This window comes from Flavobacterium hauense (assembly GCF_054457175.1).
Map to the genome: position 1 here is coordinate 1 of NZ_JBTKVX010000013.1, position 115,343 is coordinate 115,343.

The 115,343-nt window shown below is 39.3% G+C and carries 98 protein-coding genes and 1 pseudogene (1 of these 99 running past the window's edge); 56 read left to right on the forward strand and 43 right to left on the reverse strand.

The window, feature by feature from the left end:
- Positions 1-2,324 (reverse strand): annotated as a pseudogene (locus ACX0HA_RS10770) (hypothetical protein); the annotation flags it as partial.
- A 292-nt stretch (positions 2,325-2,616) separates the two neighbouring features.
- Between ACX0HA_RS10770 and folE the strand changes: the two are divergent.
- The 5 genes from folE to ACX0HA_RS10795 all read left to right on the forward strand — a co-directional run bounded on the left by folE (position 2,617) and on the right by ACX0HA_RS10795 (position 7,112).
- The gene (gene folE, locus ACX0HA_RS10775) at positions 2,617-3,288 is read left to right on the forward strand and encodes a GTP cyclohydrolase I FolE (RefSeq protein ID WP_458845290.1); all 672 of its coding nucleotides are present in this window, start codon (positions 2,617-2,619) and stop codon (positions 3,286-3,288) included.
- Between the two features lie 38 nt (positions 3,289-3,326).
- Entirely contained in the window at positions 3,327-4,808 is a 1,482-nt protein-coding gene (gene cysS, locus ACX0HA_RS10780; RefSeq protein WP_458845291.1) for a cysteine--tRNA ligase, read from the forward strand.
- A 5-nt stretch (positions 4,809-4,813) separates the two neighbouring features.
- Positions 4,814-5,062, forward strand: coding sequence for a membrane protein insertion efficiency factor YidD (yidD, locus tag ACX0HA_RS10785; protein WP_458845292.1), 249 nt, complete (start codon positions 4,814-4,816; stop codon positions 5,060-5,062).
- 67 nt (positions 5,063-5,129) lie between these two features.
- The gene (gene lgt / locus ACX0HA_RS10790; RefSeq protein WP_458845293.1) at positions 5,130-6,071 is read left to right on the forward strand and encodes a prolipoprotein diacylglyceryl transferase; all 942 of its coding nucleotides are present in this window, start codon (positions 5,130-5,132) and stop codon (positions 6,069-6,071) included.
- 90 nt (positions 6,072-6,161) lie between these two features.
- Positions 6,162-7,112, forward strand: a complete 951-nt coding sequence (locus ACX0HA_RS10795) for an alpha/beta hydrolase family protein (RefSeq protein WP_458845294.1) — start codon at positions 6,162-6,164, stop codon at positions 7,110-7,112.
- A gap of 52 nt (positions 7,113-7,164) precedes the next feature.
- Here the strand turns inward: ACX0HA_RS10795 and ACX0HA_RS10800 are convergent, their stop codons facing one another.
- The 9 genes from ACX0HA_RS10800 to ACX0HA_RS10840 form a co-directional block, all read right to left on the reverse strand.
- The gene (locus ACX0HA_RS10800; RefSeq protein ID WP_458845295.1) at positions 7,165-8,076 is read right to left on the reverse strand and encodes an energy transducer TonB family protein; all 912 of its coding nucleotides are present in this window, start codon (positions 8,074-8,076) and stop codon (positions 7,165-7,167) included.
- 9 nt (positions 8,077-8,085) lie between these two features.
- A complete protein-coding gene (locus tag ACX0HA_RS10805) occupies positions 8,086-8,478 on the reverse strand; it encodes an ExbD/TolR family protein (RefSeq protein ID WP_458845296.1) in 393 nt (130 codons plus the stop codon).
- Positions 8,478-9,179, reverse strand: a complete 702-nt coding sequence (locus ACX0HA_RS10810) for a MotA/TolQ/ExbB proton channel family protein (protein WP_458845297.1) — start codon at positions 9,177-9,179, stop codon at positions 8,478-8,480. The genes ACX0HA_RS10805 and ACX0HA_RS10810 overlap by 1 nt, the downstream gene beginning before the upstream one ends.
- A gap of 162 nt (positions 9,180-9,341) precedes the next feature.
- Positions 9,342-12,299 (reverse strand): protein translocase subunit SecDF, encoded by a 2,958-nt coding sequence (gene secDF, locus ACX0HA_RS10815; protein WP_458845298.1) that lies wholly within the window; start codon positions 12,297-12,299, stop codon positions 9,342-9,344.
- Positions 12,300-12,441: 142 nt separating this feature from the next.
- The gene (gene mdh / locus ACX0HA_RS10820; RefSeq protein ID WP_458845299.1) at positions 12,442-13,377 is read right to left on the reverse strand and encodes a malate dehydrogenase; all 936 of its coding nucleotides are present in this window, start codon (positions 13,375-13,377) and stop codon (positions 12,442-12,444) included.
- Positions 13,378-13,613: 236 nt separating this feature from the next.
- Positions 13,614-15,554, reverse strand: coding sequence for a DNA topoisomerase (ATP-hydrolyzing) subunit B (gene gyrB, locus ACX0HA_RS10825; RefSeq protein ID WP_458845300.1), 1,941 nt, complete (start codon positions 15,552-15,554; stop codon positions 13,614-13,616).
- Positions 15,555-15,748: 194 nt separating this feature from the next.
- Complete coding sequence (locus ACX0HA_RS10830) at positions 15,749-16,201, reverse strand: hypothetical protein (protein WP_458845301.1); 453 nt, start codon at positions 16,199-16,201, stop codon at positions 15,749-15,751.
- An 83-nt stretch (positions 16,202-16,284) separates the two neighbouring features.
- Complete coding sequence (locus ACX0HA_RS10835) at positions 16,285-18,051, reverse strand: TonB-dependent receptor (protein WP_458845302.1); 1,767 nt, start codon at positions 18,049-18,051, stop codon at positions 16,285-16,287.
- 8 nt (positions 18,052-18,059) lie between these two features.
- Positions 18,060-21,080 carry a tetratricopeptide repeat protein gene (locus tag ACX0HA_RS10840; RefSeq protein ID WP_458845303.1) on the reverse strand — a complete coding sequence of 1,007 codons (3,021 nt, stop codon included), beginning with the start codon at positions 21,078-21,080 and terminating at the stop codon, positions 18,060-18,062.
- A gap of 190 nt (positions 21,081-21,270) precedes the next feature.
- Between ACX0HA_RS10840 and ACX0HA_RS10845 the strand changes: the two genes are divergently transcribed.
- On the forward strand, positions 21,271-21,954 hold the full coding sequence (locus tag ACX0HA_RS10845) for a cell division ATP-binding protein FtsE (RefSeq protein WP_458845304.1): 684 nt from the start codon (positions 21,271-21,273) through the stop codon (positions 21,952-21,954).
- A 78-nt stretch (positions 21,955-22,032) separates the two neighbouring features.
- Here the strand turns inward: ACX0HA_RS10845 and ACX0HA_RS10850 are convergent, their stop codons facing one another.
- Both ACX0HA_RS10850 and ACX0HA_RS10855 read right to left on the reverse strand, forming a co-directional pair.
- Positions 22,033-23,730 carry a T9SS type A sorting domain-containing protein gene (locus ACX0HA_RS10850; protein ID WP_458845305.1) on the reverse strand — a complete coding sequence of 566 codons (1,698 nt, stop codon included), beginning with the start codon at positions 23,728-23,730 and terminating at the stop codon, positions 22,033-22,035.
- A gap of 28 nt (positions 23,731-23,758) precedes the next feature.
- On the reverse strand, positions 23,759-25,060 hold the full coding sequence (locus tag ACX0HA_RS10855) for an FtsB/FtsL family cell division protein (protein WP_458845306.1): 1,302 nt from the start codon (positions 25,058-25,060) through the stop codon (positions 23,759-23,761).
- A gap of 212 nt (positions 25,061-25,272) precedes the next feature.
- Between ACX0HA_RS10855 and ACX0HA_RS10860 the strand changes: the two genes are divergently transcribed.
- A complete protein-coding gene (locus ACX0HA_RS10860) occupies positions 25,273-26,136 on the forward strand; it encodes a glycosyltransferase family 2 protein (protein WP_458845307.1) in 864 nt (287 codons plus the stop codon).
- A 5-nt stretch (positions 26,137-26,141) separates the two neighbouring features.
- Entirely contained in the window at positions 26,142-27,065 is a 924-nt protein-coding gene (locus tag ACX0HA_RS10865; protein ID WP_458845308.1) for a glycosyltransferase family 2 protein, read from the forward strand.
- Here the strand turns inward: ACX0HA_RS10865 and ACX0HA_RS10870 are convergent.
- The gene (locus ACX0HA_RS10870) at positions 27,055-27,456 is read right to left on the reverse strand and encodes a sugar 3,4-ketoisomerase (RefSeq protein WP_458845309.1); all 402 of its coding nucleotides are present in this window, start codon (positions 27,454-27,456) and stop codon (positions 27,055-27,057) included. The genes ACX0HA_RS10865 and ACX0HA_RS10870 overlap by 11 nt on opposite strands.
- A 5-nt stretch (positions 27,457-27,461) precedes the next feature.
- On the reverse strand, positions 27,462-28,568 hold the full coding sequence (locus ACX0HA_RS10875; RefSeq protein ID WP_458845310.1) for a glycosyltransferase: 1,107 nt from the start codon (positions 28,566-28,568) through the stop codon (positions 27,462-27,464).
- A gap of 40 nt (positions 28,569-28,608) precedes the next feature.
- Between ACX0HA_RS10875 and ACX0HA_RS10880 the strand changes: the two genes are divergently transcribed.
- Positions 28,609-29,748: a glycosyltransferase gene (locus ACX0HA_RS10880; RefSeq protein ID WP_458845311.1), complete on the forward strand. Its 1,140-nt coding sequence runs from the start codon at positions 28,609-28,611 to the stop codon at positions 29,746-29,748.
- A 95-nt stretch (positions 29,749-29,843) separates the two neighbouring features.
- Here the strand turns inward: ACX0HA_RS10880 and ACX0HA_RS10885 are convergent, their stop codons facing one another.
- Genes ACX0HA_RS10885 through ACX0HA_RS10895 form a run of 3 tightly spaced genes read right to left on the reverse strand, consistent with a single transcriptional unit; the run spans position 29,844 to position 33,063 of the window.
- Entirely contained in the window at positions 29,844-30,584 is a 741-nt protein-coding gene (locus tag ACX0HA_RS10885; protein WP_458845312.1) for an acyltransferase, read from the reverse strand.
- A gap of 10 nt (positions 30,585-30,594) precedes the next feature.
- Positions 30,595-32,049 carry an oligosaccharide flippase family protein gene (locus ACX0HA_RS10890; RefSeq protein WP_458845313.1) on the reverse strand — a complete coding sequence of 485 codons (1,455 nt, stop codon included), beginning with the start codon at positions 32,047-32,049 and terminating at the stop codon, positions 30,595-30,597.
- A gap of 42 nt (positions 32,050-32,091) precedes the next feature.
- The gene (locus tag ACX0HA_RS10895) at positions 32,092-33,063 is read right to left on the reverse strand and encodes a GNAT family N-acetyltransferase (RefSeq protein ID WP_458845314.1); all 972 of its coding nucleotides are present in this window, start codon (positions 33,061-33,063) and stop codon (positions 32,092-32,094) included.
- 132 nt (positions 33,064-33,195) lie between these two features.
- Between ACX0HA_RS10895 and ACX0HA_RS10900 the strand changes: the two genes are divergently transcribed.
- Together ACX0HA_RS10900 and ACX0HA_RS10905 are read left to right on the forward strand one after the other, a co-directional pair.
- Complete coding sequence (locus ACX0HA_RS10900) at positions 33,196-36,270, forward strand: T9SS type B sorting domain-containing protein (RefSeq protein ID WP_458845315.1); 3,075 nt, start codon at positions 33,196-33,198, stop codon at positions 36,268-36,270.
- A 38-nt stretch (positions 36,271-36,308) separates the two neighbouring features.
- On the forward strand, positions 36,309-36,899 hold the full coding sequence (locus ACX0HA_RS10905) for a hypothetical protein (protein ID WP_458845316.1): 591 nt from the start codon (positions 36,309-36,311) through the stop codon (positions 36,897-36,899).
- A gap of 9 nt (positions 36,900-36,908) precedes the next feature.
- Here ACX0HA_RS10905 and ACX0HA_RS10910 read toward each other — a convergent pair whose 3' ends face one another.
- Together ACX0HA_RS10910 and ACX0HA_RS10915 are read right to left on the reverse strand one after the other, a co-directional pair.
- Positions 36,909-37,511, reverse strand: coding sequence for a trimeric intracellular cation channel family protein (locus ACX0HA_RS10910; RefSeq protein ID WP_458845317.1), 603 nt, complete (start codon positions 37,509-37,511; stop codon positions 36,909-36,911).
- Positions 37,511-38,254 (reverse strand): RDD family protein, encoded by a 744-nt coding sequence (locus ACX0HA_RS10915; RefSeq protein WP_458845318.1) that lies wholly within the window; start codon positions 38,252-38,254, stop codon positions 37,511-37,513. The genes ACX0HA_RS10910 and ACX0HA_RS10915 overlap by 1 nt, the downstream gene beginning before the upstream one ends.
- A gap of 20 nt (positions 38,255-38,274) precedes the next feature.
- Between ACX0HA_RS10915 and ACX0HA_RS10920 the strand changes: the two genes are divergently transcribed.
- From ACX0HA_RS10920 to ACX0HA_RS10950, 7 genes are all read left to right on the forward strand, one after another.
- On the forward strand, positions 38,275-39,252 hold the full coding sequence (locus tag ACX0HA_RS10920; protein ID WP_458845319.1) for a stage II sporulation protein M: 978 nt from the start codon (positions 38,275-38,277) through the stop codon (positions 39,250-39,252).
- A gap of 14 nt (positions 39,253-39,266) precedes the next feature.
- Positions 39,267-40,052 (forward strand): DUF4129 domain-containing protein, encoded by a 786-nt coding sequence (locus tag ACX0HA_RS10925; RefSeq protein ID WP_458845320.1) that lies wholly within the window; start codon positions 39,267-39,269, stop codon positions 40,050-40,052.
- Between the two features lies 1 nt (position 40,053).
- Complete coding sequence (locus tag ACX0HA_RS10930) at positions 40,054-41,244, forward strand: DUF4350 domain-containing protein (RefSeq protein ID WP_458845321.1); 1,191 nt, start codon at positions 40,054-40,056, stop codon at positions 41,242-41,244.
- Positions 41,245-41,339: 95 nt separating this feature from the next.
- Positions 41,340-42,350: an AAA family ATPase gene (locus ACX0HA_RS10935; protein WP_458845388.1), complete on the forward strand. Its 1,011-nt coding sequence runs from the start codon at positions 41,340-41,342 to the stop codon at positions 42,348-42,350.
- Entirely contained in the window at positions 42,350-43,681 is a 1,332-nt protein-coding gene (locus ACX0HA_RS10940; RefSeq protein ID WP_458845322.1) for a DUF58 domain-containing protein, read from the forward strand. Before ACX0HA_RS10935 ends, ACX0HA_RS10940 begins: the two co-directional genes overlap by 1 nt.
- Positions 43,682-43,690: 9 nt before the next feature.
- Complete coding sequence (locus tag ACX0HA_RS10945) at positions 43,691-44,704, forward strand: hypothetical protein (RefSeq protein WP_458845323.1); 1,014 nt, start codon at positions 43,691-43,693, stop codon at positions 44,702-44,704.
- Between the two features lie 37 nt (positions 44,705-44,741).
- The gene (locus ACX0HA_RS10950; protein ID WP_458845324.1) at positions 44,742-45,530 is read left to right on the forward strand and encodes a TrmH family RNA methyltransferase; all 789 of its coding nucleotides are present in this window, start codon (positions 44,742-44,744) and stop codon (positions 45,528-45,530) included.
- A 157-nt stretch (positions 45,531-45,687) separates the two neighbouring features.
- Here ACX0HA_RS10950 and ACX0HA_RS10955 read toward each other — a convergent pair whose 3' ends face one another.
- Positions 45,688-51,231, reverse strand: a complete 5,544-nt coding sequence (locus ACX0HA_RS10955) for a choice-of-anchor J domain-containing protein (protein WP_458845325.1) — start codon at positions 51,229-51,231, stop codon at positions 45,688-45,690.
- Positions 51,232-51,468: 237 nt separating this feature from the next.
- Entirely contained in the window at positions 51,469-53,109 is a 1,641-nt protein-coding gene (locus ACX0HA_RS10960) for a tetratricopeptide repeat protein (protein ID WP_458845326.1), read from the reverse strand.
- Between the two features lie 185 nt (positions 53,110-53,294).
- Here ACX0HA_RS10960 and ACX0HA_RS10965 point away from each other — a divergent pair, with 185 nt between their 5' ends.
- The 13 genes from ACX0HA_RS10965 (at position 53,295) to ACX0HA_RS11025 (ending at position 69,409) form a co-directional block, all read left to right on the forward strand.
- Entirely contained in the window at positions 53,295-55,382 is a 2,088-nt protein-coding gene (locus ACX0HA_RS10965; RefSeq protein WP_458845327.1) for a M48 family metalloprotease, read from the forward strand.
- 32 nt (positions 55,383-55,414) lie between these two features.
- Entirely contained in the window at positions 55,415-55,918 is a 504-nt protein-coding gene (locus ACX0HA_RS10970; RefSeq protein WP_458845328.1) for a hypothetical protein, read from the forward strand.
- Positions 55,919-56,467, forward strand: coding sequence for a cupin domain-containing protein (locus tag ACX0HA_RS10975; RefSeq protein WP_458845329.1), 549 nt, complete (start codon positions 55,919-55,921; stop codon positions 56,465-56,467). It begins immediately after the preceding gene.
- 99 nt (positions 56,468-56,566) lie between these two features.
- The gene (locus ACX0HA_RS10980; RefSeq protein WP_458845389.1) at positions 56,567-58,789 is read left to right on the forward strand and encodes a RelA/SpoT family protein; all 2,223 of its coding nucleotides are present in this window, start codon (positions 56,567-56,569) and stop codon (positions 58,787-58,789) included.
- 58 nt (positions 58,790-58,847) lie between these two features.
- Entirely contained in the window at positions 58,848-59,333 is a 486-nt protein-coding gene (locus ACX0HA_RS10985) for a Fur family transcriptional regulator (protein WP_458845330.1), read from the forward strand.
- Between the two features lie 109 nt (positions 59,334-59,442).
- Positions 59,443-60,714, forward strand: coding sequence for an adenylosuccinate synthase (locus ACX0HA_RS10990; RefSeq protein WP_458845331.1), 1,272 nt, complete (start codon positions 59,443-59,445; stop codon positions 60,712-60,714).
- A gap of 116 nt (positions 60,715-60,830) precedes the next feature.
- On the forward strand, positions 60,831-62,492 hold the full coding sequence (locus ACX0HA_RS10995) for an OstA-like protein (RefSeq protein ID WP_458845332.1): 1,662 nt from the start codon (positions 60,831-60,833) through the stop codon (positions 62,490-62,492).
- Between the two features lie 78 nt (positions 62,493-62,570).
- Positions 62,571-63,767 (forward strand): aspartate aminotransferase family protein, encoded by a 1,197-nt coding sequence (locus ACX0HA_RS11000; RefSeq protein WP_458845333.1) that lies wholly within the window; start codon positions 62,571-62,573, stop codon positions 63,765-63,767.
- A 103-nt stretch (positions 63,768-63,870) separates the two neighbouring features.
- Positions 63,871-65,274 (forward strand): tetratricopeptide repeat protein, encoded by a 1,404-nt coding sequence (locus tag ACX0HA_RS11005; RefSeq protein WP_458845334.1) that lies wholly within the window; start codon positions 63,871-63,873, stop codon positions 65,272-65,274.
- A gap of 62 nt (positions 65,275-65,336) precedes the next feature.
- On the forward strand, positions 65,337-65,816 hold the full coding sequence (locus tag ACX0HA_RS11010) for an energy transducer TonB (RefSeq protein ID WP_458845335.1): 480 nt from the start codon (positions 65,337-65,339) through the stop codon (positions 65,814-65,816).
- A gap of 75 nt (positions 65,817-65,891) precedes the next feature.
- The gene (locus tag ACX0HA_RS11015) at positions 65,892-66,311 is read left to right on the forward strand and encodes an energy transducer TonB (RefSeq protein ID WP_458845336.1); all 420 of its coding nucleotides are present in this window, start codon (positions 65,892-65,894) and stop codon (positions 66,309-66,311) included.
- A 91-nt stretch (positions 66,312-66,402) separates the two neighbouring features.
- On the forward strand, positions 66,403-67,143 hold the full coding sequence (locus ACX0HA_RS11020; RefSeq protein ID WP_458845337.1) for a shikimate dehydrogenase family protein: 741 nt from the start codon (positions 66,403-66,405) through the stop codon (positions 67,141-67,143).
- Positions 67,144-67,282: 139 nt separating this feature from the next.
- Positions 67,283-69,409: a DUF349 domain-containing protein gene (locus ACX0HA_RS11025; RefSeq protein ID WP_458845338.1), complete on the forward strand. Its 2,127-nt coding sequence runs from the start codon at positions 67,283-67,285 to the stop codon at positions 69,407-69,409.
- 421 nt (positions 69,410-69,830) lie between these two features.
- Here the strand turns inward: ACX0HA_RS11025 and ACX0HA_RS11030 are convergent, their stop codons facing one another.
- The 5 genes from ACX0HA_RS11030 to def form a co-directional block, all read right to left on the reverse strand.
- Positions 69,831-73,574 carry an Ig-like domain-containing protein gene (locus ACX0HA_RS11030; RefSeq protein ID WP_458845339.1) on the reverse strand — a complete coding sequence of 1,248 codons (3,744 nt, stop codon included), beginning with the start codon at positions 73,572-73,574 and terminating at the stop codon, positions 69,831-69,833.
- Between the two features lie 184 nt (positions 73,575-73,758).
- Positions 73,759-74,892 (reverse strand): hypothetical protein, encoded by a 1,134-nt coding sequence (locus tag ACX0HA_RS11035; protein ID WP_458845340.1) that lies wholly within the window; start codon positions 74,890-74,892, stop codon positions 73,759-73,761.
- A 17-nt stretch (positions 74,893-74,909) separates the two neighbouring features.
- Positions 74,910-75,683 (reverse strand): nucleoside triphosphate pyrophosphohydrolase, encoded by a 774-nt coding sequence (gene mazG, locus ACX0HA_RS11040; protein ID WP_458845341.1) that lies wholly within the window; start codon positions 75,681-75,683, stop codon positions 74,910-74,912.
- A 76-nt stretch (positions 75,684-75,759) separates the two neighbouring features.
- Positions 75,760-76,200 carry a DUF5606 family protein gene (locus tag ACX0HA_RS11045; RefSeq protein ID WP_458845342.1) on the reverse strand — a complete coding sequence of 147 codons (441 nt, stop codon included), beginning with the start codon at positions 76,198-76,200 and terminating at the stop codon, positions 75,760-75,762.
- Between the two features lie 57 nt (positions 76,201-76,257).
- Positions 76,258-76,845 carry a peptide deformylase gene (gene def, locus ACX0HA_RS11050; protein WP_458845343.1) on the reverse strand — a complete coding sequence of 196 codons (588 nt, stop codon included), beginning with the start codon at positions 76,843-76,845 and terminating at the stop codon, positions 76,258-76,260.
- A 120-nt stretch (positions 76,846-76,965) separates the two neighbouring features.
- Here def and ACX0HA_RS11055 point away from each other — a divergent pair, with 120 nt between their 5' ends.
- The gene (locus ACX0HA_RS11055; protein WP_458845344.1) at positions 76,966-79,242 is read left to right on the forward strand and encodes an FUSC family protein; all 2,277 of its coding nucleotides are present in this window, start codon (positions 76,966-76,968) and stop codon (positions 79,240-79,242) included.
- 18 nt (positions 79,243-79,260) lie between these two features.
- Here ACX0HA_RS11055 and ACX0HA_RS11060 read toward each other — a convergent pair whose 3' ends face one another.
- The 4 genes from ACX0HA_RS11060 to ACX0HA_RS11075 form a co-directional block, all read right to left on the reverse strand.
- A complete protein-coding gene (locus ACX0HA_RS11060) occupies positions 79,261-79,878 on the reverse strand; it encodes a hypothetical protein (protein WP_458845345.1) in 618 nt (205 codons plus the stop codon).
- Positions 79,879-80,200: 322 nt separating this feature from the next.
- Positions 80,201-81,709 carry a malate:quinone oxidoreductase gene (locus ACX0HA_RS11065; protein ID WP_458845346.1) on the reverse strand — a complete coding sequence of 503 codons (1,509 nt, stop codon included), beginning with the start codon at positions 81,707-81,709 and terminating at the stop codon, positions 80,201-80,203.
- 109 nt (positions 81,710-81,818) lie between these two features.
- Positions 81,819-82,229, reverse strand: a complete 411-nt coding sequence (gene ruvX, locus ACX0HA_RS11070) for a Holliday junction resolvase RuvX (RefSeq protein WP_458845347.1) — start codon at positions 82,227-82,229, stop codon at positions 81,819-81,821.
- A gap of 37 nt (positions 82,230-82,266) precedes the next feature.
- On the reverse strand, positions 82,267-83,004 hold the full coding sequence (locus ACX0HA_RS11075; protein WP_458845348.1) for a class I SAM-dependent methyltransferase: 738 nt from the start codon (positions 83,002-83,004) through the stop codon (positions 82,267-82,269).
- Positions 83,005-83,116: 112 nt separating this feature from the next.
- Between ACX0HA_RS11075 and ACX0HA_RS11080 the strand changes: the two genes are divergently transcribed.
- Positions 83,117-83,932, forward strand: a complete 816-nt coding sequence (locus ACX0HA_RS11080) for a 2,3,4,5-tetrahydropyridine-2,6-dicarboxylate N-succinyltransferase (protein WP_458845349.1) — start codon at positions 83,117-83,119, stop codon at positions 83,930-83,932.
- Positions 83,933-83,942: 10 nt separating this feature from the next.
- A complete protein-coding gene (locus ACX0HA_RS11085) occupies positions 83,943-85,769 on the forward strand; it encodes a glycosyltransferase (RefSeq protein WP_458845350.1) in 1,827 nt (608 codons plus the stop codon).
- Here ACX0HA_RS11085 and ACX0HA_RS11090 read toward each other — a convergent pair.
- Both ACX0HA_RS11090 and ACX0HA_RS11095 read right to left on the reverse strand, forming a co-directional pair.
- Positions 85,762-86,571, reverse strand: a complete 810-nt coding sequence (locus ACX0HA_RS11090) for a glycosyltransferase family 2 protein (protein ID WP_458845351.1) — start codon at positions 86,569-86,571, stop codon at positions 85,762-85,764. The genes ACX0HA_RS11085 and ACX0HA_RS11090 overlap by 8 nt on opposite strands.
- Positions 86,572-86,672: 101 nt before the next feature.
- Positions 86,673-87,437 carry a Kdo domain containing protein gene (locus ACX0HA_RS11095; protein WP_458845352.1) on the reverse strand — a complete coding sequence of 255 codons (765 nt, stop codon included), beginning with the start codon at positions 87,435-87,437 and terminating at the stop codon, positions 86,673-86,675.
- Between the two features lie 94 nt (positions 87,438-87,531).
- Here ACX0HA_RS11095 and ACX0HA_RS11100 point away from each other — a divergent pair, with 94 nt between their 5' ends.
- Both ACX0HA_RS11100 and ACX0HA_RS11105 read left to right on the forward strand, forming a co-directional pair.
- Complete coding sequence (locus tag ACX0HA_RS11100; protein WP_458845353.1) at positions 87,532-88,386, forward strand: glycosyltransferase; 855 nt, start codon at positions 87,532-87,534, stop codon at positions 88,384-88,386.
- 8 nt (positions 88,387-88,394) lie between these two features.
- The gene (locus tag ACX0HA_RS11105; RefSeq protein ID WP_458845354.1) at positions 88,395-89,171 is read left to right on the forward strand and encodes a DUF5672 family protein; all 777 of its coding nucleotides are present in this window, start codon (positions 88,395-88,397) and stop codon (positions 89,169-89,171) included.
- A gap of 28 nt (positions 89,172-89,199) precedes the next feature.
- Here ACX0HA_RS11105 and ACX0HA_RS11110 read toward each other — a convergent pair whose 3' ends face one another.
- Positions 89,200-90,054, reverse strand: coding sequence for a glycosyltransferase family 17 protein (locus ACX0HA_RS11110; protein WP_458845355.1), 855 nt, complete (start codon positions 90,052-90,054; stop codon positions 89,200-89,202).
- Positions 90,055-90,260: 206 nt separating this feature from the next.
- Here ACX0HA_RS11110 and ACX0HA_RS11115 point away from each other — a divergent pair, with 206 nt between their 5' ends.
- The 6 genes from ACX0HA_RS11115 to ACX0HA_RS11140 all read left to right on the forward strand — a co-directional run bounded on the left by ACX0HA_RS11115 (position 90,261) and on the right by ACX0HA_RS11140 (position 95,232).
- Positions 90,261-91,364, forward strand: coding sequence for a DegT/DnrJ/EryC1/StrS family aminotransferase (locus tag ACX0HA_RS11115; protein ID WP_458845356.1), 1,104 nt, complete (start codon positions 90,261-90,263; stop codon positions 91,362-91,364).
- 4 nt (positions 91,365-91,368) lie between these two features.
- Positions 91,369-91,944 (forward strand): L-threonylcarbamoyladenylate synthase, encoded by a 576-nt coding sequence (locus ACX0HA_RS11120; protein WP_458845357.1) that lies wholly within the window; start codon positions 91,369-91,371, stop codon positions 91,942-91,944.
- Complete coding sequence (locus ACX0HA_RS11125) at positions 91,944-93,374, forward strand: CCA tRNA nucleotidyltransferase (RefSeq protein ID WP_458845358.1); 1,431 nt, start codon at positions 91,944-91,946, stop codon at positions 93,372-93,374. Before ACX0HA_RS11120 ends, ACX0HA_RS11125 begins: the two co-directional genes overlap by 1 nt.
- A 73-nt stretch (positions 93,375-93,447) precedes the next feature.
- Positions 93,448-93,810 carry a four helix bundle protein gene (locus ACX0HA_RS11130; RefSeq protein ID WP_458845359.1) on the forward strand — a complete coding sequence of 121 codons (363 nt, stop codon included), beginning with the start codon at positions 93,448-93,450 and terminating at the stop codon, positions 93,808-93,810.
- A 126-nt stretch (positions 93,811-93,936) separates the two neighbouring features.
- Entirely contained in the window at positions 93,937-94,977 is a 1,041-nt protein-coding gene (locus ACX0HA_RS11135; RefSeq protein WP_458845360.1) for a COX15/CtaA family protein, read from the forward strand.
- Positions 94,978-95,049: 72 nt separating this feature from the next.
- Positions 95,050-95,232: a CsbD family protein gene (locus tag ACX0HA_RS11140; RefSeq protein WP_458845361.1), complete on the forward strand. Its 183-nt coding sequence runs from the start codon at positions 95,050-95,052 to the stop codon at positions 95,230-95,232.
- 139 nt (positions 95,233-95,371) lie between these two features.
- Here ACX0HA_RS11140 and ACX0HA_RS11145 read toward each other — a convergent pair whose 3' ends face one another.
- The 9 genes from ACX0HA_RS11145 to ACX0HA_RS11185 form a co-directional block, all read right to left on the reverse strand.
- Complete coding sequence (locus tag ACX0HA_RS11145; protein WP_458845362.1) at positions 95,372-95,803, reverse strand: DoxX family protein; 432 nt, start codon at positions 95,801-95,803, stop codon at positions 95,372-95,374.
- Between the two features lie 84 nt (positions 95,804-95,887).
- Entirely contained in the window at positions 95,888-96,643 is a 756-nt protein-coding gene (locus ACX0HA_RS11150) for a LytR/AlgR family response regulator transcription factor (RefSeq protein WP_458845363.1), read from the reverse strand.
- A 69-nt stretch (positions 96,644-96,712) separates the two neighbouring features.
- Positions 96,713-97,048, reverse strand: a complete 336-nt coding sequence (locus tag ACX0HA_RS11155) for a 2TM domain-containing protein (protein ID WP_458845364.1) — start codon at positions 97,046-97,048, stop codon at positions 96,713-96,715.
- A gap of 1 nt (position 97,049) precedes the next feature.
- Entirely contained in the window at positions 97,050-97,370 is a 321-nt protein-coding gene (locus ACX0HA_RS11160) for a 2TM domain-containing protein (protein ID WP_458845365.1), read from the reverse strand.
- A 2-nt stretch (positions 97,371-97,372) separates the two neighbouring features.
- Positions 97,373-97,702 (reverse strand): 2TM domain-containing protein, encoded by a 330-nt coding sequence (locus tag ACX0HA_RS11165; RefSeq protein ID WP_458845366.1) that lies wholly within the window; start codon positions 97,700-97,702, stop codon positions 97,373-97,375.
- 1 nt (position 97,703) lies between these two features.
- Positions 97,704-98,012 (reverse strand): 2TM domain-containing protein, encoded by a 309-nt coding sequence (locus tag ACX0HA_RS11170; RefSeq protein ID WP_458845367.1) that lies wholly within the window; start codon positions 98,010-98,012, stop codon positions 97,704-97,706.
- A gap of 1 nt (position 98,013) precedes the next feature.
- Positions 98,014-99,360 (reverse strand): 2TM domain-containing protein, encoded by a 1,347-nt coding sequence (locus tag ACX0HA_RS11175; protein ID WP_458845368.1) that lies wholly within the window; start codon positions 99,358-99,360, stop codon positions 98,014-98,016.
- The gene (locus ACX0HA_RS11180) at positions 99,341-99,763 is read right to left on the reverse strand and encodes a hypothetical protein (protein WP_458845369.1); all 423 of its coding nucleotides are present in this window, start codon (positions 99,761-99,763) and stop codon (positions 99,341-99,343) included. The genes ACX0HA_RS11175 and ACX0HA_RS11180 overlap by 20 nt, the downstream gene beginning before the upstream one ends.
- A gap of 27 nt (positions 99,764-99,790) precedes the next feature.
- Positions 99,791-100,414, reverse strand: a complete 624-nt coding sequence (locus tag ACX0HA_RS11185; RefSeq protein ID WP_458845370.1) for a hypothetical protein — start codon at positions 100,412-100,414, stop codon at positions 99,791-99,793.
- 288 nt (positions 100,415-100,702) lie between these two features.
- Here ACX0HA_RS11185 and ACX0HA_RS11190 point away from each other — a divergent pair, with 288 nt between their 5' ends.
- The 5 genes from ACX0HA_RS11190 to ACX0HA_RS11210 all read left to right on the forward strand — a co-directional run bounded on the left by ACX0HA_RS11190 (position 100,703) and on the right by ACX0HA_RS11210 (position 104,874).
- Positions 100,703-101,293 (forward strand): hypothetical protein, encoded by a 591-nt coding sequence (locus tag ACX0HA_RS11190; RefSeq protein WP_458845371.1) that lies wholly within the window; start codon positions 100,703-100,705, stop codon positions 101,291-101,293.
- A gap of 102 nt (positions 101,294-101,395) precedes the next feature.
- Positions 101,396-102,241 (forward strand): helix-turn-helix domain-containing protein, encoded by an 846-nt coding sequence (locus ACX0HA_RS11195; protein ID WP_458845372.1) that lies wholly within the window; start codon positions 101,396-101,398, stop codon positions 102,239-102,241.
- A gap of 72 nt (positions 102,242-102,313) precedes the next feature.
- On the forward strand, positions 102,314-103,132 hold the full coding sequence (locus ACX0HA_RS11200; RefSeq protein ID WP_458845373.1) for a T9SS type A sorting domain-containing protein: 819 nt from the start codon (positions 102,314-102,316) through the stop codon (positions 103,130-103,132).
- Between the two features lie 440 nt (positions 103,133-103,572).
- A complete protein-coding gene (locus ACX0HA_RS11205) occupies positions 103,573-104,049 on the forward strand; it encodes a DUF6438 domain-containing protein (RefSeq protein ID WP_458845374.1) in 477 nt (158 codons plus the stop codon).
- 45 nt (positions 104,050-104,094) lie between these two features.
- Positions 104,095-104,874, forward strand: coding sequence for a DUF1963 domain-containing protein (locus ACX0HA_RS11210; RefSeq protein ID WP_458845375.1), 780 nt, complete (start codon positions 104,095-104,097; stop codon positions 104,872-104,874).
- 35 nt (positions 104,875-104,909) lie between these two features.
- On the opposite strand, the gene ACX0HA_RS11215 is transcribed toward ACX0HA_RS11210, so the two are convergent.
- Positions 104,910-107,066: a TonB-dependent receptor gene (locus ACX0HA_RS11215; protein ID WP_458845376.1), complete on the reverse strand. Its 2,157-nt coding sequence runs from the start codon at positions 107,064-107,066 to the stop codon at positions 104,910-104,912.
- A gap of 180 nt (positions 107,067-107,246) precedes the next feature.
- Here ACX0HA_RS11215 and ACX0HA_RS11220 point away from each other — a divergent pair, with 180 nt between their 5' ends.
- The 9 genes from ACX0HA_RS11220 to ACX0HA_RS11260 form a co-directional block, all read left to right on the forward strand.
- Positions 107,247-108,419 (forward strand): hypothetical protein, encoded by a 1,173-nt coding sequence (locus tag ACX0HA_RS11220; RefSeq protein WP_458845377.1) that lies wholly within the window; start codon positions 107,247-107,249, stop codon positions 108,417-108,419.
- Between the two features lie 38 nt (positions 108,420-108,457).
- On the forward strand, positions 108,458-109,765 hold the full coding sequence (locus tag ACX0HA_RS11225; protein WP_458845378.1) for a chloride channel protein: 1,308 nt from the start codon (positions 108,458-108,460) through the stop codon (positions 109,763-109,765).
- A 1-nt stretch (position 109,766) separates the two neighbouring features.
- Positions 109,767-110,372 carry an HPP family protein gene (locus tag ACX0HA_RS11230; protein WP_458845379.1) on the forward strand — a complete coding sequence of 202 codons (606 nt, stop codon included), beginning with the start codon at positions 109,767-109,769 and terminating at the stop codon, positions 110,370-110,372.
- A gap of 61 nt (positions 110,373-110,433) precedes the next feature.
- A complete protein-coding gene (locus ACX0HA_RS11235; RefSeq protein ID WP_458845380.1) occupies positions 110,434-110,814 on the forward strand; it encodes a VOC family protein in 381 nt (126 codons plus the stop codon).
- Positions 110,815-110,817: 3 nt separating this feature from the next.
- Entirely contained in the window at positions 110,818-111,207 is a 390-nt protein-coding gene (gloA2, locus tag ACX0HA_RS11240; RefSeq protein ID WP_458845381.1) for an SMU1112c/YaeR family gloxylase I-like metalloprotein, read from the forward strand.
- A gap of 199 nt (positions 111,208-111,406) precedes the next feature.
- Complete coding sequence (locus ACX0HA_RS11245) at positions 111,407-111,952, forward strand: IS1096 element passenger TnpR family protein (RefSeq protein ID WP_458845382.1); 546 nt, start codon at positions 111,407-111,409, stop codon at positions 111,950-111,952.
- Positions 111,953-112,085: 133 nt separating this feature from the next.
- Positions 112,086-113,144, forward strand: coding sequence for a nucleoid-associated protein (locus tag ACX0HA_RS11250; protein WP_458845383.1), 1,059 nt, complete (start codon positions 112,086-112,088; stop codon positions 113,142-113,144).
- Positions 113,145-113,286: 142 nt separating this feature from the next.
- Positions 113,287-115,152 carry a hypothetical protein gene (locus ACX0HA_RS11255; RefSeq protein ID WP_458845384.1) on the forward strand — a complete coding sequence of 622 codons (1,866 nt, stop codon included), beginning with the start codon at positions 113,287-113,289 and terminating at the stop codon, positions 115,150-115,152.
- Between the two features lie 79 nt (positions 115,153-115,231).
- Positions 115,232-115,343, forward strand: partial view of an ABC transporter ATP-binding protein gene (locus ACX0HA_RS11260; protein ID WP_458845385.1) — the start only. It continues 794 nt past the right edge of the window; the window shows 112 of its 906 coding nt (coding positions 1-112); the start codon lies at positions 115,232-115,234; its stop codon lies beyond the right edge, outside the window.

Genomic DNA, 115,343 nt, shown 5'->3' on the forward strand with positions numbered 1-115,343 from the left:
TTGGTTGTCGTACCTGTCTGTACAACACTCGCATAAACTGTGCCTACAAGGGTGTAGTAGTTCGTTGGCGTTGTGATAGGGTTGGCTCCAATTGCTGCTGCTGCAGCTGTATTGTGGTAGGTCACCGTTAAGCCAGCCTGGCCGTTAACTATCTCGGCTCCGGCTATCGTAAGGTCAAAATAAGCGCGGCCGTCAAAGTTGTCCGCGCACGATTCCAAAGGTGTAGCTGGGTTGACTACTGGGGCACTGTTGATCGTTACCACAAAATCAGACTCGTCACTGCAGATCGTTGTCGCATCGCCGGTTACGGCATAGATATATATCGTTTGGTTTGTTGTTATGAAATCACCAGGGAAAAGCTGGGTGCCTGTACCGCCGGCAGCAGTGTAATAACCGCCTACGGTAAGAGGCATTAGCTCATAAGCATCACACGCCTGCAGGTCAGCTCTTTGCTCAACTGTTGGCTTAGGATAGATAGTAACATCAAAGCTATCCTCACTAGAACAATTATTAGGAGTAACTCCAGATTGCGCATAAACATACACTATTTGAGACGCATATAAAATGGTTCCTGCAGCTAGTTGATTACCAGCACCTCCTGGTTGTGTATAGTAATTTCCAACTGTAAGAACCGGAAGAGTATACCCAATATTACTACAAGCAAAACCATCAGCAGGAGCAATTACCTGAGGGATTGGAGTAACAATAAGATCAACTGTGTTTAAATCATAACAGTCAGGACTCGTAGCATTTGTCACACGGACATAAACAGTTGAGTTTCCAGAACTAAAAGAAGTCGGATCTACTATAGATGAGTCATTAGTTTCAGAACCAATTAAAGTCGTATGATAACTCACAATAAAATCAGTTGGATCTTGCCCATCAAGAATATCAGAATCATTAATGGTTAAATCAAAAATTTCAACCCCATCATTACCTACATCACAAACTTGCATATCACTAACATCATTAGCTACAGGTTGTATACCAGCTCTAACGTCATATTGAAAAAAACTAAGACAGCCTGTATCAAAATTTGATATTCTTCCATATATAGTAAATTCCTCACCTTCATCTACCACAAAATTCTGCAATTCAGCAGACGTATAGTTATCATATCCCTCTTCTTGCAAAAATTGCGATGGAAAAACGCTTAATTCATATATATTAGGATCTAAACCATTAAGTACAGTAGTATTAACATCATTAAGGTTAACTGTAAAAGGTGCATTAGGACCACACATTACAACATCTTGTACATTTAAAGGCAAATCTTCACCTACATTCACATCAATTTGATCAGTAACACTAATAATACTACCATCACACATTGTATAATTAGCTCTAACCGTATATGTTGTAAGGTTAGTAGGACAAACTGTAACATTAGGACCAGAGCCAATAGGCGTACCAGTTGCAGTAGGTCCTTCAAACCAATCTAAAGTCACGACACTTGCCCCGTTTGGTGTAAAGCGCCATGCCTCATTGAATGTCTGAAAATTCACATTATTCCTACCTGGTGCAGCTTTACCTACATTGGCATCCCTTTGTATCCCAACAACAGCATTACCACTATTCCACCCACAAGAAGGAAAGGGTCTGTCTTTAATATAAACCTCTATAATATTTGTAGTCTCATACAAAACCATTTGACTTGTATAAGTAAGTGGTGCTCCACAATTATAATGAACTGTTTTGAAAACATTTAATAAAAACACCCTGTTTGGTGCCTCGCCGAACACTTTCCAGTTTATACTTTGATCATTTGGATTACCTATAGTTGGTGCCGGATTTGGGTTCGTGTCCTGCAACACCCCAAAAATAGACTGATTAGTAATCCCCGCGCCTCCTGCCGCCGTAGGGATTGGAGTTCCTGTCAAGTTCCAGCCTACAATTGCTCCAGGAACATATTGCCCTCCAGGCACAATACCAGCCACACTAAAAGTAACTGCACCATTTGCATTAATCATAAGATAATTATACTTCTGCCCATAAAAACAAAAACTCATCTCAACGGGAGGTGTATTTGGACGCTGGGTCTGAAGATGAATTGCACTTGACCAATAATCATCCTGATTTGCATCAACCGGATTTGAATCCTGACCACTAAACGCGAATACAGGATTAAAAGGAATGGAATTTACATCATAATCTGTAGTGGCCCCTGTATTAAAATACATTGCACTCAACGTTGTACAATCTCCAGGATTACACATAGCCCCGCCAGGAAGAGCTCTTACAAAAGGGACTGCAGGCCCCTGTTGTGAAAAAACACTAAGGCTAAGAAAGCTAAATAATAGCAATAATAGGTACTTGTTATTCATTAGGCTCATTTTTTAGAAACGCGAAAATTACACAAATTTGACATAAAAAAAACAAAAAAGTTTTATTTTTTTATATAAACAACTCAACTATGCTTCACCCTACCCTATTGCTTAAAAAAAGTTATATTTTTTTATTTTTTTTAGCATTTATGAAATTTTATAAATAGAACATTATTTAACAAACCCCAATTTTAAAGGCAAAGTTTTTATACCACACGAAGAATTCAACACATAACAAATAATTATAATTATCTTTGCCCCAAATTTATTATCCCTATATAATTACCATACAATGATTCATAACGACGATAGCATAGACGAGATTGGTGATAACCATGTTGCAACCAACGCACAGACACCCTTACGTGCGGATGCCTTTGAACTTACAGATGACGAAAAAATAGCTGCCATTAAACAAGATGTGGAAAGCATCCTGAAAACTTTGGGCATGGACCTTACTGATGATAGCATTAAAGGCACCCCAAATCGAGTTGCAAAAATGTTTGTAAAAGAAATTTTTGGAGGTTTGAACCCTGCTAAAAAACCAGGCTCATCAACATTTGAAAACAAATATAAATATGGAGAGATGCTTGTTGAAAAAAACATCACTGTTTATTCAACTTGTGAACACCACCTTTTACCAATTGTTGGCAGAGCCCATGTAGCATATATATCTAATGGAACTGTTGTAGGTTTATCTAAAATGAACCGAATTGTCGATTATTTTGCAAAAAGACCTCAAGTACAGGAAAGGCTAACTATTCAGATCGTACAAGAACTTAAAAAAGTCCTTAACACGGATGATGTTGCATGTGTAATAGATGCCAAACACCTATGTGTTAATTCCCGTGGAATACGTGATATCGAAAGCAGCACAGTTACATCTGAATTTGGAGGGAAATTCAAAGACGAAAATGTAAGAAGAGAATTTTTAGATTACATCAAACTGGACACACAATTTTAATATTCAAAATATATAAAGTCTACACAATTCTTTTAATTATGCATTTATATCAAAATCAGGCACTGAAGCTGTACAATACATTAAGCAGCGAAAAAGAAACATTCATTCCTTTGCATGAAGGCGCAGTAGGAATGTATGTATGTGGTCCAACAGTATATAGCAATGTACATTTAGGAAACTGTAGAACTTTTATTTCATTTGACCTGATTTTCAGATACCTTAAACATTTAGGGTATAAAGTAAGATATGTGCGCAATATAACCGACGTAGGTCATATTGAAGATGATGCTGATGAAGGGGAAGACAAAATTGCAAAAAAAGCAAGGCTTGAGAAACTGGAACCTATGGAAATTGTCCAGCAATATTCTGTAGATTTTCATCAAATACTGGAATTATTCAACAATCTGCCACCAAGTATCGAACCTACTGCTACAGGACATATTATTGAGCAAATAGAGACCGTTAAACAAATATTAGAAAATGGTTATGCTTACGAATCTAACGGTTCAGTTTATTTTGATGTTGTTAAGTTTAACGAAACCCATGACTACGGTAAATTAAGCGGAAGAAACCTTGAAGATATGATATCCAATACCCGTGATCTTAGCGGACAGGATGAGAAAAAGAATGCTCAGGACTTTGCTTTATGGAAAAAAGCAGAGCCGGAACATATTATGAGATGGCCTTCACCATGGGGAGATGGTTTTCCCGGATGGCATCTTGAATGTACTGCTATGAGCACCAAATACCTGGGCAATCACTTTGATATACATGGAGGAGGAATGGATCTTAAATTTCCCCACCACGAATGTGAAATAGCACAGAATGAGGCATGCACAGGACAATCACCTGTCAACTATTGGATGCATGCCAATATGCTTACGCTAAATGGTAAAAAAATGTCTAAATCTACTGGAAATAACATTCTTCCGAGAGAAATATTTTCTGGCAACAATGACAAACTTAGTAAAGCATTTAGCCCTTCTGTAACTCGTTTTTTTATGCTTCAGGCACATTACAGAAGTGTGCTTGATTTTTCAAATGATGCTATAATTGCTGCAGAAAAAGGCTTTAACCGACTTATGGAAGCTCTTGAAAATTTAAAAGATTTACAAGCCTCAGAAATATCAAGTTTGAACATTACAACATGGCAACAATCTTGTTATGATGCCATGAACGACGATTTCAATAGTCCAATACTTATTGCACAACTATTTGAATCAGTACGCTTCATCAATCTTATTAAGGATGGTAAAGAAACATTGACAAACCATGATTTAGAAACCTTATCAAGCACCCTTAATAGTTTCATTTTTGACATTTTAGGTCTAAAGAACGAAACTATGGGAGAAGTTGGTAATGAAAAACTGGAAAGCGTTGTTAACATGCTTATTGGAATGAGGAATGAAGCCCGTGCTAATAAAGATTTTGCTCTTTCTGATCAAATAAGAAATAGACTTACTGATCTTGGCATTGAACTTAAAGACGGTAAAGAAGGAACTACATTTTCTTTAAACTAATAACATTGAATTTAAAAAGCATACTCATAGCACCTTTTATAGCTCTGGTACGCTTTTATCAGATCGTTATTTCTCCGATATTACCGGCAGCATGCCGATATTCCCCTACCTGCTCACAATATACCATTGAAGCATTAAGGACACACGGACTATTTAAAGGCAGCTGGCTTAGCATAAAAAGAATAATCAGTTGTAATCCTTGGGGAGGCAGCGGGTATGATCCTGTGCCCGGAAAACATTGCAACAAACATTAATTAACCTGTTTTTACTTGCAGGTACTGTACATTTATTTAAATTTACAAAAACTAATTACGACAATACATGATACATAGTTTAAGTATGGTTTGGAACCAGCCTGAAGGTTTTAATTTAGGACCAATAACACTACGTTATTACAGCCTCGGTTTTGTGGTAGCATTTGGCCTTGGATGGTTTTTGATGAAAAAAATCTATGACCGTGAAGGTGAGTCGACCGAAAAGCTGGATAAACTATTCATCTATACACTTATAGCTACTTTACTTGGAGCAAGGCTAGGCCATGTTTTTTTTTACGATTGGGACTATTTCAGTCAACATCCGGCAGAAATACTGTTACCAGTACGTTTCTCTCCAGAATTTGAATTTACCGGATTTGCAGGACTTGCAAGTCATGGTGCAGCAATAGCCATTATACTTGCTATGGTTTGGTATAGCAAAAAAATCATACACAGGCCTCTTCTATGGATGCTTGACCGCGTAGTTATTCCTGTAACCAGCGGTGGTATATTCGTAAGGCTTGGAAACTTCTTTAATAGCGAGATTTTAGGAAGAGAAACAACTGCTGACACTCCAACCGCAATCAAGTTCATACGTGGAGAAGAGTGGTTAGGCAAAAACGAAGTCATAGCAAAAACAAAAATATTAGATTATAATGCAGCTTATGAAGCTGTTGAGAAAAATCCACAGTTTACAGATATACTTGCAGCAATACCTTTTAGACATCCTGCACAATTATATGAGGCTTTCGGTTATATCTTTGTTTTTGCTATCATTTATTTTATGTACTGGAAAACTGATGCCCGCAAGAAACACGGACTTATTTTTGGTGTATTCCTTGTATTACTATGGGCTGTACGTTTCTTTGTTGAATTCGTTAAGGAAAGCCAGGGAGGTTTTGAAGGCAAAGACCCTATATTGCTTACAGGCCAATGGCTGAGCATACCATTTATCCTTGTAGGTTTCTACCTGATATTTACAGCAAAGAACCGTAAAGAAACTTTATAACATCTAAACCGCCTCCAAGGCGGTTTTTTTATAAACAAACAGTAACAATTGTCAGTTTAGTCATACCTATACAATTAAACCGATAACATTATGAAATACCTCTTGCAGATTCTATTTTTCTGTACTGCTTTACAGGCGCAGACAACAGAAACAATACTTATTTCAAAAGAAGATCCTCATGACCTATACAAGTCATGGGATAAAGACTCTACAACCTTGTTTTACAAGCTTTACATTCCAAAGACAAAACCTGTAGCAGCTCTTGTTATCTTACCAGGAGCAGGCGAACCTATAGATTATATAGAGCCACAAATATCATTACACAAACTTGCCGTTGATAATGGTATCCTTGTTATATTTCCGTCCATAAACTGGGGCACAACCAAGCATATTTACGAACACGAAATGCTAAACCAGATATTCACTCAGGTCATTAAACGTTTCAATATCCCAAAGGATAAATTCGTAATGGGAGGTTTTTCCGGAGGGGCTATGCTGTCTTTAACCTATACTGAAAAAGCGAATCGCGAAAAAGGAAGCACAACCATAATTCCAAAAGCGGTATTTGGCATCGACCCTCCTTTAGACTACGCCCATTTATGGAATCATTGTATAAGAGATATTGAACGCAATTTTTCGGATATTGCTGTAGCCGAAGGAAAATGGATTACAGAAATGTATCGTGAAGAATTTGGAGGATCGCCTGCAGAACAACCGAAAAACTACATTAAGTACTCTATATTCTCCCAAAGCGAAAAAGATGGCGGAAACGCGAAATACCTGCTAAATACACCTATATTATTATACACAGAACCAGATGTGTTATGGTCTATGGAAAACAGGCACAGGGATTTCTATGACCTTAACGCTATGGATATATCTGCCATGATAAACCTGCTACAGCTTGGAGGCAACAAGAATGCACAACTCATTATTACTCATGATAAAGGATATAGGCCAAACGGACAAAGGCATCCGCACTCCTGGTCCATAATGGATAACAGGCAATGTTTTGACTGGATATTGCAGCAACTTAAATAAACAAAAAAGCCACGCATTGCGTGGCCTTATTTGTTATATAGAAAATAGTCGATTAATCTGTGAGTTTAAAGTTGTAAATAATTTTACCTACTTGTGTTTCCGGAGCAGAATCACTACTATCAAATTTGGTGTCCATTGCCGCAGCTTTGGCCTGATCAAAAAGACATTGTGCAGCATTTGTTGTTCCCCTGCCCCTTTCTGCTTTTATAACCTTACCGCTTCTGTTCACAGTAATCTGAACAACTACGGTACCTTCTTCATTACATCTATACTGTGGCTTGGGCGTATTAAGGTTCTTTCTGCCTCCTAACTGATAATTACCAACTCCGGTTCCGCGGCCTGCGCCGCTACCACCACCTGAGCCGCTGCCTGAACCCGGCCCTGTTCCCGTTCCGTTTCCGGAACCATTACCTCCACCGGTACCTCCGCCGCTGCCTCCGTCACCATAATAGCTTCCGGAATTTTTATCTCCTCCAAGCTTACCTTTATTACCTGCAACACCATCATCTCCATCTCCACCCTTATTGTTTCCGTTAAGGATATTCGCAAGCGCATCAGAAGTGGTTTTAGAAGGATGTGGAGGCGCTTTAACCGAAACCGGCTTCGACTCTACCTTTTGAGGATCTTTCTTCTGTACAGGCTTCGTTTTAACAACAGCAGGGGCATCGTCAAGATCGCTGGCAACAACTTCTTCCTCATCAGCCTGCGCCGGTGTAGGTGTTTGCTTTACTTTTTCTGTAACATCAAGGACTTCACTGCGAAAATCAGCTCCGGAGCCCACATCGCTGTCCCCAAAGTTTACGGTAACGCCACCTCCCCCGCCGCCACCTTCAAGCTCAGCAAGATCGATAAGGTCGTCTTTTTGGGTATATTTAAAAAAGAAAAGAAAGAGTGCCGCAATGACAAAAATTACCGTAGTAATTGCCATTGATTTTTTTTCTTCTCCTGTTAATCTGGAAGCCATAATCTTAAATTATTTAGTAGTCGCAATAGAAAATTTAAGCTTATTCTTTTGCCCTATTTGTAGTATATCTACCATATCTTGTACCTGCAGGTCTTTAGGTATCCTTACAATCACAACATTATCGCCGCTTCCTGCAATCTTAGACATAAGTGTCCCTTCAAGCTCTTCAAACGGCACCTGCTGCTTATCAATAAAATATTGTTTATCAGCATTTACCGAAATAGTAATATGCGCCTTATCTGTTGTCTTGTTAGAATCTGCTTTTGGCAACGCCAGGTCAATAACGTTAGGATTTGCCAATGTAGAGATGATAAGGAAGAACAACAGCAAAAAGAACATGATATCGCTCAATGCCGAAGCAGCAATTTCTGCATGAAAACGTTTATTTCTCCTTACTCTCATTATTTACCTGTAGTAATTATATTAACAAACTGTATAACCTGCTTTTGTACCTTAAGTCCAAAACCATCAATCATCATATTAAAGAAGTGATAGCCTGAATAAGCCACAACACCTACGATAAGTCCTAATCCTGAACTGATCATTTTTTCATAAAGACCTCCTGAAATACTACCGATACTGATATTTTCTGTTATCGAGATAGTATAGAAAATCTTGATTACCCCTGAGATCGTACCAATGAATCCAAGGATGGGCGCAATACCGGATACAAGACCCAGCCATCCCAGTTTCTTCTCCATAAGACCTATCTCAACATTGGTAGTCTTTTCCATCATACCTTCAATCTCGCTTAAAGGACGCCCCACTAAGGCAATTCCGCTTTCAAGGATATTACCGTATGCAGTACCTGCTTTACTGGCCTTCATTTGTGCAGCCTCAATTCTGCCTGAATTAAGTTCATAACGCACGTCATTTATAAGGCCGGTATCTTCTTTACTGTGTTTACTGATATATAATGCTCTTTCGATTATAACATAAAGCGTAAAGAACAATAGTATGAGGATTGGCACAACCATTACCCCACCCTTCATTAGCATCGAAAAGAAATTGATAGATTGATCCTGAGCCGCAGCAGCTGCATCGACAGGAGCATCTTTAGCAACTGCAAGAGTGTCCTGGAGTAAGAAAATTAGATTTGTCATGTTCTGATAAAGGTTTCTTTTAAATGGTAAACATGCCCTACGGCAATAGTATTTATTTATAAATGATAACGAATATATGCTTTTTTACGTATGCATAAAAGCAAAATAAAAAAAACCTGTCCATTTTCACAGACAGGTTTTGGTATAATTTAACAAAGAATATTATGCCTCTTCGTTGTGTCTTTTAACAATCAGGTCTTTATCTTTTTTAGGCATTGAATCTACAAGTACCGGAGTTGCGATAAATAGTGATGAATATGTACCTACTACGATACCGATAAGCATTGCAAATATGAATCCACGGATAGAATCTCCACCGAAGATAAACATAATACCTAATACAAGAACCATTGTTAATGATGTATTGATCGTTCTTGACATAGTAGTGTTTACAGACGCATTTACGATATCTTTAAAGCTACCTTTTTCATTACCTGTAATGTATTCCCTTACCCTGTCAAATACAATTACCGTATCATTCATTGAGTAACCGATAACCGTTAGGATAGCAGCGATAAAGTGCTGGTCCATTTCCATGTGGAAAGGCATGAACTTATAGCATAGTGAATAGATACCCAATACAAAGATAACGTCGTGAGCTACTGCTGCGATCGCACCTAAGCTGTACTGCCATTTCCTGAAACTTACCATAAGGTAAATAAACACGATTCCCATCGCTCCAAGAACCGCCCATACTGAGTTAGCTTTAATATCATCTGCTACCGCTCCACTTACTTTAGTCTGAGAAAGGATACCAATCTTTTTACCTTCATAAGTATTCACGAATTTTTCATACGTAACATCAGAACTATAATGCTTCTTAAGGGCATTATAAAGTTTTGCATTTACTTCAGCATCTGCTTCAGCAGTATTATCTTTAATTTTGTATTTAGTAGTAACTCTCAACTGAGAATCGTTACCAAACACTTTTACATCTACTCCTTCTTTAAATTCAGCTTCAAGCTCTTCTTTAATCTCATCTGTAGAAACCGATTTCTCAAACTTGATTTGTGATGACCTACCACCTACAAAATCAATACCTTCATCAAGACCATTAACTGCAAAAGATACACAGCTACCGATCACAACAATAGAAGAGAAAATATAAGTGAATTTCTTAGCTCCAAGGAAATCAAAATGGAAGTTAGTGAACCAGTTTTTAGATAGTCCTGTTACGAATGTAAGCTCTCCACCTTTTCTGATACTCCAGTCAAGGAATAGCCTTGTGATGAAAAGTGATGTGAATAATGATGTGAATATACCTAAAAGTAATGTTGTCGCGAAACCTTTAACCGGACCAGTACCAAAAATTAATAGTACAAGACCTGTAAGGATGTGTGTTACGTTAGCATCAGTAATTGATGACATAGCACCTCTCCAGCTATATGATATCTTAATTGCCTCATCAAGTGATTTACCATGACGCAGCTCTTCTTTCGCTCGTTCATAGATAATGATGTTAGCATCTACAGCAGTACCAATTGTTAATACGATACCAGCGATACCCGGTAATGTCAATACAGCACCTAAGCTTGCAAGCATACCAAAAAGGAATAGTACGTTAACGATAAGGGCAGCGTTAGCGAACCAACCAGCTTTACCATAATAAATTACCATCCAAAGTGATACAAGCAATAAACCTGCGATAGATGAGATGATACCATTATCTATAGCTTCCTGTCCAAGTGATGGACCTACTACTTCTGACTGAACGATGTCAGCAGATGCAGGAAGTTTACCAGCCCTAAGGATGTTAGCTAAATCCTTTGTTTCAGTTACATCAAATGCACCTGAGATTTGTGAATTACCACCTGCAATAGGACCTGTAGATACACCCGGAGCAGAATAAACAACATTATCAAGAACAATAGCAATATAACCCTGCTCTCTGTATGCTTTACCTGTCATTTCTTCCCAAACCTGAGCACCACGGCTGTTCATCTGCATTTCTACAGACGGTTTACCCATTTGGTCGAACGCTGCATTAGCACCTGTAATTACATTACCTGCAAGATCAGGAATACTTTCTCTATTCGTTTTAAGGCAGTAAAGCTCAAGAAGTCCTTTAGACTTTCTAACATCTTCTTTACCCCATGCAAAACGCGCATAACGCATATCTCCTGAAAGTAATGAACGGATATCGTCTCTCTTTAACCAGCTGTTGATTTTGGCAGTATCTTTTACAGAAGCCATACCAATAACCGGACCTCCCTGGCTAGGAGCTAATTTATCAAATAATGGGTTGGCACCTTTAACAGGAGCAACAGCTGAATCTTTAGCTTTATTTGTAAGTAGTGAATCTGTTGCAGATGAAGTTGCAGTTTCAGCTACTTTCACATCAGCTTTTTCAGTTTTCTTCAGCACTTCATTAGCACCCATCAGGAAGCCCTGAAGGTCATTTACTTTATATGCTTCCCAAAACTCAAGCTGAGCTGTACTTTGTAATAGTTTTTTAACACGGTCAATATCTTTAGCACCCGGAAGTTCAACCATGATGCGTCCTGATTCGCCAAGTTTCTGGATATTAGGCTGAACAACACCAAATTTATCGATACGCTCAGTTAATACACCAAAAGCACTGTCAATAGACTCGCTTACTTTTTTCCTGATAACAGCCTTAACCTGATCATCAGTCATTTTAATATTTACTGACTCACCCATTATCCTGTTAGTGAATAATTCAGGTGAAGCAAGTTTTACAGAACCGTTAGACTCTTTATCAAACGCAATGAAAAACGCGTCAAGATAGTCCTGGTTACCCTGCCTGTCTTTTTTAGCCTGATCAAGGGCTTTGTTTAAAACAGGATTTTTAGAATTATTAGCAAGACCTTTAACGATATCTTTTACTGATATCTCAAGCATTACGTTAATTCCTCCTTCAAGGTCAAGACCTTTGTTGATTTGTTTGTTCCTTACTTCATCGTATGTATAGTTAAAAACCGGATACACAACCGAATCCTTCATGGATTCAAGATAAGCAACCTCTTTGTCTGAGTCGCCTCCTGCGTGAGCCTTAGCATCTGCCTCAATTCTGCTCGAGACAAAAGTGAAGGAAAGCTGGTAAATACATACTAACGCAAATATGATTGCGAAAAACTTAATGAGTCCCTTATTCTGCATTATTTGTAAAAATTAATTATGTCCAAATTTTTTAAAACGAGCAAATATATAATTTACGATAAGATTAAGCAATTTATTTACTAATTATATCACAAAAAAAAGACTGCCCTTGGCAGTCTCCTTATTTTGCTGGCGTCTGATCTTATACCAATACTGATTTAAGATCCGAATTCATGTTTCTAACAGCGTCTGCACTCTTCGAAAACAGTGCTTTTTCATTGTCATTAAGCTTAATATCGATTATTTTTTCAACTCCATTTTTCCCTATGATACATGGCACTCCAAGACATATATCCTCCTGTCCGTACTCGCCTTCAAGGAATACTGAACAGGCTATGATTTTCTTTTGGTCATTCAGAATACTATCTACAAGGTAGGCCACCGATGCGCCCGGAGCATACCATGCCGAAGTCCCTAAAAGCCCTGTAAGCGTAGCCCCTCCAACCATTGTATCTGCTGCTACTTTATCAAGCTGCTCCTGAGAAAGAAAATCTGACACAGGACTACCGTTATACGATGCAAGCCTTGTAAGCGGAATCATGGTTGTATCGCCATGACCGCCAATAACCATACCCTGTACGTCGTTAGATGGCCTGTCAAGCGCTTTAGAGAGATAATATTTAAAGCGTGAGCTATCAAGCGCACCGCCCATACCTATAATCCTGTTCTTAGGAACACCTGTAGCCTTTAAAGTAAGATAGGTCATCGTATCCATAGGATTAGAAACTACCACTATAATCGCATTTGGCGAGTACTGCAGCACATTTTCAGCTACTGACTTAACAATACCGGCATTAATACCAATAAGCTCCTCACGGGTCATCCCTGGCTTCCTTGGTATACCCGATGTGATCACTACTACATCGCTATCTGCTGTTTTAGAATAATCATTTGTACTTCCTGAGACACGTGTATTGAATCCTGTAGTAGTAGCACACTGCATGATATCCATAGCCTTGCCTTCAGCAAAACCTTCTTTAATATCGAGCAATACCACTTCGCTGGCAATACCCCTGTAAGAGATAACATCTGCACAGGTAGCGCCCACATTGCCGGCGCCTACTATTGTTACTTTCATAAATTAAATTTTAATTAGGTTAGTTCGTATAGTTAATTCGGTTTAAGAACGTATTCTCATCCACAATTGTCAAAATAAGACCGCAATGTGTTTGATTTTACCAATTTACTAAAATATTCCTGCCAACACATATTATCATTTAATTATTTTTTGTTTTTCACCTACTTCACCCAAAATAAAAAAGAGCACCCGTATCCGGATGCTCTTTCAGTGTGTTTGTTTATATAGAAAAGCCCTTATGCGTCAATTCTGGCGTAAGCAGCATTCTTTTCGATAAATTCCCTTCTTGGCGGCACTTCATCCCCCATAAGCATAGAGAAAACCCTGTCAGCCTCAGCAAGGCTGTCAATATTAACCTGACGAAGCGTACGATATTCAGGATCCAGTGTAGTTTCCCAAAGCTGCTCAGCATTCATCTCTCCAAGACCTTTATAACGCTGTACCGATGACCCACCACCCATTTTCTCAGTAATCAGGTCACGCTGGTTATCATTCCATGCATATTCTTTCTTCGTTCCTTTTTTAACCATATAAAGTGGCGGCGTAGCAATATACACGTGGCCATTTTCTATAAGCTCTTTCATGAAACGGAAGAAGAACGTAAGGATAAGTGTAGAGATGTGAGAACCGTCAACATCGGCATCACACATGATAACCACTTTATGGTAGCGCAGTTTCTCAAGGTTAAGCGCCTTACTATCTTCCGGTGTACCAATAGTTACACCAAGAGCAGTAAATATATTTCGAATCTCTTCGTTCTCAAATACTTTGTGATGCATTGCTTTCTCAACGTTAAGAATCTTACCCCTCAACGGAAGGATAGCCTGGAAAGCCCTGTCACGTCCTTGTTTTGCAGTACCACCTGCCGAGTCACCCTCTACAAGGAACACTTCACATTTTGCAGGATCCTGCTCAGAACAGTCAGATAGCTTACCCGGAAGTCCGCCACCACCCATAACCGTCTTACGCTGCACCATCTCACGCGCTTTTTTAGCTGCGTGACGTGCCTGCGCCGCAAGGATAACCTTCTGCACAATAATACGGGCGTCATTTGGATTCTCCTCAAGGTAATTCTCAAGCATTTCGCTTACTGCCTGGCTTACCGGAGCAACAACCTCACGGTTACCCAGCTTGGTTTTTGTCTGCCCTTCAAACTGAGGCTCAGAAACCTTAACCGATATAATCGCAGTAAGACCTTCACGGAAGTCATCTCCCGATATCTCAAACTTCAGTTTTTCAAGAAGCCCTGAGTTATCAGCATATTTTTTAAGGGTATTGGTAAGACCTCTACGGAAACCCGAAAGGTGTGTACCCCCCTCATGAGTATTAATATTATTTACATAAGAGAAGATATTCTCTGAGTAGCTTGTATTATAGATCAATGCAACCTCTACCGGCACCTCTCCCTTATCAGTTTCCATGCTGATCACATGGGTAATGATAGGCTCACGGTTGCCATCAAGGAACTTAACGAATTCCTTAAGACCCTCCTGAGAATGGAAAGTTTCGCCAAGGAATTCACCTTTATCGTCTTTTTCTCTTTTATCGGTAAGCGTAATCGTTATACCCTTATTAAGGAAAGAAAGCTCACGCATACGTGCAGCAAGCGTGTCATAAGAATACTCAGTAGTCTGTGTAAATATCGTTGTGTCCGGCTTAAAAGTTACCGTAGTACCTCTTTTTTCGGTTTCACCTATCTGCTTTACAGGATACAATGATTTACCTCTCTCGTATTCCTGCTCATACACCTTACCATCCCTGTAAACCGTAGCCCTCAGGTGGTCAGAAAGTGCATTCACACACGATACACCTACACCGTGCAGACCTCCCGATACTTTATAGGAATCTTTATCAAACTTACCTCCCGCACCAATTTTGGTCATTACAACCTCCAGTGCAGAAACGCCTTCTTTTTTATGTATATCTACCGGGATACCACGGCCATTATCTTCTACAGTAACGGAATTATCCTCATTAATCGCAACATGAATAGTATCACAATGTCCGGCAAGAGCCTCATCAATTGAGTTATCTACAACCTCATAAACAAGGTGGTGAAGACCTCTTGTACCCACATCGCCAATGTACATGGAAGGACGCATCCTTACGTGCTCCATTCCTTCAAGGGCCTGAATACTGTCAGCCGAATAATTGTTTTTCTTTATTTCTTCACTCATAAAACTGTTTGTTAACGAAATTTTAAGTTTAACGAACAAATATATAAAATCAGTAGGGATAAAGCTATCAAAACACCCTTTTTAAGAGGTAAGTTATCAACAATTTATCAAATCAAACGAAGGCATAGTGAATCGGTACTATAGTGTTAAAATCAATGCAAAATAGCTTAACCACTTAAAGCATTTAGCACGACTTAATGTATTTCTTCAATGCTATATTTTGTTCCGCTTATTTCAAATTCGCCTCCGGCTTCCATCCCCATAAGCTTCATTCCTAAAGGCGATTGCGGGGATAATGCTATTATCGCAACTCCATCAATCGTAATCTTCGGCAATGCTGCACTTACAAACAAATGCATACCGTTTGCTTTCACAAGGCTTCCCATTGCTATTTTGGTTGTTTTAGCATCGGGATTTATCTTTTCAAGCACTCCTTTTTGCGCAATGAATTCACCAAGCTTGTGGTTCAGCTTTTCCTGCTCCAGATGCATCATAGACAAAGCTGTCTCATGCTTATCCCCTGCCGAGCCTTTAGCATCGTTAGCAGCATCAACGGTAAGTTCCGCAATCATATCCCGAAAGGCATCGATACGGTCTTCAGTCTGTTGTTTGTAGTAATTGAGTATTTTATGTTTTAAGGTCTGCAATGTATTGTTGATTTAAACGATTGAAAGATTTAAAAATTGAGAAACCCAATCTTTAAATCTTTCAATTTTGAATTTTTAAATAATTAAAAATTAAACTTGTAGGATGCCCCGGCAAGAAACTGGAAGCCCTGAACCGGATAATTCACCCAGCGGTCGTAATCCTGGTTAGCAATATTGTTAAGCTTCAGGAAACCGGTTAAGCGTTCACTGTATTTATATCCCACATGGGCATTAAGGTCAAAATAACTTTTAAGCGTAACCACTTGAGTACTGTAATCCATACCAGTCTCAACAAAAGTATTATCAGGCAATACAATGTCTTTCCTGTCACCCACAAAGAACAGATTAAGGCCTGCATACCACTTCTCTGTGATATCAACATCAAGTGTTGAGCCTACTTTTATCTGAGGAAGGTTCCATGCTTCAGATTGCGCATCCATAGAATAACTATTAAAAGTTCCATTAATTCCAAAGCTTACGCTTTTAGAAAAGTCAGCTTTAAGCTCTCCAAAGAAACTTATGGTTTGCACCTGATCATACACTACACTAAATGAGTTTCCATACTGAAAACCCTGAAGATCAGCTCCAGGACCCGGCAGCACTCCCGGATTAAAATTCACAAACAATGCCTTATCATCCTCATTCATGTACGATCCACGGATATTATAAGCTACTGCATTAGCCAGCTTACCTTTAAGACCAACATATATGTCATATTGCTGGTTAGTTGGCGCAATTACCTGCATTGGTGAAATAAATGGGTTCTGGCTTACAAAGTCAGCATACGAATTTTGCTTTAAGCTACCCTCAGCACCTGCATACGCTATCATCAGGTCTCCTACTACTTTATATGATGCCTTTATCTGCGGATAGATATAGAACTTACTGTCGCTGTCATCTCCAAGCTTACCCATGCTATAGAACAATCCTGCTCCCAACTGGGCCGAAAAATCATCTTTCTGATAAACAAGACTTGGCTGTACACCAAGATTAAAGTTACTATATTCTATGGGGAACTCAGTATCATCAGCAAGAGTACCGCCAACATAATCAGCAATAAAGTCTACTTTGATCTTTTCATCCATTACATCAATATCCAGTGACGGCTTGATGTAAAAACGATTTTCAGCTGAACCATAAGCGTCCCAAAAACGTTTAAACTGAGCCGACGCTTCTCTAAAGAAACTATCTTCAGCAGCGATCTTACCTCCTATATAGAACGAATTATACGTTTGCTTAGGGTCAATGGCGTCAAAATTTATATTTAGATTTTCAAAATCTACATAATCCGTCGGAAGCCCGTACCAGTTGTATACCTGGTTCTGAAAGCCCAAATCGGTATTCCAGCTGTATTCTTTCTGGCGGTTTCCGTAAGTAAGGTCAATTGAGGTATTATAATACTTATCATCTACCCTTACTTTCTCTATCCCTCCCTGCGAGGAAAGGTGACGTAGCATACCACCCACATATTCATTTCGGTTAAGATTTTCAGTAACAAAAAGTTCAGCATTAATGGTACCGTAATTACCTACACCAAGCGTAGCATAGTTGTTATACAGCTTTTCACGCTGTGGCCTGTCCACCCCTGCCGCCTTACCTTTAGAAGGCGTGAAAGTCGAAGCTACAGGAAACGAAAAGATATTATATTCAATAACTTCTTTTTTTGAGTTATCCTCATCTTCAATAACAGGTGTTTCTTTTACTTTAAAGGCATCAGATATGGTTGGCGTGTATGGCTTTACAACATTTACCACTTCTGTTCCTATATTTTCGTCTTTCTTTTGAGCATAAGCACCGCTTACCGAAAGAAATGCCGCTATTATGGCTATATATTGAAATTTGATCTTCATGGCGCTAATTAATTTTGGATAGATGAATTACGTTTTGCTTCTTCAGCCTTAATGACATCAAGCTCTTTTTGTGCTTCCGCTACCACATCCGGGTAAGAAGTAAAGTTCTTGACAACGCTTTCCAGAATATATGTTGCCTGAAAACTGTCTTTAAGTCCGTAAAAGTTTTTAGCCATTACAACAAGGCCTTTGGCACCAAAATATTTGTAGCCCGAATAATCTTTAGAAAGCTTTTGCACAGCAGTGTTTGAAGCTTCATATTTTCCATCTTTATTTTTAAAGTAAGCATCATAGTACAATGCCTCAGCTGCAAGCTCACCTTTGGCAATGGTCAGCAATTTGGCATAGGCCTCTTTTGCTTTAGCTTCATTATTTGTTTTAATAGCAGAGCGTGCCACAATAATCTGCGCATCACTTTTTACCCTGTCTTCAGTTTTGCTATTTGCCAGTACCTTATCGGCATATATCACTGCGTTGGCAAAATCTTCCTGATCGTAGTAAGCCTTCATCAGGTTAGACTGTGCAAAAGTTACATTTTGTGGGAAGTCTGCTTCGCTTTCAAGACGTTTTAGCACAGGAGTTGCTTTGGCATAATCATTTTTCTTCAGATAGATCTGCGACAATCTCGCTAATGCCTGCTCTGTATATTCACTTCTTGATTTTGCAATTACAAATTCGTAATGAGGGATAGCGTTCGATTCAAGCCCTTCGGCATAATAGGACTGCGCCAGATAGAAGTTAGCCTTAAGCGACGATATTCCGTTAGGGAACTTGGTTACATAACCGCTAAGCGAAGATATGGCCTGCTTGTTGTTATTCTGAAGATATTGCTTTTCGGCAGCTTCAAAGGCTGTGTTATCAAGATCAGCATCGCTGATATCAACAAAACCAAGCGTTTTTACCCATGCCGCATATTCATCTGTACGGCCATTATCAACATAGATAAGTCGTGCTGTCGTAACCGCCTCCATTGCTTCCGGAGTATTAGGGAACTCGGCCACTACTTTCTTGAATTTCGCCAATGCCTGTTCGTCATTTTCAGCATTGTAGTATATCAGCGCCTGGCGCATGATCGCTTTTGACGTATACGAACTTCCTTTGTACTCAGTAACAAGCCTGTCATAGGCAGCAATTGCTTTTTGAGTCTGCTTTTCAGCAACATAGGTATTACCTATTTCATACAAAGCATCATCAGCATATTTTGACTTAGGATAAGTAGCTACGAATTTGGTCAGGTCTTCAATCTTTTTCTCATTCCTTGCCACAAAACCGTAGCTAAGCCCTTTTTGGAAGAATGCATAATCAGCATCAATACCTTTCATGTCGATAGCTTTGTTATACGCCTCCATTGCAGGCCAGTATTTAGCAGTTACAAAGTTGCTATCTCCTAAACGTAAGTAAGCATCATTAAGTCGTACCGCATCACCTTTGGCTGCAGCCGAAGACACATACTCCTGAAAGTATTTAGCCGCATTTTCATATTCTTTCAGCTTGAAATAAGTATAAGCCAAGTTATAGTTATAATTTTTGAATTCCGGAGTATTCTTAGCCTCTGCAGAACCACCAAACTGCTTGTAACTTATCAGTGCTTCGCTAAAAGCATCAAGTACATATTCGGTTTCCGCTTTCCAGTAGGTTGCACGGGCAGTAATCTTCGCATCGCGTGGCTCTGCAATAGATTTTTTGAACATAGCCATGGCATCCTGGTAATTACCGTCGTTAAACAGCTCTGTACCTCTGTAAAAAGTCACTTTTTGGTAGGCAGGCCTGTTTGCAGGAGATTTATCTTTCTCCAGCAATGCCAATGCTTCCTTATAATTCTTTGAAGTTATGTATGAGCTTATAAGCAAAGTCTGCACTTCCTGCTTAAACGGAGTAGCCGGATATTTTTGAAGGAAAGACCCCAGCACTTCAGGAACACTCTGGTAAGGGTTACCTATCTCATAGCTTAATTTTGCATAGTTCAGATAAGCATCCTCCTGAATTTTGGCATCAAACTCCATTTCAGATGCTGTTTTAAATGCATTTAGCGCCTGTTGCTTTTTACCTGTCTTCAGGTAGCTTTCCCCTAAATGGTAATAGGCATTTTGGGCAACAAAGTCGTTGCCTTCAATAATCTTATTGAACTGAGCAATAGCATTTTCATAATCCCCCTGCTTGTAGTAAGCATAACCTAACTGGTAAAAATCGGTATTGTTCCATTTTCCTTTTTTTCCATGGTAATCTTTAAGGTAAGGTATCGCCTTGTCATATTTGCCAAGGTTAAAATAGCTCTCCCCTATAATCTTGTTAAGTTCTGACTTCTCATTAGCATCCGACTTCGGCAATTGAGGCACACCAAGGTCTATTGCCTTTTGGAAGTTCCCCAGCTTAAAATTCATGTCGGCCTGAAAGTATGACATTTTTTCTTTGTACTTATCCTTCTCCTCAACCTGATCAAAAAGCTGACTTGCCTTTTTGTAGTCATCACTTTCGTATGACATGAAACCAAGGTAATATTTGGCCTGTGAGCCATATTCCTTAGAATTAATAACTTTGTTCAGGTACTTGTCTGCCTGTTTTTTATCACCTGCACTAAAGTAGCTGTACCCTTTCTGGAAGTTGTAGCGATCCCTGTCCGCAACACTCATATTGGTTTCATCAACTTTATCATACCATTCCAGCGCCTGAGGGTATTTCCCTTGGCTGAAATAATAACCGGCAACCTCAACAAAAGCCTGGTTCTGCTTAGTACTAGTAGGATAGTCTTCTACAAAGTTCTCCATAAGCATATCGGCATCCATCTGATCAAGCCTTATGGCGCAATTGGCTATGTAATAAGCACAGTCGGCCTGCACTTCTGTTTCCTGGTTTTCGCCCTTTGCTTTTTCAAAAAGTATTTGTGCAGCCTGATATTGCTTATCATTATAAAGCGTTACAGCCCTGTCGAAATCCCTTAATTGGTGTGTATAAATAGATGATTGTTGTGCCGAAAGGCTTAAGCCCCAAAGCGGTACAGAAAATAGGAGTAGCCTGTTTAGTCTGCGCATGTGTGTTGTGTTTTTTAGGTAAGCCAAATATATCAATTCTTATTCTATTTTAACGGATGTTATTATGCTTTAGTATCGTTTTAAGAAAATCATAACAGCACGAAATCTGATATGAATCGGGCTGCCTGAAATAAAATTTTGAATAGCCGCGTTATCTTATTACTTTTACCAAAACAAACACCACAAACATATGTCCCAGCCAGTATTGTCGTTACAAGACGTTACCATCTACCAGGATCACAATGCCGTATTATCAGATATTAACCTTGAGGTCAATCATGGTGAATTCATCTATATAATAGGTAAAACAGGATCGGGTAAAAGTAGTTTGATGAAAACGCTTTATGCCGACCTCAAGCTGAAAGATGGCGAAGGCACGTTTGTAGACTATGACCTAAAGACATTAAGAGAAAGGGATATCCCATACCTGAGAAGGAAAATCGGAATTGTTTTCCAGGACTTTAAACTGCTTCCGGACAGAAGCGTTAGCGAAAACCTGCTTTTTGTACTTAAAGCCACAGGCTGGAGCGAAACTCAGGAAATGGAAGTCAAAATAAATGAAGTACTTGAAAAAGTAGGTATGAAAAACGCAGCCAATAAAATGCCGCACCAGCTATCAGGTGGTGAGCAGCAAAGGATTGCCGTGGCACGTGCACTATTAAACGATGCCGATGTCATCCTTGCCGATGAGCCTACAGGAAACCTTGATCCGCAAACCAGCGTAGAGGTTATGCAGTTGCTTCGTGAGATCAACCAAAATGGAAAGACCATCATTATGGCTACGCACGACTATGCCCTATTAATGAAGTTTCCGAGCAAAACACTTAAATGCGAAAATGGGACTTTATTTGAGGTTGTTCAAAGGACGGTTTAACACCGATTATTCGATTTTTGGATATTTAGAAATATAAAAAGGCTGCCAATTGGCAGCCTTTTGTTTTATACAAATAAACTACTCTTTTATGAGCTTCTTCATTTCCATTTCGCCATCTGCTGTTATGATGTTTATTAGATAAATACCTTTACGATAACTACTTACATTTAAATCATACGAATTAGACTTAATATCTCCCTGAAACAATGTAAAACCATCTAAAGATGTAACTGTAATGCTTTGCATCTCTTTATCTGAAGCTATTGTAACACTTGTAACAGCTGGATTAGGATATAAAGTGAACAATTCTTTTTCTTCTTCAATAGAAGCAGTTCTCATAGTTTCATCTTCACCCGAAGTTCTCAAACCTACAAATTCATCAGAGCAGCCTTGAATATACGCCCTGAATACTGAACCATTAGCACTCGAAAATCCATGCTTAAAAACGATATCTTCTTCCGCATGATAAATACCAATGGCTCCGTTGTTGATGACATTTGATGCCGTAATAGTGTTTGATGCCTGACGGTTATCCTGGGATGGAGCTAAAACATCATGGGTAGTAGATGTCAATACTAAATCTGAAGGACAGGCATCCTGCCAATGTACTAATTGAGGCAATCCTCCGCATCTATGGTTCGGAGGAGAACTGGATGAACCACTCAGAGTCAAAAAGTTATTAATAAAATCAGGATTACTAGCATTATCAGGATTGTTTATAATACACATTTTCTTAGTATTCATTTTTGCCATATATATCTTATTGTCTATACCTAATTGAAGTGCTCCCGGATTAGTATTACCATCTGTATTTATTACAGATAAAAAACTATAGCCAGTAGATGTTGTCATTATATAAAGATTTCTTGGCCAACTTGCATCTGACATGGTTGCAAAATATATATTATTACTGTTAGGAGAAAATTCTATTCCATAAGGATTTTGATTAACCTTTATAGTTTTTATATTTGTAACCTGACCAGTTACATTATTAAATATCCCAGTTACAACTCCTCCATAGGGAGGATCGTTTATATCAATATTATTTTGGTAAGCGATTGCAACCCTCTGAGAATTAGGACTAATCTTCATATGGCCTGACGCCATTGATCCACTTCTATCTGTTGTTGGAAGTATTTCAATAGGACTAACTGTAGAATTACTAAGTGATATACCTGATGAAGTAGCAATATAAGAATATATATAATTTTTCACACATACAACAACCCAATAATCTACACCATTTGCGTGTTTTGTACTAGTAAGTTTTTCCGAACCATTATTATAACTTTCATTAATATCAACTCCATTGTGATCTTTTAAAACCGTATTTCTTGAGGAAAGAACAACTTGTCCCAGACCGTTCGACATATCGACTTCTGAGTATCGTAAGCCTTTTTTGAATCCAGTATTTCCGTCAATATAAATCACATAATACATTTTATTATGACCCGGTTTTGGAACAATGATAACACCTTGTGTATTTGATATTGAACTTATTAATGTATTATTACCATTTAGCATAGGAACATGATTTTTATTCCAAACAGTCATGCCATTAGAATAAAATAATAGATTCCCATTTTCATCCGAAACTGACGCACAGCCTTCCCAAATGTTCATTTGGCTACCAGTTAATGATGTTACAGTTGTAGGATTTCCTGAAAATCTTAACCAATCATAATCTCCAAAAAGCCAGTTTGAATTGCGTAAATCCTGCCCAAAGCCATTAAAGCCTATGAGCAAAAACATTATATATAAATATACGTTTTTCATAATTTTAAAATTTAGATTAAACGTATAATTATTGTTTAGCCACTAAAGCTTTTACAGCCGCTTTTAGTTCGTCAATTTCTTTTTGCTGTTGCTCTAACTGCGATTTTTGAGTTTCAATCTGTTTGTTTTGCTGGATAGCATACAATGTAAGTTCCTCAATTTTTTCCTGCTGTATGTTTGCCATTTGGCCAAGCTCAATCCCATCTTCTTTTACTCTTTGTGCAGAAGGTACATTCGGCAGGTGGCCGTTATCAGCTATATACTTTTCTACTTCGTTTAGTGTTGGAAGTTTGTAATCATCTGCAAAAACATAATCAGCCCAACCGGTTGCCAGGTGAACTCTAACTTCTTCTGTTAGAATACCTCCTTTTACAAACAATTTATACCCCCCCACCGGTATACTGCCTGCATTTGCAGGAAAACTATTCATGCCACCAATACCTACCTTTCCTGTAGAAAAATCACCATAAACAAGAGGTGCCGATGTAGATGTATTAGCAAGATATAATTTATTGCTTCCTGTTTCAAATTTACCTGATTCAAAACCGACAAAAACATTAGCTCCCCCACTAGTATTATTACTTCCGGCTCCGGCTCCTAAATAAACATTTTTGCCAATAGTTGAATTACTTGAGTAGCCAGAATTAAATCCCAAATGTACATTATAGCTTCCGGTAGTATTTGCATTACCTGAACCATTTCCATAAAATGCATTTGCTGCACCCTGGGTATTAGAAACACCTGAATAAGTTCCTGAAAAAACATTATCGGAACCTGTACTGTTAGCATGACCACTTCCAGAACCGATAAATATATTACTACCCCCAGTAGTTGTATTATAGCCAGACTGGTATCCATAAAAACAATTATTAGAAGCGGTATTTTTAAATCCACAATTGTATCCTGTAAATGTATTATTGCCTCCGGAAACATTACTGTTACCAGCAGCATATCCTGTAAAAACGTTGTACTCGCCACTTGTATTTTTTGCACCTGCTATAGCTCCTAAAAACACATTCTTGTCGGCATTATAATTGAGTATACCTGCCTGGAAACCTAAAAAAGTATTATTTGAACCATTGTAATTAGCTTTTCCTGCCTGATAACCTACAAAGGAGTTGTTTGAAGGAATTATTCCAACTACTATTCCTGTTGGGTTTGGATTACCAGAGCTTGCATTACCTGCCTGATAGCCTATATGTACATTTGGCCCAAAGAGCTGCCCACTCTCTTCTCCATGGGTCGTTTTTGTAGTTGTAGCTGTTGTTTGCGCATTGATGTGAGGAACTGCAAAAAGCAGCATACCTGAAATAAAAAGTTTTGTTTTCATAATTTAAATAATTGGTTTACAACTACAAATCTACAGGATATTAACTTTAAATTAACAAGTAAAAGTTAATGTTGTGTTAAAATTTAAGTCAGAAAATAATTACATTTAGTTGAGATTTAATTTAAAATTAAATAATAAATATTTTCTTTGTGTAAATTTGAGAGTTTATAAAATCCAGATATATCTTATTACATTTGTAACAAATAACCCTTATGCTTTCCATTCTCATTCCTACATACAATTACAATGTAAATTCACTTGTAACTAAGCTATACAACCAATGTATAGAAGAAAGTATTGTCTTCGAGATAATTGTACTGGATGATGCTTCAACAGAATACTTTTTACCTGAGATAACAAGTGAAAACATAATTTACCTAAAAAACGAAAAAAATCTGGGGCGTACCCTTACCCGTAAAAAACTTGCAGAAGCCGCCCGCTATGATTCACTATTATTTTTAGATTCTGACGTAATTCCAGTATCGCCTGATTTTATTAAAAACTACATTCTTACTATCACCAACGATGTCGTATTAGGAGGTGTTGCTTATATTGATGAAACTCCTGAAGCAAACAAAGAATTACGTCATAAATACGGACGCCTAAGGGAAGAAGTAACCGCCATAGAGAGAACTAAAAATCCTTATGGGGCTATTTTATCAGGTAACCTGATGATTAAAAAAGACATATTCCTTAAATATAATTACCCGCAAAGCCACAACCTTTATGGGATGGATATATATTTTAGCTACCAACTTTATAAAAATAATGTAGCTATTGTGCATATAGATAATCCGGTATACCATTTAGGGCTGGAAGATAATGATGTGTTTTTTAAAAAATCCTTACAGGCCGTTGAAAGCAGAAAGCAATTTCTTGCCAACGCTGATGGTATAGAGAATATAAACGGGTTATTGAAACATTACAAAAAACTAAAAAAATACAGACTTACAGGATTAGTATCTCTTGGCTTTAAAATAACCGAACCATTACTCCGAAAAATGATCCTGAAAAAAGACCCAAATCTTTTTTGCCTTGATATTTACAGGCTTGGTTATATTTGTACACTTAAATAACACTTATGCCCTTCTTCTCAGTAGTAATACCGCTGTACAATAAAGAAAATTATATTGCTGCTACGCTACAAAGTGTTTTAGCACAAACTTTTACTGACTTCGAGATTATTATTATCAATGATGTTTCGACAGACAACAGCCTTTCTATTGCGCAAGCCGTTTACGATAGCAGAATTCGTATTGTGAACCATGAGAAAAACAGCGGCCTTTCTGCTTCCAGGAATACAGGAATAAAAAATGCGACTGCTGATTACGTTGCCTTCCTGGATGCCGACGACCTTTGGAAACCTCAATTTTTAGAGAAAATTCATCAGCTCATTATAAATTACCCTGAAGCCGATATTTATGGATCAAATTACTGCGAAGTTTATCCAAACAATGTAATAATTAAACATCCTACCGGACTGAAAACAGGATTGATTGACAATTTTTTCAAATCAGGAATCCACAAACATATTTATTGCTATTCAAGCATAAGTTTCAAAAAAAATATTTTTGAGAAAGTAGGCTACTTCAAAGAAGAAATTAACATGGGCGAAGATATTGACTTTAATGTTAAGGCCAACCTCACAGGAGTATTAGCCTACATTGATGAGCCATTGGCAGATATCACAATGTTTTCAGAGAATCAGATTACCCATTCATCCCTTAAGGGGAAAACAATCATTGATCACGACTATTATGAAAAGTCAAATCCTGAAAATGCAGCTCTAAAAAAATATCTGGATTTTCACAGGTACACAATGGCAAACAGATATAAGCTCGCCGGTGACGTTGCTAACTACCAAAAGATGCTAAAAGCAATACAGCTCAGCAATTTGAATTATAAACAAACAGTATTACTGTATGCCCCTGTATTTCTATTAAAATTCATAAAAAAAATGAAGACTGTCCTTATCAGAAAAGGGATTAATCCAACTACTTATTAGCTTTTACATATTCAAGGTAGTCACTGTAGTTTCTTATATAGTCACTTTCATCATATACATCAGAAGCCAGTACCATACACACAGTTCCCTGCGAAAAATTAGAGAGTTCACCCCATAAACCCGGGTTTACAAGCAAACCCTTATCCGGAGAATCCAGTTTTATAATTTCCTTATTTGTGCCGTCTGTTACTGTAAAATCAAAACTACCTGAAACCGCTATCAAAAACTGTTTTAGTTCTTTATGAGCATGTTCTCCCCTTTTGGAATCCCCCAAAATATTATACAGATAAAATATTCTCTTAGGCTCAAAAGGCATTGTACCCTTCTCTATAACTCCCACATTTCCGGTATAATCCTCAAACTTAGGGATGTTTATGATCTGTATATCCATTATATTTATTTAACATCAATTTTAAGGAATTTCAGCCAATCCCGGCCTATTTTTTCCAAAGAAAATTTAGCAATACTTGCTTTTGCATTTTGTTTGCATTTTGCATACAGCTCCTTATCATTAAACATCAGGTTAATTCCTTCGACAAGCTTCTCAATATCCTGATCTTCTATAAGTAATCCATTTTCTTTATCGTCAATTATCTCTGACGGTCCTGTAAAACAATCAAAAGAGACAACAGGTGTACCACAAGCCAAAGATTCAAGCAGTACCATTGGCAAACCTTCATTCCTACTTGTTAACACGTAAAATAAGGCATTTCGCATATAAACATACGGATTTTCCTGAAACCCTTTAAAAACAACTTTATCTTCGACACCATTTTTTCTGGCAAGCTGCTGAAGACTTTCCTGTAAGCTCCCCTGACCTAAAATAAGCAGTTTTATATTATTTTCAGGCAAAACAGAGTTCGCAAACGCCTTAATTAAAATATCGAACTGCTTTACATTATTCTTGCGCATACTACCCGCTGCAACAATGTAATCAAATGCCGTCTCAAATGTCTCTTCAGACCTTCTCTGGATAAAATCAAGATCAATCGGATTATAGATATTCACTACATTTTTCAACCCATACAGGCCCTCAATGCGGTTTTTCATTTTATCTGTAATACTCACAACTCCATACGCATTACTGTAAATCAGTCTTACCAGCCAGGATTGTGTTGGCATATACCATTCTAAAATCCCACTATGGATAGTATATATTGTGGGAGCGGTATAAATAAACCTGGAAATCAAAAGATCCTGAAAATACTTTCTTCGCATCCTGAAGTCAATTATATAATCAAACTGCTGTTCTTTTATATACCTGCGAAGTACCCGGAAACGCTTCAGTTTATTAATAAAGCCATTCTTCTCATCCTTAAACAATCCTAAATTGAGCAGTTGCCCTGAAAACGGATAGCTAATTTTATCCTGAACCACTACATTATGTACTTCTATGCCTTTAGCATCAAAATATTGTGAGAGAAAAGCATGTACACGTTCAGCTCCCCCGCCAGATAAGGTTTCGCCAATAAGACAAATTTTTGTTTTCGGAATATGGCGCATGAACTATATTTGCTACTTTCGTCAAATATAAAAAAATCTTATGAGAATATTGCTTTTAGGGGAGTACAGCAGATTTCACAATTCACTAAAAGAAGGATTAGTCCAACTTGGACATGAGGTCGTTATCCTAAGCGATAATGATTTCAAAAACTACCCTGCCGATATTTTCCTGTATGCCAGTCTGTTTAAGGACAATTATATTCTGAATAAAATAAGGCAGGCAGTATACAGGCTTTTAAAATTTGATCTTGCCCATTTAGAGATAGCACTAAAATTTTATAGTAAACGAAAACAATTAGCCGGCTTTGACGTTGTACAGCTTATCAATGAATATCCGCTGCACTGCGCCCCGTCTATAGAACCCAAATTACTCTCTTACATCTTTAAGCATAACAAAAAAAGCTATCTTTCTTCGTGTGGAGACGATTATGTATGCGTTAGCTATATGCTTGCTGACAAGTTTAAATACTCTGTTCTAACGCCGTGCGAGATCCATCCGGATGCAAGGCATTGCGAATTTACAATGATGTATGTAAGTAAACCGTTTAAGAAACTCCATGAATTTGTCTACAAACATATTGAGAAGGTTATCGCAGGAAATATGGATTATGCCATTCCCTTACAGGGGCATCCAAAATATGCAGGCCTTATACCTTTCCCAATTAACACCGAAAATTTAAAAGTAATTGATATTCCGTCTCCCGTGACTTCCAGAATCGTTATTTTTCACGGTATTAATAAGGTCAACTATTACAAAAAAGGGAATGACTTCTTTGAAAAAGCTCTTGATGTTATTGCAGAAAAATATGGAGACCGTGTAGAAATAATTACTACCAGGTCTGTTCCTTACGACACTTATGTTACATTATATAATAAATGCCACATCCTTTTAGACCAGGTATACTCCTATGATAAGGGTTATAATGCACTTGAAGCGATGGCAAAAGGAAAGGTGGTTTTTTCAGGAAACGAGCTTGAAGTTAATGAGCACTTTAATATTACTGATAGAGTAGCAATAAATGCTCTGCCTGATGTTGATTCGCTTGTTAATGAATTATCCTATCTTATTGAAAATCCTGATGAAATTGTTGCAATAGGCAAGAGAGCACGTGCTTTTATAGAAAAGGAACACGATTATATAAAAGTTGCTAACGAATATCTTGAAAAGTGGAATAAATAAAAATCCGGGCGATGCCCGGATTTAAGGTATTAATTTTTCACCAATTTCTTGGTGATAGTTTCTCCTTTTAAAGTCGTAACATTCAGCATCGAAAATTACTTCAATATTTTGAGCAACTCATCCAAAAGATTTCTTTCGGTATTCCAGTCTCTGGTAATATTGTTTTTTAAGAGTTTTGCAGGAATTCCCCCTATAAGCGAATTTTCGCCAAACTCCCTATAATCTTTATTACAAAGCGTGTTCGATGCAATAGTGCAATAATTGGGTGTATGGGTATTTTGCATTATAGAAACCCTGTTACTGATATAATTATAATCGCCTATGATTATAGGTGCAGAGAGTGGAAATTTTTCTCCTGTAACGGCATCCCTCATTTGATGAAAATTAGTATCTATAATCTGGGATTCAGAACCTAATCTCGCATAATTTCCAAGAATAATTTTATTGGTACATACAACTTTACCTGAGGTACCCAGTGATGACATATGACCAAACTCAGCATATGCACCTTTCCCTACATAAATAAAATAATCTTTAGCAAACTGTACATAGCCTTTAAATACTATCTTGCCTCTTAATACGATTTCTGCTGTTCCCTTATGCACAGTATTAAATTCATAAGGCTGCCCAAAACCGATCATAGCAGTCTCAATAGGCGCATCGATTTCAATCTCTCCCCTTATATCACTTAGTTTTACTCTGCCATAAATAAAAACAGGAAGCTTTTTTGCCGTTTCAAAAGGGAACTTATTAAAGTTAAAATAAATAGTTTTTATCCAGTTTATTTTTCTGAATATCTTTCGTTTACGATAGATTTTTCTAAGGAAAACATACATACCTGTCCGTTTACTTTCTTATTTTATTTTTAATCTTTGTAAAGATACTTTTTAAATCTACTCTTCTGCCAATCTCTTTAAATGAAAATATGACTGAAACAAGAAATAGTACAAAAAAGGCCGACAATTTGAATATAATCCAGGACACTTGATTCAATAAAACTGAAATCAGGCACAGCACAAGACCAATTACAAATATTTTATAAAACTCTTTTGACAATCTCATCTTGTACCTGTAATAGGTAATACAATAAATTGAAAGAAAATGCAATATGAAATAACTCAATAAGCCCATACCCAATCCTTTAAGCCCATGTAAGTGATAGCCACCTAAACATAAAACAAGATATAACAGGCTAAATATAAATGATGTCTTTACAAATACCTTTGAATCAGCCTTAGCAATTATCACATACCCCATTGACCATGAAACAGCTTTAAAGAACATACCTAATACAAACCAGGAAGCCATAGCCATACAACCATTAAAACGTTCGGAAAATAGTAGATGTACAATATGCTCTCCTCCTCCTAAAAATAAAATGATTATTGGTAATATAATGAGCATTGACAATATAGCCTGTTGATTAACAGCATTGCTAATCTTTGCATTATCATTTCCTATAGCCGCCAGCCTCGGATAATACTCTGTACTCATTGCATTAAATACTATACCAACATATGAATTTACAAGGAGAAGGCCTACATTAAAAAAACCAACCTGCTCGAGTCCGCCGTGTCTGTTTATAAACAATTGAATCAAATAATTTGATAACACAGGCAGGAAAGCATTAACCGATAATAATCCTCCAAAAAAAATAATTTCTTTCCCTTCAACAACCGATTTTTTGAAGGAAATCTTAGGTATTGGGATATTAGCTTTTCTATAATAAAGGGTCGAGAATATCAGGCTGATCACTGATGATAAAATGATTGAAGGAACAATAGCATTTATCTTAAAAAAAACAAATAATGGCAGTGTGATCAATAATCCTATCAGGTTACCCCATAAATTTGCTTCAGCCAAAAACCTTAACTTAGATATACCCTGTAAAATAGCATTTTGTGAACTTGTAACCTGCCTGAATAAAACAGATATCGACATAAGTACAAATGCCACAATCTGGCTTGAATCTCCGAAAGTCCATTTACTTAACAGCGGCGATAAAAGCAACACAGTCACGCTGCCTAAAATACCCGTAATGATTGCGAGCCGGAGTAATATTGCTGTGTACTCCCCTGTTTTAGAAATATTATTGACCGAATTACTTTCTGCTATTTTCTTAACTCCGCTTACTTCCAGACTAAAGCCTGTTGCCTGCCTCACAAGATCTACAGTAGAATTTAAAAGACCGAAAATACCATATCCGGCAGGACCTATTAATACTGCAAGAAATTTAGACCGCACAACAGATATTAAGAGATTGGACAGCTGTACCACTCCAAATAATGATGCAGATTTCAATATCTTGTGGTATGAACTATTAGCTTCAGACATCAGCCTTTATTAAATTAAAACGTTATCCAACAGTTTATAATTAGCCGTTTCGACCACATAAAAATCCTGAATTATGGTACGTGCCCCAAAACCCTCTTTCCAAAACATAAGGCCTTCATTAAGTTTAGTACCCTGAGCTTCATTCGAAGTACCCAAATCAAAAAAACGCTTGTCTATAAAAGCTTTGTTAATAAGGTAGTCATATAAAAAATCGAGCGCACCAAGATCGTTATATTCTTCCTTACCGGATATATATTGCATGTGGGCTACAGTATCTGTTATAAATACCGTTGTACCGGCTACGATCAAGCCGTCTTTATATACACTGAACTGTTTTATGTTGTCAGGAAATTTTTGATGCAGTAAGGTAATCTCTTCTATAGTGTGTACAGGATTGGCATTATGTTTTTTTAGCAGGTTAGGAATAAGCACTTCTTCCCAAAACGGCCTGAAGTCTGTCTCTTCTTTAATAATATAGTTATTTTCCTTCCCTTTTTTAATAGTACGTTTTCTCAATGTGGAAAAAGGAATCCTGTTCTTTTGATCCACAACCGCAAGGCTGTCTTTACGGTTAATTGAAGCCCCGGCCACAAATAAAGCATAGCTGAATTCATCGGCAGGGTATTTATGATAAATGGAAGGTATAAGTTTTACATGCAGGTTTTCAATGGCATTCTCATGCAGGTATGCCAATATAGCCCCGAAAACCCTTATAATATCCGTCAGTTTTGCTTTTTCAGAATATAGCAGCCCTCCATAAGTAAGACCGAAATGGGAATATAAATCACTCCCTGTTTTATGTGCAGGCAATACCGCAATAAGCTTGTCTTCATTAAACACCATTAACGAATAATCCTCAAAGCGGTCGCGATGATATTCCATAAAGTCACGATGAAAAAGGAATGTTCCGTTTTTAGACTTCGCTATAAAGCCATTCCATTGATTCAGGTTTTCTTTTACATATCGCTTTATGCTATACATCCGCTGCTTATTATTTCGTAAAAATAGGAAATTATTTAACGATACTCTCTTAAAGATATTTCATAAGCATTGTTTATGCTAAAAAATTGGGTGTTATCAAATATTTGTTAATTTTAAACAAAAAATAATGCTGTGAAAATAAGACTACTAGTATTTTTTACATTTTTAATCATTCAATCAACATATAGTCAGGTTGACATTTCCCTGTACGAACAATTTAACGGCAGATACGATTTTACTTTTGTTGGAAACACCCTTAATCCTGCCGAAAATAACCTGGAACCCATTGGAGTTTGTGCCATAAACACCTCATCGTCGGCAAACATGAACCTACAGGCAGGACAAACCGTAGTGGCAGCCTATTTGTATTGGGCGGGATCGGGTACAGGAGATTTAAATATAAAACTAAATGGAAATGATATAACCGCTGAACGTATATTCCCTCTTATCGCTATAACTCTTGATGATATTCCGCGTCCCTATTTTAGTGCCTTTGCCGATGTTACTGCTTTAGTGCAGGCGACCGGAAATGCTACGTACACCTTGTCAGAGCTCGATTTGACTGCTGTGGTAATAGATGAAATGTATTGTAGTAACAAGACTAATTTTGGAGGATGGGCCATAGCAATCGTATACGAAGACAGTACCCTTCCATTAAATCAACTGAACGTATACGATGGCATGCAGTATGTGCCCAATGCAATATCCATAACACTGCCAAGCCTTAATGTTGTAGATAACGACGGGGCAAAAATAGGCTTCATGGCTTGGGAGGGGGATTCTGCCCTTGCTATAAGCGAAAGCCTTACAATCAATGGTTCCGTACTGAGTAATGCCCTTAACCCTCCTACAAATGCTTTTAACAGTACTAATAGCGTTACAGGAGCTACCAACTTGTACAATATGGATCTTGACATCTATAATATCGAAAACTATATCGCACCCGGCGATGAAACAGCTGAAATAGAACTATCATCAGGACGGGATTTTGTAATGGTAAACTGTATCGTTACTAAGCTTAACAGCGAACTTCCTGATGCTACTATAACCATAGACGATGAATTTAAAGACTGTGCCGCGCAAACGCTTCAGGTAAGCTATACTGTTCATAACGATAACAGTACTGCCCCACTGCCTGCCGGGACTATCGTAGCGGTTTATTTTAACGGAGACCTGCTTACAACTTTTACCACCCAGAATGAATTACAAATAAATGGCAGCGAAAGCGGAACACTGTTGCTGCCGCTCCCTACAGGCCTTACCGGTGAAGTACAGCTGCTTTTTATAGTAGACGACGATGGTACAGGTACAGGGGCCGTGAAAGAGACTAACGAAAGCAATAACTGGTTTGAATGGAATACAATCCTATGGGCACTTGACCCTATAAGTCCACAGGATATAACCGTTTGCGAGACTGCCAGCAATACAAATGTGGGAATCTTTGATTTTTCCGGCTATGAAGAGTCATTAAAAAGTGACCCTGCACAAACCGTTACCTTTTACCACACCCAGACAGGCGCACAGACACAGGACACAAATGACCGGATTACAGATACTTCAAACTATCTGAGTACTTCAAACCCTGAAACTATATATGTAAGACTGGACGATCCTAATGGATGTTCTACCATCGCATCTTTCGATCTGATTGCCATAGACTGTACTTTCCCTGATGGAACCATAATAATCAATACTATGAATAGCAGCTGCGACTCGAGGGTAATCCAGGTAAACTATACGGTAAACAATTTTGATTGTTCTGATATACTTCCGGCAAATACACCTATCGCCATTTATGCAAACGGGGTATTGGTTGCTACCACTACTACGACAGCCGACATTCCTATCGACGGAAGCCTTACTGCTTCTATAACTATAACCATGCTTGCAAATGTCCCTCCTATCTTCAATCTTACTTTTGTGGTAGACGATATTGGCAACGGCAGTGGTATTGTGATCGAAACTGATGAAACGAACAATAGCTTTACCTCACAATTTACGTTTTGGGTATCACCTGTATTGGTTCAGCCTGAGGATATAGAAGGCTGTGAAACATTTAACGGTTCCGGTATTGGCGAGTTTGATTTCTCGGCATACGCCGAATCGCTTAAGGCATCTCCTACTGATAGTGTTACTTTCCATATCTCACAAGGCGACGCAGACAGCGGTAGCAACCCTGTTAACCCTGATAGTTATAATGCAGTACATAATACCGAAATTTATGTTCGCCTTACCGATGCCAACGGCTGTTATGATACCGCTTCATTTACGCTTATTATTATCGACTGCTATTTTCCTGATGCTACTGTGGCTATAGACGATGTATACAAACAATGTAATTCGCGCGTGCTGCACATACATTATACCGTAGGAAACTTTAACGGTACCGATGTGCTGCCTGCTAATACCCCTGTAGCTATATATGCCGATGGCACGCTGCTTACTGTTGTACATACCATTAATACGCTTGAGATTGGCGAAAGCGAACCCGGCTTCATTGAAGTTACTGTACCTATAGGCATACCGCTTGACTTTGAATTAAAATTTACTGCCGATGATACAGGCAATGGTAGCGGTATTGTAATTGAAACCGATGAGACTAATAATGATTTTGCCCAACCTGAGAATCTTCCGCTATCGCCGGTACTTATACAGCCTGATGACATTGAAGAGTGCGACTCCGGTTTTGGCAATGCAACATTTGACTTTTCGGGTTATGCGCAATCACTTAAGAACTATCCTAACGAAGAAGTTACCTTCTATAGATCTCAGCCCGATGCCGACCAGGATTTTAACCCTATATACAATACTTCAAACTATAAAATTGAGCAAAACCCTACGCGTATTTACGTCCGCCTTTTCAACGGAACCTGCCATACAACAGCTTCATTCCTGCTAAAAACCAAAAAATGTAAGCCAACAACCCACAATTATGTCACACCAAATGGTGACGGGCTTAATGACAGCTTCTTTGTAGAAGGCCTGCGTAATGTATTCCTGAACTTCAAAATGACAATTTACAACCGTTGGGGTACATTGGTATGGACAGGAAACCATAATACTGCTGACTGGGATGCTATAGCTGATGTTTCTAAAATAGGATCTGAAAAAACCGAAGTACCCGTAGGCACTTATTATTTTGTATTGGAATTGAACGACCCGGATTTCCCTGAGCCAATTGTGGGATGGGTATATGTAACGAAGTAAATATTACAACACTATATTTTTAATACATTTAATGATTAATGAGCGAAGAAGATAGTATTTGGAAATCATTTGCAAGCCAAATAAATGGAAACTATATTGAACAGCATTATTGGCATTCCGATAAAACTGAAATAACTTATAATAACTGGAAAATTACATTTGACAATTATACTGAATACAGAACTGTAGCTAATAGCGATGTACAACAAACTTACACAAGAGTGACAGCTCCATATATCACTATTGATGGTTTTAAATTTAAAATTGCCCGAAAAAGCATTATAAGTTCGATAGTTAAATTATTTGGAGGACAAGATATTGAGATTGGTGATGTTATTTTTGATCAAAATTTTGTAATTAAAAGCAATAATCCTTCACAAGTAAATGCATTACTAAAAAATAATGAAATTAGAAGGTGGATTGAAGAACAGCCTAAAATAAATCTTGAAATCTCAAATCAAAAAGGTATTTGGGAAGACAAATTACCAGATAAGGAATTAGAGCTTTCCTTTTTTGTAGAGGGAAGAATAAAGGATATAGATAGACTCAAATCAATTTATAAGCTTTTCACAGTACTTTTAAATCAGCTTTATGAAATTGGTTCAATTATTCCAAAACCAAATTTATAAACTATATTATCAACCTCTATCAAGAGGCGGCAGCGACCATTTATAATTTACCGCCAAAAGCCTGATAGCTATAATAATACCCGATACGGCAAGGTAAAGTATATCCTGTGGCACATTCAACTTACGGAAGAGGAAGAAAAAGCATCCTCCAATAATGCATATTGTAGCATAGATCTCTTTCCTGAATATTACAGGTATCTCGTTGCAAAGTATATCCCGGAGAACGCCGCCAAAACAAGCTGTCATGGTTCCCAACGCTATGCATATTACCGGATGCAGTCCTGTATCTATCCCCTTTTCAAGACCGATGAGTGTAAATACTCCCAACCCTATGGTATCAAACAGAAAAAGCGACACTCTTAGTTTGTCAAGTTTTCTCCTGAATATAAGTGTGATGAAAAAGCCTGCAATTATTACATATACATAATCAAGGTTTTTCATCCAGCCAACAGGTGTATTGCCTATCAGCACATCGCGCAGGGTACCGCCGCCAACCGCCGTTACAAAGGCAATGACAAACACTCCGAAAGGGTCCATTCTTTTATTAATAGCCGTTAGTGCACCTGATATGGCAAATGCCATAGTACCTAGAATATCAAGAATATCAAACATTACATTTTCTGGGTATAGTAATTATAATCGTGAAGTACAGAATCTACAAAAGCCATTGAGTTATAGGAGACCGATTTAATACCTGTAACACTTTCTATTTTGGCCTGTAGCTTATCTATCATGGCGTAGTCAGCATTTTTAACGCTTGCTTCAAATGTTTCCTTGATAATACGAACATCATTGTCACTAAGCTTAATCACCAGCGGATAAACAGGAACATAATTATCACGTACTTCTTTAAGAATCGTGTGATCTATACTAATATCATTCTTAAGCAAAATAACAGCCGTTCCCGCTGCCATATCACCCAGGCGCTGTCTTTTTTTATTATTGGCCATAGCTATGATACCTATCAGTCCTCCACCAATTAATATATCAACCAGGCGCATTAGCCATCGCATAAGATAATCACCAAATGATGCCTGGTAGCCATCGATCTTGATAACCTTAATCTTCAGCAGCTTTTTACCCGGTGTCTGTCCTTCAAACAGGCTCTCGAACAGCAACGTATAAAAAATCACCGGCAGGTAAGCGATCAGATATATGGTGCCTGCCTCCCATTGATCCAGATTTGCCATGTAATTTTCAAGTCCCATAAGTTCTAAAACCAGATAAGTAAATAAAAGAGCATAGGCCCCTTTTATCAAATTGTCAATTATATGGGCTGATATACGATTACCAACATGGGCCGCAGTGAAATTAATGTTCACATTTTGTGTAGTCGTTATGGATAATTCTGACATATTTTATATTTTAGCGCTGTATGAGAGAAGTTGCATTTATAAAACAAAATAAAGAAAAATGGCTTGAATTTGAACAGGCTATTTTCGGTAAAGCTAAAAAAAATCCTGATGAACTGGCAAGCCTGTACATACATTTAGTTAACGACTTGTCATTCGCACAGACTTATTACCCTAAAAGCAAGACGGTTGTATATTTAAACCACCTCGCATCGCTTATCTATCAAAAAATTTATAAGACCAGGCGCGAAGAAAGCAATAGGCTTGTATACTTCTTTAAGACTGAGGTACCTCTTATCGTTTATGAATACAGGCGCTATGTTTTATATGCTTTTATACTCTTCTTTCTCTTTACAGCCATAGGAGCGATCTCTGCAGCTAACGACGCTACTTTTGTACGCCTTATCCTTGGTGATGATTATGTAAACATGACCCTCGAAAATATTGAGAAAGGCAATCCTGTCGCAGTATACAAAAGCGGCAGTAACTGGGGCAGCGCCGTGGGCATTACTGCAAACAACCTGTATGTAGGCATCAAATCTTACATATTTGGAGTATTTGCCGGTTTCGGAACACTGGCTATTCTTTTCTTTAACTGTGTAATGCTGGGCTCATTTCAGTATTTCTTTTATGAGCAGGGCGTTTTTTGGGAAAGCGTTCGCGGAATATGGATACATGGCGCAATGGAAATTTTTGCGATCGTTATAGAAGCTGCTGCGGGCTTTATATTAGGCGCCAGTATACTTTTCCCTAAAACCTACTCAAGGATGGCATCGCTTAAGACAGGCTTTAAAAACGGACTGAAAATAGTATTGGCTACCATGCCTTTTACATTTGCCGCCGGGATGCTTGAAGGGTTTGTAACACGTTATTCGCCAGATATGCCCAGGGTACTGAACCTTTTCATTATATTTTTTACCTTATCGCTCATATCCTATTACTTTCTTATCTACCCTTTCAGGGTGAATAAGAAGATGAACAAAATGGCAGCAATGCAATAACCGGAATAGGAATAATGAAAAAACTGACTGTGAATAAACTATTACTATACCTACTGCTATCCGGCAGCCCTTTATATGTTCATGCCCAGGATGAACAGGACACTACTGAATACCTGGATTCGCTTGCCGGTACACCTGCTGAGGACACCATTGTCCCTGTTATACAGTATGGAGCACCTGTATATAAAGAGCGAAAACTAGCTAAAGACTTTAAGGAAAAATATAAAGACGAAGAGTTTGTATATGAAAAGAAACCTCAAGCAAAAACACTATGGGACCGCTTTTGGGAAGCAGTAAGGGAATTCCTTAACTGGCTTTTCTCTTCTAACAGGAAAGAAGAAAGCACAGCCGGACTGGTTGTGAAACGTATCCTGGCTGTACTTATAATTCTTTTTTTAATTTACATGATTGTTCGTGCCATCCTGAATAAGGAAGGCATGTGGATATTTGGGCGTTCACGCAAAAAGATCGCTGCGCAGGATAGTACTGAAGAAGATATACATCAGATGGATTTCAGAAAACTTACTGCAGAAACAAAACAAGCCGGAAATTACAGGCTTGCCGTGCGTTACTACTTCTTATGGCTACTGAAAAGAATGTCAGATCGCGAAATTATCGACTGGCACTGGGACAAGACTAACAGCGACTATCTCTATGAAATAAAGAACCCGGATCTTAAAAAAGATTTTGAGTACCTCACCTATGTGTATGACTATAGCTGGTATGGCGATTTTCCGCTTGACGAAAAGGCATTTGCCAAAGCAGAAAAGACTTTCCAGAAAACCTTAAATACGTTATAAGATGAAAAAAAAGTCGACAATTTATATCGTAATTCTGGTTGTTATAGTATTGATCATAATAATAGCCGAAGTACTGGCTCCAAAGCCAATAGACTGGAAACCAACCTATGCTACCAATGACAAGATTCCGTTAGGTCTTTATGTTTTTGATAAAGAGGCTCCTGAAATCTTTAAAGGAGATACGCTTGAGAAACTAAAAACTACCCCTTATGAGTTTTTTGAAAGCTTGTATGACTACAAAAAGAAGACATACACGTCTAAAGGAAGTTTTATAAACATCAACAACCAAAACCAGATAGACAGTGAGTCTGCAAAGGAGCTGCTGTATTTTGCCGATCATGGCAATACCGTTTTTCTTAGCATGAAGACTTTTCCTGAGGTCGTGATGGATAGCCTTAAAGTAAAAGTGGGTACCGTATTTTCGCTTAAAGACTCCTTACACTTGTCACTGAGTGAAAAAGAGCCTTCTAAAAGCTATCTTTTTAAAGGAGGCACAGGAGAAACTTATTTTGACTCTTTAGATACCGACAATGTAAAGATACTTGGCTATCAGGGCAGAGGAAAAGACAAAAAACCCGACTTTATCGAAGTGCCCTACGGTTATGGCCGTTTCTTGCTGCACACACAACCCGCTGCATTCAGTAACTTTCACATGCTTAAAGCCGATCATTACCTGTATGCCGAAGATGTGCTTTCTTACATCCCGAAAGGCAAAGTATTCTGGTATTCTAAAAAATATGAGCAGGGTCAGGAATATAATGACAGCATCTTCAGGTACATCCTTTCGCAGCCAGCCCTGAGATGGGGGTTCTGGGTGGCCATTATTGCCTTTTTAGTGTTTATTTTCTTTAATGCCAAAAGAAGACAGCGCATAATACCCGAAATAGCCCCATTAAAAAATACTACTGTAGACTTTGCAAAAACCATAGGAAACCTGTACCATCAGGAAGGTGATCATCACACGATCATTGAGAAAAAAATAATCTATTTCCTTGAACATGTAAGGACAGTGTACCTTATAGACACCTATTCTCTGGATAATGATTTTGTTGAAAAACTTCACTTAAAGACAGGAAAACCTGTTGAAGACATACAAAAAGCAGTAAGTTTGATAAAAAAACACAGGCATGAGTTTAGGAGTACCGAAGCTGATGTACTGGCAATAAATAAAGCAATAGAAAATTTAAGATAATAACCGAATCTTTAGAAAACTAAACTATGGATACTATAAATAACGATGGCCTGAATCTGGAAAAAGACACTAATGAAACCCTGAATATGGGTGAAATGGATACGCCTCAAAACACTCCCGTTACCGAAAGCGAAGACATCAGCTTTCAGTCCAGGCTTAACCTTTCTGAACTGCAGGCAGGAATTGCTGCCATTAAAACCGAAATCAATTCGGTTATTGTAGGGCAGCACAAAATGATAGACCAGTTGCTTGTTGCTATTCTATCTAATGGGCATGTGCTTTTAGAAGGTGTACCGGGTGTTGCAAAAACTATTACGGCCAAATTGTTATCTAAAACATTATCGCTGCATTTCAGCAGAATCCAGTTTACACCGGACCTTATGCCTTCAGACATTTTGGGGACTTCGGTATTTGACTTATCTAAATCGGTATTCAATTTCAAAAAAGGGCCTATATTCTCTAATTTCGTACTTATTGACGAGATCAACAGGGCTCCAGCAAAAACCCAGGCCGCTCTGTTTGAGGTAATGGAAGAGCGCCAGATAACCGTTGAAGGTACCACTTATACCATGGAAGCTCCTTTCCTTGTTATTGCGACACAAAACCCGATCGAGCAGGAAGGTACCTACCGTCTGCCGGAGGCTCAGCTGGACCGTTTTCTTTTCAAGATAAATATCGATTACCCTAACCTTAACGAAGAGATAGCCATACTGGAAAGGGAAAATGCCCTGAAAGACAAGCAAAAACTGGACAACATCAAGCAGGTATTGTCTCAGGCTGACATCATCAAATACCAGGCTATCGTAAAACAGATAACAATAGAACTGCAATTGCTGGAGTACATTGCGAAAATCGTGACTAATACCCGCGAAAATGCATTCTTATTCCTTGGGGCATCTCCTCGTGCTTCGATAGCGATACTTAATGCCTCAAAAGGGTATGCTGCGCTTAGAGGCAGGGATTTTGTTACCCCGGAAGATATTAAAGATTCTGCTATTCCTGTATTGCAGCACCGTGTCATGGTTTCTCCTGAACGTGAAATGGAAGGCCTTACCAGCGAACAGATAATTAAACAGATAATAGACACTGTAGAAATTCCCCGTTAATGAAATGGCTTACTAAAATATACCTTAACAATTTCTTTTTCTACGTACTGATTGGTGTCGTGGTGTGCTTTATATTGTCGTACTTTTTTCCGGCATTGCTTACTGCTACCATATTGTTGCTGTATGTGGTAATAGGCTTCACGGTAATAGATTTCCTGCTGCTTTTTGCGACCAATCAAAGGTTTAAGGCCTCGAGAAATACGCCTGAAAAATTTTCTAATGGCGATGATAACCCTGTTATCATTAAAATGGAAAGCGGGTATTCTTTCCCTGTAGATATAAAAGTAATTGATGAAATCCCTTTTCAGTTCCAGGTGCGGAATTTTGAGCTGAAACGTAAAATAGCGTCCGGCGGAACCGATAGCTTTGAATATGCTCTTCGTCCCGTGAGCCGTGGTGAATATCACTTTGGCAAACTGAATGTATATGTTTCTTCACCGCTACACCTAGTATCCCGAAGATTTATATTTGACGAAGGCGAAATGGTACCTACCTACCCTTCTTTCATGCAGCTGAAAAAGTATGACCTGATGGCATTTTCTAACAGGCTGTTTCAGTATGGGCTGAAAAAGATACGCCGCATAGGCCATACCATGGAATTCGAGCAAATAAAGGAATATGTATCAGGAGACGATATTCGCACGATAAACTGGAAAGCTACTGCCAAGAAAAACCAGCTGATGGTAAACCAGTTTCAGGATGAGCGTTCGCAAAGCGTTTATATGGTTATTGATAAGGGGCGAGTAATGAAAATGCCTTTTAATGGCCTGAGCCTTCTTGATTATGCCATAAACTCTACACTGGTACTGTCTAACATTATCCTGAAAAAGCAAGACAAAGCGGGCATGTTTACCTTCTCTAAAAAAGTAGAGAACCGAATTGCTGCCGAAAGGCGCTCTTCGCAAATGCAGCGTATATTGGAAAACCTGTATAATGTTACCACTAACTTTTTTGAGAGTGACTTTGGCAGGTTGTATGCGGATATTAAGAAGAACATTACCCAAAGGAGCCTTATACTACTGTACACCAATTTTGAAACAGTAGATGGACTGAAACGCCAGTTACCCTATCTTAAAGGTATCGCCCACAGTCACATGCTTGTTGTCGTGTTTTTTGAAAACGTAGAGCTGGAACAGCTTATACACAGTAAGTCTAAAAACATCCAAGAGGTATATGACCAGGTAATTGCCGAAAAACTTGCCTTTGAGAAAAGGCTGATCGTAAATGAACTAAAGAAATACGGCATACACTCTGTACTTACAAAACCGGAAAACCTTACTATAGAAAGTATTAATAAATACCTTGAAATAAAAGCGAGGGGAATTTTATAACAGTAGCACATGATAAGTAAAACCTCAACCATAGACGCAGTTAATATCGGGTTAATGTTTCTCGCATTGATTCCGGCCATGTTATTGCCTTTTGAGCTTTTTCTTTTTGTTTATGCCTTTTTGGGTCCGCTGCATTACCTCACAGAGATAAACTGGCTTCATAAAAAAAGCTATTTTACTACCCAAAAGTATGATTACCTCCTGATGGTGGTATTAACGGTGGTGATCTCGTTTGTCGTTTTTCTCCCTACGGATTTAAAATACTACCTGCCGCTTATGTACTTTTTTGCTTTAGCTGCAGCATTTAGCATGGTATGTTACAGTAACTACGCAAAAAAAGCTCTTTTTACCGTCATAGCCTTAGCAGTAGGAAGTATACTATTTTACTTTTTCAATGATAATTTCAGGATGCTGTTTTTTTTAATGCTGCCTTCTATAATACACGTGTTTATATTTACGGGCGCGTTTATCATCCTGGGTTCATTGAAGGCGAAAAGCAAATTAGGCGTTGTATCTACAGTTGTATTTATCGGCTGCGCAGCCATAACATTGTTAGTATCACCCCGCACAGGGCTCACCCATATTACCGAAGGAACCTACAACATGTATAGTGTCTTTAAGCCTATAAATGATGTTTTACTACGTTTTTTCAGCTTTATGCAGGCCGATAATGCCAAAATTGGTATCTGGGCACCTACCGGCCTTAATGAAAAAGACATGGCTATCTTCTTTTCAGGCACCGGTATTAAGGTAATGCGCTTTATAGCTTTTGCCTATACCTATCACTACCTGAACTGGTTCTCAAAAACATCTGTCATACAATGGCATAATACCAGAAGGATAAATCTAGTGATCATCGTGCTGATATGGATTGCCTCAGTAGTGCTTTACAGCATGAATTACATGCTTGGCCTAAAATGGCTTTATGCCTTAAGCCTGGCGCATGTATTGCTCGAACTACCCCTTAACCACAGAAGTTTTATAGAAATTAAGCAGCAACTCCGCTTAAAATTTTCTAAGTGATAACTGTTATGTAACTTTGTTACCGAAATTATACCTGATGAAACAAATTACAAGCGCACAGAATCCATTCATAAAATCATTGGTACAGCTACAGGAAAAAGCCAAGGCACGACGCCAGAGTGGTACATTCCTTATTGAAGGCCAGCGTGAGATACAGCTGGCACGCAAGGGCGGCTATGACATAGAGACCGTGCTGTTTCTTCCTGAGATGCTTACCGACGGTGTTGTTGCGACACTTGCAGGCAGGCATGTGGAGATGATTGAGATAAGCCGTGAAGTGTATCAAAAACTAGCCTATCGGGACACTACCGAAGGCATTATTGCTATTGCAAAAAGTAAAAGCCTGGAGCTATCTGACCTGAAACTGGGAGACAATCCGTTAGTGCTCGTTGCCGAAGCACCCGAGAAGCCGGGCAACCTTGGTGCATTGCTCCGCACGGCCGATGCAGCCAATCTTGATGCTGTTATTGTTGCCAATCCAAAAAGCGACATGTTTAACCCTAATGTAGTACGTTCAAGTGTAGGCTGCCTGTTTACCAACCAGATCGCTACCGGAACTACTGACGAGGTGATTGCTTTCCTTAAATCTAAGAACATAAGCATTTACTGTGCCACACTACAGGATTCGACGCAATACCACACACAGGATTACACCACACCTACCGCACTTGTTGTAGGTACCGAAGCCACAGGGCTCACACAGGAATGGAGGGATGCATCTACAAAGAACATTATTATACCCATGCAGGGAGAGATCGATTCAATGAATGTATCTGTTGCTGCTGCCATCCTTATTTTTGAAGCTAAAAGACAAAGAGGCTTCTAAAAACTGACGATATAAAACACATATTTTTATAGCTCCAGCATAAATTTTCCAGTAAAACCAGTAGGTAAAAAATACAGATATCTATTAAACTGACGATATAAAAAAGGCCGCTCAAATGAGCGGCCTTAAAAATTAACCTAATTGCTATCATAAAATATTAATCCTGCCTGTTTATATATACCCAACCTGTTTTACTCTCTCCCTGAGCAAGTTCCAGCATATAGAAATAAGTACCTGTAGGCAGCTCTTTTCCGTTTGAATCCTGGCCTTTCCATTCTTTAGTGTAATTAGATTTAGAATATACTTCCTGTCCGTAACGGTTATAAAGAATAAGCTTTTTCACGGTAAGCATTGAAAGATCAAACTCATCGTTAAAGCCATCGTTATTTGGCGATATACCTTTTGGTATTTCACAAGTCGTTTCTTCTACAGTGAATTCTCCCTCACCGGTACAGCCTTCAGCTGTAGTTACAATTACTTTGTACACCCCAACCGTTGGTGGTGTAAACTTGCGTTCTGTCGATTCAAATTCTTTAGGACCTGTCCATGCATAAGAAACAGCGTCAATATCAAAAGATCCATCCACATCAATCGCTTCAAGTGTGTAGATATTGTTTTCACAGTTTTCCATAAATCCAATTTCGATAACGCTATCGTCAGCTTCCACTTTTACACTCTCGGTATGTGAACAATTCTGAATTGTAACCGTCACACTATAAGTATCAAAAACCGTAGCCTGTATGCTTTTTTCGTCTTCATCAAGCGTGTTTCCGTTTACTATCCATGTAAATGTTGCATCTCCAATTTCAAAATTAACCGGTTTAACAGTCAGAGTGACATCTTCTGCACGGCAGGCAATAAAATCACCTTCTATCGTAAACTGAGGCGTTAGATCCTGTGCTCTTATTGTAAATGTTCTTACAGCATAACAAGGGGTTGCATTAGCAGCGATCCTTGCATAAATAACCTGCTCAAACTGAACTGTATTAGTGTATGGACTCGTAAGTGCAGCTGTATTATCGGCCGCAGCTTCTGCACTTGCGTGGTAGGTCACTGTATAATCGGCTGCATTTAATCCATCTAATATCAATGCTGTATTCGATGCTATGTCAAACTCGGCAAAACCATCTGCATCACATATAATACTATCCTGTGGACTGCCTGTAATATCCTCTACCGAAGGGTAGAACTCTACTATTACACTATCTTCCCTAAGGCAGTTATAGCCCGTAACATTTGCTGTAACAGCATATTCTCCCGGCTGATTTACCACAAGTGTGGCAGCTGTTTCATTAGGGATAACAGTACCGTTGCGTTTCCATACAAAATCAAATGTTGCATCATCTAACCCGGATTCTATCGTTGCAGTCTGTCCGATACAAAGCGCTGTGTTAGTGGCTACAAGTAAATCAGCACCAAGATCTACAGTACCTGCTCCTACTTCTACCCCGGCTTTAATAAATACTCCCGAATCAAGATTATTATCCGTCTCGGCAATTGCAATCTTAATATGGTAGGGCTGGTTAACCAATACGTTGGCAGTAGCTGTCATTACGACTGTTTGCCCCGCAAAAGATGTCTGCGAATAATCCTGGTTACCGAAAACATTGTATTGGCCAAACCAGGGCAGGTTATAACCCGGACATTCAAAAGTATATCCTGCCCCACTGATGTTAAATACAGAAATTGGAATTTGTGTTCCCGGTATTACAGCAATATTCTGTGTATTACCGTTAGCGTCAGTTAACAGAATCGCAAACGTATCATAGCTGTAGCACTGTATATAATCACCATATTCTTCCGATGCGAACATAAAGTCAAGGCTGAATGTAGGCATCGATGGTACGAAATCAAACTCTATTACCGAAGCATTAGTAGATGGCTGGAATGGTGGCGCACCAAGGAAACCTTCCATAACTGCATCTATATCGGTATCTCCTGGCCATACGGCTGACCCTTGTTCCATGGCTCTGTAATCAGGGCCCGGAACCTTAGTAACATCTCCTGTAGTCATGACAATACCTTCATCAAACGGAAATCCTGAATCGTTTTTGTTAAAATAAGCAATTCCGTTAGGGTTATCGCCAAATACATTGTCCGGATCAGGATAATTAGTTCCCGTAGACCATGTAATATTACTTATCTGGGCACAGCTGCCTTCAAAAAGCACGTCGTTCACCAGCTGTTCAACCGTATATTGTGTGGTACTAACTGCTATTGGGGTGACAGGTACTTTTACACAAACTTTGAACGTAGTTGTTACAGGGTCGTTACCTGTATTGAACGCTCTAATCTTATATTTTGCTCCCGGAGCCAAACCTTCAAGCAGCTGCGTAGAAGTATATTCAGCCGAAGCTGAGTTACAAAAACTAACTTCTTCAAGGTTATCGCAATCATCACCCTTATAGATTATATACATAAATGGAGAGGATCCGGCAGGCATATCAAAAAATGTTACCGTATGCGTGGCTGCTGTTGCTGTAAATTCAAACCATACGTCTTCATTTACACTTACCCATTCGCCACAAGGGCTATCCTGCGGTGTTGATGTTGTAGCGCCCGTTAGCGTACCCGAAACAGACACCACACATGCTGCACCTGCATTTACCGGAACAGTTATCGCTGTAGCACATTCGTCGTTAGTTATAAGTGTGGTAAATTCAATTTTGTCAGACATAGCACTAGACTCAGTACTGTTGCAAATTGCTTTTACTGCGACTTGATAGTGCGTACCAGAAGTAAGCGGTGTACCATCAGGCAATGCTGTAAGCGTATAAGGCAATGCTGTTACCGTTATTCCTGTAGTTGGTGCAGGTTCGCCATCAAGGTTAACGAATAGTTCCCATTCCGTTTCGGTGTTACCCGGTGTCCAGGTTACCTGAGCAGATGTTGGTGTAATATCACTTACTTCAACATATAATGGTTCAGGACAAGCCGGCATAGGTTCTACAATTACATTATCAATCAGTAAATCCGAACCGAATTGCGATGTAGGCGGTACCTGCCATGCTAAGTAAACAGGCCCTGTATAAGCTGCCAATGAGACAACTATCACCCGATAGTCTTCGTTATTGTATGTAGTTTCCGGCACAAGTACCGTAGTAAAGTCATCAAGATCTGCACTTGCAGTAGAAAGCATAACCCTGAAACCTGCGCCATCACCTCCGTTTGCTACCCTGTAATGAAATTTAAGCCTTTCGTTACCGGTAAGTATCAATGCCGGAGAAATAAGCCAGTCATTGTTTGCTGCATTTCCTGTATATATACTGGCAGCCTCATCTCCTTCAAATGCAGGCATCTCGCTCAAAGCCCATTCAGCCCAGTCGCCGTTGCCGTTAACGACCCTCCAGCAGGCTTCGGTCGTTGAATCACTATTAAATCCTTCGTGAAAAGGAACCGGCAATGCAGTACATTTAGTAGTAAAGAAGTATGGGCCTGTCCATGCGCTTTTGCCTGCAGGTCCACATACAGATCTTACAAATGCAGTTTGTGTATCATTAGGAATTAATCCTGCTGCATTATATTCTGTAGTTGTACAAGGAATACCAACAGTATCATTACCCGGAGTACCTATTTGTTGTGGCGTACCGACAAGGATTTCCCATGCTGTTTCGTTATTACCTGCCGTCCATGATAGGTGTGCCGAGCTGTCTGAGACGTTATCAGATGCAATATCTGTAGGCTGGGCACAAGCAGGCATTGTTTCTACAATCACATTGTCGATCATCATTTCATACCCACCGTTTAGACCTGCAGGAACATACCATGCAAAGTGTACCGGGCCGGCCGGAAGGCTGGTAAGGTTAATTATCTTTTCGGTAAAATTATCAACTGCTACAGTGGTTAAAGGCATTACCTCTATGGTAAAGTCCTGGGGAGCGGTTCCGGTAACCGATGCCATAACCTTAAATGTTCCTGCACCGTATTGCTGGCTCTTGTAATGAAACTTAAGCCTTTCGTTACCGGTAAGCTGTATCGCAGGAGATATTAGCATATCATCATTATCTGATGTAGTACCTACATCAAATTTAGCCGACTGGTCGCCTTCAAATGCTGAATATGTAAAGTCCATATCCCAAACGACACCATCGTTATTATTATCAGCTACCGTCCAACAAAACTGAGACTCAGATCCTGAATTGAAACCTTCAAAATAAGGTACCGGGAATGTAGTACACTGGGTATTGAATACCAGTGGCCCTGCCCAGCTGCTGAATGTACCGTTACCACAGTTAGCACGAACATAAAATTCATACTGCGAACTTGGATCAAGTGATGTAAGCGTGATTGGGTTATTAGTTATGGCCTGACCTGCTCCCATTGGCAGTCCGGTTCCAACCTGTTGAACAACATACTCCCATGACGAGAGCGAAGATGTCCATTTTAAAGTAATTCCGTTATATGTAGGCATTGAAGCTATAACTCCTGTAGGCCTGTCACATGATTCCTGCTGTATATTCAGTTTGAATCCTGTTGATTGTGCAAACCAGGTCGAGATAACTATATAATATGTTTGTCCTGCTGTCACGTTGATAACAGGTATGTTGATATCCGGTGTCGGTGATGTATGGTCGTTTACCGCACCCGCATAACACGATACGCCAATATCTGCACATGATGCATAGACAAATATCCCTGCATACGTTTCGGTAAGACCGGTCAGATTGATGCTTATAGCACCCGTTTGCGTAGCTGTGTAAGCATAAAAGATATCGTTTCCGTTAAGGAATTTCTGAGATACAGGAATACCACACCCTCCGGCTGCACCATTGATGTTATCGAAATAAAATATCGTATCGTCTGTATTTGTGTAAGGAAGTGAAGTAATAACCTTCGGATTCTGGCAATCGTCGCCCGGTTTTTTTGTCATGAATCTTACCGGACTCGCCCAGTCACTCTTACCGCCATCGGCACAAATTGCTCTTACATAAAATCTATATTCAACACCCGGTGTCAGGTTGTTAAGCACATAAGGCTGGGTACCATTATAGGGGGTACCAACACCTGTAGGCGATCCGGCATCATCAACCAGCTCTACCATAAACTGTGTAGCGCCATTTGGGTGATCCCAGGTAATCGCAGCAGATGTCTGCGTTACTGCATCTGCCACAAGATTTTCAGCCATAAGACATTCCGCGACAACCTCTACATCATCTATAAGCCAGCGGTCACCGTTATCGGCAGCCATTACAAAAGCTACACGTACATTGGTATTTTCATAAATCTGTGGTATCAATACCGTAATTTTTGTATATTCAGATTGTGCAGGATTGATTTCAAGTTCAGTCCACGATTGCAGCTCTACATAATTATTTATATCGTCGGCATCGGCACCCGCAGGAAGTATCTTGACCTTATAAACAGAGCCCTGATCATACTCCAGGGTAAGTCTTGAATAAAAATTGATACGACCGTTTACCGGCGCGTTAAACTCTGGGGTTACCAAATAGTCTTCAGGTATGCCTGTACTTACATTATGCAGGTTAAGATAAGCTGCGTGTTGTCCTGTATAAGGCGGTGTAAAAACATTGCCCGCTACTGATTGTGCCCATTGTACATTGGGTCCGATAGCGTTCTGTAGAATTTTCCAGTTGGCAGGTCCCTGTCCGGGAGTCCAGCTTTCAAAGCTTTCTTCTGCAAGCTGCGCACTGCCGCTGATAGAGAGTAGAAGAAAGAATAAAAAAAGTAAGTTTTTTTTCATACCATTTCCTTTTTTTGATTGTTAATAATTAGTTTATGTAGTTTATGTTTATGCAGTAAAGGATGGTTAGCTACCCGAAAAAATTAAACATGTCCCTCTAAAAGGCTACAGTAATTTTTTGCCCGGAAACTAACTGAGCACAACATTAACAAAAAATTTACGCATTATTTAAAATGCGCATAACAATCGGTTTGGAAACAGTAGGACAAATGGTCGAAAAAGTGAGACACCCACTATCTACAACACTGATAGATAATCATATAGACTTACATTTTCTAGTAATTCCATTTTCAGTACAATCCGGTCTTTTCGCTTTCTGCATGCCTCTATTGTAATGTTTAAAATCGAAGAAATTTCCTTTACGGTAAGATTCATATAGACATAAGCTATAAAGCGAATATCGTTTGCAGTAAGGCTTGGGTGCAATGCTTTGAGACGGGTAAGGAATCCCTGGTTGAGCTCTTCAAAATGGGTAATAAAATCGTCCCATTCATCATCGATCCTGAGCTGGCTTTTAAGCGTACTTATCTGGTTTGCCAATGAAGCATCTTTAGACAGCTTAGTCTTTTTAGAAAGGGAAACAAGAATATCTTCTATCAGCTGATTCCTGTCGGATAAGTAAAGTGCCTTGGCTGATAGTTTCCTGTTGCGGGTCTCAATCTCATTCTTCAGGCGTTCCTGTTCTAAAAGCGCATGGGTTTCTTTTTCCCTGAATTGTTTTTCCAGTAAAAGATTATCGTTCTTCTCTTTCTCAAGCTCAAGAGATGTAATGCGCTGATTGCGCTCTGCTATAAATTTCTTTTGTCTCAGGATAAATACCGTTGCAGTTAGTGCCGCAATAAAAAGCGCAAGCAGCGAATAGATTATTTTACGGGTAATTGCTTCCTTTTCGTCTTTCAGGGCAAGCTGATTCTTATAATCCTGCATTTCAAATTTTACCCTGCTGTTCTCAAACAGCCTTCCGTTCTTTACCTCATTAAGCGCATCGGTAACTGTCAGCACAGAGTCTTTAAACTTTACCGCACTGCGATAATCTCCGCTGTTGCTATATATTTCAGACAAGAGCTCAAAAGTCCTCTTTTTAGTTTCCAGATCAGGTTTTCTATTCAGTATCTCCAAGGCATCTTGTGCGGCAAGGCTATAGCTGCCTTCCTTAAAATAGCTCTTTACAATAATTTCTTTCAATGGAATACCAATATCGTTGTAAGCAACATCCTTGGTGTTTTTAAGCAATTCCTGCGCCTCCTGTCTTGCAATTCCGGTTTTCCCTTCTAACAGATTAGCTTCGGCAAGTATCATGTCGGCCACAACTACCGACCTTGGCCAATGCTTCTCTAGATTAGGCATAGCCTCAGCAATATAAACCCTCGCACGTCCCGGATTATCAAGTATATTTTCGACATTAGCCAGATTTATCAGATAGATGCCCAGGCTTTTAAATTTTTCACTTTTGGCGGCATCGTACACCTTTTTATAATACTCCCTTGCCTTTGTATAATTTTTGTCTGCAGTATACAATATCGCTATATTATTAAGGGCTATCATTTCATATTCCGGACCCAGCTCTTTTACCGAAAGATTATAAGCTTCAAGGCAATAGTTAAGCGCCTCGCCATAGTCCATCATGGCAATGTAGTTGTGCCCTGTATAGTTGATGGAATAGAACAACTGTTTGTTCCATCGGTTCTTTTCGGCAATAGAACGTGCCGAAGCTAAAACCTCAAGTGACTTTACATAGTTTTTTTCACGTGTTGCCTTCTGCCCTTCTTTAAGAAGCGAGTCGCATTGTGCCATAGTTTGCGCCGAAGCTGCAACCGACAACAAAGTAAAAAAAAGCACCAGGAAAAATATCCTGTTATATTTTAGAATAAGACGCATCTGTTTCCGGGGTATGGTATAAAGTATTTTCACCCAAATATAACTAATAAAGTTTCGAAAAGCACATTATTTACAAGGTATAACAAAGCATAGTAACCGAAGACCTAAAACAGACATATTCGTACAATTATGTTTAAATAATTTGTAGGTTTGCGACACCAATTTTAAACCTACTATAACCAATTATGAAAACCATCGGCATCTCTAAAGAATTTAAACGAAGTGCACAAAAGGCCATCCTTTCTATCGTCTTATTTATATTTACTTATATATCCTTAGTAGTTCTCGCGGTTGGCCTGACTATCGCCTGTGGTTATGGAGGTGTTATGCTAATTGCTTTGAGACCATCATTTGCTACTCTAATGCTGGGATTAGGCTGTATCAGCATAGGATTGCTTATATTATTTTTCATGGTGAAATTTGTATTCTCTAAAAATAAGACTGACCGCTCTCAACTGATTGAAATAAAACAGCAGGACGAACCACAATTGTTTGCCTTTATTAAAGAGATTGTAGATGAGACAGGCACTGACTTCCCTAAAAAAATATACATATCATCAGAGGTTAATGCATCTGTATTTTATGATTCCAGTTTCTGGAGTATGTTCCTACCTGTAAAAAAGAACCTTCACCTGGGTGTAGGGCTTATGAACAGTGTAACTGTAGACGAATTTAAAGGTATTGTTGCCCATGAATTCGGACATTTCTCACAACGCAGCATGAAAGTAGGAAGCTACGTTTACAATGTAAACTACATATTGCATAATATGCTGTATGATAATGCTTCTTATGATACAATTATAAGTAAATGGGCCAATATAAGTAGCTATTTTTCTTTTGCTGCCCTTATTGGTATCAGGATCATAGATGGTATACAATGGGTACTGAGAAAAGTTTATGAGGTAGTGAATATCAATTACCTTGCGCTTTCGCGCGAAATGGAATTTCATGCCGATGAAGTTGCCGCAAACGTTGCGGGTTCACAGGCACTGGCTACATCTTTGGTAAGACTCGACCTTGCAGGACATGCATACAACCACACTCTTGAATTTTATGGCCAAAAAATAGCTGATAACAAAAAGCCTGATAACATATTCCCTCAAATGAGCCACGTTATGATCCATTGGGCAAATGAATTCAAATTGCCTACAGTAAATGGCCTTCCACAAGCTACGCTTGACTCTAAAACAAGATTCAACAAATCGAAACTTAGTTTTGGAGATCAATGGTCGTCTCACCCAAGTGATAAAGACCGCATTAACAGATTGGAATCGCTAAATATACCTATCAAAAATACGGATACAAATATTGCTACTACCCTATTTAAAAATAACCAAGAAACCCAAAAAACAGTTACTGCAAAGCTTTTTTCTGAGGTAAATTATGCAGGCATTATACTACCTCATACGATAAACGAATTTCAACCTGAATTTCAGGAAACGATCAATAAATCTTCTTTCCATAAAAAATACAACAACTATTTTGACGACCAGATGTTAGGCAAGATCAATTTTGACGATCTGACTGATTCAACATTCTCAGAAGAAGAATTATTTAATGACAAATCGGTAGACCTGGTATATCAAAGCATAGGTTACAAGAACGATTTTGAAACACTTAATCAGATAGCCTCCGGTACTTTTAAAGTAAAATCTTTTGACTACAGCAATATCCGATATAAAGCTTCAGATGCGGCAAATCTTGCAGGTAATGTAGAAGAACAGCTTATAGAAATAAACCAAAACATAGAAGAAAACAACAAAAAAATAGTTACTCACTATTACAATATGGCTAAAAAAAATGGCCAATTAGATCTATACATTAACAAATTCAATCAGTATCAGAGTTTTGAAAGTGATTTTGAGAAAAAAGCAGAAATACTCAAAACTATGTATGACATCACTTCTTTTACGCAACAAACATGCTCTTTTGATAAAATAGAATTGGGGATGAAAAAGGTTTACAGAAAAGAAGAAGAGTTTAGGATCGTTATAAAAGAGCTTTTGGAAAACAAAAAGATAAATGAAATCATTACAGAAGAATGTCTTGATATATTTACACGATATACCTCAGAAAATCTGGTATATTTTACAGGAGAACAGTATAATGAAGGAGCGCTAAGTCTTATGTTTGGAAGCATGAATCATTATAATGGGGTAATTAATAATAGCCTTTTTATGTATAAGAAGGATTTCCTTGATTTTCAGGCAACATTAAGCACTACTACGGTCGCTACAGCTAGTTTTAGCCATAATAATAGTATCTTAAATTAAGATGTCTTTATTTTTGCAAAAAAACTGACGACATGAAACTGATTATTTTTTTATTTACGCTCATTACATTTTCGGCAAATGCCCAACAAAGTACTACATTAAACTGGGATGATGCCCGAATTAACGGCAAAATGGAACTGACGATATTAAAGCCTGAATTTGAAAAGGTTTATAAAAAAGCCGACAAAATCATCACTCCCGATTATACCGAAATTTGTGGATCTGATGAAGACAGTAATTTTCAATACTACCATTACAAAAACCTCCAGTATGAACTGGATAATGGTGTAATGAATTTCATGAAAATTACATTCTCTGATAAAAGTGCTTTTTTCTTTAGTTATAAGGGCCAAAAATTCGACAGTACCACAACGCTAAACGATTTGAGAATACTCTTCCCGGAGGCTGTTATTGAAAAGGATAGTCACTATGAATCATTCCTTCTTGATTCAGGAACACCTCTTGACGACAACTTGTGGCGGTTTACGTTAAAAAACGGTAAGCTTATTTCTATCGAGTATTTTTCGCAATGCTAAATGACTGATTCCAAAACATATTACAATCCTCTCAACGGTGAGTATACCAAAATACTTAAATCGTCAGCCGATACTCTTGGAGAATATTCGCTTCTTGAAGTAAGCCTGATGCCGGGCGGCGGAAACCCACCCCATTACCATACCCTCTTTACCGAAGAGTTTATAGCTGTTGAAGGCCGCCTCGGACTCTTGTATAATAAGGACATTTTATATCTGGAACCAGGAGAGAGCCGGCTGGTACCGATTGGTATTGAACACCGTTTTTTTAATGACGGCAGCGAACCTATAATCTTCAGGATAATGCTGCGAAGCGGCCAGCCGGGATTTGAAAATTTCATTAAAGGGCTTTTTGGCCTGGTAAATGATGGAAAGACCACAAAAGGCATGATCCCTAAAAATCCGCTCTATGGGGCGACACTGCTCAATTGGGGCGATACCCATCTTAAGAACACTTACTTCTATATTTTCAGTCCGTTTGCCAAAGCGGCTTTTTGGCTGGCCAAAAAGACAGGCTTTGAAAACAAGCTCCTTAGCAAATACTGCCGATAACATCTTATCGCTATAATTATAGAACAATAGAATAATTCGATAGCTGCTTTTGTTTTTGATAAAAATTATCACTAATTTTAAGCCTATTGCTACATGACTATGATAGAAATCGATACCGAACAGGAAAACAAGGCTATTGCCAAAGAATACAAGGAGTTACTCCGAATCAGCTACCAGACCCTTACCGAGGATGATAAAAAGCTAATACGAAAAGCTTTTGATGTTGCTGTGGATGCCCATAAGGATCAGCGAAGAAAATCGGGCGAAGCCTATATCTTCCACCCTATTGCCGTGGCTAAAATTGTAGCTTCGGAAATTGGACTGGGGGCGACGTCTATTGCCTCTGCCCTGCTGCATGATGTTGTCGAAGATACTGATATTACTGTAGCCGATATTGAAAAAATGTTCAACCCAAAGGTTGCGCAGATTGTAGATGGCCTTACCAAAATAGCTCAGGTAAAGACTGACCAGGAAATATCGATGCAGGCAGAAAACTTCCGCAAGATGCTGCTTACGCTAAACGACGATGTGAGAGTTATCCTGATCAAGATTGCCGACAGGCTGCACAACATGCAGACGATGGAGTCTATGGCAGATTACAAGCAGGCAAAGATCGCTTCGGAAACCTTATACATCTATGCTCCGCTGGCACACCGTCTTGGGCTTTATAACATTAAATCCCAACTTGAAGATCTTGGCCTTAAATACACTGAGCCCGCAGTGTACAACGACATTGTGAGCAAAATGAAGGAAACCAAGGAAGAGCAGGATGATTACATCAAATCGATATCTGATGTACTTAAGGCATCACTGGATAGTGAAGGCATTGAGTACACTATGAAAGGAAGGCCGAAGTCTATTTACTCCATCCGCAGGAAAATGCTTGCCCAGGGGGTAACTTTTGATGAGGTGTATGATAAATTTGCCTTACGTATTATCTATAAATCAGACCAGCATGATGAAAAATTCGTTGCCTGGAAAATATACTCTATAGTAACCGATCATTACCGCCCGAGCCCAAGCAGGCTGAGAGACTGGATATCGTCGCCAAAATCGACCGGATATGAGGCACTGCATATTACCGTTATGGGGCCAAAAGGCCGTTGGGTAGAAGTGCAGGTGCGCAGTGAACGTATGGACGAGGTGGCCGAAAAAGGCTATGCAGCACACTATAAATACAAACAGGGCGGCAATACCGAAGAGCATGGCCTTGAAACCTGGCTAAACCTGCTTAAAGAGGCTCTGGAAAATTCGTCTGGCAATGCGGTTGACTTTGTAGAAGATTTTAAGCTGAATCTGTACGCCAAAGAAATATATGTATTTACACCAAAAGGCGAAATAAAATCGTTACCAAAAGGTGCTACATCGTTGGATTTTGCTTTTAGCATTCACTCTGAAATAGGTGTAAAAACAAGAGGAACAAGGGTAAATGGAAAGTTGGTTCCGCTAAACCACGTACTGAACAGTGGCGACCAGGTAGAGATCATTACTTCTCAAAACCAAAAGCCTAACCCGCATTGGCTTGATTATGTAACTACAGCACGTGCAAAGAACAAAATAAAGAATGTGCTTAACGAGAGCACCAAGAAAATTGCCGATGACGGTAAGGAACTGCTTACCCGCAAGCTTCGCCATCTGAAAATTACACTTAGCGAAGCCGTTGTTAACGAACTGGTAAATTACTTTAAGCTAAAAACCAGCCTTGACCTTTTCTATCGTGTAGGAGTTGGGACTATTGACAACCAGCAGCTAAAAGATTATGCTGCCCTGAAGAGCAATACGTTCATGAACTTCTTTAAGAACAAGATGAAGCGTACACCAAACGTACCTCAGGAGCAGATACATAAAGAAGAGATCAGTCGTAATTATGACCTGCTTGTATTCGGCAAAAATGAAGACAAACTGGATTATAAGCTATCAAACTGCTGTAACCCAATTCCGGGAGATGATGTGTTTGGTTTCATTACCATAAACGAAGGTATAAAAGTTCATAAAAGGGATTGCCCTAATGCTATAAGGCTCCAGAGCAATTATGCCTACCGTATTATGCCAGCCAAATGGATAGACTCATCACAGGAGGAATTCAAGGCTACGCTTAAAATTACAGGAATGGACATACTTGGCCTTACGAACGAACTGACCAAAGTAATATCGAACAATATGCATGTTAACATACAAAGCATCTCCCTTAGCGGTAATGCAGGTATCTTTAACGGGCAGGTGACAGTGGTGGTACAGAACAACACCATTCTTAAAAAACTAATAGATAACATTAAAAAAATTGAGGGCATAGATAAAGTGACGAGGATAAATAACAATTAAGGTTATTGCTTTCACTTAACGAAATTTAGATTATCTTTGCACCATCGATACAAAAACCATGGAAAATAATAAAAACCAGGACATTGTAAAAAATGTTTTTACGAAGTTCTTAGAAGACAAAGGCCACAGGAAAACTCCTGAACGATACGCTATACTTCAGGAAATTTATGATGCCACGGAACATTTTGACATTGAATCTCTTTATATAAAAATGAAGAATAAAAACTATCGTGTGAGCCGTGCTACACTGTACAATACGATAGAGCTGCTTTTAGATTGCGGGCTTGTAAGAAGGCACCAGTTTGGACAAAACCAGAGCCACTATGAGAAATCATATTTTGATAAGCAGCATGATCATATTATTATGACCGATACTGGAGAAGTTATAGAGTTTTGCGATCCAAGAATACAATCTATCAAAAAAACAATAGAAGAGATATTTGGTATTGAAATTCATAACCATTCTTTATACCTTTACGGCCATAAAAAACAAGTTGCACCAGAGACGCAGCCTATCGCTGAAGAACCTGTTGCAGAGCATTAATAAAGGGCTCGTTTAGAAAAACGACAAACCAACCCTGAAAAGGATTGGTTTTTATTTTTAGTAAATATCCGAAAAACAATTATTTCAAAATAACAAACAAATTAAAGGAATGACCGTAGATTTGCTGCTTGGATTACAGTGGGGCGACGAAGGCAAAGGAAAGATCGTTGACGTACTCACCTCAAAATATGATATTATTGCCCGTTTTCAGGGTGGACCAAATGCTGGCCACACTCTTGAGTTTGACGGTATCAAACACGTTTTAAGAACTATACCATCCGGTATATTCCACAAAAACTCAGTAAATATCATCGGTAACGGTGTGGTTATGGATCCTGTAGTTTTCCAAAAGGAGATCGAAGGCCTTGAGAAATTCAACATCGACATCCAGTCACGCCTTTTTATTTCAAGAAAAGCACACCTTATCCTTCCTACACACCGCCTTCTGGATGCTGCATCTGAAGCATCTAAAGGAAAAGCAAAGATTGGATCTACCCTTAAAGGTATCGGCCCTACATACATGGACAAAACCGGAAGGAATGGTCTTCGTGTAGGTGATATTGAACTTCCTAATTTTGAAGAGCTTTACCGCCACCTTGCAGACAAGCATCAGGCTATGATAGATTTCTACAATGTAGAGCTTGAATATGACCTTGCTGAGCTTGAAGCTGAATTCTTTGCTGCGGTAAAAGAACTTAAGAAACTAACATTCATCGATAGCGAAGAATACCTAAACAACGCCATGAAAGAAGGAAAAACCATCCTTGCTGAAGGCGCTCAGGGATCGCTTCTTGATATCGATTTTGGTACATATCCATTCGTTACTTCATCTAACACTACTGCTGCCGGAGCCTGTACAGGTCTTGGTATAGCACCAAACAGGGTTAAAGATGTATTCGGAATTTTCAAAGCGTACACTACACGTGTGGGTAGCGGGCCCTTCCCAACTGAACTGTTTGATGAAGATGGAGAAACTATGGCACGCGTGGGTAACGAATTCGGTTCGGTTACAGGACGCGCAAGACGTTGCGGATGGTTAGACCTTGTAGCACTTAAATATGCAGTACAGGTAAATGGCGTTACCGCTCTTTACATGATGAAAGGCGACGTACTTTCAGGTTTTGATACCCTTAAAGTATGTACAGCTTATAAATATAAAGGACAGGAAATCAAGCACCTTCCTTATAACATTGAGCCGGAGAATGTAACTCCAATATTTGTTGAGAAAAAAGGATGGGCTGCAGACCTTACAGGTATGACCACCTATGACCAGCTTCCTGCTGAGCTTAAAGAATATATCGAATTTATTGAAAAAGAACTTGAAGTGCCTATCAAAGTTGTATCTGTAGGCCCGGACAGGACTCAGACAATAATGAAATAATACAGAAGCCGCTTTTTAAAAGCGGCTTTTTTTTGCCTTGAATTTAATCATACAATAAAAACACGGCACACCTATTGTGATTGTTTTTATGTAAATTTGTTCCAAATTATTAAAACTTGAAAAAGCTTCTTTTCTTATTTATTGCTTTTATCTCGCTTTATAGCCCTGCAATACTGGCACAGAAGCAGATTGTCATAGAACATGTTGATTTCAGCGAAATGAACCAGGCAGAGATTCCGGGAGCCATTGTGCTTTCAGGAAATGTAGTGGTGCTGCACGACGGGATCAGGATGACCTGCCACAAAGCATATCATTTCACTAAAGAAAACTACATCAAGCTTTTTGGGGATGTTAAGATGAATCAGGGCGACACCCTGTTCATGGACAGCCGCTATGCTGAATATAACGGTAATAAAAAGTTTGCCTATGCTACCGGAGACGTATTGATGCGCTCTCCTGACATGAGGCTTACAACGGATACCATTAATTTTGACAGGAGCATCCAGCAGGCATATTACAACTCTTACGGAACAATTGTAAATGGCGAAAATACACTCAAGAGCAAATCAGGAAGATATATAGCCGGACAGAAAAAATACGAATTCAGGACAGCGGTAACGCTTACTAATCCCAAACATGTACTGAAGTCTAACCATTTGGATTACTACACCAATTCGGGACATTCCTATGTATTTGGCCCGTCGACAATTACCAGCAAGGAGGATTTCATCTACACTGAAAAGGGTTTCTATGACACCAAGAAAAATCAGGCAGAACTGCTCACGAACTCTTACATAAAACATGACACGCAGGTCATTCGGGGAGATAAACTCTATTATGACAAACAAAGAAACTATTCATCGGGTACCAACAATGTACGTGTAAAAGACACCGTAAATAAGTATATACTGGAAGGCCACTATGCCGAAATATACCGAAAGCCCTTGGGAGATTCACTGGTTATGACCAAACATGCTGTCGCGAAAACGCTGGTAGAAAAAGACACCCTTTACACCCATGCTAAATTTATGGTTGTGACCGGTAAACCCGGCGAAAGGGTTGTGAGAGGTTATAACAATGCCCGTTTTTACAAAGTTGACATGAGCGGCAAATGTGATTCCATTCACTCTGACGAAAAGAAAGGGCTTACGCAGATGATAAAGAATCCGGTAGTATGGAATGGAGACAGCCAGCTTACCGGAGACAGGATACATCTTATTTCAAACAGTAAAACTGAACAGTTAGACTCCCTTAAAGTACTTGGCAACGCATTTATTATACAAAAAGACACCATTGGCACCGGATACAATCAGGTAAAAGGAAAGAATTTGTACGGAAAATTCAGGGATAACAAACTCTATGAGGTAGACCTGATAGGCAATGCCGAAAAGATCGTATATATGTATGATAAATTGGAGCTCTTTGGCATCGACAAAGGAAAAGGCAGCCGCATACATCTGGACATTGTTGATAATAAGATCACAACATTTGTGCTATACCAAAAAACTGAAAGCGAAACATATCCTGATTCAGAGTTTCCTGAAAGTGTCCGGAAATTCAGGGGATTTGTATGGCGGGGCGATGAGATGATACTTACTAAGGATGATATTTTTCCGCAGGAAGAAAAAGACCTGCATGATAAGATCGTAAACAAAAGCACTTCTGATAAAAAAGTGGAGGACACTCCTATGGAGCCGCTAAAGAAGACGCTCGAATACGATAAGAACAATCCGCAGCCAAAGCCTAAACCGGAGGCTCCTATTGAACAAAAAAAATAATACTATCGAGATTAACGAAATAGCTGTACCATCTGGAGCGAAGCAAAATCGAAAATCTCAATATGGAATACACACACAATGCTTAACGACTTTTTAAAATACCAGGCACAAACATCCCCCTATCCACTAGGAATGGAAGTTTCTCACGCTAAGGGCTCTTATATATATGACACCAATAACAAGGCTTATCTTGACTTTGTAGCAGGTGTTTCGGCTACAACGCTTGGACATCAGCACCCAAGGGTAAATGAGTATATCATAAACCAGCTGAATAAATACAGCCATGTTATGGTCTATGGCGAATATGCCCAGCACCCTGCAGTAGAATTATGCAGACTATTAGCAGAGCACATGCCTCCTCAACTTAATAAGACCTATCTGGTCAACTCAGGTACAGAAGCTACTGAAGGTGCTTTAAAACTTGCCCGTAGGGTAACTGGGCGCAGCCAGCTTATCTCTTGCTTTAATGCTTATCACGGCAATACCATGGGCTCCATGAGCGTCATGGGCTTTGAAGAGCGCAAGCAGATATTCCGTCCGCTAATACCGGATGTAGACTTTATTACTTTCAACAACGAAGAAGACCTCGAAAAGATAACGACCAAAACAGCCGGTATTATCCTGGAGACAATTCAGGGAGGTGCAGGCTTTATACAGCCTCACAATGACTTCCTGAAAAAAGTAAGGCAACGTTGCGACGAAGTGGGCGCCATAATGATACTTGACGAAATACAGCCGGGTTTTGGCCGTACAGGCAAATTATTTGGTTTCCAAAACTATGATGTTGTTCCCGACGTAGTTATAATGGGCAAAGGAATGGGCGGAGGAATGCCTGTTGGTGCCTTTACTGCCAATGAAAAGATGATGGATCTGCTGAGCCATGACCCGAAACTGGGACATATAACCACCTTTGGTGGACACCCCGTAATTGCTGCTGCCTGTTTAGCAACCTTACAGGAACTAACCGAAACTGACATAATGGCGCAGGCGCTTGAAAAAGAAAAACTATTCAGAAAACTATTAGTACATCCGCTTATTAAAGAAATACGCGGAGAAGGCCTGATGCTTGCCCCTATGACCGAAAGCGCCGATATCACTAACAAAGTGATACTTCGTTGCCAGGAAAAAGGTCTTATTTTATTTTGGCTGCTGTTTGAAGGCTGCGCAATCAGGATAACTCCTCCCCTTACGGTTACCGAAGAAGAGATTGTAGAAGGATGTGGCATTATTATTGAAGTTATGAATGAGATTCTTGCCGAACAAAACAATAATTAACAATAAAATTTGTTAATTAAATTGTTCAAAAGAATTATAAATTATTTCCTTTTGGGGTTTACATTTCGTAACTTTAATAAGGATAATTTTAAACAATAGGAGTATGAATTTGAGCCACGAAGAAGAAGATTACAGTTTATCCTTATCAAAGTTTGAATCGATGTTGAAAACCAACAAGGTTCTTTTCTTTGACTCCGAAGAGTTTGAAGACATCATTCTTCATTACCTCGACACCGGAAAAATCAATTTGGCTAAAAAGGCCTTAAAATTAGGCCTGGAACAACATCCCAGGTCAACAGGCTTAAAATTAGTACAGGTTGAGCTTTTGGTATTTGATGATAAGCTCGATATTGCCGAAAGACTATTGAATGACCTATACGCTATTGAACCTACAAACGAAGAAATATACATCCAGAAAGCTAACATTTATTCTAAAAGGGATCAGCACGATAAAGCCGTAGAGCTTTTGCAGACTGCCCTAAAGTATACTGATGATTTTGCCGATGTGTATTCTCTTATTGGAATGGAATACCTCTTTATGGATAATTTAGAGCTGGCAAGGGATAACTTCATCAAATGCCTTGAAGAAGATACCGAAGACCACTCTGCCCTATATAATGTAGTATATTGTTTTGACTTCCTTGACCAGAACCTTGAAGCTATAGATTTCCTGAACGGCTTTATTGACAAAAATCCGTACAGTGAAGTTGCATGGCATCAATTAGGCCGTCAGTATTATGCTATAAAAGATTATGAAGGAGCATTACGTGCTTTTGACTATGCCACTCTTATTGACGACAGTTTCCTTGGAGCTTTCCTTGAAAAAGCAAAAACCCTTGAAAAGCTGAAACGTTATGAAGAGGCTATCGAAGGCTATAATGCAACCATGGAGCTGGACGACCCTACCTCTTTTGCGCTATTGCGCGTAGGTAAATGCTACGAGCGTTTAGGCAATTTTGAGCAGGCACTTAACTTTTACCTTAAGACCGTTCACGAAGATCCGTTGCTGGACAAAGCATGGATAGCGATAACCGATTTTTACATTCGTCGTAAAAACTACCAAAAAGCCCTTTATTATGTAAATAAGGCGATTGGTATTGACAACGAGAATAAACTGTACTGGAAACGCTATGCTATCATCAACAAAGCACTGAGCTTTCACGAAGAGGCTGAAGAGGGTTACCGCAAAGCCGTAGAATTTGGCGATTACCAGCTGGACACATGGTTGTTCTGGACAGATACGCTTGTAACACTTGGCGAATATGAAACTGCAATAAAAGCTTTGCTTGATGCGACGGAGTATTTTCCTGAAGAGTATGAGATCGAATATCGCCTTGCAGCATTGTATTTCATGCAGCAGGAAGAAGACAAAGCGGTATTCCATTTAAGCAACGGCTTAAGATTAGGCTTTAAGCATCATACGCTGATTGAGGAGTATTTTCCTGCGATATGGTATTCTGACATTGTGCAGGATGCGATTAAAAAGCAAGAGCAAAAAAATAAATAATTTTACTTTAATATAATGAGCCTGACTATATATACATAGTCAGGCTTTTTTATTTTTATCCCATGAAATTAACCCTTACTATACCCGTATTAGCTATTGCACTGAACAGCCATGCCCAGACCACAGAAAAATCAGAAAATAAAGCAAACATTATAATCACTGACAACAAAGATGTTGAAGCTTCTGGTAACGATGATATTTACAGTACTGCCGGTCTTCAGATAAAACCCGAATTTCCGGGAGGCATGACTGCTTTTGCTAAATTTATTGGATCTAAATTCAATATACCAACTACCGAAGACGGCTTAGAAAAGATAAAGGTCTATATAACTTTTATAATCGAAAAAGATGGCAGCCTTAGTACTATAAAATTAGTAAAGGACCCCGGTTATGGTATTGGTGAAGAAATAATAAGGGTATTAAAGTTATCTCCTAAATGGAAACCCGGTGAACAAAACAATCTACCCGTGAGAACCAGTTACATGCTGCCTTTTATTGTGAATTTAGAAGACATGAATACCTTAAACGAAAAACAGCATTAGATTATACCTGTAGAAATAAAAATATTAGCCTGATTATAACCTTGAGTTAATCAGGTTTTTTTTATTTTTACAACTATGAAAGCAGCAACTTATCTAATTATATTACTGTTGTTTACGATAAATGTAAACGCACAGGCAAAAAAAGAAAACCAAATCGTAAAAGGATGCGATGCAACCATCGACCAGGATAAAGACGCAATTGTATATCCACAATATCCGGATGGAGGCGTAAAAGGATTTGAAAGTTATCTTAACAAAAAGCTGGATAAAACTAAAGCAAACGGCAAAGTAAAAAAAAGCAGGATCTACGTAACCCTGCAAGTTGAGAAAGACGGAACCGTATCTGATGCAAAAATTATGCGTAATATCGATTTTCCTGATCTCAACAACGAAATCTTAAAAGCACTGAAGCTCTCACCAAAATGGACACCAGCCACAAAAAAAGGTATCGCTGTAAAATCGCCAATTCACCTCCCCCTGACAATAAGCATTTAACACATACTCTTTTAAAAAAGTAACCTGATTATAGCCGTTGGTTAATCAGGTTTTTCTATTTTTACAAATGACCGACCATATCATTATTTAAATGAAATCTAAACGTTTTGGCCTTGTAGGCCGCAATATAAGTTACTCCTTCTCTGCCGGCTATTTCGCATCTAAGTTTGAGAAAGCCGGACTGGATAATTACACCTATACCAACTTTGATATTGAGCACATATCACAATTGTCTGAAATAATAGAAAACACAAAGAGGCTGAAAGGCCTTAATGTTACCATACCCTATAAGGAAGAAGTACTACCACTACTTGATAGCGTTTCTAAAAATGCAGCAATAATTGGGGCAGTAAACACTATAATCATTTCAAAAAAAGGCACTAAAGGCTATAATACAGACCATTATGGCTTTCGAAAGGCATTAGAACCACTACTTATGCCGCATCATAAAAAAGCGCTGATACTTGGTACAGGCGGCGCATCTAAAGCTATTGCCTATGCACTTAGAAGAATGAAGATAGAATACGATTTTGTTTCGCGAATAGCAACCGATGTGATCTATGCTTACGAAGATCTGAACAAAGAAGTGTTTGACGACTACCAAATAATCATCAATACCACGCCGCTGGGCACTTTCCCGAACATGAAAGAATGCCCGCCTATCGATTATAGTTTTTTTACCAAAAATCACCTGGCATTTGACCTTGTATACAATCCTGAAGAGACAGAATTTATGAAACGTGCCGCTCAAAATGGCGCTGCTGTGTCGAACGGATATCAGATGCTGGTGCACCAGGCAGAAAAGGCATGGAAGCTTTGGAATAAAAAATAATGCAGCTTTTTCAATAAATCACTGCTTATACTTAAAAAAAATATCGAAATATTCAGAAATTAAGGTTTTTCTTTGAATTTCAAACTGGCTTTAGTATCTTTCGGCATTAAAGCAATTAATCACTTAAGCATTTTTCACGATGTTAGAAGAAAAGAATGATAACCTGCAAGAAGCAGATGGAGAGCAATTAAACGAAGTAAACGGTACTTTACAAACCGATTACAACGCTGAGAACGAAAACGTTGAAGACCGTGATATTCCGGTTGTACATGAAACTGAAGGTCAACTGCCTTTTGCACCAAAAGAACTGCTAGAGGCTGCAAAAGTAGCCGATGAGCCTGAAGATGAAGTAACAGAAGCAATTACTCCTGAAGTAGTTGCCGATGCCGGTAAAGCCGATGAAATCGCAGCAGAGACAGCTGAAATTCCTGCTGAAGAAAAACAACTGTCTGCCGTTGAGTCGATAGCCGAAAGGAATGCCGAAGAAGGTGAAGATGATTCACATCTTGAAGGGCATGACATTCCCATGAAAAACTATGAAGAGCTATCTATGGATGAGCTTGCTGCTGAACTTGAGAAGTTAGTAGCCATGGATAAAGTAATGGCGGTTAAAGACCATATTGAAGAAATAAGAAAAGAATTCTATTCAAAATACAATCACTTTATAGAGGAGAAAAAAGACGAGTACAGCCACGAAAACAATGGCGACACTTCTGAATTTGAATACCACTTCCCTCTTAAAACAAAATTTGACACCCTTTACAACCAATACAGGGACAGGAAAAATGTTCATTTCAAAAAATTACAGACAGACCTTAAAGGAAACCTTGACAACAGGCTGGCAATTATTGAAGAACTAAAAAGTGTTGCCGAAGGCGGAGAAAACATCAAAGATGCACTTAAGCATGTAAGCGATCTTCGTGAGCGCTGGAAAAATGCAGGACCTATTCCAAGAGACAAATACAACCACGTTTGGAATAACTTCCACTTTCATATAGAGCGTTTTTATGACCACCTGCACCTTGACAGGGAAGCCAGGGATATGGACTTTAAACATAATCTTGAGCAAAAGCAAAAAATCATAGCACGTGTTGAAGAGCTTGTAAAAGAAGAAGACATCAACAAAGCATTCCGTGAGCTTCAGGCACTTCACAAGATATGGAAAGAAGAGATCGGGCCGGTATCGAGAGACCACCGCGAAGAGATCTGGATCCGATTCAGTGAGCTGACAAAGCAGCTTCATGATAAACGAGAAACTCTTGTAGCTAAAAGCAGGGAGCTTGAAGAAGAAAACCTTGCTAAAAAGAAAGAGATCATTGCTCAGATAAACGCTATATCTGAAGAAAAAATAAGTGCACATAATGCATGGCAGGGTCAGATAGACCGTATCGAAGCTTTAAGAGATCAATTCTTTAAAGCCGGCAAAGTTCCTTTAGAGGTAAACGAAGACACCTGGGCCACTTTTAAAGGCGCTGTAAGGAACTTTAATACAGTAAAGAACTCTTTTTACAAAGACATTAAAAAAGACCAGCAGGACAACCTGAATAGAAAACAGGCATTGGTAGAAAAAGCAAAATCACTACAGGATAGTGAAGATTTTGCAGCTACTACTGTAATCATGAAACAAATACAGGACGAATGGAAAACCATTGGGCATGTACCAAGGAAATATTCTGATACTGTATGGAAAGAATTCAAGGCGGCATGCAACCACTACTTCGACAGGCTTCATGCACAACGCAACGAGGCTAACCAAGACGAACTTGAAGCTTTTGAAAAGAAAAAAGAATACCTTGACAACCTTAAAGAATTTGCACTTACCGGAGACCATAAAACCGACCTTGATGCAATCAAGAAACATATTGAGAACTGGAAAGGTTTAGGCCGTGTACCTCAGGCAAGAAGGCATATTGAAGGTAAATTCAACAAGATACTTGATGCCCTTTTTGACAAACTTAGCCTGTCTAAGAAAGAAACGGAAATGGTACGCTTCAGCAATCGCTTAGAGCAGCTTTCTGGAGGTGATGACACCCGAAGACTGGAAAACGAGCAGCTTTTCATTATGCGTAAGATTGACGAAGTTCAGGGAGAAATTTTCCAGTTGGAAAACAATATCCAGTTCATCTCTAACGCCAAAGGCGATAATCCTTTTGTAAAGGAAGTCCAAAAAAGTATTGAACGCCATAAAGAGGAGCTTAAAACGTGGAAAGACAAGCTTAAGCAAATCAGGGAGCTTAAAAAACAGCAACAGGAAGGAAAAGAATAATTTTCTAATTCATACATAAAAAAAGCCGGCTATACAGTCGGCTTTTTTATTATGCTATTTTACACTTTATTTTCTCATCAATTTTACAATTAGCAACGTAATAATTCCAGATAACGCTGAAGCAAATATCAATACCAACCACCAATAGGGAAGAACCCAAATAAAATAATATTCAAAACTTTTTGGAATACCCTGAAAGTAGTTTGTAATACCATAGTTAGCCATCCCTTCTTTTATTGTCAGAAAGTACAGCACAAGCCAAAAAATCACTAAGTAGAAAAGAAAATATTTAAGGAATTGTTTCATATAGGTGTCTCTCTTCAAATATCATACTAAAACAGAATTCAAATATAGCTCATAAAAAAGAGGGGCCGGCAACCAATAGCCGAACCCCTCTTATGAACTAAAAACTATTACTCTGTTACTGTTTTACAATTTTGAAAGTTGCCGTACCACCGTTAGCTCCATATACCTGAAGTATATAAGTAGCCTGAGGCAGGTTAGCAATACTGATTTGTGCAGAGTTTGCATTTACTTGTTTTTCTAAAACACGCTGCCCAAGAAGGTTGATAATAACAATTTGAGATAGTGCGTCTTTAGCATCTAAGTTAAGTACATCTGTAGTTGGGTTAGGATAGATTTTAATTTTAGAAAGCTCAAAATCTTCTCTGCTCAACACAATGTTTACCGCAATAGACTTGATATCGCTTTCGCATTCTCCTATACTTTGCTTAACTCCATATACACCACCATCAATCAGCGGTGTACTTTCAGGGATACTAACCCAAGCATCCTCATTAAGGAAATACCAGCTTACAGTTACTCCTGTAAAGAATTCAAGCTCAAGATCTGCAACAGTTTCTCCTGCTGTAAAATCCTGTTCTGCTTCACCCACAGGCTCATCCGGTTGCGTAGTAACAATTACAGAAACCGGCTTAGCCTGGCTTTCACAGCCATTTGCAGTTTGTGAAACGGTATAATTTCCTGTAATTAATGCATCGCCTTCACCCATAAGACTGCCCGAAGGAGAATACCAGTTCACCTGATACGTTTCTGTTGCACCTGCATTCAGGTCAGATACAATTGCGCTACCACAGAATAATTGCTGAGCAATTGGAGCCGGCGCAGCTGTAATGATAAGCGAAACAGCTACTGGAGCCATTACACTTTCACAACCATTGACAATCTGAGACAGATAAAAAGTTCCGGCTGTTACTACCGTTGTACTCGCAAGCGGAGTTGTATCGTTCATAGTAGCATACCAATTAAATGAAGCACCTTCTACACCTGTTGCTTCAAGCTCTGCAAAGGTTGTGCCCTGGCAAACTGTTAAGCTTTGAGTTGTTGGAGCTTCAATAAATGTAAAGGTAACAGTAACAGATGTTCTTGCACTTTCACAAGTACCCAATACCTGTGATACAAAATATGTAGTCCCTGAAACTGCAGCAGTAGTAGGTGGAAGCTGTGTTGCAGTTCCGTTGTTAGCATACCATCTTAAAGTTGCTCCTTCAACTGCCTCTACAGGTATATCAGAAAGTTGTGAGCCTGTACAAATAGCCTGATTTGATATAACAGGGGCATTTAGGGTTTCATTAACCGTAACAACAACAGTATCTCTGTCACTTTCACAGTCATTTACTTTTTGAGAAGCATAGTAGGTACCTGAAACCAAAACCGCAGACGCCAAAAGAGCTGTTCCACTTGTTTCCGAGTCATACCATTTTATAGTTCCACCGGCAATAGCGGTAGCTTGAAGATTAGCAACAGTAGAACCTGCACATAATTGCTGATCAGCTACTTCTGGTGCAGCTACATCCAGCAAAGTAACCTGCACAGCTGCTTTACCGCTTTCACATGAAGATATAGTCTGAGTCACATAATAAGTACCTGCAACCACAGGAATTTCAGGTGTTAGTGGTGTAGTACTGTCTTGAGTAGCAAACCATTTAAATGTAGCCAGATCACTTCCGCTGGCATGTAAGTCAGCAACAGTAGCACCCGTACATAATTCCATTGGATTAGTATCAATAGTTGGTGGTACAATTGTAGCCACTGCAACCTGTACCTCTACTCTTACTCCTTCACAAACGCCTAATACCTGCGATACATAATAAAGACCTGTCCCTAAAGGCGCAGTTGAAAGCAATTGTGTTGTTGAAGTATTTGAATTGTACCATTTTATTGTCGCTCCTGTTACTGCGGTAGCCTGAAGGTTAGCCACAGTACTGTTAGATCCTGCACAAAAAGTTTGTACTGTTGGTGTTACAGGAGGAGGTGTTGTATTTACTGTTATAGCTACAGTAGCCCTTGCACTTTCGCAACCACTTACTGTTTGAGTTACAAAATAATCGCCGTGTACTAAAAGTACAGTTGGCGCAAGCGGAGTACCGCCAGTTGCAGCAGCATACCATTTAATGTTTACACCGCTGGTAGTAGCCAGGCCTGAAACCATAGCCCCATTACAGAATGTTTGAGGAACTGCTGTAGGTAAAGGTGTTGGAGCTAGTGTAACTGTAAGAGCAGCTGATCTTGGGCTTTCGCAAGTACCTATAGTTTGAGTAACATAATAGTTACCATTAGCAAGAACCGTACTCGTCGGTAATAAATTTCCTGCTGTTGGCGCATCATACCATTTATAAATAGCACCTGTTATACCGTTGTACTGTAAATCGGCAACTGTTGAGCCCGGACATAGTGACTGGTTATTCACTGTAGGAGCTGCCGGAGTAGTACATGTCCCTAATTCATAAGTAACAGTTACGGTCCAGCTATTGTTCGTTACCTTATTAAGGTTTGTTGCACATACAGGTGTTGCACCGGTTGTTCTCCATGCTCTAAGTTCAAAATTAACTGTACCGGTAAGGTTATTGGCAAATGTTAAACCAGAACGGTTGTATGTAGCAACTCCCGTTGAATTTACAGCAGGCCCAGCGGTTACAGCCGCTTCGCCAAGACTGTTAGTAGTACAATACAAAAGAGAGCGCTGTTGAGACTGCTGGCCTGTACTGGCTGCTGTCATGGTATAGTTCGTTGCAACAGAAGCAATTTTATATCCCGGTGGTACAGTAACTGATAATGTACCAGGACATGTTGTAGCCGAAGTTGCCGTAGGTGCCGTATCATAAGATGTAGATATGTCACCAGTAGTAAAAGTAGTGCTTATCTGTCCTGCCGTAAAGGCTTTCATTTTCCAAAGCCCCTTATCCGTTCCACCACAATTTGTCCTTAGCCAAAAATAATAGGACTGTCCTGCAACAAGATTTGTTAAAGAAAGAGTAGTTGTACCCGCAGCAACAGTACCTGTAGGAGTAGTAGTCTCAGTTGGAGGTGTTGCAGAAGATGTTATATAATACTCATAACCTGATGCCGGTGCCGGTGTAGGAGCTGTCCAGCTAAAGTTTCCACCTGCCATAGTTGACACTGCTGTAATATTAAGTGGTGATTTACAGCTCACATACCTGTCAGCAGAGAAAGCGAAGATGTTTACTGCCTCAATTCCAGTAGATGGCGTTTTAGTTATCTGTACGCTTTGGACAAGTTTAGGTTGGTTAGCAGCTAATAATGTCATCGTGATCTGGTACATCCTTGGATTTGTGGAATTCGGTTCAAGAACATCATTAAACCTCCCGATTCGTCCAATCCCTTGTATTGCAGCATTTGTGCCTCCAAACCAATCGGAAACAACTAAATTACTAAAAGGCTGGTTAGTACCATCGGTAAAGTTTACAATAGCATTAACTGTTCCAGAGCCACTGCCTGTAACACCAAGCATATATAATGTAACAACCGGTATAGGAGTTGCAAAAGTAATAGTTCCGGTTGTTGTTGTAGCTGTAGCCAGTCGCAATGAGTTATTTCCTGACAAAGGAGCTAATTGATAGCTTAATCCGCTTGTAACGGCAGAATTTATAAGGCCATTAGCAGGTACCCCATAAGTAAGGGCTGTACTGGTACTTGTAAGCTTATAGTCTGTTGATACATAATTAAAGCTTACGCCATCAATATCAATGCTCGTTGAAGCTTGGGCTGGCCCCACGCCATTTGCAATAACGTCGGCGTTAAGACCCGACAAAATGGGCATTTGCTGGTACTCCTGAGCCGTGACCGCCGTGACCGACAGGACCGCCAATAAGCAGGAATAACCATTAAGTAATTTTTTAAACATGTAGTTAAATTTAGGTTAAGATAATTTTTAGAAAATTAAGAATTAAATACATTATTTTACAAAAAATTATGATTTTTTAATTTTTATAACAAAAAAAGCTAAATACAACTCTATTTAGAGCGTATTTAGCTTTTTAACTTAAATTTTAACTTAAAAAACGACTAAGTAGTTAAAAAAGTAATAATTAGCCTTTCTGTTTCCAATCCAAGGATACCGGAATTTTAGTACTGATTATCGTTGGCTCTTTAACAATTCTTTTCTCATAACGGGGTATGATTGTTAAATCATTAAATTTTTCATCTTTATATTTTATATGTTCCATGATTGCCGACACCTTAACATTCACATCTATGGGTTGCACATAATTATCGTTCATAAGAACCATATTTAACTTCCCCTGAAGCATTGCAGCCTCAGTAAAACGTTTATAAGCAGCTATTCCTTTGCCGTTATCAAGAGATTTATAAGTTTTATCCTGAAACAGCAATTTAGTATTCTGCTCATTCAGCAAAACATACGCTACATCTTCCCCATTTGAGGGCAGCGCAAGATTGGTCAAAGCACCTGCCGCTATCCCACCCAAAGGAGTAGAGAAATAACTTGCCGCTCCTTTGACAGCATCAACAATCATCTTGCGGTTCTGGTTCCAGTACTCATTACTCTCCTTACCTACCCCTACCCAATATGCCCAGGCAACCACTTTTTTGGTTTCATCCCTGGTCATGTAATTTTCGGGCAAAGCAAAAGATACCGTAGTCCTGGTTTCGCCTAATGTGGTTTTAGATTCAACCCTTTGGTTCTTGTCGATAACTACCTCTTCATATTTTTTCTCATAGTAGGCTACTCTACGTGTTTTTTGCACCTTTAAGCTATCATAACCCACCACTACATCTTTAGTAAGAGAACTCCAGCTTGTATCCTGAACAGTAACCCACTTTACCGACGTAGCATAGCCTTCTGTCTTTTTTGATGCCGGCACACGCTGAATCTTTATATTACAAAGCCTTGCTTCTTTAGCTGTGTTGCTAATCCTGAATTTATAAACCGAATTTCTCCCAATTATAAATTCGCGGTTCTTTTCTTTTTTAACCTCATGCCCTTTATATTTATAGGTCTCAGGATATTCTATTACTGCAACCTCATCTATCGTATTGCCATTAGACTCTTCAACAGTCAGCAATACTCTGTCGCCTTCGGCAAAACTGTAGTACAACTCTTCAGCAGCCGCAGGATTAATACGCAGCTGTAAGTCGGCCACGATGGTCTTTTGCCCAAAACAAACGCCTGTAAATAACAGCAGGACCAGAAATTTATTCATATAGTAAGTAAAAGTGATTATAGTTTTTTTGCTTCGTTCCAAAAAACGTCCATTTCGGCAAGAGTCATGTCGGCCAAAGGTTTGCCTAGTTCAGATGCTTTGCTTTCAAGGTACATGAAACGTTTAATGAATTTCTTGTTTGTGCGCTCCAGTGCATCTTCAGGGTTAACATTCAAGAAGCGGGCATAGTTGATCATGGAAAACAACACATCGCCAAATTCGGCTTCAATCTTATCCTGATCGCCATTTTTTACTTCTTCCTGAAATTCTTTTATCTCTTCCTGAACCTTATCCCAAACCTGGTGCGGCTCTTCCCAGTCAAAACCTACTCCTTTAGCTTTATCTTGTATACGGCTCGCCTTAACTAATGCGGGCAGGCTTTTAGGCACACCTTCCAAAACCGATTTTTTGCCTTCTTTCAACTTCAGCTTTTCCCAGTTTTGTTTCACCTCTTCTTCATCAGCCACAACTACATCGCCATAAATATGCGGATGGCGGTGAATCAGCTTTTCGCAAATTTCATTAGCCACATCAGCCATATCAAAATCGCCGGTTTCACTACCTATTTTGGCATAAAAAACAATATGAAGCAATATATCGCCAAGCTCTTTCTTTATTTCCTGCAGGTTATTATCAAGAATGGCATCGCCCAATTCATAGGTTTCTTCAATAGTAAGATGGCGAAGGGATTGCAATGTCTGCTTTTTATCCCAGGGGCATTTTTCACGAAGGTCATCCATGATGTCTAACAGGCGGTTAAAGGCATCGAGTTGTTGTTGGCGTGTGTTCATATATTTTTTTTGTAAAAATAAAAAATCCTGCCTTCTGTTTTCAAAAGGCAGGATAGTATTATTATGATAGTATAAACTATTCTTCAGTTTTCACTTCCTCTGCAGCAGCAGGAACTTCAGCTGCTACCGGTGCCTCTTTAGAAACAAGTCCTTTTGCCTGAAGCATGTTATACCAGTTAAGTATCTTTTTGATGTCAGAAGCATATACCCTGTCCTCGTCAAACGCAGGAAGCACTTCCCTGAAATATTTTTCAAGTTTAGCATTATCCTCTTTGTGAGATAATGAAGGGCCATTATCTTCTTTAGCAGCTATAGCGCTGAATACTTCCGAAAGACGAACTTCTCCATCATAGGTATAAACAGATATTTCAGAAAGAAGGCTAACATTGCTTCTAAGGCCAACCGTTACTTTCTTTCCGTCTGTAAGTGACTCAGCTACAAAGCCTGTACGTGTTTGTAATTTCAGCTCGTATAATCCCGGTTTTCCGGAAATAGATAATATTTTCTCGATGCTCATTGTATTATTTTTTTAAAGGGAAGGCAAATATCTAATCTTTGGGGTAAAAAACAAAAATTATCTGCCTTTTTTGGCAACAAATTTCATTTTATAATCCGGTCTTGTTTTGCCCTCCATTATATTCTGTAGTTTCTTTTTTATCAACGTTTTTTTAAGGGAAGATATTTTGTCTGTAAACAATATTCCTTCAATGTGGTCATACTCATGCTGAATCACCCTTGCAATTAGCCCGTCAAATACATCGGTATGCTTTTCAAAAGCCTCATCGTAGTATTCTATAGTAATTCTTTCGTGGCGGTATACATCTTCGCGCACTTCAGGAATACTAAGGCAGCCTTCATTAAAGCCCCATTCTTCGCCCTCTTCCTTAAGGATAACAGGGTTAATGAATGTTTTCTTAAATCCTTTCAACAGTTCCTGCTCTTCTTTAGAAAGTTCGTCATCGTCACTGAAAGGCTCGGTATCAACAATAAACAGGCGAATAGAAAGACCTACCTGAGGTGCAGCAAGGCCCACCCCATAAGCATTATACATCGTTTCATACATATTGGCGATAACCTCATTAAGGCCAGGATGATCTTTGCTGATCTCTTCTCCTTTTTTCCTTAGTACCGGGTCGCCATATCCTACAATTGGTAATATCATAATCGCGTTACTTTAAATTTTTGCAGCATATAAACCGCAGTTTTCAGACCGCAAAAGTAATAAATTAAAATGATTTGCCATTGCCTGTGAAAATGCTAAAATTTTGTGAGAAATCACATTATGAAACACAGAATGATTTCAGCATTCATTACCTTTACATTTCAGCTTCACTATATGCTTCAGAGGATCCGAAATTTTACCGACAGCACTAATTTTACCAAAGCCATAATTGTTACGGTTGCTGCAGCTGCACCTGTAATTATACTATCACAGTATGGTTATTTCGAAGTAGGGTTTGCCATTGCACTGGGTGCATTTTTAACCTATCCTGCCGATATACCTAGCAATCTTCTACACCGCACCAAAGGCCTCCTTACAGCATCATTCATTGTACCGGCCTGTATGCTTGCCGTAAACCTGCTGCATCCCTATCCTTATATTTTTTTCCCAACAACGCTTGCCCTGGTATTTTTAATGTCTATGATATCAGTTTATGGGCAAAGGGCCACTATGGTCTCTTTTTCAGGACTTCTTGCCATAGCATTAGCAACCGGACACATACATACCGGATGGGAAATGATACAGTATGCCCTATACATACTTGCAGGGGGATTATTATACACATTTATATCAGTAACATTCAACTATCTGAGTCCGCACCGCTATTCCGAACTTCAAATCGCCGAATGCATGAAGCTTACGGGTAAGTACATGAAATTAAGAGGAGATCTGTGGAATGCCGATGCCGACAGGGCAAAAATTGTAGAAAAACAGCTTCACCTGCAGGTAGAAATCAACCTTACCCACGAAAATCTTCGTGAAGTACTTTTGCGCAACCGCAATGCCACACAAAATTCAAACCGTGGCCGCAAGATGCTTTTGGTATTTATATCGCTAATGGAGATATTAGAACTCGGATTATCCACCTCTTTTGACCATAGTAAACTTCACGAAAAGTTCAATGCTCACCCGAAGGTACTTGATACATACCAAAACCTTGCCTACAATCTTGCTTCGGCACTCAAAAGAATATCCAAGTCTATTGAGAACAGGAGTAAATACATCCCAAAGCATAAACTGACGCAGGATCTTGAAGCACTGGAAAAAGCAATTAACGAATATGAAGAAGAGCTGGGTAAAGAAGCCGCTTCAGAGGGTGTATGGATGCTGTCTAACATGCTGCATTATGCCGAAAAGCAAATTGAGAAGATCAAGATCATAGAACGTGCATTTACCAATAAAATAAATTTTAAAGATCTTGGCGGCGGAAGGGATAAAGACCTTGAAAAGTTTCTTACACCCGAATATTATCCCCTGCATACATTAAAGGAAAACCTTAGCTTCTCCTCGACCATTTTCAGGCATTCACTAAGGATCACTCTAAGCATTGCAGTGGGCTTTGCCATAGGCATCATATTTCCGCTGCAAAATGTGTACTGGATACTCCTTACCATAGTTGTGATCATGAGGCCGGGATATGGCCTTACAAAACAGCGCTCTTTTCAAAGGATTGCCGGTACCATACTGGGCGGCATCATTGCATTTGCGGTTCTCAGCATAGTACATAATACCATTATCATTGCTACGCTAACTATAGTCTGCATGCTGCTGGGTTATGCTTTTACTGCTGTCAACTACCGCATAGGGGCAACATTTGTAACTATATACGTAGTATTTGTGTATGGTATGCTTACCCCCGACATTACTGATGTTATACAATACCGTATAATCGATACTGCTGTAGGCGCAGCTATAGCGTTTTTTGCCAATTATTTGCTGTGGCCATCATGGGAATTCATGAATCTGCCGGTATTTATTAAAAAATCTATTGAGGCCAACAGGAATTACCTAACCGAAATATCGCTGTATTATAACCAAAAAGGCACTGTAACCACTTCTTACAGGCTGGCGCGAAAAAATGCCTTCGTCGAGCTTGGTAACCTTATGTCGTCGTACCAGCGCATGATACAGGAACCCAAATCGAAACAAAAACAACAAAACCAGGTATACAAGCTGGCTGTGCTTAACCATACATTGTTATCGTCGCTGGCATCACTTGGCACCTACATACAATCGCACAAGACCTACAAAGCATCTGAAGCTTTTAATGTAGTTGTTGAAACGGTTATAAAAAACCTCAACCACGCCATCGCATTAATGGCCATGGAAGCACAGGCCGAAGAAGCCTCGCTTAGCAATAACGAAGAACTTGCCATACGCTTTACAGAACTCAAGAACATACGTGCCCGCGAACTTCGTGAGGTACATATAACAGATGAGGAAGAATTCAGGTTAAAAATGGAAGAAGCCCATCTCGTAATAGAACAGCTCATTTGGCTTAACGGCTTATCTGAAAAAATAGTTAAAGCAACACGCCAACTGGAGCTGAAAAGCTAAATAATAATTTAATATTCTTTATGGAGTTTCTTTTATGATTTTACCTCCACTTTTTTCAAACCTGGCAATATCATAATCCGTAAAAACTTTCTTTCTCTCCAGAAAAAGTTTAAACATATCATAATCCACTTGAGGCATATTGCCATTTTTTTTCTCCTGCTTTATGAGTCGTTTTACCTTTTTATCCTGAGCATCATCCCTTACAACAAAAATAACCAAGGAGTAAACTTTACCACCTTTTAATCTGTTTAGCCTTTTATTTGACAGATAGCCGTATTTCTCGGTCATGGCAACAAATTCATTCAAATTCTTCTGATGAACATCTTCACAAAAATTTTTCCATGTAACAGGATTATATTTGGCATGGTCAGATCCTATAAATTCCGCAAGGTCTAATGATGACGGATTATTTTTTACAATAGTATTTTCAAAATAATAAAGAAAGGTTTTATCACTTTCCTTCTGTTGCTCTTTAGTCATCTTAACATATTCTGAGGCAACATGATCAAGGTAAAACATAAGGTCCAGCTTATCCAGTATAGCCTTCGTGTCAGTCAACACTAACGAATCCTTCTCAGCCTGACAGAAACCTGATATAGAAACAGAAAACAAGAAAACAAGAAATACATTTTTCATATTGAATTAAATTTCAATGCAATAATAATTATAATACTGCAACAAGCAGTTCGTTAAAACCTAAAAATAAATCCCAATAATTACTTATTGGGATTGAGTAGTAGTAAAGTATTGAAAAATTTTAGTTGGATTCCTCTTATCTGTTTTTTAGAAAAAGCTCCTTTTATTATTCTCCCAAAAGAGCATACAATAGTATAAATAAAGAACCTGAAAACTTTACGGTTTTCCTCATTTTGAGTTGATTTAACAAATTTTTAACAAGGCATGCATCATAAAAAAGCCACCCTTTTCAGGATGGCTTTCACAAATTATATATAGCTGATTAAATCGTAACTTTAGCTTCCAAGCCCAGCATCTTGTCAGAATGCTCCCTTACTTTAACAAGCAGTTCAGGGTTGTTGTTCAGCGCTGTACCGTAAGATGGGATCATTGTTTTCAGCTTTTGCTCCCATGCTTCGGTTTTCATCTGTTCCGGGAAGCAACGTTCCATAAGGTCAAGCATTATCGAAACCGCAGTACTTGCACCAGGAGAAGCTCCTAAAAGCACTCCAAGCGAACCGTCGGCACTGTTTATCACTTCGGTACCAAACTCAAGCTTACCGCCTTCTTTCTCGTCTTTCTTGATAACCTGTACACGCTGTCCTGCTGTTTCAAGCACCCAGTCTTCTTTCTTTGCATCCGGAAGGTATTCCCTCAATGCTTCCATCCTGTCATCCTGCGACTGCGTAACCTGCTGTATCAGGTATTTGGTAAGCGACATATTGTGGTAACCTGCCGCAAGCATTGGGGCTATATTATTGGCACGAATTGACGTAGGAAGGTCAAAATAAGACCCCTGCTTCAGGAATTTAGTACTGAACCCTGCATAAGGCCCAAACAATAATTCTTTCTTGCCGTTTATCATACGGGTATCAACATGGGGAACCGACATTGGCGGCGCACCTACTGATGCTTTTCCGTATACTTTTGCATTGTGTTTCTCTATTACTTCTTCGTTGATGCATTTCAGCCATTGCCCGCTTACCGGGAAACCTCCAAAGCCATCTCCTTCAGGAATACCGGCCTTTTCAAGCAGGTGAAGCGATCCGCCTCCGGCACCAATGAATACGAATTTGCCATACACACGCTTTTTATCACCTGTAGTAAGATCTTTTATCTTAAGCTTCCATTTAGGGCTCTTTCTTGAACGCCTTATTCCGCTTACATCCTGGTTAAAGTACATGTTCACGCCGGGCTGTTTTGCAAGCCATGCAAACATGTCACGTGTTAATTCGCCAAAGTTTACATCAGTACCAATTGGCATGTTTGTAGCTGCAAGCGCCTCACTGCTATCGCGGCCTTCCATTACCAATGGCATCCATGATTTCAGGATAGCATGATCCTCGGTATATTCCATTCCTTTGAACAAAGGATTTTTAGAAAGCAGCTCAAAGCGTTTTTTAAGGTAGCCTACGTTATCCTGTCCCCACACGAAGCTCATGTGTGGAATGCTTCTCACAAAATCTTCAGGTTTACTGATGCGCTTTTCTTCTATAAGATAAGCCCAAAATTGCTTGGACACTTCAAACCACTCGGCGATCTTTATCGCTTTAGAAGTCTCAACAGTACCGTTAGACAACTGTGGAGTGTAGTTTAGCTCGCAAAAAGCAGAATGTCCAGTACCCGCATTATTCCATGCGTCAGAACTTTCAGCTGCTGCTACGTCAAGCCTTTCGTAAATGTCAATTTTCACTTCGGGCATAAGCTCTTTTAAGAACATGCCAAGAGTGGCGCTCATGATACCTGCGCCAATAAGAACCACGTCCGGTTCCTGATTTATCGTTGTGGACATTGTGTAAATTTGAATACTGCAAATTTACTTTGAATAACTCGAAATTTTATCTTAAATCAACGGGAATAGGCGTTAAATTTAATTTTTACGAATACATAAAAAAAAATGTTTATTTTTTTCGTGATAAATAATCCTGTAACATAATCGTTGCCGATATCTCATCAATCAAACCCTTATCCTGACGTTGCTTCTTTTTAAGCCCACTATCTATCATTGTCTGGAAAGCCATCTTGCTGGTAAAGCGCTCATCAACCCTTTCCAATTGCATATCAGGAAACTGCAAAGTAAATTTTGTTATAAATTCTTCAATTAGAGGTGCACTTTGTGATGGAAGCCCATTCATCTGCTTTGGCTCGCCTATAAGAACCCTTTCTACCTTTTCTTTTGTAAAATAATCCTTAAGAAAATCAATGGCTCTTGGTGACTCAACAGTAGTAAGCCCCGAGGCGATAAATTGCATTTCGTCGGTCACTGCGATGCCCGTTCTTTTAAGGCCGTAATCTATGGCGAGTATTCTCATGTAATTTTAGATTTAGATGGGTGAGGCCAATATTGTTTTAATCTTTTAGTTTCCCAATCCTCAAAAGTAAAGGAAAAGTAACTTTCTTATCGCCTTTCTCCCAATATTCTTTCAGTTCATCACGAATCACGTCAACCGGATTGCTGCCGTTCTTCTTTATGTAGTGCTGCACTGCCGACCAGGTTTCAAGATAGCCGGTGAGTTGTTCAAACGTCCAGGTAAATTCGTTAGTAAACTGCTTCACTTCCACTTCTTCAAAGGGAAAAGGAATCGTTGTGTAATTCTCGTCAAGATAACGCCTCTCGGCATCCCAGTACGGCCCTGTGATGTCATTATAAAAATGCTTCAGGAGTTTCTCCGACTCACCATTCACAGTAAACAATCCATAGCCTAAAACAGCAAAGACACCATCCGGTTTCAAAATACGATGCACCTCCTTATAAAACGCCTCAAAGTCGAACCAGTGTATGGCCTGAGCCACGGTAATAAGGTCAAATTGTGAGTCGGCAAACGATGTTTGCTCAGCGCGCTCTACCTTATATATAATGTTATCTTTTTGTAAAGCATTTGCAAGCTGTTTTTCGCTGATATCTGTAGCATATACCTGCTTAAAGTGCTTTGCGAGCTCTACTGCTACCTGTCCGTTTCCGGTTGCCACATCAAGCGCAGATTGTTTGTTTTCTGCAAATGACGCGATATAAGCTATCATCTCCGACGGATAATACGGACGGTATTTTGAATAGCCTTTTGCCTGTATTGAAAAATTATCTTTCATCAATAAAATTTGTGATTTAGTAAAGATAATTCATTATGTTTGAAAAAGCATATCAGATTACTTATGCAATCTTAAAAAACCAACTTATATTTGCCCAAACGACTTATTTGACATGCAAAATTTACAAACCCTTGTAGAACAGGCCTGGGAAAACAGAGACCTGTTGAAAGAAGAAACAACTACCAACGCCATTCGCGAAGTTATTGAGCTTTTAGACTCAGGAAAACTACGTGTAGCTGAACCGATTGAAGGTGGCTGGCAGGTAAATGAATGGGTAAAAAAAGCGGTGGTTATGTACTTCCCTATCCAGAAAATGGAAACCCTTGAAGCAGGAATATTTGAATATCACGATAAAATGCTACTTAAGCGCAACTATGCCGAAAAAGGCATCCGCGTTGTACCTAATGCAGTAGCACGTTACGGTGCCTATATATCATCTGGCGTTATCCTTATGCCCAGTTATGTAAACATTGGCGCTTATGTAGACGAAGGCACTATGGTTGACACATGGGCAACCGTAGGAAGCTGTGCACAAATAGGCAAGAACGTTCACCTTAGCGGTGGTGTTGGTATCGGTGGCGTACTGGAGCCGCTTCAGGCAGCCCCGGTTATCATCGAAGACGGCGCATTCATCGGTTCAAGATGTATCGTTGTTGAAGGCGTTCGCGTAGAGACAGAAGCTGTTCTTGGTGCTAATGTATGCCTTACCGCATCTACAAAGATCATTGACGTAACTGGTGATGAACCCATAGAAATGAAAGGTATCGTACCTGCACGCAGTGTAGTAATACCAGGAAGCTATACCAAAAAATTTGCCGCAGGCGAATACCAGGTGCCATGTGCGCTTATCATTGGTAAACGCAAGCCGTCCACTGACCTTAAAACTTCGCTGAATAATGCCCTGCGCGAATATGATGTAGCGGTTTAACAGTTTTTTAATGAGCGACAGAAACAGAATATCTGCACTTGCAATTGTATTTAACGAAGAGCACAATATCAGGCAATACCTGGACAATATGTCTTTTGCCGATGAGATTATTGTGGTTGACTCTTTCAGTACCGACAATACCCCTGCAATCATAAAAGAAGAATACCCGCATGTTAAGTTTTACCAGCGGGCATTTGATGATTTTTCTTCACAGCGGAACTACACCCTGAACTTTGCTACAAACGACTGGGTCGTATTTTTTGATGCTGACGAAAGGGTTACGCAAAAAGGTATTGATGAGATCATTGCAACTGTAAATAGCGAGCCTGAAGAAGCTGCCTTTTGGTTTAAGCGTATCTTTTATTACAAGGGGCGCCCAATGATCAATAACAGCTTCAACAAAGACAGGGCCATACGACTTTTCAGGAAGTCGAAATGTAAATATTCTGAAAAACTTGTTCACGAAACATTATCAATAAACGGTAAAAGCGGCCACCTGAAAGAATCCATCCACCACTACTCCTTCAAGAGTAAGGAGGATTTTTTAGAGAAAAGGCTGCAATACTCAAAACTTAAGGCAAAAGAGCTTTACCAAAAGGGAGTTAAAACTAACTTATACCACCTTTCGGTAAGGCCTGCCTTTCGTTTTTTTAAATACTATATTTTAGGGCTTGGCTTCCTTAACGGGAAACGAGGCATTGAAATCGCCGGAATACTTGGCTACCACGTATACATGAGGTATGTATACCTAAGGGAAATGGCAAACCACAAGGATAACCCTAAAATACTTGTTATCCAGCAAAAAATGATTGGCGATGTATTGGCCAGCAGCATAATATGCGCTAATCTAAAAGCCATATATCCGTTCTCTACATTAGACTATCTTATTTATCCTTTTACACAGCCGGTGGTAGAAAACAACCCTGCTATGGATAATCTTATACTTTTTGACCAAAAGTACAGGGACAGCAAATGGAAATTCATGCAATTTGTATTTGACATCCGTAAAAAAAACTATGATATTGTGGTTGACGCTTATGGCATACTGGGAAGCAACATTATTGTAGGTTTTTCCAGGGCAAAGACCAGGATAGGCTTTCACAAGTCGTACTCGAGCTTTGTATACACTCACACGGTCGAAGAACTTAAAATACCCCTGTCTAACGCCGGGCTTGCATTGGATAACCGCATGCAGCTCGTAAGGGTACTGGAACCTAAACTACCGCTAATCAACAGGCCTGAAATATACCTGACACAGGAAGAGATAGCGTACGGAAGGCAGTTTTTAGACAATAAAGGCATCCCTGCGGGAACTAAAACATACATGATAAGTGTTTTGGGAAGCTTGAATATAAAATCTTACCCTGCTGCCTATATGGCAAAACTGCTGGATTTCATCACGCAAAACAGTGATGCCATACTAATCTTCAACTATATACCCTCTCAGCAGGCTGAGGCAGAAGCCCTTTACAACCTGTGCAGTGAAGCTGCAAAACAAAGGATAAGAATGGACATCAGCCCGGGAACGATCAGGGAATTTCTATCGGTTCTGTATCATTGTAATGCACTGATGGGTAATGAGGGAGGAGCGGTAAATATGGCAAAAGCGCTTTACATACCAACCTTTACCATATTCTCTACATGGATCAAAAAAGAAGCATGGAATTCTTTTGAAGATGGCACAACAACCATATCTGTCCACCTTAAAGACTTTAAGCCTGAGCTGTATGGCGAAACTTCTCCTAAAGAGATGAAGCCAAAAGCACTGGAACTTTATGAAGCCTTTACTCCGGATCTTATAATTCCTGAATTAAAGAAGTATATCGAAATTAATTAGAGTCGATACCTATTGGTGTCTTAACGACTTTATTATCGCGGGTATTCTTGCGGATGGCATAGTTTTTCTTCCATGTCTCCTCATTTACATAACCACGCTTATGGTCAAGGTGCACGCATATCGCATTATAGCGTATTTGTTTTGACTTAAGTCCTTTGTTGAACAGCCTTTCACCAAGCTCTCTGTCCTGACCTCCATACTGCATTTCCTGATTAAATCCGTTAATATGAACTAAGTCGGTTTTCCAGCCTGAAGCGTTATGCCCATTCCATGTGGCTTTAGTGGGAGTAACAAAATTCAGTAAAGTAGCCAAAAAACCTGAAGCAGAAAGCTTCAGCTTGTTTTTATCCGGCAATCCCATACTTGTAAGCCATTTTACATCAAAACACCTTTGCGAAACGATATCATCTTTGCTAATCGCAACCGATATATCCATTGGCAGCTTAAAGTAACCGCCTGAAAGGAAATACCCCTGCTCACGGAACTTGATATGTGTAGCTACAAAATCTTCCCTCGGGATACAGTCACCATCGGTAAAGATCAGGTAATCGCTGTTAGCAGCCATAATGGCTTTATTAAGTATCTGAGATTTCTGGAAACCGTTATCTTCCTGCCAAACGTGTACTAATGGCATATCAATTTCCTGACGAAGCCTGTCCAGCAGTTCTTTGGTTTTAGGACCCGAGCCATCATCAGCGATAATGATCTCAAAATCCTTTTCGGTTTGTACACTAAAGCCCCATATCACTTTTTCAAGCCATGCCTCGGCATTATAGGTACTCATTATAACAGATGCTTTCATTCTTTTTTAAGTTGCTTAGGTACTAGGCTCTGAGATTCTGAGGTTTTTACCTTAGTCACTAAGTAACTAAGAACCTAAGGCACTCGCGAAGCGCAAATATATTACTTTTTTTTCAGGCCAAGCTTTTGCTTAAGGGCACGCTTGCGATGAAATCTATTAGCAAAATACTGTGTCTGCTTCACCATTAGCTTCAGCACTTCATCATACGATTTACCATACAATTTTGCATATTCATCACTCATTACCTCAACAAGGCGAATCTCAGGTGTTAGTTTTGCCATGTTGATTATCCTTTGCTCAAATGACATTGAATTATGGAAATTCATCCTGTTAAGATCGACCAGAAAGAAAGCATACTGCCCCTCTCCTGTTTTATTTATAAGTGTATTTCCGGGAGTGTGGTCAAGGAACTCTACTCCTTTTTCATGAAGTCCAAAAGAAAAACGTGTAAACTGCCTTAATATGTTTTCGTGATCAGGATAATCCGGTATTTCAATCAATTGCCTGAAGGTTAGATCGGCTTCAAGCTGTTCACTCATGTAATAGCTGTCCTGTAGCGAAAATGGTGCAAGATTTTCAAAATATGCTATGGGCTGTGGCGTGCCTATACCTTTTTCAAGAAGTATGTTGGCAAACTCATATGAACGTCGTGCTTTAGACTTCCTGAAGAAACGGTATACAACCTTATTGATAAAATTCGGAATTTTGAATGACTTTACATTCACGGTAAGGTTTCCAAGCTCAAACAGCTTTATCTTATTTCTTTTACCATCTACAAACAGTTTGCCTGTAGTATCAAAATTTTCAATAATCTGTGTTATTTCCTGAGCCTGCGAAAGAAATTCCGGATGTATGACTTTGTTCATTCAGCGATTGCAATTTTATACAAAAGTAACCATTTTGAATTTCCTACTTCAAATAAATACTTTATTTTTACCCACTATAACAATAAGCCGATACATGTTTAACCACTACCTCATTACCCGTTTTAACCTTAAAAACCCTAAGTGGGACGTTACCAAAAACAACGAAACCCTGCTTAACGATGAGTGGCTTGAACACAGGCTATGGCTTTTTGAGAATTTTTGTTTCCCCTCGGTTGCAGCACAGGTTAACCGCAACTTTACCTGGCTTATCTACTTTGACATCACAACCCCTGATGCTTACAAGCAAAAGATAGAAACAATCATTGGCAATCAGCCGAACATCAGGATCTTTTATATTGATGGTATGCCTGCCTTCTATCCTGAGATAAGTAAGATCATCTCAACAGAAGCAGCAGACAAACCTTACCTTATCACGTCGCGCATTGATAATGACGACTGCATCAGCAAGAACTTTATAGACGAAATACAAAAGCAGTTCAGCAGCCAGGATTATATGGCTATAGACATTATAAACGGCTACTCACTACAGATAAAACCCGTGATAATGCTGGGTAAAAAAGAGCATATCTTTAACCCGTTCATAAGCCTAATCGAAAAGAACGACAACCCAAAAACAGTGTGGGCAAACGACCATAACCACTGGAAGAAAGAAACCCGTGTAAAACAGGTTACAGGAAAGAGATTGTGGATGTCTATAATACACGAAAAGAACAAGGTAAATGAATTTGACGGCTATGGCAACATTCCATGGGAAAGCGTTAATAAGGAATTCATCGTATCTGACAACATGAAAGCAATCATAGCAGCAGAGATACTGCCATACAGCAAATGGGCATGGACAAGCTTTAAGAATGAGCTGTATGTAAAATGGGTATTGTTCAACAAATCCCTTAAAAAAGCGTTGGGCATCTATAAACTGAAACAATAAGCATAATTATGAAAAAAGCGATTGTTGTAGTTCCTATCTACAAAACAGATCTTGACGCGAACGAAATACTGTCACTCAAAAGATCTATAAAAATACTGCACCAGCATCCTTTTGCGATTGCCTGCCCCGAACATTTAGACATTACTCCGCTAAACAGCATATTGGCACCTGTACATTATACAATACACAGGTTCGAAGACAGTTACTTTAAAGGCATTGCAGGCTACAATAAGCTAATGCTTTCGGAGGTGTTTTACAATAGCTTCAGCGATTATGAAAACCTGTTGATATGCCAGACCGATGTTTTTGTGTTTGATGACCAGCTGAACTACTGGAGCAATAAAGGCTACGATTACATAGGCGCGCCCTGGATTGCATCAAGCCAGACACCTATCACTAAATTGCTGCTGAATATAAACAACACCTTCAAAAAGAAGAAAAAGAGAACGGAACACTTCTTTAAGGTAGGCAACGGCGGATTCTCGCTACGAAAAGTTGCTACTATGCAAAAGATCGTATCTGAACAGAAAGCTAATATAGAACATTGCCTTGCAAACCCTAACGACCTGAGCCATCATGTGGAAGATGTTTATTTTTCACTGGTTGCACCCGTACTTACCGAAATGAAGATTCCTGATTATAAAGAAGCTGTAGGCTTTGCTATGGACAGGAAACCGGATATCGCCTATAAGCTGAACAATAAAAAGCTCCCTTTTGCCTGCCACAGGTTTTACAACCGCAAAGTGAAGGATTTCTGGATGCCGATTATTGAGAAGATCAAATAAAAAACGCGGGTTATAACCCGCATTTTTTTTATAACTTATAAAAATGTTCTGAGAACTTCTGCTGAACATCTTCACGTTTAAGATATTCGGGAAGGCTGTCTATAGAAGACATAACCTCAAATTCCATATTCCTGCCAAGAATATCTTTTCCGTTTTTAAGGCAGTTTTCAATAAAGCATTCATCTTTAATCCTGTCGAGATTATACTCGGTATGTGAGAAAGCCTCAAGCTTTTGTTTTATTTTATTAAAGCCTCCCATAAAGGTGAAATGCCATCCTGCATTAGGAATGATATCATACACCTGTTTTCTGCGAAGCGTGCGCATAAGCGTCTTACGGATTCTTACCGGGGTTTGCTTAAGCAGATTGTATGGCATCATCGCTGTACCAAACCATATTCCGTCTTTAGCTTCTTCTTTAGTCATTCGGCTCTCCTTGTCATAGATAAGCTTATGGTTAAAGAAGTACATGAACATGTCCATCTTCAGTCCGTATATCCTGTCAACACCCCTCTCAAGGTATTCTTTAAGCAAGGAAGCCCTTGGAATTTCATCAATATCCGAAATAAGAATGATATCATCCTGATTGCATTCTTTTAAGCCTTTTAGTATGCTGTTGCGTTGGTAAAACTCCAGTTTCCATGGTGAGAACGGATTGATCACCGGAATAAACAACGGGTATTTAGTTAGCTTTACATGAATGATCTTGTCCAGGTATTTTGCAAAACGTTCTTTATTTTCCTCAAAAATAAAAGGCTTCGGGTCGTTTTGAAACGTCCTGTCTGCCTCTACGATAACAAATTTATCAACTACGCTATCCAGCTCATTGAGCCTGATTTCCAACAGGTCAAGCTCATTAAAAAATATAAAGCAGTCATAAACCATAGTGCTAAAGATTAATTGTTTGGGCGGCGAAAATAACCTTTTTTAACATCATTTCAGGTAAAAATAACTTTACTTTATTATAAAATCAATCATAATTCGCCTTTTTCACTTTTAACAATCAGATTTATTCTAATCCCATACACTAAAAGACTGTGATGTGCTGTTAAGTAAAAAACCTATTTTTACAACTTCAAACACCACTAACAATGATAAAATTTCTCGATCTGCAAAAAGTAAACCTTCAGCACCAGGAGGAAATCGAATCCCGATTGCTAAAAACCTTCCGAAGCGGCTGGTACCTGTTGGGCGAAGAAGTAAAACAATTCGAGAAAAATTTATCTGCCTACATTGGTACGAAACACGCCATAGGTGTCGCTAACGGCCTGGATGCATTAAGGCTTATCTTTAAAGCCTATATAGAGTTGGGTATCATGCAGCCCGGTGATGAAGTGATCGTTCCGGCAAACACCTATATTGCTTCGTTGCTTGCGCTTACGGATAACAATCTTGTACCGGTATTGGTAGAGCCCGACATCTCTACCTATAACATTGATATAACCAAAATAGAAGAAAACATAACTTCTAAAACAAGGGGAATAATGGTTGTACATCTTTACGGCAGGGTAATATTCAGTGATGAACTTACAGCACTATCCAAAAGACATAACCTGCGAATAGTAGAAGACAATGCACAGGCCATAGGAGCGGAATGGAACGGCATTAAAACCGGAAACCTGGGCGATGCAGCGGGATTCAGTTTTTATCCAGGGAAAAACCTTGGGGCATTAGGCGATGCCGGTGCTGTCACTACCAAAGACGACAAACTTGCCCGAACGATAAGAGCCCTGGCAAATTATGGATCGGAAGAGAAATACGTCAACAAATATCAGGGATTGAACTCAAGGCTGGACGAAATCCAGGCAGCCGTGCTTGACGCAAAACTGCATCATCTTGACACCGAAAACGAAATACGCAGAGCAGTTGCCAGATATTATATCGAAAACATCAGCAATGCTGCGATAATTCTGCCTGAACTCCCAAACAACAGTAACGGGCACGTATGGCATCTTTTTGTGATCCGCACGGACAATAGGGACAAACTACAGCAATACCTGAACGATAACGGCATACAGACACTGATTCATTATCCTATACCTCCGCATAAACAGGCAGCATATCCTCAGCTAAATGGATTATCTTTGCCGATAACAGAACAGATACACCGCGAAGTGATCAGTTTACCGATTAGCCCAGTGCTTACCGCAGACGAGATCCAGAAAGTGGTTGATATTATCAATAATTACAAATAATATAATGAATACTCCCGATATAAATACCGAAGTTCACAATGCCTTTGAAGTAATAAAAAATGGCGGAATCATCCTGTACCCTACCGATACGGTTTGGGGTATCGGCTGCGATGCCTCTAACCCTGAAGCGGTAAAGAAAATTTACGAATTGAAACAGCGCGAGGAAACCAAAAGCATGATCGTGTTGATGAATAGCGACCGTATGATGCATACCGTATTCAGTAATATACCGGAAGTGGCATGGCAGATACTGGATCTTTCAGAAAAGCCAACCACGATAATACTGGATAATCCGCGTAATGTGGCGGCAAACCTTATTGCCGAAGACAAGACCCTTGGCGTTCGCCTGGTTAAAGAACCTTTCTGCTTTAAGCTTATGGAACGCATGAAAAAACCGTTGGTTTCTACCTCGGCAAACATCAGCGGTATGCATACCCCTAATTCTTTTAAAGAAATTGACCGTCATATTTTGGACGGCGTAGACTATATCGTAAATTTGCACCACGATAAAATTGCCGCTAAACCATCGACCATCATAAAGCTGGGAAATGATTTACAGGTAAAAGTGATACGACGTTAATGGAAAACAAAACTTCATATAAAGAAGCGCTTAATAACAGGATATTTGACATTACCTCGCAAGCTGCCGGAGAACTTAACGTAAACAGCTATGTTATAGGCGGTTTTGTAAGGGATTTTCTTTTGCAGAGGGATTTCAAGAAAGACATTGATATTGTTGCCGTAGGCAGCGGTATTGACCTTGCCGAGAAAGTATCTTCCCTGCTTCCCAACAAACCAAAAGTACAGGTATTTAAAAGCTATGGCACTGCCATGCTTCGTTTTGAAGAGATTGATATTGAATTCGTTGGCGCCCGAAAAGAGTCGTACAACAGGGACAGCCGCAACCCTATAGTGGAAACCGGAACCCTTGAAGACGACCAGAACCGCCGCGATTTTACCATCAATGCCCTTGCTTTGTCATTGTCACCTGCAAATTTCGGTGAATTGGTAGACCCTTTTGGTGGCGTTGAAGACCTGAAGAATAAAATAATCCGTACGCCGCTTAACCCTGATATAACTTACAGCGATGACCCGTTGCGAATGATGCGTGCCATACGCTTTGCATCACAGCTGAACTTCACTATCGAAGAAGAATCACTTAAGGCTATAGAAAGAAATAAAGAGCGTATTAAAATAATCTCGGGTGAGCGCATAGTAGACGAGCTGAACAAGATACTCATGTCTGCTGTGCCTTCTGTAGGCTTCAAGCTGCTCCACCAGACAGGATTATTGCAAATAATACTGCCGGAACTTACCGCACTTCAGGGTGTGGAAGAAGTGGAAGGCCAAACCCATAAAGATAATTTTTACCACACTCTTGAAGTGGTCGATAATATAGCTCCTAATACCGATGATGTATGGCTGCGCTGGTCGGCATTATTGCACGATATAGGCAAAGCCCCAACAAAGAAATTCCACAAAAAAGTGGGATGGACTTTCCACGGACATGAGTTTTTGGGTGGTAAAATGGTGAAGAAGCTATTTGAGAGGCTTCACATGCCGCTTAACCATAAAATGAAATACGTCGCTAAAATGGTGATGCTGAGTTCGCGCCCTATCGTGTTGGCGCAGGATATCGTTACCGATTCGGCAGTGCGCAGGCTTATTTTTGATGCCGGAGAAGATGTAGAAGACCTGATGATCCTTTGCGAAGCTGACATTACAACCAAAAATGCATCGAAATTTAAAAAGTACCATAACAACTTTAAGATCGTACGCCAAAAAATAGTAGAAGTTGAAGAACGCGACCATGTGCGCAATTTCCAGCCGCCAATTACAGGCGAAGAGATAATGGAAGTCTTTAACCTTAAGCCCGGCAGGGAAATAGGCGTACTGAAAGAAGCCATTAAAGAAGCGATACTGGAAGGCGAAATACATAACGATTATGATTCGGCTTATGCGTTTATGATGGTGAGAGCGAAAAAGCTGGGACTCGAGGCGGTGAAGTAAGTTACAAAGTAGCAAAGATACAAAGATACAAAGTGGCAGAGTTAGATAATTACTAAGTTTATAATAGTATTAAATGAAGACTTTTAGAGATTTAATTATTTGGCAAAAAGCCATGATTTTAGTAACCAACTGCTACAAAACGACTAGTAACTTCCCAAAAGAAGAACAATTTGGGCTTACATCGCAAATCAAGAGATGTTCAATATCTATTCCCAGTAATATAGCTGAAGGATTTGGAAGAGGGACAAATAAAGAATATTATCGTTTTCTAAATATCTCTATGGGATCGTTATTTGAATTCCAAACACAAATTGAGATAGCATATAATCTGGGATACATTTCAGAAACTGATTTTAATTCTATTTATGAAGACAGTAGAGAAATTGAGCGTATGCTTAGCTCATTTATGAATAAAATTAAAAGCTCTTTGAATTAGAAATATGATTTATATCATAACTAAAACTAAATAAGCTGACTTACTTTACACTAAAATAAAATTTTGCAGCTCGGATACTTTGTAACTTTGTTACTCTGCAACTTAGCTACTTTGAAACTATAAATTATGAAAATTAGTTTTCAGAAAATTACAAAAACCGCTCTAATATTAGTCTACCTTGTAATTGTTGCCGGTGCTTTGGTACGTATGACCGGCTCAGGAATGGGCTGCCCGGACTGGCCGAGGTGTTTTGGGTACTACATCCCCCCTACCGACATTAAAGAACTGATGTGGTCACCCAACCACCAGTTCAATAAAGGACAGGTGATCATTAAAGATGAAAAACTTTGGGTTGCCAAAGAAACCTTTACTACTACTGATGCTTATGATGGTGCCAACTGGGAGGTATATACCAAACACGATTACGCCGAATTCAATCCGGTACACACCTGGGTAGAATACATAAACAGGCTTACAGGTGCCCTTGCAGGTGTAGCGGTATTTGCAATGGCGATAGCATCTTTTGGTTTCTGGCGAAGAAAAACAAATATTATCCTGCTGTCGTGGCTGGCTGTGTTTATGATGGGTTTCCAGGCATGGCTTGGAGCAACGGTAGTATATTCGGTACTGAACCCGGTTAAGATTACCATTCACATGGTTATGGCACTGGTAATAGTAGCCGTGATACTCTACATCCTTGACAAATCTAAAGAGCTGAACTACGCAGCCATAAGCTTTAAAAAAGACAAGTTGTTCAAATCGCTGCTTGTAATCTCATTAATTATAACACTTATACAGGTTGTATTAGGAACAGAAGTCCGCCAGTTTGTAGACGAGCGCGTTAAGATGTTGGGCTATGAGAACATGCACCTGGTTATGGACAGCCCGCTCATACAATTCTATTTCCACCGTACGTTCTCATTTATAGTATTTGGCGTTAACCTGTGGCTGTACCTGCGTAACAGGAAACTAAACCTTGGCTATGTCAAAACCACATGGGTAATGTGGCTGCTGGGTATCGAAATTTTATCCGGGATCGCTATGTATTACCTTGATTTTCCTTTTGGGATGCAGACAACACACCTTGTGTCAGCTTCAGCTTTATTTGGTATACAATTCTATATGATATTGGAAAGCTCAAGGAAAGAAGGGCAATATTTAGCATAGTTTTACATTTCCCTTACCACAAGTTTAAGAGAACAGTAGGTAACTTTACATTGTAATCAAAACAAAAAAGCTATGCCAAATTCAACGGAACTTAAAGGAAACTGGGACGAATTTAAAGGAAAATTAAAACAGAAATATGCCGATCTTACTGATGATGATCTGATGTATGAAGAAGGCAAAGACGATGAAATGTGGGGAAAACTTGAACAGAAACTGGGAAAAGCGAAAAAAGAGATTTTATCTTTATTCCAATAGCCGGTATTCCTTCAGGGGTAAATAACCACATATTCCGAAACTGTTCCATAAGCAACAATTTGCTTATCGAACAGTTTTTTTATTTATATACTTTGATGACGTAGCAGTTCTACATCTCTACATCGTTGACAAGGGTTATTTAATCCTCTCTTTTCTTTTTACCAAAAGTGGCTCGCCACGACCCACAACTCCACAATGGCCAAATGACCAATAGCGGATGCAGGAACAAGCGCGTAAGCCTTATACTGTCTGAATTCAGGCCAAAGGCGTCGACATGGTTGGCATATTGCGCATAATTGCCGGGGAAAATACAAATAAAGAAAACAGCAACTACCCAGCCTACCTGTACTCGATAGCGTGTAACAGAGAGTAATAAAAGGCCTAGCACTAACTCTACCCCACCTGATAATGTTACTACTAGGCCGGCATCAAGAGGTACCCAGCTGGGTACCTGAGCCAAAAAAGGTTCATGTAAAAAAGTTAGGTGGCCTATACCCGTAAAAATCAAAAGGCTTCCCAGTAATATCCTGAAGATATTTTGAGCTTTGGTGTAATGAACAGATGTTTCCATAATAATAAGGTTTTTTGGTTAGCATAAAGTTAGCAATAAACCCCTTACAAAAAACACCAACCATCTGAATTTAAACAAAATACACTACCCCAACCAGCTTCTGAAATCATTGACACGTTCACGGCTAACGATAACCTCATCTTCCTTATAAGTTGGCAGAATGATCTTAAGGCGGGAATTGGTATATACCACAATATCTTTTATCGCATTGATCGACACAATGAATTTCCTGCTTACGCGAAAGAATTTGGAGGGATCCAATTCATTTTCCAGCTGTTCAAGGGTATTTTCAAGAAGATAATCCCTGCCATCATTAGTATGGATATAGGTACCCTTATTCTCGCTGTAAAAACATTCGGCATCTTCAATATTGATCATTTTCAGGTGCTGCCCCATTTTTACTGTAAAACGCTTCTTATAGTTCTTTTCTGTTGGATTGGCCAACATTCGCCTAATTTGGTCAAAGTCTAGCGAAAGGCTCTGTGCTTTGGTTTGCTGACCTTTATATTTGTTCACAGCCGCTTCAAGATCGTCCTCATCTATGGGTTTCAGGAGATAATCGATACTGTTCAGCTTAAAGGCACGCAGTGCATATTCATCATAAGCAGTAGTAAATATTACAGCACTCTGAATAGGAATACTTTCAAATATTTCAAACGAAAGCCCGTCAGAAAGCTGAATATCCAGAAATATAAGCTCCGGATGCGGATTATTGCTAAACCATTCAATGCTTTCTTCTACTGAATACAGCATGGTTTCTGCTTCAAGTCCTAACTTCTGCAGTTTGCGCTGCAATAACCTTGCAGCCGGCTTTTCGTCTTCTATGATGATAACGTTCATTACTCCTTAATTGATGGTTTTGATTGATTTTGATTTGCCTTCAGGCAGGCTGATGATTGAACTACTGGCTTATTCCCACCTTTTAGTATTGGTTTCCCTGGTTTTATTCTTATCCATCATTTCTTTTATCTTGCGTTCTTCCCAATCCCTTCCAAGAATAATATCTGCCCCGAAAACACTGTACCAATGAAAGAATACACCTATACCCCAAAAGATGGCTGTTGAAAAAGTGCCCCATTCAAAAAAATTTTCATTACCATCCAGATTGACAGCTTTGATTATAAAAAGAAAAACGTTTACAGCAAGATAGACAGTAAGATGCTTGTAAAAGCCTTTAATATCTTTTATCTTTTTCCTTACTTTATCAACTCTTATCTGTTCTTCAAATGAATTTTCAGGTTCCATATTACTCGTACTTAATGGTTGTTTGATTTTGCTTACTCATAAATTCTTTAAGCTTGCGCTCTTCCCAACTTTTGGGCAGCATATATTTCTCTCCGTAAAGGATAACGGCATTTGCCAACAGACATAAACCTGCAACACCTACGGTAAATGATAAGGTAGGTTTCCAAAAGTTTTCTGCTATATAAGAGTCATGCATCCAGACAGCAAACAGCAGGGTATTTACCGTACAGTAAACCGCAAGACGAAGATAAAAGTCTTTTATGCGTTTAACTCTTTTACCGGCATCCCTGTAATACATCCTCATATTGAATTCATTTGTCATATTCAATCGTATTTTGGACCTCTGTCATCGCTTTTATTCTGTTTGTCCATCAATTTTCTAAATTTCTTTTCTTCCCAGCCTTTTGGCAGCACATATTTGGCTCCGAACAAAATTATGGCATTTGCCAAAACCCCAAATCCTGCCACTATGCCTGTCATTAAAAAAGTTGTGTTCCAAAATTCATAAGGCGGCCTGTAAATACCGGAAATCCAAACTATAAACAATGAGAGATTGACGGTAATATAAGACGCAAGATGCACATAAAATCCCTTAAGGCATTCAACCCTTTTCTGGGCCCGTTTTAAATGCTCTGTATTGACATTTTTATCCATACTATTCATATTTAGCACGTTCCTCATCCTTTTTACTCATTTCGTCCATAAGCTGTTTCAGCTTACGTTCTTCCCAACCCTTTCCAAGAAAAGGGTACCAGTCAAAGGCTCCCATTGCGTGAAATATAACCCCTACGCCCCATCCGGCCAATGAAAACCAAAACCACTGGAATTCAGGAGTGTAAGCCATATTTAAATAGATCATAATGGGCATGACAAGACAGTAAGCTGTAATGTTGATGTAAAAACCTTTTATTTCTTTTACTTTCCTTTTTGCCTTATCATAGGCTATTTTATCAAAATCTTCCATGCTATTGCCATTTTTTAGATTTCTCTTTGTCTATTAACTCTTTCATTTTACGCTCTTCCCAGTCACTGCTAAGGAAAGGCATATAATTAAACACATTGACCCCATGTATTATCACTCCTATACCCCATCCTAATGCAGGGTATATAAACCATAAATGGCTTGGTGACGTAATAAAATTCAGTATGGCAAGCCCGGCAATAATGACTACATAGGACGACAGGTTGCCGTAAAAACCTTTTATATCTTCAATTTTTTTCTGGGCTTTCAGATAATTGCTTTCTTCCTTATTGTAATGTGACAGTTCCATAACCGAGAGCTGTTTAGTTAAAATGGGTAATTTTACCGTAAAGTGTTCATTAGTCTCCTGTACCAACACATTGCGGTTGGTCAGTATGCCATAGCGATTCACTATGTTTTGAAGCCCTACCCCTTTCCTGTCCTGCAATACCTGCTTTTTTTGCAGGTCGTTCTGTACTATCAGGTAACCGTCTTTTTCTAATATCCTGATATGCAATGGCCGCTGCGGACTCACTACATTATGCTTAATGGTGTTTTCCAGAAGCAGCTGCAGCGATAGCGGAACTACCTTTGCCTCAGGATTGCTTATCTCCTGCACTTCATAAAAAATACTGTTTTCAAACCTCATCTTAAGCAGGTTCATGTAGGTTTTGGCAAACGACAATTCTTCTTCGATGCTCACGAGCTCTTTGTCTTTCTGCTCCAGTACATAGCGGTAAATTTTTGACAGTGATGTAGTAAATCGCTGGGCATTATCCGGATTTTCTTCTATAAGCGAACTAAGAACATTGAGGCTGTTAAACAGAAAATGGGGGTCGATCTGGTTCTTTAGGGATTCGAACTGTGCCGATGCCGTTCCTGCAATGATCTTTTGTTCCTTAACCCTGCCTTCCTGATATCGCTTATAAAAATAAAAAGCATGAACAATAATGGTAACTACAAGGGTAACAAGCGCAGACATATAATAATTTCCAAGACTTTCGGTTGCAAGAAACTCGCTGAATGATTCTCCGTTAACCACTACTTCCTGAAATATGCGGAGCAGTATCATTATGGATACCGAAACCACAAATGATGTAAGAAACCCTAAAACTATCCTTTTTATATTCAGTATGGCCCTGTTGAATATCTTATCAAAATAGTAAAAGACAAAAGCATTGGCAGTATAAAGTGTTACGGTATACAATTCACAAAAAAGAAAATCCTTCAGTAGCTCACTGTTCCATACAACAACAGTTCCGCGGGCCATGGCTACAAAAAGCAGCACGACGAATATTATAATACCCAAGCCAATAGACTTGAAGAATTCTTTATACAGCCTTTTCATCATGATTTGCAGCTAATTCTTTATCAATTTTTTCTTTCCATGACTTTAACACCGGAGCCAAGGCAGCTATTATCCAGAAAGTCAGAATAAATAACATCCATTGTACTGTTTCGGTAGTCCTTACAATCGCTTTGTTCTGGCCTTGCAGTATCTTAAGTATCTTTTCCTGAGAATTAATATCTTCAACCGTTTCAGGATAGCCAAAAGTGCTCAGGCTGGGCGTGGATGGAAGTAAAATATACATTACTGCAAACATTGCTCCTGCAGCCAGCAGCATTATCTGCAGGTTTTTGATACTGTCCCTCAGCGGATGGCCTATCTTATGCCTCGCAATCTTGATATAAACCACGCTCCCCACAATAAAAGGACCTAAAATGAACACTAAATTGACATTATCTAATAACATATTCTAAGTCTAAAATATTGAATCTTATTACTTTTTACACTCTTTAAGTTTCTCCTGAGCCCTTTCTGCTCCCCAGTTAGGATGAAAAGGAGTTTCCGGTTTAAAGGTAGCAAAAAGACCAACAGCACGCTCCACTTCTTTGCACATAGGAGTGGTATCCTGTCCAAAATAGGCAGCGCCACCAATTTCAAATTCAGCTTTAGAGAACACTACTCTTGGGTTGTTTGGTGCCAGTATAAGGGCTTTGGCATACAGTTCATTGGCTTTGGCAGAATACTTCATACCGTTATTCATTGGGTCATAAACGATCCATGCGGTGTAGATAAGGCACTGCATAACCATCAGCTCAGGATTATCAGGAGAAATTGCTGTTGCAGCATCCTGGGCTACCTGGGCTTGGGTAAGCAGCCCGTTCAGTTTCTCTTTGTCTTTTGTCATAAAAGCATCAGTAGTATTTACGAGTGCCACATAATAGTCAGGGAGCCAGTTATCTTTTTCAACTGCTGCTATCCTTTCGAACATGGCAGAGGCTTCTGCCGTTTTCTTTTCTCCCCATAATGCGAAAGCTTTTTGCATTCCTGCTTCATATTTGCTTTGTGCAGTAACCGTTCCGGCCACCATAAAAACGTAAAGTACAATCAGTCGTATCATAATAATAAGTTTTAGGTTGTTGATTTTGATGAAGCAAATATGCAAACAAAACCTACCGTAAAAAAAAGTGTTTTACCCAGTTGTAGAATATCGGGGATGAATTGTATATAGTTATATTTAAACCTAAATTTTACACTTATTTTACTTACAACGCAAACCTTTTCATAAATAAAACACAAAGTTTTTGCTTAATAAATCCACATTTTTTAAAAACATATCAATTAACTTAGTATATTTGTTAAAATTGTTGCCAACTGTTTGATTATTCAACAACTAAAAAAAATCACTATGAACTCTACATTACTAAAATCACTGTTTGCCACAGTTTTTTTTGTTTCAGCCATCAGTTGCGGAAGCAGTGAAGACGGAAGCGAAGGATTAGGTAGTGGAGGTAAAGGTGGAAACGCATCTAAACTAGGAGGTAAATACAATATCATCTCGATGATCTCTGATATTAGTGTTGACCTTAATAATGACGGAATAGCATCATTTGACTTGCTAACAGAAATAGATCCCGTAGTTTTTAGTACTCAGATACCCGAGCTCGAAATAAAACCTGTTGTTATAAATAACCAGCTGCAAAACATGATGAGCTTTTACTTACCCCATTCTAATGTAACAGCGGTTACTCCAACTAACCCAAATGGAGTAAAATTCACTAAAGCAGGTTTTGGCTATATTTATGAGTTTGACGATTCAACACAAACTATATCTGTTCAGGACAACTCCGTAGGTGAACCCGCGGTTTATGGCCACATGGAAGATATAATAGTTTTAGGAGACAATACGCTACAAGCTACTTTTTCTAAATATTATTATGATTTTTCAGGACCGGAATGGAAAAAATTATCCATTGTATGCGTATATACAAAAGTATAATTCGCAAAACAATATAGTCTTTTTTACCATATCTGTAAAAATCAACAGAATGTTTAGGGTAAACAGTTGTAGTGCTGTTTGTCATATAAAATGCCAAACAACATGAATCAGAAAGAATTCCCACAGTCAAATCCCGTGTCGTTACCGCATCCCGGTAAGCTGCTGATAATTGAGCCACTTGATTACCCCAATCCTTACGATTTCCACAAGGCCCACAGGCACGATTACTTTGAGATCATAATCGTAAAAAATGGCAATGGTTTCCAACAAATCGATTTTACTCCCCATGATATTCATGCCGGACAGCTATATACTATCTATCCCGGCCAGGTACATTTAATGGAGCGAAATACTGCCGAAGGCATGATCATACAATTCAGGAAAAACATCTTTGAATTTATTCATCCTCTTAAACACTCTCACCTGTACTTTCCTGAGGCAAAATTTGACCTTGACAGTGAAACCTTTGAACATTTGTACAGCATGACCGAAAGCATCTGGCAATTACTGCAAAAGGAAGAGCTTTCGCCGCTTTCTATACATAAAGCATACAGCTACCTTCAAATCATCCTGATCACGCTTATAGAAAAACACTGCAACACGGTCGACTTACAGGGACATCAGGTGGTTATGCAATTCCTCTCGCTGCTGCCACAGCATATAAAAACCAAAAAGAAAGTATCTGAATACTGTGATCTTATGAACTGCAGTCCGGACAAGCTTAATCTTGCCTGCAAGGGTAGCCTGGGTAAAACAGCCCTAAAGCTGATCCATGAAGAGTTATTGCTGGAAATAAGACGCCTGTTACTGCTTAACCAATTCTCACTGAAGGAAATTGCATACGAACTTAATTTTGACAGCCCTGCCAATTTTAGCGGTTTCATAAAAGCCAATACCGGCCTTACACCTACTGAACTTCAGTCATCTATACTTAAAATATATAATTAATTTCGGTGTATTCATAACTCTATTTTCTTAGCTGATCACTACTTTTATAGTGAACCTCAACAACTTATAGCTATGAAAAAAATTACGCTTTTTACAGCCATGCTTTTATCGGTAATGCCGCTACTGCATGCACAATGCAATGATAATGCAGTATTGCCTTATCTTGAAAATTTTGACAACGCACTACCCCCCGATCTGCCGGACTGTACCTATTCGTATAGACAGACATTTGTAGGCAGCGACTGGGAATGTGTTACGGCACCTAATAATGGCTTTACAGGCAATGTGGGCCGCTACTCTACCTATTCCGATGTGGGGTGGAGCATGTACTGTGATTATATACTGAGACCTGTACCATTAACCGCCGGAATTGCCTACAAAGTATCCTATAAATATGCTCATGACGATAATGAAACCGCAATTGATGTTTTTAAGCTGGCTTTATATTCCAATGGAGTACCAACAGAGATTGAGCTGGCGTCGCATAGCGGTATAACAGGAACCGAAGTTGTCAACCATTCTACCGAAGCGTTCACTGTACCTGTAACTGCAAATTATTATTTACGATTCAGTATTGAATCATCAGGGAATCAGGGTATACTTTATCTTGATGACATCAAGATTGAAGAAACGGGTGTTATGGCAACTGCAGACAATAAGGCTATTTCCTTAGACTGCTATCCCAATCCTGTAAAAGATGTTCTGACCATAACCAATACCACAAGCAGAGATAAACTGCTGCTGTATAACATGGCAGGACAGTTACTGTTAGCACAAGCTGCATCAGAAACTGCAACCACACTAAATTTTGAAAATATACCTGCCGGTATATATCTTTTAAAAGCAGCATCCGAAAGAGGTTCCAAAGCCACGCATCTCATAAAACAATAGCTTTTGTAAAGATTTTCATTTTAACAAACAGGACTTTCGGGTCCTGTTTTTATTTATAGTCAATTCGACCATAAATTCATAATTTTTTACGGTATTTTCATAATCGCCAACCGCTGGCTATGAGGTATTTTTACACTACTAAAGAAATAATAATAGCTATGAATGAGAATACCATCTGAAGGATCAAATTAGGTTTAAGTAATTTTTTCAGCCTGTAAAGGCTTATGATTGATTTTTTTAAAGATAGAATTCAGATGAAATACGGGGCTTCCCGGCCCCGTATTTAAAAAATAAAGATTAATCAATTTTTCATGTAATGGCTGCAGACACAGCAGCAAGGTTTTTAATTTAGGTTTAGGTAAAAAAAACAGGGTTTACAGGCCCTGTTTTTAATTTTACAGGAAAAAATTTACGATATTTATTCCCTTAACCTTACTACAATGAAGTATCTTCTATTAACATTATTTACGTTTACACTTTTCAGCTGCAGTAAAACCGAAAAGAAAGAACAGCCTTTTGATAATTTTGTGTATACATATACAGCAATGACGATGAGCTATTCTATAAAGATTGCCGATAATGATACAGTATATTTTGTGAAGCGATTCCCTGAACCCAAAACAGTCAGTTATGCCATAATGAAAGATAATCAAAGGAACAATCTCATTGCTCTTATCAAAAAAATAGATTTTTCGAAATACAAAACTGACTATACCGATAAGAGTATCAGTGATGCAGCGGGAATCAGGTTTGATATTAAAGAAGATAACCTAACAAAAAGCATAAGCATATATGGAAATACGGCTCCAAAAGAGCTTTACGATTATGCGACCGAATTCAATGAGCACTTAAAACATCTGAATTTTCAACCCTATACAGGGAAAATAGACTTTGGCACCCCGATACGGCCTCTATAGCGTCGCTCCCATCCACTTACAACCACCACCAACTAATTTACTACTATGAACTTTTTTAAAAAACTATTCGGATCAAAGGGCTCCTCCAAACGATCCTCAATTGATTCTTCAGTTAATGAAGCGCTTTGCAAGCTTGTAAAACCGTCCACAGCAATTATTGTAAATGATCCTAAAAGACCTCCTGAAAATTCGCAGCTCCTCTCTCATTTTGGAGGTCAGCCTTATTTTGAAGAAGGGGAATCATGGCCACTAAGCCAAAGCGGCAGGCCAATGGAGTTTATTTTCCAGGTCTTTAATGATGCCTATGACGGAATCCCTGAAAATATAAAGCTTATCCAGTTCTTTTATGATTCTGAAGAAACAGCTTGGGAAACGGAGAATGACGGATGGAAAGTTAAAATTTATGAAGCATTACGCACCGAAAAACTAACCCAGATAGCCGGGGCTAACGAAAAAACAGTAAAGTACTGCGAAATCTCATTTGAGAAATCAATGTCATTGCCCAACTGGGAGACACTTCAAGATGAATTTCCTGAACTTGCCGATCAGATTAGTATGGACGATGAAGATGATTATGAGGCTTATGAAGAAGCCTGCGCAAAAATTACAGGCCCTGAACGGGAGTCCTCAAGCTCTTTTGGAGGTTATCCTGACTGGATACAGGGAGTAGAAAATTTTATGGATGCACAAGGCAAACCCCTGGACCTTCTCTTTCAGATTGACAGTGAAGATAATGCCAATGTAATGTGGGGAGACACGGGCATTATATATGTGTTTTATGACAACAACACCAAAAGCATCGAATTTGTGCTGCAATGTTTTTAGAAAAACCTTCCTGAATAATCAGGAAGGTTTTTTCTTTACAGATTATCCAGCTGGTTCTTCGTCTTATCATCGCTGATGGTCCAGAAAAAGCCTATGAAGAAAAACCTGTCTGCGGGCTGGGTAATGGCTTGTCTCGCAAAGATCCCATCTGGTGCAGGGCTATTGGCATACGTATAGCCAAACACATTATCGGCTCCGGTTACGTTAGAAACCGAGAAGTACAATATCTTCTGCTGGCTTAACAGATAAGCCCAGCTAAGGCTCAGGTTATTGTAGGTTTTGGTCTTACCGTTCATAAAGACTGCTTCATTAGGGTTATCATACGGCCTGCCGCTGTTGAAGCTGTATGTGATCCCCAGCTGCGACCTCAGGCTGTTGATCCAGTATTTACTTACTATAGAAGCATTGTGTGTGGCTATATAGCTTGGCGTAACATACGATTCATAATTCTTATAATCCCTCTTGCTGTCTATGTATGAATAGGAAACCCAGTATTCAAGATTTTTGATGGTCTTGTTATCTCTCCAGAAAAGATCGACACCCTGCGCATAACCATACCCCGAATTGTTATAGTTCGAATTGTAAGCCGCAGTAACCCCGTCGTATTTTACAAGATTATCATATTTTTTATAGTAAGCCTCAGCCCTGAACATCCTGCCATCTGTATTGTAGAGGTAGTTCAGGATATAGTGTGCTGTTTTTTGGTGCTCAAAATTTTTGTTATACTTTAGGTAATCCTGTCCCGGTGTCTGGTAAAAATCGCCATAAGCAAGGGAGAACTGGCTTTTAGACGTTACTTTATAAGCAAGAGCAGCACGGGGTTCAATTGTTCCTTCCCCTAACACACTTGCATACGAGCTGCGAAGCCCTGCTTTGAAAGCGAGTGTTTGCGAAAGAAAGATATCTGCTTCGGTATAGACGGCAGCAATAGAATTGTTATATCCACTATTGAAGTTAAAACCCGATGGCTCCTGATATTTTTCATTAAAGTCAGTTATGAAATAATCACCCCCAAATGTAAGCTTGAATTTGTCACTGAATCCTTTTCGTAATTTCAGCTTAAGATGTGAGCTGTTCTCTGCATTCTTAACTCCAACTTCGTTATAGCCAATAGCATTGTGGCTATAGCCATAGGCGATACCGGTATGAATGGTCCATTGCGAACCAAACATCCCTTTATAGGAAGTATTAAAATAAAAGTTATCATTTTTGGTATCTACCCTTACCGGCTCGGGCAGGTTGATATCTTCCTGATTGAGATCGAAAACAGCATGATCAAAAGCGGCATATACCTTTAGCATGCCATTATTGTTGAACTTATAGCGGTACACCGTTTCACCCGACAATGACTGATAGGGTTTATTCCAATCAACATTTTGAGGTACGATCCACTGATAGGGCTGAAGATTCAGATAAGACAAATTAAGGCTGAGTGAGCTTTTATCCCACTTTTTGGTATGGCCAAGGCCAAGGCCTACCGTCATGATTGCGATATCCGACTGCTGCTGTTCCGGTTCTTCAATAGTGTTAAGCAGCAAAACACTGGATAACGCCTCACCATATTCTGCCGAATAGCCTCCTGTTGAAAACGTCATACCACTGAAAAGGAAGGGCGAAAAACGTCCGCGGGTAGGAACATTATTAGCCGATGCATTATAGGGTTGTGCCACGCGAATGCCATCTACAAAGGTTTGTGTCTCATCCGATTCCCCACCCCTTACAAACAATCGGCCGCTTTCGCCTACCGTTTGTGTACCCGGAAGGGTTTGCAGTGCGCCAATGATGTCTCCGGCTGCTCCGGCAGTTGTAACAATGTCAAGAGGTTTCAGAGCGGTTACCTTACTGTTATCGCCTGCCTGAAAAGAACCTGCCGAGATAACTACCGCATCCAGCGTATTGACGCTCTTCTTCATAGTAAATGTTTGTCCCTTGTATTCTTCTATCTTTATATCCTGTCTTACATCCTCAAAGAACATTACCGTAATAACCAATACCTGGCTACCGGTCTCGGCCGTTTCAAAAGAGAAATGACCTTCGGCATCTGAAGTTGCGCCATCATAAGTGCCGTCAATATAAATATTAGCACCAGGAACAGGTTTCCCTTTAGCATCAGCGATCGTGCCTTCGATCTTTGTCTGGCTAATGGCCGAAAACGCAGTCAGGAAAAACAGGAAAGTAATTATCAATTTCATAATTGGTGGTTTGGTTGATTTAACGGTTCAAAATTGCTGCTATATTCTAATACCTGCTAAAAAAGAATTCTGAGTTGTAGAAATTTGAGGACGAACCGTATGAAAAATTCTTACACTGTTTGCAAATATGAAAAAACGAAGTAATTTCGCGCAACCAATTCAACAACCAATATTAACCAAATGAAAAAAATTATTGCTTTCCTGCTATTGGCAACTCCTCTTCTGTCTGTTGCGCAAATTAACTTCGAACGTGGTTATTTTATCGAAAATAATATCAGGACAGAATGCCTTATCAAAAACCTGGCATGGAAGAATAACCCAACATCATTTGAATACAAGCTTACTGAAAACGAAGCTGTTCAGGTTAAGACCGTCAAACAAATAAGTGAGTTCAGTGTGAATGATGCTTATAAATATATTCGTTTTACAGTAAATGTAGACCGCTCGAAAATTTCATTGGATGACCTTGATTCTGAAAAAGATCCAAAATGGAATACAGAAACCCTGTTGCTTAACGTCCTCGTAGAAGGCAAAGCCAATTTATACCAGTATGAAGACGGTAATTTTGTAAAATACTTTTTCAGTACAGTTGACCACACTAAAGCAGAACAGCTTGTATATAAAGAATATCTTGTAGATTCCCAGGTAGGAAAAAACAATTACTTCCGCCAACAACTATACAATCTTATGAAAGGTGAAGGGAACGACATGGATAAATTTAAAAATATCCAATATAAAAAAGCCCCCCTTGTAAAACTGTTTGAGCAATACAACGGAAACACTGGACAAACAGTTACTAACCTGACCAAAAAGCAAAATAATGGCAGCGTTAACTTAAAGATCACCGCCGGAGTAAGTTTCTCATCTCTTGAAATTTCGAATGGGGTATCTAACAGCCTTTTTGATTTTGGCAGTAGTACAGGTTTCAGGATAGGGACAGAAATTGAATATGTTATGCCGTTCAATAACAACAAGTGGTCCATCTTTACCGACCCTAACTACCAGAATTTTAGCGACAGTGGCAGAAAACCAAACCAACCGTTAAAAGCCGAATATAAGTATCTGGAACTTCCTTTTGGCGTAAGGCATTATATGTATGTAAACCAAAATGCCAAATTTTTTATAGATGCAGCCTACACGTTAGCCCTTCCATTAGGCGATGCCTACATACAGTATGGCGGCTCTAAACTGGATATCGAAAAGAATGCAGGTTTTACTTTGGGCGGTGGCTTTAGCTATAAACGATACAGTGCGGAACTCAGGCATAATTTTTCACGAAATATCCTTGACTACACCTATTGGTCAGGAAGTTATGGCTCTACCAGTATAATACTGGCTTACAAACTGTTTTAAGCAATTTTATACGATTTCTTTAGAGCATTCGCAATTTGATGCTTACTTTTGCAGTAATCAATACATTTACTGCAATGTTTCCTACTGCTTTAAAGAAAAAATACACCCTTGCCAAATATTATAAATTAATAATTGTTTCGGTTGTCATAGGCTTTCTGGCAGCTTTTCTTGCTGTCACGCTAAAGCACATGACCGAGCACTATGAAGAAGTGCTTTTTCACAGGTCACAACACCAGGTATTATACATTATACTATTCCCGTTTATTGGCCTATCGCTTATTTACATCCTGAGGCAGTACCTCTTTAAGAAAAAAGAGAACAAAGGGATCAAGGAAGTTTTTGAGAGCACGGCAACCGGAAAAAAACTTCCATCGTATAAAATACCATCACACTTTATCAACGGGCTGCTTACCGTTAGCTTTGGCGGGAGTACGGGGATAGAAGTATCGACAGTAGTTTCTACAGCGGCCATAGGATCGCTGGCACAGGAAAAAGAAAAGATATTAAGCAAATATAAAACCGAGCTTATTTGCGCAGGAATCACAGCCGGGCTTACGGCACTATTCTGTAGCCCGCTGGCAGGTTTATTGTTTGCCTATGAAGTAATTGCCAAAAAAGCCAATAAGGTTTTTTTAATTACCAATATACTGGCAGCTGCTGTAGCTTTTGCATTTATCCTTGTGATAAAAGAAAAACCCCTCTTTGCCCTTAACATTACCCAATGGAACCTGTATGCCCTGCCCTATTTTATATTGCTTGGAGTATTATGCGGGCTAAACTCCATATACCTGACAAAATGTGTGATGTTCTTTAAAGGGCAGTTTAGCAAAATATCAGGGCACTATTATAAGATACTTATAGCTGCTGCCATAGTGAGCAGCCTGCTGTTGATTTTCCCGCAGCTTTATGGCGATGGTTACCACGCTATGAAAGAAAGCCTTGTTACTGCCAATACACTTACGTTTACCCTGCCTCATGTCATGGTATTTATTGGACTGCTATTGCTAAAACCGATCATTACATCGATAACCCTTTCTGCGGGTGGCGATGGTGGTGTTTTTGCGCCAAGCCTTTTCATTGGGGCTTTTATGGGATTGTTCCTTGCAACATTCCTTAACGCTTATTTTGATGCCGGTGTGATTCCGCTTAACTTTATGGTTATCGGTATGGCGGCAATGTTAAGTGCCAGCATCCATGCGCCATTTACAGCTTTGTTCCTAGTATGCGCACTGGTTAATGACTACACCCTGTTCCTCCCGATACTTATTGGCTCGCTGGTTGCAAAATATTCGGCCAAAGCCATTTATCCATATACCGTTTACTCATTAGCTCCTGTTAAACAATAGCATGCCGATACAAAAGATAAAACGCAGTTACCGCAAGACACGTTATGTAGTTTACAAAGAAACACTTGTAGACTATAAAGAACACTTTTGGGCATTTCTGGGTTCGTTTATCGGGATGGGTACTATCGCGTGGCTGCAATACAAAGCTTTTCCGGAGCAGGATCTTGTTTTTCTCATAGGCTCTTTCGGGGCATCGTGCGTACTGGTCTATGGCGTGATACAGAGTCCGCTTGCACAGCCGCGCAACCTTATTGGCGGGCATCTGGTATCGGCTATCATTGGGGTAAGCATGCAAAAACTGCTACCCGACATGATATGGCTTTCGGCACCGCTTGCCGTGTCCCTATCGATAGTAATGATGCAGATCACAAAAACCCTTCACCCGCCCGGAGGCGCAACGGCACTTATAGCCGTTACGGGAAGCCCACAGATAAAAGCCCTGGGCTATGAATATGTACTGAATCCTGTTTTAAGTGGAGCAACAATATTATTAGTAACCGCACTAATATTCAACAACATACCCCATAGCCGGCAATACCCATCGGACCCTGCTGTAACCAAGTTCAAAAAATTCAAGAAGGCATTTAAAAGATCAATAAAAGCATAAAAATCGTTTAGGTTTTAAAGACAGTAGCTACCTTTGATACAACAACCTAAAATCGTTAACTATGGAAATGCCTGACTATTACCTACCGGTAATGCCTTATCTTATACTGGATAGAGCGCCCGAATTTCTTGAATATGCCAAAAGAGTATTTAACGCGACTGAGTTGATGATTGTTCCCGGGGAAGACTCCCGCTCTATAATGCATGGCGAAATAAAGATTGGGAAAGCCGTTATTATGTTTGCCCAAAGCTCTGATGTGTGGAAGCAAAAATCGGCCGGTATGTTCATGCTGGTAGAAAATGTTGATAAGATTTACACCGCAGGGATCGAGCAGGGCGGCAATTCGCTGCAAAAGCCTGAGAAAAAAGAATACGGTTACTCTGCCGGGTTTGAAGACCCTTTTGGCAACCAATGGTGGATAACCGAAGCTGAATATTTATAACAAATGCTAAAAATAAACAAGATACACCATGTGGCCATAATCTGTTCTGATTATGAGGCCTCAAAGCACTTTTACACCCATATCCTGGGATTTACGGTACTAGCTGAAAATTATCGTGAAGAACGCCAATCCTACAAGCTTGACCTTGCCATAAACGACAGCTATGCCATAGAACTGTTCTCTTTCCCCAATCCGCCGCAAAGGGTATCACGCCCTGAAGCCGCCGGCCTTCGGCATCTTGCTTTTGAAGTGGATGATATCGAAACTGCAATTGCATGGCTTGATGCCAATACAATTGAGCATGAGCCGATACGCATTGACGAATTTACCAACAAGCGCTTTACTTTTTTTGCCGATCCTGACGGACTGCCTGTAGAGTTTTACGAGAAATAGATCGTTAGATTATTGGATTTTTAGATCATTAGAAAGATAATAACCTGAATGTTGTTCCCATAAAATTTTAAAGACATCTAAACTTCAAATAATCAATCCTTCCAACAATCAGGTAATCGAACTGTCGAAAAATCTAATAAACCAACATTCTGAAAATCTAAAAATAGATTACCTTTGGGCTTTACAAAATATTAGAACCATGCTATACAAATTCAGAGTTATACTTGATACAGAAGAGGATATCTTCAGGGACATCGCGATATTGGATACTGACACGCTGGAAGACCTGCACAATGCCATTGTTAATGCTTTTGGCTTTGACGGAATGGAAATAGCTTCGTTTTATCGCAGTGATGAGGAATGGTCTCAGGGAGAAGAAATCCCATTGTTTGACACCGGAGATGTACCGGGAGAGCAAAGTACAATGGCGCAGCATGTACTTGCTGACAACCTTGACGAGATGGACAACAAGATCATCTATGTATACGATTTCCTGAACATGTGGACATTCTTTGTAGAGCTTGCTGCTATTGAAGAACCGGAAGCGGGTGTACCTTATCCTGAATTGCTTTTTGCTCACGGCGAAATGCCTGCCAATGCGCCTGAACATGCTTTTGGTGTAGATGGTGAGGAAGACGACCTGTATGGCGAGTTTGACGACGATTATGATGAGGAAGACTTTGACATGTTTGATGACGACAATAATTATGGCGACACTAGCATGGATGACCATAATTGGAATTAATCATTAAGCCGCAAAGCAACTGAGTGGCAAAGTTGCAAAGTTTTTGCCACAACTCATTAATTATAATATCCATAACATAGCGACAGAGGCTTTGTTCCTTTGCAACTCTGCGACTATGCCACCTTAAAAACAGATGATAAACCTATTCAATACTCATATCGAAAGCCTTTCCCTGCACAGGGTAGGTAACAAGAGCCGTAACGAAGCTTATTTTTTGTCTGACCACACTTACAGCCTTACCGATGAGATCGTTCCGCTATTAAAAGAATATTTCTTTAAGCCTTTCAGGGATAAAGAAGAAAACTACTTCCAGTTTGCCCACGATGTGCATTTGGATTACCACGATATGTACAACTATGCAACAGAGATCTTTACCAATCCTGAAAGCGTTCATGAGGTATCTAAAAAAATTACCAAGCATCTGTTTGAGCAGTCGAACCACCCGCACATTAAGAACGGTGAGGTATATGTTACTTACCTTACGCACCTTACCATAGACAACAATCCTGTAGACGCCATAGGTATCTTTAAAAGCGAGATAAAAACCGATTTCCTTCAGCTTGAAGAAAAAGGCACAAGCCTTGAACTATTGCTGCAGCAGGGTATCAACCTGAACAAGCTCGATAAGGGATGTATTATCTTCAACTACAAAAAAGAAGAAGGCTACAAGATACTTACCATAGACAGCAACCGTTATGATGCGCGTTACTGGCTGGAGCATTTCCTGTCTGTAGATGCATTCCAGGACGAGAACTTCATGACGAAGAAATACATGAAATTTGTTCAGGATTTCGCTAAAGAAGTTGTACTTCCTGCAGAGGATAAAAAAGAAGAGGTTATGTTCATGAACAGAGCCATTAACCACTTCGCAAAGAACGATGAGTTTGAGGAGACCAAGTTCCTTAATGAAGTGCTTGATAACCCTGACCTTATTCCTGAATTCAAGAATTACAAGATAGAGAAAGCGCCAAAATACAGCATAGAAGACGTTACTTCTTTTCCTATTGCCAATGCCGCAGTGACGGATGCAAGAAAAAAAATCAAGAACATTATCAGCCTTGATACGAACATCCAGATCAAAATGGATTTCATTAATCCGGAAAGTGCAGAGAAATTTGTAGAAAAAGGATGGGATGAAGAAAAGCAAATGTACTATTATCTTGTTTATTTCAACAAAGAACAAAAAGCATAAAGCGTTAGCTTACAATACAAAAGAGGCCTTGCGCCTCTTTTTTGTTGTTAAAACATTCGTAAAAATGATATGCTAACATACTTTTATCTTTTTGTTACTATAATATTTCCTACTTTTCCTATGTAATTCAGGGTAACGCGATATGGCTAGAAAGTTGAGTATACTTTTCTTGCTGGCATTTTTTGCCATTGCCCCGTCATGGGCACAAGTTACCCCTCCTGCCAAAAAAGATACAATAAAACCCAGTAAAGACCAGATGTATAAAAATCTGGAAAACTACTCTAAACGCAAAAAATTCACCAAGTTCATCCATAAGCTCATTTTCAGGCCGGTTGAGAAACAAAAGCCTGCGCTTTCGCGGGAAAAAGAAAAGGTAAGAACACCCGAAATGCTGAATTCTTACCAAAGCTTTCAGGGCAAGATCGTAAGGAAGATCCATGTGGAGACACTGGACCCATTTGGCTATTCCATTAACGATACAACCAAGAAACCAAAAGACTGGATACAGCGTTTTGGGAACGATGTCCACCTGAAAACCAAGCAGTTTACCATACGCAACCTGTTGCTCATCAAACGTAACAAACCTTTAGATTCACTTTTAGTAAAAGAGTCGGAGCGTTTGGTAAGAAGCCAGCGTTATGTAAGAAGGGTTGTTATTAAAGCAGTACCAGTGAGAACAAGTAATGACTCGGTAGATGTTACCGTGAGGGTACTCGACTCATGGAGCCTTATACCCAATGGTTCATTCTCCAGTTCCAGTACTTCCATTGAGATTACCGAACGAAATTTCCTGGGCCTCGGACACGAATTCCGCAATGACTTTGCCAAGCAGTTCAAAACCGGCGAAACGTCATATTACACCAACTATACCGTGCCGAATATCATGAATACGTATATCAATGCAACGGTAAACTACCAGATATTCAAAAACGAGGATTACATAAAAAGCTTTGGCCTCGAAAGGCAATTCTTCTCGGCATATACCAAATGGGCCGGTGGCGCTTATGTTGAATCCCGCCGTATGCAGGATTCGCTTCCTGATATGAACCAGGAGTGGAAAATGCAAAACATGAGGAGTGATGCACAGGATTTTTGGGGCGGTTATGCTTTTAAGATATATAAGGGAGACGGTGAGGAAGAGCGTACTACAAGGCTTGTTACCACCGGCAGGTACTTTAACCAGCATTATAAAGAGAAACCTTCAACATTATACGATTCTGTTGGATATTATGCTAACGAAAAGTTGTATCTGGCAAGCATAGGTCTTACGTCACGTAAGTTCGTTCAGGATAAGTTTCTCTTTAACTACGATATCGTAGAGGATATCCCCATAGGAAAGGTGTATTCCCTCACATTGGGAGCGCAGCATAAGAACGATGAGAACCGTTTTTACCTCGGGGGTCGCTATGCCTTTGGAAACTACTACAACTGGGGTTACTTTAGCGTAAATGCTGAATTAGGTACCTTTTATTACAAAGACAGAACCGACCAGACTACACTTGCCATTGACATGCTTTATTTTAGCAACATCAAAGACTGGGGAGCCTGGAGGTTCAGGCATTTTATTAGACCGGAGCTCGTTTTTGGCGATAACAGGATGGCTATTATAAAAGACCAGCTTAACATCAATGAGAGTAATGGCCTCCAGGGATTCAATACCCAGTCGGTACTAGGTACCAAAAAATTTGTGCTCACCTTCCAGACACAGTCCTATTCTCCTGCCAACGTATTTGGTTTCAGGCTCAATCCATTTTTCAATTTCAGCATGGCTGTCGTGGGCGACGAAGAAACCAAACTCTATGAAAGCAAAGTTTATACAAAAATCGGGTTAGGCATACTGCTCTACAATGACTACCTTGTGTTTAACAGCTTCCAGTTGTCCATAGCATATTACCCTACCATACCGGGACAGGGGGACAGCATTTTCAAGACCAATTCATTCAAGAACAACGACATACAGCTACCCGATTTCCAGGTGGGGAAACCAACCGTTGTACCTTATCAATAATAGTTTTATTTCTTTTGCAAATTCGGGTAACAAATCGCTACTGTTCTCGTCATACTTATAGAACCATAAAACAATTATTTTGGAAACGATATTAACCATCAGCAACCTCGACAAAAAATTCGGTAAGGTGCATGCCGTAAAAAATGTTTCATTTGAGATAAAGAAAGGCAATGTATACGGAATTTTAGGTC

What these genes read in the sequence shown, in the direction of transcription:
- folE (WP_458845290.1), top strand. Translation starts at nt 2,617, where the DNA reads ATGATTCATAACGACGATAGCATAGACGAGATTGGTGATAACCATGTT.
- cysS (WP_458845291.1), top strand. Translation starts at nt 3,327, where the DNA reads ATGCATTTATATCAAAATCAGGCACTGAAGCTGTACAATACATTAAGC.
- lgt (WP_458845293.1), top strand. Translation starts at nt 5,130, where the DNA reads ATGATACATAGTTTAAGTATGGTTTGGAACCAGCCTGAAGGTTTTAAT.
- ACX0HA_RS10795 (WP_458845294.1), top strand. Translation starts at nt 6,162, where the DNA reads ATGAAATACCTCTTGCAGATTCTATTTTTCTGTACTGCTTTACAGGCG.
- ACX0HA_RS10800 (WP_458845295.1), bottom strand. Translation starts at nt 8,076, where the DNA reads ATGGCTTCCAGATTAACAGGAGAAGAAAAAAAATCAATGGCAATTACT.
- ACX0HA_RS10805 (WP_458845296.1), bottom strand. Translation starts at nt 8,478, where the DNA reads ATGAGAGTAAGGAGAAATAAACGTTTTCATGCAGAAATTGCTGCTTCG.
- ACX0HA_RS10810 (WP_458845297.1), bottom strand. Translation starts at nt 9,179, where the DNA reads ATGACAAATCTAATTTTCTTACTCCAGGACACTCTTGCAGTTGCTAAA.
- secDF (WP_458845298.1), bottom strand. Translation starts at nt 12,299, where the DNA reads ATGCAGAATAAGGGACTCATTAAGTTTTTCGCAATCATATTTGCGTTA.
- mdh (WP_458845299.1), bottom strand. Translation starts at nt 13,377, where the DNA reads ATGAAAGTAACAATAGTAGGCGCCGGCAATGTGGGCGCTACCTGTGCA.
- gyrB (WP_458845300.1), bottom strand. Translation starts at nt 15,554, where the DNA reads ATGAGTGAAGAAATAAAGAAAAACAATTATTCGGCTGACAGTATTCAG.
- ACX0HA_RS10835 (WP_458845302.1), bottom strand. Translation starts at nt 18,051, where the DNA reads ATGAAGATCAAATTTCAATATATAGCCATAATAGCGGCATTTCTTTCG.
- ACX0HA_RS10840 (WP_458845303.1), bottom strand. Translation starts at nt 21,080, where the DNA reads ATGCGCAGACTAAACAGGCTACTCCTATTTTCTGTACCGCTTTGGGGC.
- ACX0HA_RS10845 (WP_458845304.1), top strand. Translation starts at nt 21,271, where the DNA reads ATGTCCCAGCCAGTATTGTCGTTACAAGACGTTACCATCTACCAGGAT.
- ACX0HA_RS10850 (WP_458845305.1), bottom strand. Translation starts at nt 23,730, where the DNA reads ATGAAAAACGTATATTTATATATAATGTTTTTGCTCATAGGCTTTAAT.
- ACX0HA_RS10855 (WP_458845306.1), bottom strand. Translation starts at nt 25,060, where the DNA reads ATGAAAACAAAACTTTTTATTTCAGGTATGCTGCTTTTTGCAGTTCCT.
- ACX0HA_RS10860 (WP_458845307.1), top strand. Translation starts at nt 25,273, where the DNA reads ATGCTTTCCATTCTCATTCCTACATACAATTACAATGTAAATTCACTT.
- ACX0HA_RS10865 (WP_458845308.1), top strand. Translation starts at nt 26,142, where the DNA reads ATGCCCTTCTTCTCAGTAGTAATACCGCTGTACAATAAAGAAAATTAT.
- ACX0HA_RS10870 (WP_458845309.1), bottom strand. Translation starts at nt 27,456, where the DNA reads ATGGATATACAGATCATAAACATCCCTAAGTTTGAGGATTATACCGGA.
- ACX0HA_RS10875 (WP_458845310.1), bottom strand. Translation starts at nt 28,568, where the DNA reads ATGCGCCATATTCCGAAAACAAAAATTTGTCTTATTGGCGAAACCTTA.
- ACX0HA_RS10880 (WP_458845311.1), top strand. Translation starts at nt 28,609, where the DNA reads ATGAGAATATTGCTTTTAGGGGAGTACAGCAGATTTCACAATTCACTA.
- ACX0HA_RS10885 (WP_458845312.1), bottom strand. Translation starts at nt 30,584, where the DNA reads ATGTATGTTTTCCTTAGAAAAATCTATCGTAAACGAAAGATATTCAGA.
- ACX0HA_RS10895 (WP_458845314.1), bottom strand. Translation starts at nt 33,063, where the DNA reads ATGTATAGCATAAAGCGATATGTAAAAGAAAACCTGAATCAATGGAAT.
- ACX0HA_RS10905 (WP_458845316.1), top strand. Translation starts at nt 36,309, where the DNA reads ATGAGCGAAGAAGATAGTATTTGGAAATCATTTGCAAGCCAAATAAAT.
- ACX0HA_RS10910 (WP_458845317.1), bottom strand. Translation starts at nt 37,511, where the DNA reads ATGTTTGATATTCTTGATATTCTAGGTACTATGGCATTTGCCATATCA.
- ACX0HA_RS10915 (WP_458845318.1), bottom strand. Translation starts at nt 38,254, where the DNA reads ATGTCAGAATTATCCATAACGACTACACAAAATGTGAACATTAATTTC.
- ACX0HA_RS10920 (WP_458845319.1), top strand. Translation starts at nt 38,275, where the DNA reads ATGAGAGAAGTTGCATTTATAAAACAAAATAAAGAAAAATGGCTTGAA.
- ACX0HA_RS10925 (WP_458845320.1), top strand. Translation starts at nt 39,267, where the DNA reads ATGAAAAAACTGACTGTGAATAAACTATTACTATACCTACTGCTATCC.
- ACX0HA_RS10930 (WP_458845321.1), top strand. Translation starts at nt 40,054, where the DNA reads ATGAAAAAAAAGTCGACAATTTATATCGTAATTCTGGTTGTTATAGTA.
- ACX0HA_RS10935 (WP_458845388.1), top strand. Translation starts at nt 41,340, where the DNA reads ATGGATACGCCTCAAAACACTCCCGTTACCGAAAGCGAAGACATCAGC.
- ACX0HA_RS10940 (WP_458845322.1), top strand. Translation starts at nt 42,350, where the DNA reads ATGAAATGGCTTACTAAAATATACCTTAACAATTTCTTTTTCTACGTA.
- ACX0HA_RS10945 (WP_458845323.1), top strand. Translation starts at nt 43,691, where the DNA reads ATGATAAGTAAAACCTCAACCATAGACGCAGTTAATATCGGGTTAATG.
- ACX0HA_RS10950 (WP_458845324.1), top strand. Translation starts at nt 44,742, where the DNA reads ATGAAACAAATTACAAGCGCACAGAATCCATTCATAAAATCATTGGTA.
- ACX0HA_RS10955 (WP_458845325.1), bottom strand. Translation starts at nt 51,231, where the DNA reads ATGAAAAAAAACTTACTTTTTTTATTCTTTCTTCTACTCTCTATCAGC.
- ACX0HA_RS10960 (WP_458845326.1), bottom strand. Translation starts at nt 53,109, where the DNA reads ATGCGTCTTATTCTAAAATATAACAGGATATTTTTCCTGGTGCTTTTT.
- ACX0HA_RS10965 (WP_458845327.1), top strand. Translation starts at nt 53,295, where the DNA reads ATGAAAACCATCGGCATCTCTAAAGAATTTAAACGAAGTGCACAAAAG.
- ACX0HA_RS10970 (WP_458845328.1), top strand. Translation starts at nt 55,415, where the DNA reads ATGAAACTGATTATTTTTTTATTTACGCTCATTACATTTTCGGCAAAT.
- ACX0HA_RS10975 (WP_458845329.1), top strand. Translation starts at nt 55,919, where the DNA reads ATGACTGATTCCAAAACATATTACAATCCTCTCAACGGTGAGTATACC.
- ACX0HA_RS10980 (WP_458845389.1), top strand. Translation starts at nt 56,567, where the DNA reads ATGATAGAAATCGATACCGAACAGGAAAACAAGGCTATTGCCAAAGAA.
- ACX0HA_RS10985 (WP_458845330.1), top strand. Translation starts at nt 58,848, where the DNA reads ATGGAAAATAATAAAAACCAGGACATTGTAAAAAATGTTTTTACGAAG.
- ACX0HA_RS10990 (WP_458845331.1), top strand. Translation starts at nt 59,443, where the DNA reads ATGACCGTAGATTTGCTGCTTGGATTACAGTGGGGCGACGAAGGCAAA.
- ACX0HA_RS11000 (WP_458845333.1), top strand. Translation starts at nt 62,571, where the DNA reads ATGCTTAACGACTTTTTAAAATACCAGGCACAAACATCCCCCTATCCA.
- ACX0HA_RS11005 (WP_458845334.1), top strand. Translation starts at nt 63,871, where the DNA reads ATGAATTTGAGCCACGAAGAAGAAGATTACAGTTTATCCTTATCAAAG.
- ACX0HA_RS11010 (WP_458845335.1), top strand. Translation starts at nt 65,337, where the DNA reads ATGAAATTAACCCTTACTATACCCGTATTAGCTATTGCACTGAACAGC.
- ACX0HA_RS11015 (WP_458845336.1), top strand. Translation starts at nt 65,892, where the DNA reads ATGAAAGCAGCAACTTATCTAATTATATTACTGTTGTTTACGATAAAT.
- ACX0HA_RS11020 (WP_458845337.1), top strand. Translation starts at nt 66,403, where the DNA reads ATGAAATCTAAACGTTTTGGCCTTGTAGGCCGCAATATAAGTTACTCC.
- ACX0HA_RS11025 (WP_458845338.1), top strand. Translation starts at nt 67,283, where the DNA reads ATGTTAGAAGAAAAGAATGATAACCTGCAAGAAGCAGATGGAGAGCAA.
- ACX0HA_RS11030 (WP_458845339.1), bottom strand. Translation starts at nt 73,574, where the DNA reads ATGTTTAAAAAATTACTTAATGGTTATTCCTGCTTATTGGCGGTCCTG.
- ACX0HA_RS11035 (WP_458845340.1), bottom strand. Translation starts at nt 74,892, where the DNA reads ATGAATAAATTTCTGGTCCTGCTGTTATTTACAGGCGTTTGTTTTGGG.
- mazG (WP_458845341.1), bottom strand. Translation starts at nt 75,683, where the DNA reads ATGAACACACGCCAACAACAACTCGATGCCTTTAACCGCCTGTTAGAC.
- ACX0HA_RS11045 (WP_458845342.1), bottom strand. Translation starts at nt 76,200, where the DNA reads ATGAGCATCGAGAAAATATTATCTATTTCCGGAAAACCGGGATTATAC.
- def (WP_458845343.1), bottom strand. Translation starts at nt 76,845, where the DNA reads ATGATATTACCAATTGTAGGATATGGCGACCCGGTACTAAGGAAAAAA.
- ACX0HA_RS11055 (WP_458845344.1), top strand. Translation starts at nt 76,966, where the DNA reads ATGAAACACAGAATGATTTCAGCATTCATTACCTTTACATTTCAGCTT.
- ACX0HA_RS11060 (WP_458845345.1), bottom strand. Translation starts at nt 79,878, where the DNA reads ATGAAAAATGTATTTCTTGTTTTCTTGTTTTCTGTTTCTATATCAGGT.
- ACX0HA_RS11065 (WP_458845346.1), bottom strand. Translation starts at nt 81,709, where the DNA reads ATGTCCACAACGATAAATCAGGAACCGGACGTGGTTCTTATTGGCGCA.
- ruvX (WP_458845347.1), bottom strand. Translation starts at nt 82,229, where the DNA reads ATGAGAATACTCGCCATAGATTACGGCCTTAAAAGAACGGGCATCGCA.
- ACX0HA_RS11075 (WP_458845348.1), bottom strand. Translation starts at nt 83,004, where the DNA reads ATGAAAGATAATTTTTCAATACAGGCAAAAGGCTATTCAAAATACCGT.
- ACX0HA_RS11080 (WP_458845349.1), top strand. Translation starts at nt 83,117, where the DNA reads ATGCAAAATTTACAAACCCTTGTAGAACAGGCCTGGGAAAACAGAGAC.
- ACX0HA_RS11085 (WP_458845350.1), top strand. Translation starts at nt 83,943, where the DNA reads ATGAGCGACAGAAACAGAATATCTGCACTTGCAATTGTATTTAACGAA.
- ACX0HA_RS11090 (WP_458845351.1), bottom strand. Translation starts at nt 86,571, where the DNA reads ATGAAAGCATCTGTTATAATGAGTACCTATAATGCCGAGGCATGGCTT.
- ACX0HA_RS11095 (WP_458845352.1), bottom strand. Translation starts at nt 87,437, where the DNA reads ATGAACAAAGTCATACATCCGGAATTTCTTTCGCAGGCTCAGGAAATA.
- ACX0HA_RS11100 (WP_458845353.1), top strand. Translation starts at nt 87,532, where the DNA reads ATGTTTAACCACTACCTCATTACCCGTTTTAACCTTAAAAACCCTAAG.
- ACX0HA_RS11105 (WP_458845354.1), top strand. Translation starts at nt 88,395, where the DNA reads ATGAAAAAAGCGATTGTTGTAGTTCCTATCTACAAAACAGATCTTGAC.
- ACX0HA_RS11110 (WP_458845355.1), bottom strand. Translation starts at nt 90,054, where the DNA reads ATGGTTTATGACTGCTTTATATTTTTTAATGAGCTTGACCTGTTGGAA.
- ACX0HA_RS11115 (WP_458845356.1), top strand. Translation starts at nt 90,261, where the DNA reads ATGATAAAATTTCTCGATCTGCAAAAAGTAAACCTTCAGCACCAGGAG.
- ACX0HA_RS11120 (WP_458845357.1), top strand. Translation starts at nt 91,369, where the DNA reads ATGAATACTCCCGATATAAATACCGAAGTTCACAATGCCTTTGAAGTA.
- ACX0HA_RS11125 (WP_458845358.1), top strand. Translation starts at nt 91,944, where the DNA reads ATGGAAAACAAAACTTCATATAAAGAAGCGCTTAATAACAGGATATTT.
- ACX0HA_RS11130 (WP_458845359.1), top strand. Translation starts at nt 93,448, where the DNA reads ATGAAGACTTTTAGAGATTTAATTATTTGGCAAAAAGCCATGATTTTA.
- ACX0HA_RS11135 (WP_458845360.1), top strand. Translation starts at nt 93,937, where the DNA reads ATGAAAATTAGTTTTCAGAAAATTACAAAAACCGCTCTAATATTAGTC.
- ACX0HA_RS11140 (WP_458845361.1), top strand. Translation starts at nt 95,050, where the DNA reads ATGCCAAATTCAACGGAACTTAAAGGAAACTGGGACGAATTTAAAGGA.
- ACX0HA_RS11145 (WP_458845362.1), bottom strand. Translation starts at nt 95,803, where the DNA reads ATGGAAACATCTGTTCATTACACCAAAGCTCAAAATATCTTCAGGATA.
- ACX0HA_RS11150 (WP_458845363.1), bottom strand. Translation starts at nt 96,643, where the DNA reads ATGAACGTTATCATCATAGAAGACGAAAAGCCGGCTGCAAGGTTATTG.
- ACX0HA_RS11155 (WP_458845364.1), bottom strand. Translation starts at nt 97,048, where the DNA reads ATGGAACCTGAAAATTCATTTGAAGAACAGATAAGAGTTGATAAAGTA.
- ACX0HA_RS11160 (WP_458845365.1), bottom strand. Translation starts at nt 97,370, where the DNA reads ATGACAAATGAATTCAATATGAGGATGTATTACAGGGATGCCGGTAAA.
- ACX0HA_RS11165 (WP_458845366.1), bottom strand. Translation starts at nt 97,702, where the DNA reads ATGGATAAAAATGTCAATACAGAGCATTTAAAACGGGCCCAGAAAAGG.
- ACX0HA_RS11170 (WP_458845367.1), bottom strand. Translation starts at nt 98,012, where the DNA reads ATGGAAGATTTTGATAAAATAGCCTATGATAAGGCAAAAAGGAAAGTA.
- ACX0HA_RS11175 (WP_458845368.1), bottom strand. Translation starts at nt 99,360, where the DNA reads ATGATGAAAAGGCTGTATAAAGAATTCTTCAAGTCTATTGGCTTGGGT.
- ACX0HA_RS11180 (WP_458845369.1), bottom strand. Translation starts at nt 99,763, where the DNA reads ATGTTATTAGATAATGTCAATTTAGTGTTCATTTTAGGTCCTTTTATT.
- ACX0HA_RS11185 (WP_458845370.1), bottom strand. Translation starts at nt 100,414, where the DNA reads ATGATACGACTGATTGTACTTTACGTTTTTATGGTGGCCGGAACGGTT.
- ACX0HA_RS11190 (WP_458845371.1), top strand. Translation starts at nt 100,703, where the DNA reads ATGAACTCTACATTACTAAAATCACTGTTTGCCACAGTTTTTTTTGTT.
- ACX0HA_RS11195 (WP_458845372.1), top strand. Translation starts at nt 101,396, where the DNA reads ATGAATCAGAAAGAATTCCCACAGTCAAATCCCGTGTCGTTACCGCAT.
- ACX0HA_RS11200 (WP_458845373.1), top strand. Translation starts at nt 102,314, where the DNA reads ATGAAAAAAATTACGCTTTTTACAGCCATGCTTTTATCGGTAATGCCG.
- ACX0HA_RS11205 (WP_458845374.1), top strand. Translation starts at nt 103,573, where the DNA reads ATGAAGTATCTTCTATTAACATTATTTACGTTTACACTTTTCAGCTGC.
- ACX0HA_RS11210 (WP_458845375.1), top strand. Translation starts at nt 104,095, where the DNA reads ATGAACTTTTTTAAAAAACTATTCGGATCAAAGGGCTCCTCCAAACGA.
- ACX0HA_RS11215 (WP_458845376.1), bottom strand. Translation starts at nt 107,066, where the DNA reads ATGAAATTGATAATTACTTTCCTGTTTTTCCTGACTGCGTTTTCGGCC.
- ACX0HA_RS11220 (WP_458845377.1), top strand. Translation starts at nt 107,247, where the DNA reads ATGAAAAAAATTATTGCTTTCCTGCTATTGGCAACTCCTCTTCTGTCT.
- ACX0HA_RS11225 (WP_458845378.1), top strand. Translation starts at nt 108,458, where the DNA reads ATGCTTACTTTTGCAGTAATCAATACATTTACTGCAATGTTTCCTACT.
- ACX0HA_RS11230 (WP_458845379.1), top strand. Translation starts at nt 109,767, where the DNA reads ATGCCGATACAAAAGATAAAACGCAGTTACCGCAAGACACGTTATGTA.
- ACX0HA_RS11235 (WP_458845380.1), top strand. Translation starts at nt 110,434, where the DNA reads ATGGAAATGCCTGACTATTACCTACCGGTAATGCCTTATCTTATACTG.
- gloA2 (WP_458845381.1), top strand. Translation starts at nt 110,818, where the DNA reads ATGCTAAAAATAAACAAGATACACCATGTGGCCATAATCTGTTCTGAT.
- ACX0HA_RS11245 (WP_458845382.1), top strand. Translation starts at nt 111,407, where the DNA reads ATGCTATACAAATTCAGAGTTATACTTGATACAGAAGAGGATATCTTC.
- ACX0HA_RS11250 (WP_458845383.1), top strand. Translation starts at nt 112,086, where the DNA reads ATGATAAACCTATTCAATACTCATATCGAAAGCCTTTCCCTGCACAGG.
- ACX0HA_RS11255 (WP_458845384.1), top strand. Translation starts at nt 113,287, where the DNA reads ATGGCTAGAAAGTTGAGTATACTTTTCTTGCTGGCATTTTTTGCCATT.